Genomic DNA, 115,343 nt, shown 5'->3' on the forward strand with positions numbered 1-115,343 from the left:
TTCACAACCAGCATCGGCTAGATCCACTGCGGTTGCTAGCCCAGCCAGTCCCGCACCTACAATTGCAACACGCATTCCGTCGTTCCTTTTCAGTTTCTTTACAGATTGTAACTGGGTTGGCGTCGGAATTTGCTACTTAATATCAACTCACAAGCATATTAAGGCTAGGCAATGTCAATACTAAAATGTCTTTGATTACTCTTTCTAGCTCCAGCAAATGACCAGACGCGAGAAAAACGCGCCTGTATCGTTTAGACAAACTCTTGCCCATTGCAGTGGACTCAAAAAAGTATCACAGTTATTTTTTTGGTGGCAAAGCACTTATCTGGTAAGTCATAAAAGTATCTTCTTACCTATTTCCATCTTTGCCATCCTCAGACATAGGCAAACTTCTAATCAGTTCGCGAATAACATCAGTTGCGGGTCTACCTGTTTGCTGACAATATTTTTCTAGTTTTTCCGCTTCCTGTGTTGCGAGGTTGACAGTTATACGTTTTACGGCCCATTTTTTATTTGTCATTATCATGTTATCTGCTGTATATTTACACCATCGAAAAAGGTCTAACTAAAGAGGAAAACGATAAGATTATCAGAGTTTGTGCCATGAAACAAGTAATACCATTAATATTAAGATTGTTGGTTTTGTCAAAGGTTTCATCATTTGCTAAAAAAATCAAAAAACTACACTTTTTGTTACCATTGTGACAGCATAAGAGGCACATACTTGCTTGTGCAAATAACAACCCCAGTAACAGTATGAGTAAACCCTGAGATGAGATTTTCAATAGTAAATTTCAGATATCTACTATTTATTGACTCAATCAAGATTTGCAAAACTAGCGAAGCTTAACCAACGCCCTTAGAAAGAACATCTGAAACTCCAGCTTGAGAATGATTTTCGCGCCTAAATGCCGATCTTGATGTAGGTTGGAATGGTATATATAACTAGCGATCGCTTACTCAAAAAGTAGGTAAATAAGCGATTGCTTCAAGCCAAATAGCCATTTACGGGCATTGCTGTAACCAATCAGCTAATATTTACTTCAAGCTTTATAAGTTTTAGTTTTTCCCGAACGAACCGATTTATTCGTTCTGTTAATTTCGCAGTCAAAAAATCTGCGGTCTAAATATCCAAGATTTGCTGGTAAATTTTAACAACATTGTCTGTAATATTACACAGATTAATCTACTCCAAAAATGTGATGTTAGTTGAGTGTCGGCTCTAATAATATTTTAGTTTTGTTTCATACTTTTACATTAACTCCCCGTAAAGATAAGATGAATTTTTAAATATTTTTTCTCTTCCCTCTAACGATATAATTTGCTGCCATATAAACAGATTATTTTTGCCTTCGTTCTTTTCATCTATCTGAGGGTATTGGAAATTGTTTTTAGGCAATTATTTTTTGAGATATTGACAAGTCAATTTTTGCTCATATTTGAATTCAAATAAAAATGTTTGCCCAAAATATTTGATTTAAAATTAAATCACTATTTCAAAGTAAATATACTTATAATAAATGATTATTTCATTTCCTTCTTTAGGGATTGTGTTTATTATAGCTGTAATATACGCACTTTAAGTAATCTTCATTTATACAAAAAAGCCAAATTTATATTCTTTATAAAAAACTTATAAAGCAATATATATATTCTTGAGTTTTTTCTTAATAATACCAATATATAGGAAGATACTAAGCTCAAAAAATTGTTAAGCAAAAAGATTTAGCTATTTAAGGGTATCAGCTAGGTTGAATTAAATAAAAGTGAATTTATAAATAGTATTGATTCAAGCCTAAGAAACTAATTAAAAAATGTAGAAATTAAAATATCAGTAAACTTGCAAATATCGATACTTCATGAAATTTGCGTAAAGTAAACTTATAATCATTAGACAAGGGTGCAAAAAGCACTTTTGCACTCTTGTCGGAAAAGGGACTCATGTTAAAAGGAAAATACCAAACTTTCTCCCTTTCCCCTTTTCCCGACTTCTGCAAGAAGCCTATTAGTTGAGTAGGTTTTTAGTCTAGACATACAAACTAATCTGCTAAAAAGTAACTTCCAGCTTTGCAAGTGAATAGAACAGCGATTTATGGCGTCTGTACGGAAACGCGAACGGATTTTGCTTTAGCGGTACGCGCCCAATACGGTTTGGATAAGTATTTTTCATCTCTGATGTGGGCTGGAAAAAGGGAAAGGGGAAAGGGAAAAGATTTGAAATTACCCTTTTCCCTTTCCCCTTTCCCCTTTAACCGAACCGTATTGGCTACGCGCCTACAAGTTCTTCCATGTGTATCAAGATTTTGGTGAATTAGTATTACGCTTGTGAGTGCAAATTACTCCCATTTGAAAAGCCCTACATCTGAGGATGTACACAAATAAAGAATGGAAAAGGTAAAGCCTTAACCATTTTGCTTTTTTTCAGGCATTTCTCTAGGAAACGCAGCTGCGGCTAAATATGTATAAATTCTGTAGAGATAACTTAATCTGTCATAGCCGCAATCTAAGATTGAGGATTACGGCCAGAATTGCAACTATTCAAATTTAAGTTGGGGCATGAGTTGGAGAGTACCAATACCCAAATCTTTAGGTGAGAGCGATCGCGCTTCAAACAAAGCCATCATATCTCGTAATTGAGGATTGCCGCGGGAAGCTCCAGTGAGTCCTTTGGCAATGATTAAACCGCAGTAGCCCTTAGTATTCTTACACCGTTGATTCCATTTTTTCCGGGCTTCTACATGAATTGGATCTTCGTCTAAAAATTCGCCAAAGAGGAATAATTCGCCATTTTCAGTTTGTAATAAACCCAGGTCGTAGCGATCGCCATCGAAGGGGTCGGCACCTGGATTAAAGCAAATTGCTTTGAGACTGCCTGCTGCTTCAATTCTTTCAATTACAGTTTTAGCCTTAGGCCGGGAAGTTTGAATTAAAATCACCGGCAAACCGTCACCCACTTGTTTGATTTCACCAGCCTTATGGTAGTTGACGCCTTTACGCAGATACTCCAACATTTCCCAGGAGACTACACCTAAACTCAGGAAAGAATCTTCTGGTATCAAGTCATCTTGTAACGAGCGAAAAGTCCCACCAAGATTGTCTATTTCATCATCCTCAACACCAAAGCCAGCCATTTCCTCTAATTCTGCTGCTAACTCCGGCATCGTAGAGACTGTCACAGACACAGATTTAGTAGATTCTTCAGACTGTGGGGGAGAAATGCGATAGCGACGGCTGAGGGTGGGGAAGGGTTCAGAATGCAGCTGGCGTCGGTGGTCGCGAAGAAAGCGGCTCAAGCTTTCAATGGCAACATAAATTACCAATGCTTCCTCATCATACAAAACAGAACGCAGCCCTTCTAAAGGGTGGATATTACCGAAAGTGGGGTCGATATCTGAAAGTGGCAAATCTGCCAAATCATCCATATCATCCTCATCTTCGTCGGTTTCGTCAGCACTCTCAAAAGTAAGAAACAGACAATCTTGCTTGAGGAAAGCTTCTTCTAAACGCTCTTTTGATTCTTCATCTCTTAAAACTGCCGCTCGAAATCGCTTGAGGGACTCTTCTGAACGATAGAATAAAATCCCATACTCCATTCCCAGCATTCCCATAATGGAGGCGTAGAGCGTACCAACATCCCACTTGTTAATTTCTATTGATAAAATTTGCTGTTCTTCTAAAAATTCCCAAGGTGCGGCTTGCCAAATTGCAAATGCCTTCTCTCGCAAAATTTGTGCGTACTGTGGGGGTAAGTCGGGGGTTTGACTATCAAGGATATCAGCAAACCCGCGAAACAACTCGTCAATTAAAGGTAATTCTGGTGCATAGTCAATGGCGATATCCAAATCTTGCAGTACCCCTCGCAGGTAAAATTGGATCTCGCGGTCTTTAACTACAATTCTTTGAGGTCTAGCGGGTTTTGCTGGACTGTGGGGATGTTCCATTGCTCGCATCAAAGTGCGAACTATTGCTTCCGGGCCGATATCTGAAGCTACCACATCCATACCCCGGACAATACCTTGGGAGTAATCCACCCAGAGAATGCACTCTCCCTTAGCTTCCGAATCTGAATGCTGGCTAGGTGATGACAACGGACGACGATCGCCCTCCCATACAGAAGGAATTTGAGTTAATTTCTTCAACCGACGACTGGTAGAGCGATTAAAACTTGTCATAGAGTAACTTAATCAAAAGAAGCAATTTAGGAAGTAAACTTTTGGGGATGGCTAGCCTCGGATAAAATTTTCATGGCTGCACCAGAAGAGTGGTTGCATCTGTGGCTGCCAAAAGGCTTGAACTCCAAAAATAGAAATCGATAAAATACAGTGAGTCTCTCAATTCTAGAATAAAAATCTTTGGCCGCTTTTGACCGAGTGTTTACAATTTGGCACTTAGCGACATCTATGCCGCTAGAATGGATACAAAAACACCAAGGGCAATCCAGAGGCAATAACAAGCCTACACAGGGTAACGCTTGGAATAATTAAGGAGTTGAAAAACCAGATGACACAAGCAACTGTGCCACAACAACGCGGAATTCTGTTGAGCGAAGCCGCACTGCGCCAAGTAAAATTACTCCAAGAAAGACAAGGCAAAGACTTATGCTTGCGGGTAGGAGTACGTCAGGGTGGTTGCTCTGGGATGTCTTACATGATGGACTTTGAAGACGCCAGTAAGATCGGCCCTCAGGATGAAGTTTTCGATTATGACGGCTTCCAAATTGTTTGCGATCGCAAGAGCCTATTATATCTCTACGGCTTAATGCTTGATTACAGCGATGCAATGATTGGTGGTGGTTTCCAATTTACTAACCCCAACGCTAGCCAAACTTGCGGTTGCGGTAAGTCCTTTGGGGTGTAATATTGTCATTTGTTAGTTGTCCTCTCTTACAAAGTTCCGATCGCCGGAAGCCGGCGCTCAGACTTTGCGCTTTGTCATTTGTCCTTTGTTGGTTAACAATGACCAATGACCAATGACGGATGACTAATGACCAATAACTAATGACTATTGACTAATTTAGTATGACTCAAACAGTTGAATCCCTGTTTGACACAGGTTTAGAACGTTATAAAGCTGGAGAACCAGTAGAATCTTTAATTCCTGTGTTTAAAGAAGTGTGCGATCGCGCTCCCAGAACTAGTTCAGCTTGGATTTGTTTGGCGTGGTTATATCTACTCAATAACAAACCTACCTTGGCCTACAAAGCTGCAAATAAAGCAGTCAAGTTAAATCCACAAGATCCACAGGGGAGAATTAATCTTGCCCTAGCAATGCTGGAAACAGGTCAAAAAGGTTTGCGGGAACACATCGACTTTGCACAACAGTTGATTTTTGTCAACCAAGAATGGGCCGATGAAATAAAAAATAGTATTGAAGATGGTTTAACCAGGAAACCAGATTGGCAAAATTTGATAAAAGTCAAAAAATGGCTGTTTGAAGAGTAGGGAATGGGGGCTGGGGAAATGGGGAGGTGGGGAGGTGGGGAAATGGAGACGTGGAGAGGGAATTTCACCCTACCTCCCCACCCTCGAAGACTCCCAATTCCGAATCTTTATGCCTTTAATCCCCACTTCGTGGCAGCCTCAGTCCCCAGTACCCAGTCCCTAATCCCCATTCTCCAGTCCCCATCCCAATCATGAAAGATAAGTTGTTAAATTGGCTCAATCTGGTTTTAGTAGCGGATGTGTTTTTAGTTTTGTTTGGCTTTGGTTGGTTGGCGATCGCGGCGATCGGTGATGCTGCGGGAGTCAACCTCGGCTTAGATTTATGGCATCAATTGTGGCAACCCTTATTTAACCCGGCAATTGGTATCCTAATGGGCGGTGCCATTCTCAGCGGTATTATCAATTGGGTTTCCAAAAAATTTTTCTCTTCTAGTCAATAGTCAGGGATTGGGCATTGGGGATTGGGCATTGGGCGTGTGGGAGGTCTGGGAGGAAGAGGAAGCATACATTCTCTTTTCCCCTACACTCCCCACACTTCCCCATCTCCCCATCTCCCCATTCCCCAGTCCCCAATCCCTATTTAAGAATTTCTTTTAGTGCTGATTGTAAATTAGGATAACGGTACTCAAAGCCAGTTTCTACGGTGCGCTTGGGTAAAACTTTTTGACCTTCTAAAACTACTATTGCCCCGTCTCCTAAAAGGGCTTCCATTGCAAAACTAGGAACGGGTAACCAAGAAGGACGATGCATCACTTCTCCTAAAGAATGGCTTAAGTCTGCCATCCGCACTGGATTAGGGGCTGTGGCATTATACACCCCTTCAATTTCTGGTTTGGTTAAAGCTTGCAGAATCAGGTTAACTAAGTCGTCTACGTGAATCCAAGAGAACCACTGGCGGCCAGTACCAATGGGGCCGCCAGCAAAAAGCTTAAATGGCGGAATCATTTTAGCTAAAGCACCGCCATTGCCTAAAACAATCCCGAAACGCAGAATTACTAAGCGCACGCCAGTATCTTTTACTTTTGTAGCTTCTGCTTCCCAGGCTTGGCAGACTTCGGCAAGAAAATCGTTACCAGATAAACTTGTTTCATCAAAGGTAGCCGTTTCGCTGGTGCCGTAGAAACCAATAGCCGAAGCATTCACTAATACAGTTGGTTTAGGATTAGCACTGACTATCGCTTCCACGATTTTTTGTGTGCCTAACTTCCGACTATTGAGGATTTCTTGCTTGCGTTCTGGTGTCCAGCGTCCTTCACCAATGGGTTCTCCTGCCAAATTAACTACGGCATCACAAAGGGCGATCGCACTTTGCCAAGAACCCGATTGAGTCGGCGTATAAGCAACAATTTCCAGATTAGGAAAAGCCCCAGATGGAAAAACTTTTTGAGCAAAAGTAGTGTTCCGAGTTAACACTAGTATTGTGTGTCCTTCCCGGTGGAGTCGTTGTATCAAACGACTACCAACAAATCCTGTTGCTCCAGTAACTGCTACTTTCATTTTTTACCTCTGCCAAAGCCTCATTTTAAAGTTTTTTATCAAATTTTAAGCTTAGGTTACAAGGCAGCAAAGTCATAGTCTCTGTCCCAGACGACTCCTTGCAACCAATGTCGGTATAAATTTTTATTTTTATTATCCAAAGAATTTATCGCCTGCCAAACCCTCAAAACAAAAGGACAAAGGGACAAAAGTGAAGAGGATAGGAAGACACAAGGCGAAAGGCTTACTGCAACTTTCTCTTCCTTGTCCCCTTGTCCCCTTATCCCCTTCGGTCACATGCTTCGGTATTATAAGATGGACGGAGTGTTGCAAGGGGTGGGGCTATTATGGGTCGCTATACCTGTTCATTTCTTGTTTCTGTTCCTAGTGACCATCTCCAGCCGTTACTTGTAGAACTTCTACAGGACTGTCAGTTGGATGTTCAGTACCAGACAAGCGATTATATTATCGCTCGTGAGTTTCCTGGTAATGTTCCTTTTTCTAAATTAGTCACAGTGGAAGTACTGATTGACAAATCAAAAAGTACTGAAACAGAAACCCGGATGAGTATTGTGATTAAAAATGAAGAATTGCCACTGCAAGTGGATAATTACTGCCGACAAACGTTTGAATTCATCAAGCAGGCGATCGAAAGTAGCCGTCATTGGCATTTGATTGAAATTCTTGCTGGATAACTTTGATGCTAATTATTAATTTCCCACAGCTTTAGGCTGTGGGATTCCCAAACTTTTATTGGTTGGCTCTCCGCTAAGAGTGTTTGTAATTCAGTCTCCTAAATCCTCTAAATCCTCGGTCATACCGGGGTTTATTAATGTAATGTCGTACTCGCTTGAGTCCGTTTGCCCCAAACGCTGAGTATTTCTTAAAAGGTAATAAATTGCACGCACTTGAGGGCCAAAAACGATCTCGTCTTCATTTTTTAGATCGTGGGCTGGCATTTTGCGTCCATTAATCATCAAACCATTGGAACTAGGCTTTCCTTTAGCATCGCCATCTACTATTCGGTAATAGTAGCTATGACTATTATGCTCTCGTGGAAACCTCACTAATGTGGCATGACGGCGGGAGACAAACTGCGACATCAAACGGATATTACATTCGCGGTCTCTACCAATAGAATAGACGGGCTGCTCTAAAGAAAATTCCTTGCGACCTTGATCGTCTTCAATAATTAGTAGATGGTTTTCATTGATTTCTGCTGCCATTGACAAATCGTTGCTAAAATCGGTGGAACTTTGATTAATCAAGATTTGTTTAGTATCGTATCCTACCATTCTCACGCACCGTAGTTTGTGGTGACGATTTAAATCAGCTTTAAAACTGCATAATACCTTGAAAGAGTAGAACATGGCCGTTCTACTCGTTATTAGTCATTAGTCATTGGTCATTAGTCATTAGTCATTTGTGAATAACTAATGCCTAATGCCCCATGCCTTTTTACGGATGATGAGCCAAGCGCCTTAATAATATTGAGTTTGTAACGACGCTAACAGAGCTAAAAGCCATTAAAGCGGCAGCACCCGATGGGTTAAGAACAAAACCGAAACTGGGGAGTAAAACACCTGCTGCTAAAGGAATACCAACTGTATTATATGCAAAAGCCCAGAATAGATTCTGGCGAATTTTGTTGAAGGTGGCGCGGCTAAGTTGAATAGATTCGACAACATCGTTTAGGCGATCGCGCATCAGCACAATTTCAGCAGTTTCCATCGCCACATCTGTCCCAGAGTATAAAGCAATTCCGACATCGGCTTGGGATAAAGCTGGAGCATCGTTGATGCCATCGCCGACCATTGCGACAAAGGATTGGGCATTGGGCATGGAAAGAGGCAGGGGAGCAGGGGAGCAGGGGAGCACGGGAGAGTTGTTGTACAAGTTCTTTCCCCTCTGCCCATCTGCCCCTCTGCCCCTCTGCCCCTCCGCCCCTCTGCTCCCCTGCTTTCCAGTCCCTAGTCCCTCTTGCTGGAGGGCTTGTATCGCAGCGGCTTTTTTAGCCGGGGGGACACCTGCGATGACATCAGCGCTATCTAATCCTAATTGTTGGGCTATGGCGTTGGCTGCTTCTGGCCGATCGCCACTGAGCAGCATTACTCTTAATCCCATGTGACGTAATTTGTCAACCGTGGTTTTGGCATCTGGTCTGAGGCGATCGCTAACAGCAATCAGTCCGGCTAAAGTTCCCCCAACTGCCACGAAAACCACTGTTTTACCAGCTGTTGCCCAATCCTCTGCCACCTGTTTTGCAGTGGCGTTCGTAGCAATTCCATGCCAACTCAACCAGTCGGAATTACCCAACAGCACAACTGTACCCTCTACTACTGCTGATACCCCTAGTCCTGGTTCCGTGTGAAAGTCTACAGCCTCTGGAATCGATAACTCCTGCCGCTGTGCTTCTTGCTGAATCGCTTTTGCTAGGGGATGATGAGTACCGCTTTCTACGGCTGCGGCTAGTTGTATTAGAGATTGGGAACTCTCAGTCCCCAGTCCCTCAATTAACAAACAATCTGTGACGACGGGTTTACCCGTGGTTAATGTGCCGGTTTTATCAAAAACTACGGTCTTTAGCTTGTGGACTTTCTCTAAAACATCGCCGCCTTTGATTAGCAGACCTCGTTCTGCCCCCATACCAGTACCGACAAGAATGGCTGTTGGTGTGGCGAGTCCTAAAGCACAGGGACAGGCGACTACCATGACGGCGATCGCTAATTTTAAGCTAATTAATAGCGGGGAGTGGCTAGAGACGCGATTCATCGCGTCTGTACTCATTGCTGAATGGTGAGCCATTTCCATGCTGCCAGACATGGTGACATCAGGCCAGATGTGAGTGCCAAAAAAGTACCAAAAGATAAATGTCAATACAGATGCTGTCAATACACCGTAGGTAAAGTAACCTGCGACTGTATCTGCTAATTTTTGTACTGGGGCTTTGCGGGTTTGGGCGGCTTCTACTAGGGCAACAATTTGAGCTAAAGTTGTATCGCTGCCTACACGTGTTGCTTGAATGGCGATCGCTCCTGACTGATTTAGTGTCCCGGCGGTTACTAGATCTCCCGCCTGCTTGCTCACTGGTACTGCTTCCCCGGTCAACATGGACTCATCCACTGTTGTTTGACCCGCTACTACTTCGCCATCAACGGGGATTTTATCACCAGGCAGCACCTGTAACCATTCCCCAATCCGCACCTGTTCGGCGGGAATCTCTACACTAGAAGACCCAATTCCTGTTTTTTCTGGATTGGGAATTAACCGCGCTAAGAGTGGCTGGAGTGCCAGCAATTGCCTAAATGCTGCGGCGGCGCGACCCCTAGCATGTTGCTCTAATGTCCTTCCTAATAAAATAAAGCCCAGCATCATTACTGGTTCGTCAAAAAAGCATTCCCAACCCATTTGGGGAAAAAGCAGCGCTACTAAACTTGCAATGTAGGCTGTTAGGGTTCCCAATCCCACCAGGGTATTCATGTTAGGTGCGTTTCGCCGCCACCCCAGCCAACCATCTACTAAGATCGCGCGGCCGGGAATTAGTATGGCGATGGTTGCCAATCCACAGTGGAACCAGATGTTATTCAATACTGGCAATACTGAACTGCCAATATTACCAAAATGTCCACTTGCCGACAACACCAGCAACAGCGCAGCAATCAGCAACTGTCTGAGTGAAGAGTGCATTTGTTGGCGTTGTCGTTCTGCTGGGTCTGGTAAGTTAGATATCTCGCCTGCTACTGTACCGCTAGCTTTTCGAGGTTGAGTCGGGAATCCAACGGTAGTTAATTGCTTTGCCAGTGCATCTGCATCTACCGTACCTGCTTCTGACTCTACAACTGCTACCTCTGTCGCTAGGTTCACACAGGCACTTTTGACTCCCGGATGCTGGGTTAGCTGTCGTTCTACTGCCTTCACACACCCGGCACACTTCATACCTCCAACATCTAGAATAATTTTGTCTAAAATTGGGGCAAATTCTCGGTCTACCTTAGTTTTGGGAACAAGTTGCATGGCAAGTTTTTAAATTCGCTACGAAAATTCAACGCTTGACTAAAAGCGTCTCTAATTCGAGCGTAGGCGAAATATGGAACTACGACTTAATGTCAACCATATTAAATTTATTAATTTATCGTACCGCGCTGAGGGCGATCGCGCCTCCAGCGTAAATAAGTCACATAAACGATCGCTGCAACCTGCATTGGCATGAGGACAATCAGGCTTTTCCAAAAATTGTGAATTTCCAAATTAGACATGGCGCTGAAATAGCCAAAGCCCAAGAACAAGAGAAAGATCCAGATTAGATGTTTACGTTTGATAGCTGGCATAGTAATAAAATTCAGAACTTTTTTAGCAAAAATATTTAGTTATATCTCAAGATGCTTGACAAAATATGCAATACCTTAAATTACTAGTTATTCAAAAAATAAGTTTGCCCAAAGGTGAGTTAATAAAAGAAAAATACATTTCTCCAGTCTGTGATAGCTTATACAAGCGGATAATATAGTAAGTCAAAACTATAAATAGCCCGATAATTTGTAACTTTCTTTGTTTTAATAGATGACAATAAAATGCTATGATTCGGCGTTTTGTGAGTAGTTCTACAGTAATATGAACTGCCACAATCCCAAAACTAACAAATAAAATTGGGCCGAATAAATTTTCTGCTACCGCTTGAGCCAAATTTCCTTGAGCAATAGCCATAAAGGAGCGAGTCATGCCACAAGTTGGACATGGAATTCCAGTCAAATGCCGTATTGGGCAAACTAACAATCTTACTCTATAACCTTGGTGATAAAAATAAGTACCAAGTAGGGGTGTACAGGAAAACCCTAGTAAACCCCAGCGAAATAATTTACCGTGGCATGACAAAGGATAAGGAGATAATTCAAACACCAATGCACATTAAATTAATACGGCAAACAAAATTTTAGAGGCAGGGGATCAAAACCAGCCTTTCTTCTGAATCATGTAAGTATTCAGAAATTCGTCATCAGTCTTGGTTAAGTAAATGATACCCTCAACTAAACCAACGATCCCCATTACTGCCCCACCAATACCACATGTAAGTAAGGTAGCAAGCAGCATAATCACGCCTTCAGTACTGTAACCAAGAATAAACTTGTGAACGCCTAAGGCTCCTAGCAAGATAGCGCAGATGCCAGCTGCAATTTTTTTGCTACTAGCATCACCTGGGTTAATATTAGACACTATGAGGGATACTCCTCAACTGTAAATGACATCCTAGATTCTAATGTAGTTATTCTTACTTGGCATCTGCATATCTATCACAGTAATAAATTGTCAAATTTTAACCCTCAAGCTATTGACTAGACCTCTTGCAATCAATTGCTTTGTTTTTGCACTCTTGCGATCGAAGGGACTCATCTTTATTGGAGAAAGGGAAAATACCAAACCTTTCCCCTTTTCCCGACTTCTGCAAGAAGTCTACTGTTGACGGTTAGCAGTTAACCATCAACAGTTAACACAGAAATATTTGCTGCCTTAAATGCGCGACGTTTATATAACTTCACACGGTAACCCCAGTGTGAAAAATAACTTTTTAGAACCAACCTTGTTTATTTACAAAGTAGGTGTTTACAAATTCTTCAGGGGACTTATTCAAGTAAATCATGCCTTCAATTAAACCTACAAGTTGCATAATCAATAAAGCAACGCCGTAGGTGAAAGAACCGCCAACCACGGAAATCACCAACATGATAAAACCTTCTGCGGCATATCCGAGAATAAACTTATGAACGCCAAACCCTCCCAAGATAATGCCACAGTAACCAGCTAGAAGTTGTTTGGTAGGATGACTGGGATTGAGATTTGCCATATGAGTGCTGCTCCTTAATTAGTGAAGTATAAAAATAAAGCCTTTATTGGAATAAAAGTAAGTAAATATATTTGCTAAACAAATATATTTTTAAGTTTTTGAGTATGAATAAGCGCCAGCATCGACATCACAATCATCGTGCTTCTAGTCTAGAAAAGACGTTAGTAAGATTGGACATCAAATGTCTGAAAAATTGTAGTTCTTTGATGGCTTTTGGTGGATTTGATTACAAACCCTGGTGCAGCGTGCAGATTTTCTGGCAAGACATTTATTCTTGATGGGAATTAACCCTAATTATCAGAAATAACTGCTATGCACACCACTTTTTACAAATCCATCAGTATTATTTCCGGATTTTTTTACGATCGCAACAATCACAAGTATTGGTTGTGTGGCTAGTACAAATGCAAGATTGTAACTCCTGTTTAGTTATCAATCACTACTTGCACAAGTGCAAACAAGATTTGCAATCCAATTAATTACAGACACAAATAACTGTGTAGGCCAATTAAAATCTCGAAAATGGCTAAAATTACCCCTATGAGAATAAATGCTTAGCTCGATAGTTTGTTGTCTATGTCTAGAGCATTATTTAATTTGCTTTTGCCTTTGTTTGGCTTTTAGCGAGTATTTATCCTTACAATCAATTATAACCAGTAAATTGTTGCTATCTATGGAGATAAAATCAGATATTTCCATTTTTAGCAACCGTATTTTACTAGTGTCAATTACTACCAAGTACAAAAAGACTTAATAATGTACCACTATTCCAGAGGCTGTGGAGGAGTATGGGAGCGAGGAGATTGCGCGATCGCGTGTAGACTACGCCCAATACAATGCCCAAGGCGGTGAGTGGGAGAATTTCCGATAAGCTCAGGTGAGCGATGGCAAACAACAAACTACTGATAATAATTGATGCCCAAACGGGTAAATAGCGAGTGAGAGAGGGTAGCAAAAAGCCTCGAAACAGAAGTTCTTCAAAAAATGGTGCTGCGATCGCCGCTGTAAAGAAAAACATCCCAAGTGCTACAGTATCTTGGCTTTCGAGGGCTAATTGCAACAGGGGATTGCTACCACCTTGTCCTTGCCAAAGTTGTTGATTAATTAAAGATACTATTACAACTATGGGTAAAGCAGCGCAATAGCCCCCCAATCCCCACAAAAACCACTTATCTTGAAAACGAAAGCGAAACCAGAATTCTGGTAGTGGAAAAAAGCGTTTAATAGAGAAATACAGTACTAACAAAGCTCCTGATGCTACCAGTACGTAACTAACTAAAACTGAAAAAGCCTGGAGTCGCACATCAGTAAGGGGACGCGGGATAGGAAGCAGCGATAGTAGTGTGGGTACAAAAAGTTGTCCCATGAAGAAAAAGCCGACGACAAAAACCTGCAAAACCGTTTCCACATCCCAAGGCGTTGACCAAGCTACATCAGCATTTTGACTTAATAAAGAGGTTTTTCCTTTGAGTAAACGTTGAGCAAACAAGAAAATCAGCAGTATTAGACCAATTAATGCCGCCAAAGTCGGAATAGTACCAATAATTGCTAGTTTCAGCACTGCACTAGTAGCAGCTTCTTGTTGTGCAGCTTTAACTGCCGATAGGGCTTCTTGTCGCTGCTGGAGTTGATATAGCTGAACCAAAGCAGTAGAGCGAAACCAACCTTCTAAATTCTTTTGAATCGGTTGTTGAGCATCGGGGAGCAGCCGGGGAGGATTACTCCACAACCCACTCAATACAGCAGCAGTTTGTCCAAATTCTGGATTGGTATTTGAGCGCTTTTGTAATTCGCTCCAAGTTTTCAGAGCTGCATCCGTCTGTCCTTGCTGTACTTGTAAAATTCCCAGTCGCAAGTCTAATTCAGCTAGTAGCTTTTGTAGTTCTTTAAAGGACTTCTGTAACTGTTGCTCCTGTCCTAGTTGAGAAGTTTTAGTAGTAGGAGAAACATCCGGTAAAGGCTTAGGAGGGGTGGGAGCGATTTCAGATTGAGAGCGCAACCGTGCAAGTTTGTTGTTAACTTTGTCCAAATTAGTTTGAACAGATTGACGCGCTTCTTGATACTGCTTTGTAGCGCTTTCTAGGGGTTGCTCGCCAAGTATCGCGCCTCGAACCGCCTGAAGATTGTCATCGCTGCTATTTTCCGATTGCCAAGCTTGGGCTTGTAGAGCGATATTAGTTTGGTACAGTTCTAAGCGGCTCTGAAACTGAGGTTCTTGCCAACTACCGAATAAAGACAAAATTGCCAACAGAACTGCCATTGGCGTCATAATGAAAACTAAAATTAACCGCTTGAGTGTCATCTATACCTCTTTTACCGTACTCAGTGCTGAGTTAAGAGTTAGGAGTTAAGAGTTAGGAGTTAAGAGTTATTGTTTCCACACTCCCCATCTCCTCATCTCCCTCATCCCCGCGTCCCTTCTCTTTACGTCCCCTTGGGAATTATCGCAAGAAAAAGTCAGAGGTGGATAGATATTATCAATATTATGAGTTAGCTATAAGTCTGCGATGTCTACGACGGGCTACGCCTACGCACCCACCATGTTAAATTACAACCCATTGCACTGCTTACCCTCCGCCGAGGATCTGCCAGATTCTGACGATGAACCTGTGGATAATCAACTACAACACTTGATTCCTGGCTTGCTAGAAGCCATCTTAGCTTGGCTGTGGGCAAACCGCATGGATTGGTTTTTTGGCGTTGATATGGGAATTTATTACGATCCCGAACTACCTCCAATCGTGCCAGATGGATTTTTAAGCTTGGGAGTCGAGCGAGTTTTTGATGAGAACTTGCGTTTAAGTTATGTATTGTGGGAAGAAAAGGTGATGCCAATTATGGCATTAGAAGTTGTTTCTCACAGACGGCGTGGAGAATATACCAGCAAAAAGAAACTTTATGCTGAAATGGAGATTTTGTATTATGTTGTCTGCAATCCCCAACGCCGCAGAAAACCACCTTTAGAAGTTTACCGTTTTGTAAACGGCGAATATGTATTGCAACTTGGAAATCCTGTTTGGTTACCAGAAATAAATTTAGCAATTGGCTACGAACGCGGAACTTATCACGGAATTACGCGGGATTGGTTGTATTGGTATGACGCGCAAAAAGTCAGATATTTGACACCAGAAGAACGCGCTAGTGCTGCCGAACAACGCGCTCAAAGATTAGCAGAAGAATTGCGAAGATTGGGGATAGATCCAGATGCTTTGAGTTGATTTGGTGAGAGGGCGATCGTGTTTCGTTACTCGGTAAGGCTTCTGATATGACATAGCTTGCATCAGACAATTAGTGACAACTTCTCTTCTAGTTAAATTCTATTTTTTATAAATTAATATACAGTAATTTCTACATTGTTGATTTAATAAGTAGTGTTTTAAAATATACATACTTTAAATAAAGAGTTAAAATAATTGATAAAAATATGACTCAACAATGGTATTTGTCACATACATTCATAGGACATTCAGGCTGGTTTGGAGGAGTTCGTTCAGTTGCCATTAGCCCTGATACTCAAACTTTAGCTAGTGGTAGTGATGACAACAATATCAAAGTATGGAATTTAAATACTGGTCATGAATATTTTACTTTATCTGGACATTTAAATACAGTTCGTTCAATCACTTTTAGTCCAGATGGAGAAATAATTATCAGTGGGAGTGATGATAAAACTATAAAAATATGGAGATGGAAAACTGGTGAAAATATTTTTACTTTAAATGGGCATTCTAAATCAGTAACTAATATTGCTATTAATAAGTATGGAGAATTTATTGCTAGTGCTAGTGATGACCATTCTATAAAAATTTGGTGTCTAAAAACTGGTAGTGAAGTTTGCACTTTGTTTGGTCATTCAAATTACATTCAATCAGTGGCATTCAGTCCTGACGGTAAGATACTTGCTAGCAGTAGTTGTGATAATACAATTAAACTATGGGCTTGGAAGACGGAAAAAGAAATTATCACTCTATCTGAACATTTAGGTGCTGTGCGTACAATTGCTTTTAGTCCTAATGGGCAGCTTATTGTCAGTGGAAGTGATGATAAAACCATAAAATTATGGGATGTAAAAGCTGGCAGATTAATCCGTACATATTCTGGTCATTCTGGCAATATTTGGTCTGTGGCTTTTAATCCTGATGGAAAAACTATTGCAAGTGGTTGTGATGACAAAACAATAAAAATTTGGCATATAGCCAATGGCAAAATTATCACTAATATTGATGCACATTCAACAGGTATTAGTTCAATTAGCTTTTGTGCTGATGGATATGTTCTTGCTAGTAGTAGTTGGGATAAAACTGTCAAAATTTGGTTAACTGAAAAAGCTTTATCAAAATCTTCTATGTTTAGTTGGATGGCTGATATGTTTTCTCCAAAAGGCAATGAATCTGTTTTAAAAGTGCCGAGCTTTATTATTGAAAAAGCAAAAGAAAATATTAATATAGGTAAATTAGAAGAAGACAATCGTAGGCAAGAGGAAAGGCGACGCTTAGAAGAACAACGTTTACAAAAGCAATGTTGTCAAAATGAACAGCGTAGTTTAGAAAAGCAGCGTTGGTATGATGAACAACATCTCTCAGAAAAGCAGATTCAAACTACTGAGCAAGATCATCTAGACAAACACCGTGCAAAAATTATCTTGAATATGAGTAAAATTGCTTACGAAGCGGTATATACAGCGATTAATAAAAAATATGTCAGAGGCTATAGACGCAAAGATGGAACTTATGTAGAAGCTCACTATCGACGTAAGCATAAGTAGTTATAACCTTAACAAAACAAGTAAAAGGTAGAGAATTTATCCTATCTTCTGCCTTACCCAAGCCCGAAATGATTTCAGTAAAGCAATTTCCCCACTTGTTTTACTCTGAGCAATAAATCTACTTATCTCACTCACTGAAATTATAGGAAAGGCAATACTAAACTTACACTCAACATATTGCCCTTCTACTAACTGATAAAATTTTAAATCTTGTCCGTTATATCTCCAAAGTTCATTGACTCCCAGTGCTGCATAAATATCAAATTTGTTAACTGAACTGCTGGTGATGTCAATCTCGATTGCTAAATCAGGTGGTGGATCTGTTTCTAAATTTAGCTTTTGCTTACCTCTAATAGCTGCTTCATTCTGGATATAATAACAAGTATCTGGTTCTATTCCCTTCTTTGCTATTTTTCGTTTCAATGTTGTTGACCCAGCACTTCTGACTTCAATATCTAATTCTTCAGCTAAAGCAATGATGAAATTACCAAAATTGCTTTTAGGGTTTTCGTGTTCAAACAGTGGTGTCATAATTTCTAAAGTGCCGCAGTCATAAGCAAACCGAGAACCTCTATCCTCGCCTGTATCTCTCAGCAAGGCTTCAAAGGTTTCCCAGCTAATGTTGTGTAGGACTGTTCTTTGTTCGGCAGGCAGTGACTCGACAAGCATATTAAAATACTTCTTGTGTCAGGATGTTAGATAAAATTCCTAAAATTTTACCTATGTCACTAATATAATGTTCGCCTAAGTCAATTTCAACGACTTTGCCAACGAGCTTTAAAAATTTCCAGATGGTTCCAGTGGTGACAGTACCATAAATTGTTTTAATGTTATTTCCTTCACGTTCATTAAACAATTTAGCTGCTAACATCTCTGCTACACACTGACCTAATCCTGCATTGATATTTTCTTTTTTAGCTTCTACAATTGTTACGACTGGTGCGTTAAGAATTAAGAGTTCTGGCGAACGGCTAATAATAAAGTCGCAATTTCCATTTAATCCCTGTGGTGTATCTACAGTAAAATCGATACCCGAAAATAAACTTATTTGATTATTTAAAGATTTCCTTATAGCAATTAAAATGGGTGCAATAATCATTTCTGAACGCGACTTTTCTGTATTACTTGCTAAAGCTAATGGTATATTTTCTTGTAAGATTTCTTCAAGTAATGGTGGGCATTGTATTGGTGGCGTAGATGCAAATATATCAATTTTGTCAGAAATGATTAAATCGAAGGTTTTTCTAACTTTATCGAGAGTAAAGTCACTGTAAGACATTTTAAATACTCCTGTAAATCATCCAGGTAGCAAAATTGTGCCAAATATTATTACTTAATAATTGACACAATCAGTATCTAAACATTGTCTACTTTTAACTAGAGAATTGAGCAAAAAATTCTAGGGTTTCCTTTAGTGCTTTGATAAAAATATCAATTTCCTCACGGGTATTGTAGAACGATAAACTAGCCCGTGCGCTTGCAGGAATTCCTAAGTAGCGGTGTAATGGTTGAGTGCAATGATGTCCAGAACGAATGGCAATGCCTTCTTGATCTAATAATGTAGATAAGTCGTTGGCATGGACTCCTTCGGCGGTAAATGTAGCTAAGGCGGCTCTACCTTCTCCTTGAGCATTTGGTTTGGGGCCGTAAAGTCTAATTTGCGGAATTTGCTCTAATTGTTGGAACAAATAAGCTGTTAATTCGGCTTCGTAGGCGTGGATTTTATCCATACCAATACTACTAAGATAATCTACAGCAGCACCTAGAGCGATCGCTTCCCCAATTGCAGGCGTACCAGCTTCAAATTTATGCGGCAATTCTGCATAAGTGGAATGGTCTAAATACACCTCTGCAATCATCTCACCACCGCCAAAAAATGGCGGCATTGAGTTTAACAATTCCAACTTGCCATACAAAAATCCAATGCCAGTTGGAGCGCACATTTTATGACCGGAAGCAACCAACCAATCACAATCTATTTTTTGTACATCAGTGGGAAAATGAGGTACACTTTGACAAGCATCGACTAAGAATTTCGCACCGTATCTGTGAGCAATACTAGCAATTTCTTGCACTGGATTAATACAACCCAAAGCATTAGAAATATGCACTACTGACACCAGTTTTGTTTTTTCAGAAATCAGCTTTTTAAACTGTTCCAAATCAAAAGTTTGTTCTGGTGTCAATTCAACAAATTTCAACACCGCGCCAGTTTTTTGTGCCACTAATTGCCAAGGCACAATATTACTGTGGTGTTCCATCACCGAGAGAATAATCTCATCTCCCGGCTGTAAATTATTCATTCCCCAACTATAAGCGACTAGATTAATCGCTTCACTGGCGTTGCGGGTGTAGACAATTTCTTGGCGCGATGCAGCATTAATAAATTTAGCAACTTTGTCTCGTGCACCTTCATAAGCATCGGTAGCCTTCGCACTCAATGTATGGGCACCGCGATGCACGTTGGCATTATATTGCTCGTAATAATCCCGTAGGGTATTTAATACAGGTAAAGGCTTTTGCGATGTTGCGGCATTATCGAGATAAACTAGGGTTTTCTCATTGACTTCCTGATGCAAAATCGGGAAGTCAGCGCGAACTTTATCGGCAAGGGTTTTAGTAGTGGTGAAAGTCATTGGTAGATTAGTTATTAGTCATTAGTCATTAGTCATTAGTCATTAGTTAGAGACTTGAGACTATTGACTGTGTTTAGTAATATTTCCCTGAGAGAGGGAACGGGTATTTGGTTGATAATTTCAGCAGCGAAGGCGTTAATTAACAATTTGCGAGCATCGTTTTCATCAATTCCCCGGCTTTGGAGGTAGAAGATTTCATCGTCCTCCAATTGGCTGACGGTAGCGCCGTGAGCGCATTTGACGTTATCCGCAGTAATTTCTAATTGCGGTTTAGTATCGACTCTGGCTTTTGATGATAGCAGCAAATTCCGATTTAGCTGGGCTGCATCTGTCAGTTGCGCTGGCTTGGGAACAAAAACTTTACCATTGAATACTGCATGAGCGCGATCGCCAACGATACATTTATGCAATTGTTTACTTGTACCATGAGGATAATTCAGAGCGATTGCACTGTGAGTATCCGCCAATTGCTTGCCAGAAATCATCGTCAACCCATTGAGAGTAGTTTGGGTTTGTTCGCCAGTCTGCAAAACTTCCAAATTGTGCCGCGATAATTTGCCACCGAAAGTTATCGCATGACAAGTATATCGGCTATCACGAGCCTGAGCGATCGCAGTTTTCCCAATATGAAAAGCCTCTCCACCTTCTCGCTCAACCCTAGTGTGACTCACTTCGGCATTTTCACCAAGCCAAATTTCCGTTACCGCATTAGTAAAGTAAACCCCTTGTGTCAGGTTCCTATACTCTTCTACCAAAGTTACCTGCGAACCACCTTCCGCCACCACCAAGCAACGCGGCTGTGAAATTGTCGCACTCTCACCCGTAACCGCAACAAATACTAGATGAATTGGCGTTTCAACTACCACATTCTTCTTTACCCAAACTACTGCTGCATCAGTGATTCCAGCAGTGTTGAGAGCTGTAAAAACTTCTTGTGCTCCTTCAGCTTGAGCTAGATACTTTTGTACGGGTTCCTGTTCGGTGACAGATAAACCAGCCAAATTACTTACCAATACTCCAGGTGGTAAATCTTTGACTGCGGATAACTCCGGCGCGTAAACGCCATTGACAAAAACCAAACGACTGTTAGCCGTTTCTGGCAAAATCTCCGCTAGAGACGTTATATGTAACGTCTCTACATTCAATTGCACTTGTCGCAGAGAAGATAAATCAGTAAATCGCCATTCTTCTTCGCGGGTGTTGGGGATACTAGAGTGGCGTACCACATTAGCGGCGCTTTCACGTAGACTTTGCAACCACCCTTCGGTTTTTGATGCGCTAACTTGATTTAACAAGCTAATTAAATACGCATCTTTATCCAACAGAGTCGCTGTCAAACTCACTGCATCCGAGTTAGGAATTGGACTAGGAGAAACTTGAATAGTCATGACTTACACACCCACCTCAGCCGCGAATTCTGCCAGCACCCAGTCATAACCGCGAGACTCCAATTCTAGTGCCAACTCTTTACCGCCACTGGTGAGAATCCGCCCGTTGGCCATGACATGGACAAAATCTGGCACTATATAATCGAGTAACCGTTGGTAGTGGGTAATTAAAATCGTGGAATTTTCTGGAGTTGCCAGTTGATTTACGCCATTCGCCACAATTCTTAGCGCGTCAATATCTAAACCCGAATCAGTTTCATCCAAAATAGCTAACTTCGGTTCTAGCAGCGCCATTTGCAGAATTTCATTCCGCTTTTTCTCACCACCAGAAAACCCTTCATTCAAACTGCGATTGAGGAAAGCGGCATTCATTTTTACCACTTCCAGCTTTTCCTCAATTAAATCATCAAAATCAAACGCGTCTATTTCTTCTAAACCCTGTGCTTTCAGCCGGGAATTGTACGCCACCCGCAAGAAATCCAAATTGCTCACACCAGGAATTTCTAACGGATATTGGAAAGCCAAAAATACACCACTTCTGGCGCGTTCCTCTGGTTCTAACTCCAGCAGATTTTGTCCTTGGAAAATTACTTCGCCGCCAGTCACCTCATACGCCGGGTGTCCAGCCAACACCTTAGAAAAGGTACTCTTACCAGAACCATTAGGCCCCATAATCGCATGAATTTCACCCGATCGCACCTCCAGGTTCACACCTTTTAAAATCGGTGTCCCATCAACATTAGCCGTCAGATCCTTCACTGACAGCACAACTTCACTATTTTCAATAATCATCTTCTCTCCCTTCTCCTTCTCTGCGCCCTTGGCGTCTTGGCGGTTCGTTTATTCTTCCAGAGACGAACACCAAATCTGTGTCCATCCCTGCTTCCATCTATCCAACACTGCCTTCTAACTTCAAACTCAACAACTTATCAGCTTCCACAGCAAATTCCATTGGTAGCTGATTGAAGACATCCTTACAGAAGCCGCTAATCATCATCGAAATCGCATCTTCTGAAGAAATACCCCGTTGAGCGAAGTAAAATAACTGGTCTTCCCCAATCTTGGAAGTAGAAGCTTCATGTTCTACTTTTGCAGTATTATTTTGCACCTGGATATAAGGGAAAGTATTGGCGTGGGCATTATCCCCAATCAGCATTGAGTCGCACTGAGAATAGTTTCTCGCCCCTTTAGCAGTCGGGTTGATTTTCACCAAACCCCGGTAACTGTTACTGGATTGACCTGCGGAGATTCCCTTAGAAATAATTGTACTGCGGGTATTTTTTCCTACGTGAACCATCTTTGTACCCGTGTCGGCTTGCTGCATGTTGTTTGTCAGCGCCACCGAGTAGAATTCACCCACAGAGTTATCACCCACCAACACGCAGCTAGGATATTTCCAAGTAATTGCCGAACCTGTTTCTACTTGAGTCCAGGAAATCTTGGAATTTACGCCCTGACACAAACCGCGCTTGGTGACAAAGTTGTAAATACCGCCTTTACCGTTAGCATCTCCAGCGTACCAGTTTTGCACGGTGGAGTATTTAATTTCGGCGTTGTCTAAAGCGACGAGTTCCACTACAGCCGCGTGCAGCTGGTTGCTGTCATACATTGGCGCGGTGCAACCTTCGAGGTAGGAAACGTAGCTACCTTCTTCGGCGACAATCAAAGTCCGCTCAAATTGTCCTGTGTCTCCGGAGTTGATGCGGAAGTAGGTAGACAGTTCCATCGGACATTTGACGCCTTTAGGAATGTAGACAAAGGAACCATCGCTAAATACCGCAGAGTTGAGGGCGGCAAAATAGTTGTCAGCTACGGGAACGACGCTACCCAGATATTTTTTTACGAGTTCTGGGTGTTCCTGCAACGCTTCGGAAATCGAGCAGAAAATTACACCGTCTTTAGCTAGCTTTTCTTTAAATGTAGTGGCAACAGAAACGCTATCGAAAATCGCATCTACAGCTACGTTAGCCAGTCGCTTTTGTTCGGATAAAGGAATACCCAGCTTTTCAAAGGTTTCCAGCAGCGTTGGATCTACTTCTTCCAAGCTGTTGAGTTTTTCTTTCTTGCGTTTTGGTGCTGAGTAATAAATAATATCTTGATAATTAATTGGCGGATACTTGACGTTCGGCCAAGTTGGTTCTGTCATTTTTTGCCACTGGCGATAAGCCTTGAGGCGAAAATCCAACATGAACTCTGGCTCGTTTTTCTTCGCCGAAATCAAGCGGATAACGTCCTCGTTTAGTCCACGAGGGATAGTATCCGTCTCAATGTCGGTGACAAAGCCGTATTTGTAAGGTTGGTTGACTAAGGTTTTGACAGTGGCACTCATCGGTAATAATCTCTCGCGTTCAGTTCAATCTCTTTAAGGATGGGAGACAGGATTTTTCGCCGACTCCCATCTTCCGTTACGGAGTGGTTACACGGCTGCTAGAATAGTGATGGAGACTAAAACAACATAGTTGTTGTTTTATCTATCTCCATTTTACGCTAGATTAACAACAACAATGTTGTCAAAGTCAAATTTTCCCAAAAATTTTTGCGACGTTCCCGCAGCGTCTCACACCAGAAGATGGCGACTATCAACCAGTCCTCAACCAAGCAAGAAATCCTAGAGTACCTCCACAAGCACGAAAAAGCAACGGCTATTGAGCTAGCTGAAGTTTTAGAGGTTAGCAAGCAAGCGATTCGCCGTCATCTCAAAGATTTGGAGACGGAGGAGTTAGTTTTGTTTTCGATATCAGAACAAGCTGGAATGGGGCGTCCGCAGCACGTTTATCAACTGAGTCGTCAAGGACGCGATCGCTTGCATCGAACAATGAGCGATAAATTTGGTGATGCTAGCGGCAATTTTGCGGTTTCGCTGCTCGATACCTTAGCTGAAACCGTAGGATACGACCAATTTAAATCGATTTTACAAAAGCAGTGGGAGCGTAAAGCACAAGAATACCGCGATCGCGTGGGTAACGGTTCGCTGCGAGAACGTGTAGCCAGCCTAGTAGAGTTGAGAAAAGCTGAAGGCTTCATGGCCGAGTATCACTCCGTTGATGTGCCTGACTCTTCTAGAGGCGAAAGTTTCATTTTTTTAGAGCATAACTGCGCCATTTCCAACGTTGCTGAATCTTTTCCCACCATTTGCGGCCATGAATTACAAATGTTTGCCGCTGTCTTACCAGACTGTACTGTAGAACGCACCCACTGGATTATCAACGGCGAACACCGTTGTGGTTATTTAGTACAAGCTTGTAATTAGTCATTAGTCATTGGTCATTAGTCATTAGTGAAAACTAATCTCCAATGCCCGATGCCCCATGCCCCATGCCCAATAAAATAAATTTGAAATAGCATTTTATGGATGTAGCACCACAGCAACCGTCAACGCAGTTTTTAACATTGGAAGAGTCAGCACAAGTAGATGCGGCTTTGTTGTCTTCTCCAGAAAAATTTTTAACAAGATTGACACTTTCATCGCTGAAACTTTTAAAATATATAGCTCAAGAATACGGTGTTGCTATTGAAGATTTGACATCCGAACAACTAATTGCTTGGTTTGAAAAAGATGGCAAAATTCGACGCGAACAAGGAATTGAAGCTTCATTTTTGAAGTGGTAATAAAATTTATAGCAATTTGCATTTGCATATTCCACCAAAGTAAGGGTGCACAGTTAGCTGTGCGCCCCTACCAAAGTTTATTTGTCTCATTCTTTTTAAAATTGGTATAACTAGACGCAATATCCCACTTTTAAAAAACAGAAACGTTTCTTAAAAGTGGGATATTAATAAATAAAAACCAACAGACTAATTGACGATGAATCTATTTCTTATTCTTGTGGCTTTGCCGCCCTGCCTTAGCATGTTGTTCTGATGTACCTCCTTGGGTTCCCTTTTCTTCAGTATCGGTATCCTCTTTATCTTGATTACGGCTGCCTTTGTGGGAACTCTTGCCACCTTCACGGCCGATTTCAGCCATGTGTTCTCTATCCTGGCTTACAGCTTCACCACCTTTGTGTCCAGCTTCACGAGCTTCTTCAGATGTAAATTCATGGGCAGTACCCTTCTCATGAGCAGCTTGTCCGCCTTTGCTCGCTATTTCGCGTTGCTTATCTTCATCCATCGACGCAAAACCGCGTTTGCTTGTATCTGACATGATAATACTCCTTGTAACTAATTAAAGCTTTTGTTTTTTCAGCCAATCAAAGCCTTAAACCCGTTTTTCATTACATCAATTATTGGCCTTCTCAATTTAGCTACTGAAATCAGCTATCTTCATGAACCTTGGGAAAGAAAAAAATAAAACTTTTATTCAACTTTTGGCGTACAACTAAAGTTATTAGTTAATATTAAAATTTATATCTAATATACAGTTAGATAGCGTCCATTTTTTATCGATAAATTTTTGACATTTTTAATAAAAAACTCCTAAAAAGAGTGTATTTGATAATGAAACAAATCCAATGTTCTATATTTAAAACTATTGTTATATTTTTGTTAATAGGATTATTATTTAGTTGTAGCTATGACGATAACGTTAACACACTCATCAACTCCAGCAATAGTAATCAATCAAGAAAGGAAGTAAAAACTATGAAATTGGAAAGTGGTGTTTTTAACCCTAATGAATTAATTCCTGTTAAATATACCTGCGATGGGCAAGATATTTCCCCGCCCCTTCTCTGGGAAGAAATTCCAATAGGAACGCAAAGCATAGCATTGGTTGTTGACGATCCTGATGCACCTGGACGAACATTTGTTCATTGGGTTGTTTATGATATTCCAAATACAATTCGCCAACTACCAGAGCATACTCCAACTGTAAAAACTCTACCCAATGGTGGAATACAGGGCAAAAATGATTTTGGCAACTTTGGTTACGGTGGCCCTTGTCCGCCAAGTGGTATCCATCACTACTTTTTTAAACTTTACGCTTTAGATAAAAGTTTGGGTTTGCCAGCAGGGGCTACAAAGAACCAAATTTTAGTAGCAATGGAAAGTCATGTTTTGGCAACAGCAGAATTAATTGGACGATACAAACGCCAGTCTTAAAATAATTGGGACTTACGCACTGAAGTCTCAAACCCCGATCCCCCCTAACCCCTCTTTCTAAAGCAGGACTGTTTCATTCTAAAAAGGAAAAAAGTAATTTAATATCATGGGCGCAATGTCGTATTGCTCTGGTTAGGGAATCAAAAGCATTGTGACGCAGGAGGTTAATGACAAAACTACGAATAATCGAGAAGTTAGCAGCAGGATAGCGATCGATCGTTTGGGAAGAATTTTCATCAATAACAACATCCTTAATCCAATGAAGACGATTTTCAATACCCCAGTGACCGCGAATACCACAGGCAAAATCCGATGCGGGAAGAGCGAGCGAACTAATGTAGTAGGCGGTTTGGCCATCGGGTTTGCCAGCACGAGTCCCAACTCGTTCAACTCGAACAATAGATTTTAACCCAACCCAGTCAGTTGAAATATTCTCGAAGTTGTCAAATACACAAACTTGACGTTGAGTAAAGCGATCGCTGCTTATAATCAAGCACTCGAAGTTACAACCAAGAGCGCCTTTCCTGTAGATTGGGCAATGACGCAAAATAATCTGGGGAATGCTTACAGTAACACAATATTAGGAAACAGAGCCGAGAATATTGAATTAGCGATCGCTCCCTAGAAAACAAAATCCAAATATTAGGCATCGGCTTTGGTGGTGGTGCGATCGCCCCTACCCATTATCAGCTTTATTGCGCTAATATTTAGCGATAAATTCATCAGTTTCCAGAATATACACTTGATTATCGTAGCTATGATTGCCAGCTTCAGTGTCAATCCATAAGCCACCATAGATAATCATTTGCGAATTGAACTTTATAGTTGAATGACCAAATCTCGGAGGAGGAAATTTTCCTTCTACTTCTGGAATAATCCCTGCATAAGTTCCACAACTAGCTTCTTCAATACCAGGCATATTCAATAAAACTAAATCTCCAATCGTCACATGGCTAACACCATTACCCGGAGCCATACCAGCAAACAACGCTAGGTTATTTCCAAATTTTCCATAGCCATGAATTGTTCGATATGGAATTCCATCTTTTTCATCCATATCATCATAGTCTTTATAATCTTCTTCATCATTATCAGGCAAGGGTATTTGATAACTATAGTTTTCTATGCTTTTAAATTCTGCTTTTTGCCACTCAAGCTGTGGTAGATTTTGGGAATCAAAATCTACCAATTCTAAAGTTAAAATATTTGGGCAAAATCCTCCGTAAGCAGCATCACCCAAAAATTTGACTAATGTATTGCCTCTAATTATTAACCCAGCTAAAGCAGAGTAATAACAGTTTTTAACTTGGATATTTATCCAGCACATATTTGTGATATCGAGCAGATGCAAATCAGCTAGTGCTGTGTAGATATCATAAGAACCACCATCAATTAATAATTTATTTTTAAACAACGCTGCACTATGATGAGAACGAGGTGATGGTGGTGTTCCATTAGGTGTAATTCGCGACCAGTGCCAAGTTTTGAGATTGAGGATATGAACATCAACATCACTAAAAATATATCCGCCATCTTTTGCCTGTTGGTATCCTCCCCAAACTAGCATTTTATCTTCAGCTAAAACAGCACTATGAAAACTCCTTTTAGTAGGAATTTCACCGGAAACTTGAGGTTGTATCCAAGTCCAAGATTCCAAATCTAGCAAATGTATATCGTTTAGAGTTTCAAATGTATCATTGTTTTCTCCAGCAAAAACAATCATGGAGTTTTGATACAAAATAGCTGAATGCCCATATCTTGGCTGGGGGGGTTTGCCTTGAATTTTTAGATTTTTCCAGAAAAAGCGGGGTGGTTGTATCTGCATTGGTGTTTTTTGTTAACAAGTTTTTAATTCATGAGATAAAAGCAAAAAATTTCTGTTACTTTTCCTTTTTCAAAGGTAAAATTTAAACCTCCAGGGCTTGGTTCTTCAACTATGTAATTTAAATAGGTGAGTTTTCCCTCTTGGGTTATTTGAGTTTTTCCATAAGTTTTAATAACTTTCGATTGTGGATCGCTGACTTTTACTTTATCTATGGTGGAATATTTAGAACTAGTTGTTTTGATTTGATAAACAGTAAATTTACCTGGTTGAGCATCTTCAGCTAAATCAACTGTAATACTTGAATATTGAAGAGTATGAACTTTACCAATAGCAGGCATGAAGTCATTTTTTACTTTTACAGGTTTACCTAAAACTTTTCTGACTTGTGCCTCTGTCATAGAAAGTTTTACACCACCTATTCCTAGACGTTCAATAGTTATTTGTGTTGATTGATTCTGAGAAATTTGATAATTAGCAGTGCTAGCAATTATTTGAATGGGAGTATAGATAGTCAAAGGAATAACAAAATTAGCCATGCCTATGTGCGCCAATGTCAACAAAATTACTCTTAACATAATTACATATTCAACTATGGTTTTAGCCTGTGTATCAGTTCTATCACATGCTTTTTGGCGCGTCTTCTGAGTCGGATGCGAACTGCTTTTAAAATAGGAAAATATAAAGAATTATTAGGAGGAATTAATCGTTATGAGTTTAATTATTGCCAAGTGGACGATCGCAGAATATCACCGCATGATTGAGGCTGGGATTTTGAGCGATCGCCAAGTTGAACTACTCAAAGGAGAAATTGTCGAAATGTCCCCAGAAGGACAACCACACGCTTATTCCAGTAGTGAAGCTGGTGAATATTTAGCAAAATTATTGGGCGATCGCGCTAAAGTTCGTCAAGCTAAACCAATTACCTTGCCTAACGATTCAGAACCAGAACCAGATATTGCTGTTGTTCAGCCTTTAGGACGCGAGTATCGAGAACATCATCCCTATCCAGAAAATATTTTCTGGTTGATTGAATATGCTAATTCCAGTTTAGAAAAAGATTTAGAAATCAAAACTAAAATCTATGCCCAAGCAGGTATTTTAGAATATTGGGTTGTCAATCTCAAAAAGCTAAATTTAGTAGCGTTTCGAGAAATTTTAGACGGAGATTACGCAACAAAACTGACATTAACTGAGGGAATAATTCAACCCCTTGCATTTCCAGATGTTTCTGTTGCAGTTGAACAAATTATTAATAGTTAAGAATTATTACTATGTTAGATTGATTGCATAAGTACTAAAAGGTATTCCAAGTTATGACCTTCAGCAAAGTAGTTGAAGCAATTAAAAGCCTTTCCAGCGAAGAGAAGTTAGAAATTCAACTTTTATTGCAGCAATATCTACGTGGAGAAAGGCGTCAGGAGATTTATCAAAATTTTCGTACAGCGTAAGTAGAACAGCAAAATAGGGAACTAAAGTTTTCCTCAAATATTGATGAACTCAAACAACTGATAGAAGACTGATGATAAAAGTAAGTTTCAGTTCTTCATTTCAACGTGCTTTTAAAAAGCGAATCCAAAGGTTAGATATAAAATCTTCCTCAGTAAAATCAAACTTTTTAGCATAGTGTTGCTGGTCTAATTAAAATGGGAAAATATCAATAATTCTTGGGAAAAATCAATCGTTATGAGTTTGATTATTGCGAAGTGGACAGTTGAAGAATATCACCGGATGATTGAAGTCGGCATTTTGAGCGATCGCCAAGAGTTTAGTAGTAAGATCGATACATAATAGCGACAAGGAGATAAAGATGTGCAAGGCATACTTTTGAGTCGAGAAGAAGTTGCACAACGTGGCAGAGAAATATACGAAAAGAGTATTCGTCAAGAAGTAGAAATACAAGAAAATATCGGTAATATGGTAATTATTGATATAGAAACAGGTGAATACGCAGTTGATAAAACAGGTATAGAATCAGCGCGATATTTACGTAACAAACACCCATTTGCTAGACTTTTTGGCATTCGCATTGGTTACAAAGTCGCTGCTTCCTTCAGTGGTGAAATGGAGCGCGACTAACGGTGATTTCTGGTATTGTCAAAAACGGACGGGCAACCGCAAACATAATATTTAGGTTACAAAATCAACCAGATTTCACTATTGAATTTGTTATTGATACAGGTTTTACAGATTTCCTTGCCCTACCCCACCAGCAGTGGCTGTGTTAGGTTTTCCTTTTGTGTATGATATTTATGCAAATTTAGCTGACAATAGCAATGTAATTTTACCAGTACATCAAGCTACTATTATTTGGAATGCAGAAGAAAAGGTAGTTAATGTACTTGCGACAGGAAAGCGACCTTTACTAGGAACTGCTTTACTCGATGGGCATGAAATTGTTATAGAGTTTATCGAGGGTGGTTTAGTAACAATTAACGATCTTACTTAATTTTGTCGTCCGGCTAGGATTTTTCATCAGTTGCTTTCACAACAGATTTACTAGATTGGACTAGATAAATACCTACTAAAACTACAGCAAAAGTTATCCAGTCAAATAAACCCACTTCTTCTGAAAAAATCAACCAAGCAAAAATCGAAGCTAATACTGGTTCGGCTAGAAGGGTAACGGCGACGACTCCTGAAGAGATTCTGCTAAGACTATAAGCTAAAAGTCCCTGACCTAATACTTGGCAGAAAAGGGCCTGAAAAATAATGAAAAACCAACCCATCGAGGAGTAGGGCAGTAATCTATCTTCGAGGAAGGGAAGGACTGGTAATAGAAACATTGTTGTGATTCCACAGCGCCATAGCATTATAGTTTGGGTGCTAAATCGAGAGTGGAGTCGTTCTATGAGCAACATGCACGTTGCCATGAAAATCGCAGTCAAAAATGCTAAGGCATCACCAATTATTTGGTCAGTGGCAAATTGCACTTTATTGATTTCAAATGCGATCGCTCCCAGCAAGGCGATCGCCAAACCAACAACGAATCTATAATCGAAGCGGCGACCGAATAACAGATACCCAGCCAAAGCAACGAACAAGGAATTCAAATTAGACAGCAAAGCCACATTGGCAACGTTAGTTTGACTCAGCGACCAAGCCCACAACAACAGGTAGGTTGCAGCAGCAGTTCCCATTGCTAACAATAGGCAAATTTCTTGTCTGGTTAAAGGCTTGTGTTCGATCGCTCGATCGTCGGACTGTTGGTAGCGGAAAGCCTCAAGTCCATTCCACACAGCAAAGACGATTGTAGCAATCCAACTGCGATGAAATACTACAGCATTTGCGCCAATTTCTAGTTGACATAATTTGGTTAGAGATGGCGCCAAAGATATGGGAATAAGGGCAAAAAATAATGACAAAGTTCCTACTAAAGCTGGTGTAAAGGACAACTTTGGTTGTAGGAATGCCTGTTTTATCGTCATATTTTTAGCAAAGCTTTAACAAAAATAGTATTGACTGATTCCTGGAAACGTGGTTTAGCTGCAACTTGGCTAGATATGGCTAAGTATAGACCGATTAAAACCACAGCGAAACCCATCAAATTAAAAAAACTTAATTCTTCCGAAAATATGAAGAAAGCAAAAATCGCACTAAATACTGGCTCTAACAGATGCACCAATGAGACAACCACAGAAGAAAACTTAGCAAGGCTATAGGTCAAAAGCCCGTGGCCTAGAACTTGGCAGATGGCGGCTTGACAAATAACCCAAAGCCACCCATTGACTGAACAGGGAAAAATTCGATCTTGAGCGAACAAAAGTATGGGTAAGATGACTACCGCAGCGATCGCGCAGATCCACAACTGAATTATCTCCGGAGAAAATTTAGTTCGTAATCTTTCTACAATTAACAGGTATGCACCCAAGAAAATCGCTGAAACGATGGCTGCAAAGCTTCCCCTAACTTCATCTGTGGCGATTTGTAGTTCCTCAAATTCAATGGTAATCGTTCCCCCAAGGGCGATCGCCATCCCCAACAAAAATTCACTTTTAAAACCATGACGAAATAACAACCACGCCCCCAAACTAGTAAATATGGGGGCAAGATTATGTAAAACACTAGAGATCGCGACACTAGTTTGAGTCAGCGACCAAGCCAATAAGACTAAAGTCGCAGCCCAACAAGTACCAGCGCCTAGCAATAGCGAGAAATCCTGACTGGTGTAGGATTGCTGTTCTACAGTTTTATCTGGGGAAAATTGCCCAGATATCGCCTTGTATCCATTCCACAAGCCGAAAATAAGACTAGCAAGCCACAAGCGATTAAATACAGTGGCATTGGGGCTGATTTCAGCTTCGCTCAATCTCACAAAAATAGAGCCAAAAGATAGGGCGCCCACACCTAAAAGTAATGCCGCAAGCGCCATCTTCGTCTGATTGGATATATTCATTAGGAAAATTAAATTCAATTAATGACAAAATTTTTCCGCTCTTAACCAATTTTCAGTCCCTAGCCCCCAATCGCTTTTACCCAACCCAATGTTCTTGGGCAAAGCCCACAGCTATTTTGGCTAATAATGTCACAAATAAGCCTAGTATAAAGTATCCCTGACGAGGATGGCGAGATAGCAGCACACCAATGGCGACACTCAAAGGTACAATTCCGTATGCTAAACGGCTTAAGGAAATGGTACCTCCAGAGGCTAGCAGTAAACCAATACCGCAAAAGCCATAGATTACTGTAACTGGGGTGAGTTGTCGATGTAAGTGCCACAACACAAAGCCGCCACCTAAGACCATGAACAGGTTGAGCAAGTTATTCATCCATTGCTCGCTTGCCAAGACGAACAAAAACACAACTAAAGCATAAAAGCCATAAACTAATTTCCCAGAAATCGAATGTTTCTGAAAGCGCCGTAAAAGATAGCCAGCGCCAACAATTACAGCAACCAATAAGGGATACCAAGGGTCTTGAATGCCGCCAGATGGGTTTTTTACCCAACCAAATTCCCAATTCTTGCTGCCAACTACAATTTGCATCAGCATGTTTAACCAACCTTGCCAATCAAATCCCAGGGAAGGCCGCCATCCCCGTTGCGCTTGGATAAAAGCTAAAGGGCTACCAAAATAAATCGCACAATACAAACTGAATAGAAGTACGCCAATAGCGGTGGCAAAGGCGGCAATATAAGCAATGGGTGGTCTGCGTTCTTTCCATGCTGCGATCGCTAATGCTGGAATTAGTGCCATACCTGTGGGACGTGTTGCTGTAGCCATTGCGCCCCAAAATGCAGTCCAGCGATATTCTTTGCGATCGAAAGCCCGCAAAGCCGCCGTACTCAAAAACAAATACAGTCCCTCTGTATAAATCACCGCCGTAAACATAGACGACGGATAGCAACAAAACACAGCACTCACCCACTGGGCGGCACTGTTGCCATAATGCTCTTTAATCCAAAAATATAAACAGTAAAGGGCTGCGAAAAATGTCAGGTTGTTGATCGAAATGCCCGCTAATTCAAACGGCAAACCCAGCCTCATCAAAAACCAGATACTTAAGGGAAACAGGGGAAAAAAGGCTAGATTATGTTGGTTACCGTCATCGACAAATTCATAACCAGAAGTTGCGATCGCTCGGTAATGCATACTATCCCATGCATCAAAAACCTCCCAGCCATAACGCGGCACATATGCATCTGCTGGTAACGGTAGCCTTGGTGCAACCAGCAACATAGCTATCCAAATGAATATTCGACTGGCAAGCCATATTGCTGCGGGATATAGGAAATCAGTTTTCCATAAAATTTTTTTTATAGCTATCTGAACTTTGACCATAGACCTGAGTATTTTAAAATACTACTTTATCCATCCTCTTATCTACGAATACAGCACAGGTAGCTTAAAGTTATTAGTAAGATTTCGCATATTTAATCCTCCACCACAGACATCCACAAATCCCACAAATTGCCAATTACTAGAAAATATTTTATTTTTTGCTTATTTTGGTCAATTTCTCAGCAATCATATTTAAAGATATCGTATTTATCAATACAAATTTAGTCATTTGTCCCTAGTCATTGGTCAAAAGGACAAGAGGAAAGGGGTAAGGGGTAAGGGGAAAGATTAAATTTATTCCTTTTCCCTTTTCCCTTTAACCTTTTCCCCTGCTCCCCCTGCCCCCTGCTCCCCTACCACTGTATCGATTATGGCGATCGCTATTATCAAAGAGTCCTCAGCAATTTATATTGAGAGTTATCTGTAAATCCTTAAATAATTGTGAAAGCGATTACTCTTGTTGGTTCTACTGGTTCTATCGGGACTCAGACTTTAGATATTGTGAGTCAGTACCCAGATCAATTTCGGATTGTGGGATTGGCAGCTGGACGCAATGTGGAAATGTTGGCTGCTCAAATTCGGCAATTTCGGCCGCAAATAGCAGCAATTTGCTTAGAAGATGGATTACCAGCACTCAAAGAAGCCGTTAAAGACCTCGACCCGCAACCGATTCTACTGGCTGGCGAAGCTGGAGTGATAGAAGTCGCCCGCTACGGTGAAGCCCAAACGGTTGTCACGGGAATCGTGGGTTGTGCTGGTTTGCTACCAACCATCGCAGCTATAGAAGCCGGTAAAGATATTGCCTTGGCAAACAAGGAAACTCTGATTGCTGGCGGCCCCGTAGTTCTACCCCTAATCCAAAAGCATGGAGTAAAATTATTACCTGCTGATTCCGAACATTCAGCGATATTTCAGTGCCTACAAGGTGTGCCGAAAAACGGTTTGCGACGGATTTTACTGACAGCATCGGGTGGGGCTTTTCGGGATTGGGATGTAGAAAAGTTAGCAGAAGTAACTGTTGCTGATGCTTTGAAACATCCGAATTGGTCGATGGGGCGGAAAATCACGGTAGACTCTGCTACTTTGATGAATAAAGGGCTGGAAGTAATTGAGGCTCACTTCCTGTTTGGCTTGGATTATGACGATATCGAAATTGTCATTCATCCCCAAAGTATTATTCACTCACTCATTGAATTGCAAGATACCTCAGTTTTAGCCCAACTTGGCTGGCCGGATATGCGCTTACCCTTGCTGTATGCTTTATCTTGGCCGGATCGCATTTACACTGATTGGGAACGCCTAGATTTAGTGAAAGCTGGAAATTTAACTTTCCGCGAACCAGACCATCAAAAGTATCCTTGTATGCAGTTGGCTTATGCTGTGGGTAAAGCTGGCGGTTCCATGCCTGCTGTATTGAATGCTGCCAATGAACAAGCTGTAGCTTTATTTTTAGAAGAAAAAATTCGCTTTTTAGATATTCCTTGTTGTATCGAATGGGTGTGCGATCGCCATCAAAATGATAACCGTGCAAATCCCTCTTTAGATGACATTTTGGCAGCAGATAAATGGGCAAGACAAGAAGTTTTAATTGCGACTGAAAAGTTAGAAACTCACTCGCGGATAATTTCTCTGCGATAAAAGCCTTTACTCAAATACCCAAAAGGCTCATTTTCTGGCTTTTGACCAATTCTTGTTTAGCCTTCAGTCTAATGCTGAAGGCTAACATACCACAAACCCCAATCAATGCGTAGACGCACAGTCGCTTGTCGTCAAACATCGCACTCACGATCGATAATTATTTCTAGTATTAACACCTACTTAACTTAAGCAACTAGCAACGGTTTTGTAGGAAGCATCCTTGGTTCTGGTAGTGGTTTGTTTTCTTCTTTCAACATTTCAATAAAAGTCTCAATTACTTGCTGACCATTTTTGGCTGCTTCTTCATAAGTCCTACCATGCGTATGAAATTGTTGCCAGGGGAATTCAGGTAAGTGTACTAAAAAAAGTCTATCTTCCTCTGACCATTGAATTACCATACTGTAGTGATAGTTCATTCTTCTGGCTCCTGTTTTTCTTCGGTTTGCGTGTTTTCCATTTCTTGCAGTTTTTTCAGCACCCGTTGGATATTTTTTTCTAAATATAACGGAGCGTCATCACCGTCTTTACCCGGTATGGTTAGAGGTTCTTCAGGTAATAACGGATGCTTCCAATATGTATGACTTCCTTTACCTCTTCCTGGTTGAAGGATATAGCCGACTTTTGACACTATCGCTTTCAACTCTCTTACTTTTTTCGGCATTGCCTCTTACAGCCAACTCCTGATTTATTTTCTCTGCTCAAGAGCCAAAAATCAAAGTCTGTCAGTATTATTTAGATATGATAACTCTGTATGAGTGGCTGGAGAACAGACAAAATTACCCAGGCGATCGCACTTTTCCATCAAGCCTAATAAATACGATCGCTTCGTTAAGCTGGGCTAATACACTTGTTATTATTAATACACTAAAAGCAAGAAAAATTTATTTTAATAATTCTGCCAAATTGCCAAATAAGTAGCCTCTTATCTGAATTTTTGTCGTATTTTCATGTAATATGACATTGGTACAGTTACACAAATCTTAGCTTTAGTATCTACTCACAATTAGACCTAACAGCTTTAACATTAGTAATTGTTACTGGAATAAAAGTTTACCTTTTCTGATTCAACACGTTTTCAAATAAAGGGTATTATTAAGGAATTTATCTATTATGATTGCTACGTTGATTGTAGCTTGGATTGTCTTTATAATATTGTGGAAGTTGCTGAAAGCAACTGTAAGTAGTGCATTAACTCTTGCGGCAATCGTAGTTTTATTAAACATCGGTTTTGGCATTACTCCACAAGACATTTGGCATCATATAAACCAGTTCGCTCAAACTATCTCGCAGAGCCAAAGCAGCAAGTAAAAAATAAATTCTGAATTGTGCATTCAGAATTTATTTCTCGCTCAAGTATTATTCAATCCTGAAAACTTAGCCAATGCATCCTTAACACTTGGCGGTAGCTGACGCATAATCTTGCCTCTTTCGCGATCTAAAGCTACTAAGGTTACCTTGGCAGTGACATATAATTCTTGTCCGTCAGTTGAGACAATAGCATAATCCCAATTGATGCGGACGCCGGTCACTTCAGCCATGCGGGTTTTAACTATCGCTGGCATACCTAATGGAATTGAACGATGATAGCGCACCGACAATTCTACAACTGGTAAATCGCAACCTAAAGCTACTAAATCAGCAAATTCAATTCCAATAGACCGCAAGCATTCAACCCGTGCTTCTTCCATCCAAGTCAGATAGGAACCGTGCCAGACAATACCTGCATAGTCAGTGTGGTGTGGTTGCACTCTTACAGGATATTCAAACCAGTTCTCAAATGCCTGAGTTGATGGAATGTCAAGGGCAGTGGTTGGTGGTAGTTTTGGTTGGTTGAGTTTTTCTTCTGACATTTTCAAGTTTCTGGGCATCTATTTTGAAAAGCTATAAATTATCGAAATATAGAATAGTTTAAAAATTAATTGCTTTCCATGACTTGTTGATTTAAGATTTACACTTCTGAGTATAGGGAGTGTTTTCTTATGCGGCCTAATCTCCGATATGTTAGAGTTGTGACTTTGACTCTACTTAGTGTACTAGGTTTTGGGATGGCATACCCAGAAAATAACCAAGTAAGTACAAATACAAAGTTGCGATTGCATTTGGGAGAAAAAGCTCAAGCTTTACCCCAGAAGAATCAAGTCTCAGAAATTGAAAGGCTCAACGAAGAAGCTATCAAACAATCTCAGCAAGGTCAATCGCAACAAGCATTGCAAACATTAGAAAAAGCATTAGCCATCAGTAGAGAATACGGCGATCGCTCTTGGGAAGCTGTAACATTTAATAACATCGGTAGAGTATATCAAAGCCAAATAAAGTATCCCAAAGCACTTCAATCTTATCAGCAAGCCATCGCGATTAATAAAGAACTCGGAGATCTAGTTCAACTTGGCAAAACCTATAGTAATGTAGGTTACTTGTTTGATATCCAAAACAAACCAGAGTTAGCAATTCTTTTCTACAAAGGTTGCGTCATCAACCGAGAAAAAGCTCGTTTGAATCCATTAACACTAGCTGCACCACAACCCAATGCTTACAGCATTACTGTTAGTCAGACATATCGGATTTTAAGCGAGCGATTACTCAAGCAAAAACGGATTCCCGAAGCTCAAAGAACAATGGATTTACTCAAAGTTGAAGAACTAGAAGAGTATCTCCAAAATGTGCCAGGTAATCAACGTACTGCTAAAGGCATTGATATAGTAGCAGAAGAAAAACCAATTAAACAAAAGTTAGATAAAACCCTAGATAATGCTGTTGTACTGGGTAAAGAACTAACAAAACTCCGAAAAATTCCTCCCCAAGAGCGATCGTCACAACAAAAACAACGCATCGAACAGTTAGTATTAAACCAGCAGCAACTGTTGGATGAATTTAACAAGTTTCTCGATAGTCCTCAAGTAAAAGCACAGATAGAACAAATTAGTCGTACAGCTAGGCGGCAAAATCTGGATTTGGAAAGTCTCAATCAAATTCGGGATAATTTAGCGCGATTGCCGCAAAAATCTGTACTAATCTATCCACTAATTTTAAAAGATAGCTTGGAATTGGTCTTAGTAACTCCTGATTCTCCACCAATTCATCGCACTGTTGCAGTGAAAAGCGAAAATCTCCATCAGACAATTGAGAACTTCCGGGAAGCTTTAATCAATCCTAGTGAAAATGTCAAAGCGCCTGCAAGCCAATTGTATAACTGGCTAATTAAACCAATAGAAAAAGACTTGCAACTCTCAGGTACACAAACTCTGATTTACGCTCCAGATGACCAGTTGCGTTACATTCCTTTAACTGCTTTATATGATGGCAAACAATGGCTAGTGCAGCGCTTTAGTGTCAATCACATTACATCTGCTAGCCTGACTAACTTAAACGCACCAAAACAATCAAATTTGCGGGCTTTAGCAGGTGCTTTTACTAAAGGTAATTATGAAATCAAAGTTGGTAATCGGCAGGTTGCTTTCGCTGGTTTGCCCTTTGCAACGCGGGAAGTGGAAAGTTTAGCTGCGGCGGTTCCTGAAACTAAGAAGCTTTTAGATGATGATTTTACCCCCACAGTTGCCGTACCACAAATGGATGATTATACAATTGTCCATTTAGCGACTCATGCAGCCTTTGTGGTGGGTAAACCAGAAGATTCGTTTATTTTATTCGGAAATGGCGATCGCGTTAACTTTAGAAATGTCTCTACTTGGTCGCTCCCGAATGTAGATTTGGTAGTGTTGAGTGCCTGCGAAACCGGCTTGGGAGGCAAGTTAGGTAACGGTGACGAAATTTTGGGCTTTGGCTATCAAATGCAGCAAACCGGCGCTAGAGCCGCCATCGCCTCGTTATGGTCTGTCGATGATGGTGGTACACAAGCACTGATGAGCGCTTTTTATAATATTCTCTCTTCTAAGAAACTGACTAAAACCGAAGCCTTACGACAAGCTCAAATCTCATTAATTAGTGGATACTCGGTAAAAAATGGCAATGCCCCAGCAAGGCGAGTTAGTAACTTTAGTCATCCCTATTACTGGGCGCCATTTATTCTGATTGGCAACGGACTTTAATTTTAGATTTTAGATTAAAAGCCTTTGCTACAAAGCTGTTTCCAGAATTTTAAATTTTAAACTCTGTTGTATGCTTGATGTTGCCGAAATTATAGACATAATTGATGTTTATAATAGACATAATTAAACTTCATAAGAGGTGGTGCGATCAATTGGAGAATTGCACAAGCCAAACAGAAGTTCTCGGAATTGATTAACGCTGCACTTCAAGAACCCCAGCGGATTTATAATCGCGATCGCTTGGTGGCAGTTGTTATAGAGGCTAAAGTCTTTGAAGAATTGTTGTTTTGGCAACAAAACAGGGCAAAACTATCTCTAGCAGATGCTTTTACAGAACTACGCCAAAGTGCTGCTACTGCCCAAATTCAACAGCTAACTCTAGTAACGCGCAACATCCGCGATTTTGATAGCTGGGGTATCCCATTACTAAATCCTTTTACCATCGCATTTTGATGAGATTTTCCCATAAGAGGAGCGATCGCGTTGCAGGATTGGGCAGCCATATACGCCACCTCTGACTGTGGTGCGTTTTAGCACCTGATAGCTCAATTTTCCTTGTGAATTGGTAGATACAAAAAAAGATGCGGCAGGCACACCACCAGCCAACCACTGAAGGGTAACGGAGAATGAGTAATGAGCGATCGCACTTGCAAGCCGCTATTACCAATCACCAGTTACCGAGGATCGATTTGTCATTCACCATCGACTTTTGGAACCTTAACACTTCTTGGCTAAAGTTTTGGAGTCTGTATCGATTTGCATAGATTGTTTGACAAGATTAGCCAACTCTTGTAGTTGGTTAATTGCCTCTGCACCTTCTAACTTCATTAATTCGCGGTCATCCCGCATTTCCGTCCAAGTAATCCCGTAGTCGGATACTAAAAACCGAATCAGGTGGTTATCACCCAAGCTAACCATAAATGATGCACTATTCATCTGGTCGCCACAGGTATAACAGGACGCAGGATACCCACGTCGCTCAAGTACAATCGCCAAGGCTTGCAGATTCATTACCAAGTCTTGGACGAATTGTCTATGTTGATGTGCTAGTCTCAGAAACACTTTGTCCTCCAGACACCACAGTCGTTTGAGTTACTTTTATATTTTCTTTAGATTTTCCCATCCACTGGTATTGTAAACTATTCATTACAATTACAAGATAGATGATATTGAGTCTTTAATTGACTACCTTGTTTAGGGTAGAGCATCAGAGTTTTGAGCGCCGTATCAAACTATTCAGTTTGGAAGTTCAAAATCTGGGACAGAATTGTTAAATATAACTTATGTCTTTATACACTCCTGTCAGGGTAGATTCCTACGCGAAGCGATCGCTCCAAGAATAACTCAAATCTACCACTAGTCAACTACAGAAAAGCTACAAATTGCGTTTTTATTAACGACGTGCAGCTAAATTAACTACTATCAGACCCTCTGTCGTAGTTTTGCGCTGTTATACTACCTCTTGCTTACAGATTTAATTTCTTCTCTATTTAACGTAGATTTTGGTATGCAGGGATTATTAGGTATACCATATTTGTTCCTCGTAGCTATATATATTTGAGCAGATGAAAGTGCAATTGGTAAATTCAGTACAAAATTGCAACCTAAATATAAACTTAGATACAAAAACTACGTACTTAGGCGATCGCTCTAGGTGTCGAGTCCACAATAGATAAACTCAACACTGACAATAGCTAAACTCAGGGAAGCAATGTTGCCATTTAGGCATTAGTTTCACCTATCCCTTAATATTCAAGCTCTGTAAGCATGAAGTGACTTAAAACTACTACTTATAGTTGCTCCCATAAGTTTAATAAATGTATTTCGTATTGCCACGCTTAAAGGATGATGCAATTTACTGATTTTCCCTGCTCGTAAGGACTGCTCAACGAGCGCCTTTGTGCGGGGAAACCGCTCTAATTCATACTGTTGTATCAAGATCCCCCCACTACCCCCCTTAAAAAGGCGGGAATAATCTTCTCAAAGTCCTCCTTTTTAAGGAGGATTTAGGAGGATCTAAAGATTTGGATACCTCAGCCACTACTTTTAAAACATCCTCTGAATTCTCAGAATTAAACTTGTAACTCAAACCCAGGCAAAACCTCTTCTCCAGAAAGTAGTGCTGGCATTTTGAGAAGTTCTATAGGGTGTTCTGGTCGGTAAATTTCTACTTGCTTGGCTTGAGGATTAATCAGCCAACCCAAGCGCAAACCATTTTCTATATACTCTTGCATCTTGTTTTGCAGAGTTTTTAAGCTATCGCTTTGGGATCTCAGTTCGATTATAAAGTCAGGTGTCAATGGCGGGAATTTTTGACGTTGCTCAACAGTTAGCGCTTCCCATCGTGATAATTCTACCCATGCTGCATCAGGGGAGCGCTTTGCTCCATTTGGCAAGCTGAAGATAGTTGAAGAACTAAAAACTATTCCTAATTTTGTTTGGCGATTCCAAATATTCAAATCAGTAATTAAGTCTGCTTCTTGATTTCCACTTTCTCCGCCTACTGGTGGCAGAATAATCAGTTCTCCTTTGGCATCCAGCTCTAAGTTTAAATCTTTATTGGCCATGCATAGTTGATAAAACTGCTCATCTGTAAGGCGAATAATTGGCTCTAAATTTAGCACAACTGTATCCATTAAACTGCTCCTTACCTGATATAAACACCCAACCAGCAATGCTAGCTAATCTTGGCAATCACACACTGCTAGTAACCTCCAACACTCACAGATCGGCTTTATACGATTGGGTGCATTGGGGTTGTTATGCGGTGCCTATGATTCTCTAACCAGAGTGCCCTGATGAAAGATCATTTTCCATCGATTATCGATCAATTTCCAGATGGAACTTCGCAGCGAATGAACAGGTTGTTCGCCAGATACATGTCTGACTACACGATAAGTTACTAAAACAATCCCTGTTGCTAATACTAACGTTTTGAATTCTGTTATCGATCTTTGAGTCAGGGGTTCAATGGGTTCATTCTCCAAACTCTTGATAATTTGCTGTCTATCAAAAATACGTCCTGAACTTCCGAATTCAATGAATTCGTCAGCAAGTAAGTCCATGACATCTTTAGGTGACTTTCGGATATCTGGTTGAAGCAAACGCTCTTCAAACTCACAAAGAAGGGATTCTTCTAAATAGTCTGCTTTCATAATGCCTTACAAGACTAAATTGTATGGTGACAGATAGCCTCACCAGTGCTAGAAGCTTTTGTGGCGGAAGCTGAGGTTCCTATTTAATGGTTAAATTTCCAGTAGACGCACCTAAAGCGAAAGTAATTAAGACATTAGAATTTCTTGGATTTACTGTTATTCGGGAGCGACAGCATATTGTTATGGAGCAAAAACCCCACTAACTATGCCTAACCACTCTCAAATTAAAGGTTCGACGTTGAGATCCATCTGTACTCAAGCGAGTATCTCAAGAGAGGATTTTTGGCTGCTTATGAGCAAATCTGAAAGGCTGCATTCCGTACACGAAACTTTAGTTTTAGAAAGAGGATTGGCGATTAGGGAGAGGGAGTAAAAGAGTGGGAGACAAGGGGATAAGGAGCAGTGGGAAACCTCACTTCTTAACTCAAAACTCGGAACTCCGAACTGTTTTACCCAATGCCCAATGCCCTATGCCCTATGCCCCATCCCCAATTAATAATGAGTTGCCGATTTGCGATGATGCACGGCTGTGACGCCATCATTATCTAACAATTTGCCATTATTGACGGTTGCATAAACCAGCCAATGGTCGCCAGATTCCATGCGGTTTTGTACGGAACATTCGAGATATGCTAAAGCATCCTTCAGGATGGGAGAACCGTTTTCAGCTTCTTCAGCGGCGACATCGGCAAATCGGTCTTGTCCGGGGCCAAAGGGTTTGAGGAAGTGTTTCATCAATCCCAAGTGATTGCCTTCTTTAAGGATATTCAGGACAAATTTATTTCCTGAATGTGTCAAACTTTCCACGGCGCGGTCTTTGGCGACAGCGATGGTTAAACCAGGGGGACTAAAGCTAGCTTGGGACACCCAAGAAGCTAACATGGCGCTGGAGATATCGTCTTGTTTGGCTGTGAGAACGCACAGCGAACCGACAATTCGCCCAACTGCTTGTTCGACGTTGGTGGCCGGAACACTTTGCGCTCGCACTTTTTTCGCTTTCTTCAATGCTTGGGCAAAGTCTGTACCGGCTTGTTCGCACAGCTGCAAGGTAGGATCGTCTGGTTTAAACTTGACGCGGATAGTATCAAAACCAAACCGATAACCAGCGTCTTTCAATTTGCCTTCAATTAAATCAACGGCTTCACCACTCCAACCAAAGGAACCAAACACGCCAGCAAGTTTATTATTCGTTGCTGCGGCTAGGACGATTCCTAAAGCTATTTGCACGGGTGTCGGCGCATGACCGCCAAGGGTAGGAGAACCGATGACAAAGCCAGCAGATTTTTCCACAGCAGCACGGATATCTTCTGGGTCGGTGAATTCGCAGTTAATCGATTCTACCGCGACGCCAGCTTTGGTAATGCCACGAGCGATCGCCTGGGCTAAAGTCGCCGTATTTCCATAAGCTGACGCATAAATCAACGCTACTGTCAAGTCAGCAGCAGTTTGTTGTTGGCTCCATTGTCGGTAAGCTTTGGTAAGTTCGATTAAGCCATAGCGCACCAAAGCTCCATGTCCGGTAGCGTACATTCGCACGGGGAAATCTGCAAGTTTCTCCAGCGCCGTTTCAACTTGACGGGCGTGGGGAGCCATCAGACAATCAAAATAATAGCGTCGGTCTTCGTTATAAATTTCCCAGCCTTCATCAAATACCTGATCTCCGCAAACATGCGCCCCAAATAACTTATCTGAGTAGAGAATTTCTGTTTGCGGATCGTAGGTGCAAAGGTGGTCTGCATAGCGGGGGTTGGGGGTGGGAATAAATTGTAAATTATGCCCATTACCCAAATCGAGAGTTTCTTCTCCCCGCATCACCAGAATTGGCAAATCTGGATTTTCCAGCGCCCCGCGTAAATTTATCGCCCCTGGATTCGAGCAAATAAAGGTGATTTGGGGGGCAATTTCCAGCAACGCTTTTAAAGTTGCAGCGCGGTTAGGGTTGACGTGTCCCAAAATTACATAATCTAGTTTTGTAACATCAAACCGCTGCTGTAATGCTTCTAAATAAATTTCTGTAAACGTTTCCCCAGGAGGGTCAATCAGAGCATTTTTATCGCTTTCAATTAAATAAGAATTAGCAGTTGTCCCCTTAGCTAGGGCATATTCTATTTCAAATCTCAGCCTCGACCAACTGCGCGATCGCAATATTTTTGTATCTGTAGCAATGGGAAAAACTTGAACGTCACGGGGTTTGTTTGTTGGCATAACAAAAAATAGAGTTAGGAGTGAGGAGTTTGGAGTTAGGAGTTAAGAGTTTGGAGTTTGGAGTTTGGAGTTCAAACACGATCGATCGCATCTGTATAGGAGTTTGAAGTTAGGAGTAGTAGGGATGGTTTTAACAAGATATATTCTGTCCACGTGAGTTCAGAGTTTTGAATTAATTACTTTCTTCAACTCCTCACTCCTAACTCCTAACTCTTAACTTTTAACTCCTAACTCCTAACTCCTAACTTTTAATAGTGGTTTCCAACTTTCCGATGATGCACCGCAGTCAGGGCATCTGGCTTAGAAACTCGTCCGGCGTAGACGGTGCTGTATACTGCCCAATGGTCGCCGCAGTCCATTCTGCTGACGACTTCGCATTCCATGTAGGCGAGGGCGTCGGTAAGGATGGGGGCACCATTTTCGGCTGGCTGGGTTCTGACTCCTTGAAAGCGATCGGCACCAGGGGCGAATCGTTTCAAAAAGTGCTTCATCAGTGGTTGGAAATTGCCTTCTTCTAAGACGTTGAGAACAAAGCGATCGCCTACTTGCATCAATGATTCAATTGCTCTGTCTTTGGCGACTGCAATGGAAAATCCTAAGGGTTTGAAGCTGGCTTGGGCAACCCAGGAAGCTAACATGGCGCTGGAAACATCGCCTTTTTTGGCAGTAATGATGTATAATCCGCCGCTGAGTCTGCCTAGTGCTTTATCTAAGTCTGCACCAAGGGATTTCATGGCTTTGATGCTGCGATCGCGCGTTACCCATTGACCTAAGTCTGTACCCGCTTCTTCACACAGTTTGTAGATGTTTTCTGTGGGTGTTTCCTTAATCCGAATTGCTGGGAAAACCGTTGTCAAACCCAAATTCCGGAATTTACTCAGCAAAGGATCTATCGGTTCGTCATCGCCACCGCCACTTTCAAATACGCCGATGGCTTGCTTTTCTTTGGTAGATCCTAAAATTGTGCTGAGTGCAGCTTGGATGTTAGCAGCGCCAGAAGCTGGAGGTAAACCAATAACTAATCCAGCACAACGACCGACTAGTTCCCGCAGTTCTTGTAAATCGATTTCAGACCCCAAGTCCACAATTTCTACAGCGACATTGGTTTTAGCGATACCGTTGGCGATTGCTTGGGCGAGGCGATCGCCATAACCGTATTCCGAAACGTAAAATATGCCAATGGCTGTTTCTGGCTTGGCTTGGGTTTGGCTCCAAGTGCGGTAACGTCCAACTAGTTCGTCAACATTGTGAGATAATAACGGGCCGTGACCAGTGGCGATCGTGGTGATGGTTTTTAATTCTCCCATCCGCTTGAGGGCAGACAGTACTGACCGAGCGTTTGGCCCCATCAAACATTCGTAGTAATATTTAAAGTCTGCTTCAATAGTTTTTAAGTCTTCGTCGAAGGCGGTATCGGAACAATAGTGCATCCCGAAAGCATCGCAGGTGAAGAGAATCTGGGTTTTGTGGTCGAAGCTGAAAATTGTATCTGGCCAATGTAAATTTGGTGCAATTACGAATTCAAATTCATGACCGTTACCTAAATCTAAGCGATCGCCATTTTTCACAATCCGCCGTTTAAATGGCTGATGTACCAAATCCTCTAAAAACTGAATTGCTACTTTAGAGGCGACAACAGTAATATCCGGAGCCATTTGCAGCAAATCTTTCACTAAACCGCTGTGATCTGGCTCGGTGTGGCTGACAATCAAATAATCAATTTCTTTGGGGTTGATTAGTCCCGTGAGCGTATCAAAATATAGTTGACGAAACTTTTCGTGGGAGGTATCAACCAACGCTGTCTGCTCCCCGCGGATCAGAAACGAGTTATATGTAGTACCGTTTTGCAGACCGAACTCAATATCGAAGCGATCGCGATCCCAATCCAATGACCGAATTGCCGTTGTATCTTGAGCGATTTCCACAGTCTGTATGGTGAGCCGTTTTTCAGTTCTTTCGGTGAGCGCTACCATAACCCCCCTCCTTGACAAATTGAGTATTTATTCCTCTTGTCTTATTGTGACACGTGTTATATGTAAATTTTTATTAAAAAATTTATATTGATGTTAAAAAAAATCAAATGATGGAACCGCACAGGGATGGAGAACCCAGTACAGAAGGATTTGCCGAGTTGAAAAAACTGGCACGACACACAGACAATATTTGGCTAGCTTTAGAGATTGGCAATACTCGGTTGCACTGGGCGTTATTTAGGGGCGAAATTCTCGATTGCGCTTGGAATACTGACTATTTGCCTGAGTCTATCATCTGTCAGCTAGCTCAATCTCAAACATTAGATGATTTACTACTGGCAATTTCCCCAACCCAAAATACAACTGGGGAACAAGCAGAGGAACAAACGGGCGATTCATCCCCCCCATCTCCCCATCTCCCCACCTCCTCATCCCCCCCTCCCCTCCTCCTCGCCTCGGTAGTTCCCAGTCAAACTGCCATTTGGGAAAGTTATCCCAACGTTCGGGTTATTACTTTAAATGAAGTTCCTCTCAAAGGAGTGTATCCCACATTAGGAGTCGATCGTGCTTTAGCTTTGTGGGGTGCGGGAAAAACTTGGGGTTTTCCAATGTTAGCGATCGATGCAGGGACAACGCTAACTTTTACGGCTGCGGATGCTAATCAGTGTTTGGTTGGAGGTGCAATTCTGCCGGGATTGGGCTTGCAATTTGCAACTCTCGGTCAACAAACAGGACAATTACCATTAGTAGAAATCCGAGATTTTGCATTACCATCACGTTTTGCGCTGAATACAACAGAGGCAATTCAAAGCGGCGTGATTTACACTTTTCTAGTTGGAATTAAAGATTTTATTCAGGCGTGGTGGAATTTATTTCCTGAAGGAAAGATTGCAGTTAAAGGTGGCGATCGCACTTTAATAATCAACTATCTGCAAGCTTTATATCCCGATATTGCAACACATTTAATTGTCGAACCAAATTTAATTTTTTGGGGAATGCGAGAAATAGTAAAATTGCTCTAAGCGAGACCTAGTAAGCGATAGCATCCTTCCTGGATGTTTTTGATTGCTAACAGATGTTGGGTTTTGTTCGTTGACTGCTGACGGTTAACTGTCAACAGTTAACAGCCAACACGAAATGCAACCGCAGTTAAGACGAATAAAAAGTAAGTTAAAATAATCCCCAATTTTCTTTAATAAACTCCCGAATATCCATTGCTATATCCCCAGCACAAGATTGTGGTAAGTCATTTCCGGCATGGGCAATCATTTTCAACTCAACTTTTGGAATTAGTTGGGCATAAACTTGAGTTTTGGCTAAAGCATCTGGTGTATCTTGGCCGCCTTGTAAAATCAAAACTGGGGCTTCAATTGTGTAAAGGCGTTTTTGTAGTGATTCCGCCTCAATTTCTGCTTGTCGGCGTTTGAAAAGTAACTGACAAGCTATGGGGTAACGCAACAAATCCTGACGTAATTGCAAATCCTGTGTAATTTTTTCATGCCAACCCAGGATTTTAGTAAAGGGAGTTAGCGATCGCAACAATTTAACCACCAAAGGTGAATAATTCAATAATCGCCGCATCTTCCGAAAATACTCTTCTTGCCCTGCTATCTCTACGCCCTCAGGTGCTAACAGTACCATACCATCAACATTCTCTGGATACTTTAGGGCATAACTAGCTGCAATCCAACCCCCAAGAGAATGCCCCACTAAATAAACTTTTTCTAGCTTCACAGCTTGCAAGAACTCAGCTAAACACTCGACTTGTAAATCAATCGAATGATGAATATTAGGATTCTCCGACTCACCAAAGCCCAACAAATCAGGTGCAAAGCAATGGAAGTTCTCTGCAAGGGACTCCATCACAGATAACCATTCACTGCTATCATTCCAAGCACCATGTAAAAAAATTACAGGAATTTCTGCACCGACTTCACGCCAAAATAATAACCCTTGAGAAAGCTTTCTCCGCGAGTTACGGAAAAGTGTATCCATTTTAATTTAGTAGTGAACCTTTAGCACCATAATAAATAGTCATCGGTCATTGGTCATTAGTTATTTGCAAATGACTAATGACTAATGACCAATGACAAATAACTAATAACAAAATATTATTATGCCAAGGTTGTCAAGCCATTCAAATAATCTTGCAACTGTTGAGTATGGTCGTGAGACATTTGTCCTGGAGGTAGCAAATTTCGAGGAAAAGCTTGGATTTCCATAACTTCCAAAGCATCTTTAACTTCCATTGTCCCACTTACTTCGGCTTCAACCACAACACAAATTGAATGAATTCTGGGATCGCGCTCTGGTGAGGAATAAACTCCTACTAAACGGTTAATTTTCACCAGTTCTAATCCAGTTTCCTCCATCAATTCCCGGCGGACTGTGTTGGGAATATCTTCTCCCCAATCCACTATACCTCCAGGCAATGACCAAAGACCATTGTCGCGTCGGCGAATCAGTACGATCCGACCGTCGGGTAAAATTGGGATGATACTAGTGCCAGTAATGGGATGACGAAATATAATACCCAATACTGTTTGTCCAATACGCCATAAGCTACGTGTGGACTCGACAGCTGACGGAAAAAAAGCGATAACGTTCAATCTTCAAAATTTATGTGTTGTATTCTATATTTCTCTACCACTTACATTGGCCTCAACTCATAAAATTTGGTGGAGTTTTGTTTTATACAAAAATGTTTGTGGTTTGAGATTTTATTCTAACGATTTACGTAGAACACTCTCAATTCTAACATCAAGTTTCTTCAGAAGCACTGTATTTATATATACATAATATTTTACCTTTATTCTCTGTTAGAAAGTTTTCAATACTAGAAGCTAGCGCTCACACTTTGCCCTTTGTCCATTGCAAATAACTAATGACCAATTAAGAATGGACAATGACTAATAACTATAAGGCAGGAGGTTTACGCTGAGCTTAGCCCAAGTGCAAGAGGCAGTTGCGATCGGGGTTTGAAATTTTTCTATTTTACATTTAATTATGTCTACCTGCTTAGAAGAAATATATTTGATTTGTGAAATTATTTAAGTAATGTGCGAAGCGCGATCGCCGGAAATTGGAAGTAGCGAATAGGGATGGGGCTGAGAAATCTTTACAAATTCTTGTCAAAAATTAAATCATATTCCCATAAGACAAATCATTAAGAACTGCTATATTACTCAACTAAGCTTAATTCAAGTTTTCGTTGAATAAATAATATTAGTTCTTCGATCGCTACAAGAACTAATTAGCTAATTTATACAGAAGATTGCAAAAAAGTGAGGTACAGATAATCGTCGGGAAATGTTCCCAATACCCGTACTTCATTATTTACCTGAAATACGGTGTATAGCTGTATATATTTAAGATGATATTTAAATCTCAGAAACGATATTTTTATCTAGCTATAGTAAGATAATTTTAAATTTTGATTGACATAACAAGGTTGAATACGGTAGACTAGAACACTGTTTAAAGCGTATCGATTGGTCACTAGGCTAAAAGCATATCAAGAACATTGGTAGCTGATATTGCCTACGTCATGCCTAGTTGCGATTTTTTTGTTGTTTATTCATGAGGTGAACATGGCTAAGCGCCGTAACCCGAAAAAAGAAAAGGCGCTACGGAACCAGGCATATGCCCGGAAGTTTCGTAAACGGACTACGACAGGAAGAATGCAGAGAAGGTTCCAACAAAGACCACCGAAGAGTGAGGAAGATGAGGGCGCAGCAGCAATTGACGCTGAGTAAGTTGCCTGTTAATATACTTACTTTTTAAGTCTTTTAGAATTTGAGGGCGTACACTTGTACGTCCTCAATTATTTTGGAGAATGGGGTATTGAAGGTGTGGGAGGTGTGGGAGGTGTGGGAGGATGGGCAAGAAATCTTTCCCCCCACACTCCCCACACTTCCGTATCTCCCCATCTCCCCTGCCCCCCTGCCTCCTCAGCCCCTACTCCCTACTCCCTCTGTTCGCCAATTTGAGCGCGGGCAGCTATGAGTGCTTCGCGTACTTGGGCAAAGCCGGTACCGCCGTAACTGTTGCGGGCAGCGACGACTTGGCGCGGGGATATGGCTTCATAAATATCTGGAGCAAATGCTGGATGTAGTTGTTGCCACTCGTCTAGTGTCAAATCTTTTAGGAGTTTACCTGCGGCAATACTGGTTTTTACGACTTTACCCACGAGATTGTAAGCTTCTCGGAAAGGGACGCCTCGTGCTGCTAGATAATCTGCGACATCGGTAGCATTGGAAAAGTCTTCTGTGACTGCTTCGGCTAAACGCTGGGTACGGAATTCTAACCCTTCCGCCAACAAAATTGTCATTGCTTCCAGTGAGGCTTTGACTGTGTTGACGCTATCAAATAAACCTTCTTTATCTTCTTGCAAGTCTTTGTTATATGCCAGGGGTAACCCTTTCATAATCACTAACATCGCTTGGAGATGGCCAAATACACGCCCTGTTTTTCCCCGTACTAATTCTGGAACATCGGGGTTTTTCTTTTGGGGCATGATACTGGAACCGGTTGCACAGCTATCTTTGAGGGTGACAAACCGAAATTCTTCAGATGACCAGAGAATGACTTCTTCTGCAAGCCGACTGAGGTGAACCATAATTAAGCTAGCAGCACACAAGAATTCGATCGCAAAATCGCGATCGCTCACTCCATCGAGGCTATTAGCATAAATGTTGTCAAAATTCAATAGTTTGGCTGTGTAATGGCGATCGATGGGGAATGTAGTCCCAGCTAAAGCACCACACCCCAAAGGTGAAATATTCACGCGGCGAGAAACATCACTTAGGCGTTCCCAGTCGCGTTGTGCCATTTGAAAGTAGGCCAAAAGATGATGAGCTAAACTCAGAGGTTGGGCGCGTTGCAGGTGGGTATAGCCAGGAATTAAAGTTTCAACGTTTTTTTCGGCTATATTTAGCAGAATACTTTGAAATTCGCGCAATTGGTTTTTAATTTGGTCGATTTGGTCGCGGAGATACAGTCTAGTATCAGTGCCAACTTGGTCATTACGCGATCGCGCTGTATGCAGCTTTTTACCCACATCGCCGACAATTTCCGTCAATCGTCGTTCAACTGCAAAATGCACATCTTCAGCATCGACACCAGGCTGAAATTTTCCCTGGCGGTACTCTTGGCGAACTTGTTCTAAACCTGCAATTAATTGCTCACCTTCTTCTTGGGAAATGATGCCCGTGTGAGCCAGCATTTTTGCATGAGCTTGAGAACCAGTCAAGTCATATTCTATTAATTCAATATCAAAATTTATACTGGCATTAAAACGAGCGATCGCTGGATGTAATGCTGATTCAAACCGCTGACTCCAAGTTTGTTCTTTAGTCATAGATACGAGGGGAATGGGGAATGGGGAGTGGTGAGTGGAGAGACAAGGGGACAAGGCAGAGGAGCGAGACAAGGCAGCAAGCTTTCTCCCTTGTCTACCTTGCCCCTTTCCTGACCCATTCCCTACTCCCTACTCCCCACTAGATTTAACCGTAGCTAGTTAGATTCCGAATGATATAGCCAATGACTAAACCAATCAACAATGCCCACACTTGCCCTGTTTGTATAAAATGGTTCCAAGATTTTTGAATCTGACCCATGAGGTCTGGGTCAGTAACTGTTTGTGCTAAAGCTGTCCAATTTACAGGCAAATGCCAAAGAAACTCAGATATAAAATCGCTGTAGTGGCTCATGTTCAGTGATTATTATAGATTGGAGATGCCAAATTTCAGTATCAGTTGATTTATAAAATAAATTACTGAAAAATACTGAGACCTTGGTTATGACTTTAATGTCTTAACTCAAGATTCAGGCGATGCCAACCGCAATTTCTCGGCTGTTCGCAAAATTTGTCCTGCCAAAACTGCTGCACCAAAACCGTTATCGATATTCACTACACCAACTCCCGCTGCACAAGAGTTGAGCATTGTCAACAGGGGTGCGAGACCGCTAAAACTTGCGCCATAACCGATGCTAGTGGGTACAGCAATCACAGGACAATTTGCTAAACCCGCAACGACGCTGGGTAAAGCGCCTTCCATCCCCGCGACGACAATCAACACCGATGCCGAATCGATGACGTGACGATTATTTAGTAAGCGGTGAATCCCAGCAACGCCGACATCCCAGAGGCGCTTTACTTGAAAACCAGAAAGTTCTGCGGTGATTGCGGCTTCTTCAGCAACGGGTAAATCAGCGGTACCAGCGGAAAGAATACCGATTTCGCCTGGAAATTGTGGTTCGATGCTAGGAGGAGCGATCGCACAAATTCGCGCCATTTCGTAATATCGCAAATCTCTAACTTTTGCTTGCAGTGCGCTATAAACTGCACTTTCGATGCGAGTTGCCATTACCACCGGGTTCCGGAGGCGCATCACCTCAATAATTTGAGCAATTTGATCGGGTGTTTTCCCAGGGCCCCAAATTACCTCTGGGAAACCAGTTCTTAACTGGCGATGGTGGTCAATTTTGGCAAACTCACCCACACTTTCATAGGTTAAGTCTTTGAGAGAGTCTAAGGCTATATCTGGGGAAACTTTACCATTGGCAACTGCTTCTAAAAGCGATCGCAAATTTTTTTCATTTGTCATTAGTTATTTGTCCTTTGTCATTAGTCCTTTGTCATTAGTCATTTGTCATTAGTCCTTTGTTGTTTGTCATTTGTCGTTTGTCTTTTGCTCTTTGTCCGAAACTAATAACCAATGACTAATGACTAATAACCAATGACCAATGACCAATGACCAATGACTAATGACTAAATCAATCAACTACTTTAAGTTCGTAGAGGTTCCAGAATGGGCCGCCAAGAGCAGTATACTGAATACCTTGGAAGCGATCGCGCACTGCTTGTAAATTTAACCCTTCCACTAAATGAATAAATGGCAACTGTTCTGAGGCGATGCGCTGATATTCATAATAAATTTCTTTGCGCTTGTTTTCATCTAATACCTGTGCGCCTTTAATATAAAGGCTATCAATTTGTTTTTCCCAATCAGAAACTTCCCAACCAATTAGCGGTGGATCTCCTGGTTGTGCGCCTTGATTAAATGCGTGAGACGCACCATTGATTCTCCAAATATTACTAGCACTGTGGGGTTCAACACCACCTCCAGCAAATCCTCCAAGATAACAATCCCAATTTTGTGTAACTTTCAGTTTTTCTAAATAAGAATTGAAACTGAGGATTTGCAAATCAACCTGAATCCCAATTCTCGCCAAATCTCGTTGGATTTGAGCCGCCATATCTCCTCTGACTTTCCTTTCGGAATTCGTCAAGAGTGTAAATCTGACTCGGTTGCCATCAGCATCTAAGAGTTGATTTTGGGCATTATATTTAAACCCAGCATCTAACAGAAGTTTTTTGGATTTATCAGGAGCGTAATTATATACTTTTAATCCTTTTTCTGGAGGGAGAAAGTAGGGACTTTTCACATAGACAAATGAATTTTGCAGTTCGCCTAATCCCCGGTAGGCATTGATTTTCATTGTTTCGCGGTCTAGGGCATAAGCTATAGCCTGTCTAAATTCCTTTTGATTAAACCAGCGGGATTTGATGGGGTCTACCAAAGGCTTACCTTGAGTATTCTTAGCTTTATTGAGATTGAAAGAAATAAAAGTTGTACTTGTATTTGGGCCGCCGTTATAAATTTTGAACTTCGCTCGTTTTTCTTCTCGTTTGATTAAACTAAAACCTTCTGGAGGAATTTCTAAATCGTCTAATTGTCCGGAACGAAAACTAATTAACTGGTTTTCAGTGGATTCAATAATTTGCCAAACAATACGCTCAATGTATGGCTGAGAATTACCCTGAGCATCTTTGCGCCAGTAGTATGGATTGCGTCGAAATATAACTCGCTGGCTGGGAACATAACTTTCCATAACATAGGGACCGTTACCAACAATTTGTTTGGGATCTGTGCCTGTTCCCCACATAGAAATAAACTTAGGATTTCCATCAGATTCAGTTGTGCGAATCGCTTCCTGTAGAGCATGGGCTGGCATAATGGGGATGCCGCCTACATATCTGACAAAAGGAGCGAAGGGTTCCTGAATAGTGAATTCAACCCGGCGATCGTCGATTTTTGTTACCTTCGGTAAAGTGCCTTTTTCTCCAACTTTTAAGCTATCTTTTAGAGAAGTCGGGATTTTTGGATTGAGATAGATTTCGTTATAAGTAAACACAATATCATCAGCAGTCATTGGTTTACCATCTGACCACTTAAGTCCTTCTCGCAGGGTGATTACAACCCGTTGTGCATCTTTAGAAACTTCCCAAGATTCTGCCAAACCAGGTTCTAGGTTTGTAGTGATAGGATTTTCATTAATCAATGAGTCATATATAAACCCAAAAACGCTATATGCTGACTCATTTAAGGCATAGTTAAAAGTTGAAGGTTCGCTTAAAACTGCGCTAACAATTTGTGGAACTTGAGCAGCTGCGGTTTTAAAGTTACTAGGGTTGCAGGCGGTAAGTGTGAGTGCTGTTGCTGAACTCAGAAGTATTGGCAACCAAAAATGTTTAATGGACAGAAAGATTGTCTTTACAAAATTCATAATTTCAATACACGAATAACGGAATTTAACTGACTCAGAGTGTAACCAATCATCTTATTAATTTCAGTGGTAATTATGATTAAATAGCTTCACTGATGGAGCAAAGAAAAGTTATTTTTAATAAATACATAGAGTAAGTGCAAACGTAATTAGCCCTTGTCTTTGCGGGAGTAGGGAGTGGGTAAAGGAAATGTTTGTTTCATTGATAGCCGTTAGTGCGCCGTCTATGAAACTTCTCTCAAGTAACTAGTAAAACTACAGCATAAGCACAAATGCCTTCTTCTCGCCCTACCGGGCCTAATTTTTCATTGGTGGTGGCTTTGATGCCAATTTGATTTGGTTGTAATTCTAAAACCGTCGCTAATTTGTCGCGCATTTTGTGAATATGCGGTTTTAATTTGGGACGTTCTGCTACTACCACCGAGTCAATATTTCCTATCTGCCAGCCTTGCTCGCGAATTAGTTGATGTACTTGAGTTAATAGTATTAAACTATCTGCCCCCGCCCATTGGGGATCGCTGGGAGGAAAATAATGTCCGATATCCCCCAAAGATAATGCCCCAAGCATGGCATCCATAATGGCATGGGTGAGTACATCAGCGTCACTGTGACCCAACAAACCGAGTTCGTGGGGAATTTCGATTCCCCCTAAAATTAAAGCGCGATCGCTTACCAATCGGTGAATATCGTAGCCGTTACCAATACGAATTTTAGTCATTTGTTAATTAGTCATTAGTCACTAGTCACTTGTACTGAGCGGAGCCGTTGGCGCAGCCTCTCGTAGAGAAGTATTAGTCATTGGGTATGGGGCATAGGGCATGGGGGATTGGTTATTCTTTCTCCCCTTGTCCCCCTGTCCCCTTGTCCCCTTGTCCCCCTGTCCCCTTGTCCCATTTTTCCAGGAGATCGGGACGGCGATCGCGTGTTTTTTGAATTTGTTGTTCGTAACGCCAGCGGGCGATGGCAGCGTGATTACCAGACAGCAATACCTCCGGGACTTTCAAGCCGCGAAAATTCGCTGGGCGAGTGTATTGGGGATAGTCTAATAAGCCCTCTTCAAAACTTTCTGCTGTCAACGACTGCGTTTTGGCTACGGTTCCTGGTAAAAGGCGGACTACGCCATTAATTAAAGCCATTGCTGGAATTTCACCTCCAGTCAGAATAAAATCTCCTAAAGATACCTCACGAGTCACCAAATGCAGCACCCTCTCATCTACTCCTTCGTAATGCCCGCAAATCACTACTAATTGGTCATAATTTGTTGCTAATTCTCGCAACAAAGGCTGATTAATTGTTTGACCCTGCGGACTCATCAAAATAACTTCTCTTCTAGGTAGAATCGGCAGCGATTCCACAGCATTGAAGATTGGTTCTGGCTTCATTAGCATCCCTACGCCGCCACCATAGGGTTCATCATCGACCTTACGGTGCTTGTCAGTTGTAAAGTCCCGTGGATTAATCAGATGCACTTGGGCAATCTGTTTAGCTAAGGCTTTACCCAGCAGCCCAGAACTGAGAACAGAGTGAAAACAGTCAGGAAAAAGTGTAACTATATCAAAACGCACAGTAATTCGTATTCAAGGACACTAATCTAAATAATGAATGTCTAGCAAACACAAGAAGCCAATGGTGGGTCAAACTACAGTTAAACTTTATCAATAGTATCTAAAAGTACCAGGACTCTTGGATTTTAGATGGGATCTAAAGTTTTTCTAATTACTTAATTTATGTTTAAATGTTGTCACAACTACATTTAAATTAATAATCATATCAAGTTAACAACTTTCAGGATGCATCGAGCCAGCCTCAGAAAAAAGCGCGATCTAACCCGTTCATCCCCGATCTCAATGGGGAAAACTGACACTTTGATGCCAGTTTATTCTCTTAGGGGAGACACAAGGCAAACAAATCGGCACAACCGAGGCCACTTGTTAACCTTTGCCAATCTTAAGGGCGAACAAGTTTGCGAAAGTTCAAGGACGCAATGTCTCTCCAGCGCACTGGTTCCTAAATGGGGGTAAACTTCACCAAAAAAGTGTCCTCCCTAGCTTACTAAGTAAGGACTATTTTGCCAGTCTGGAGTGGACAGGTGAAAAACAAGGCGCTAGCAGCAGCGGAAGGACAACAAACACGTTTAAACTGAGGTCTCGTGTGCGTAAAACAAGAATTTGGAACTTTGGCCCCGGAGAATCCAAACTTCACAAAAGTGTCCTCTCAGAAGTTGCAAAGTGCAAAAACATCGGACTCCCGATCTTGTTAAATTCACACGCCATTCGCCACAAGCCGACGGCACTTGCTTCAAGTCGGGGATTGCCCGCAAGGGCAAAGTGCCTGGGAAACCCTTTCGGCAGTCGCTCCTACGTGGAAACCAAAAAGACCGCACTGCCGACGCTCCTGCGTCGCTAACGCTACGCTAAGACCAAGGCGATGGTTCCTGAAGTTGTTGACAGGAGAAACACAATGCCGGAATTAAAAGCTAAATCGCTGGAAATGAGGACACCCCAAGCAACTAAAACCGCCGTTCTAGTTATCGGAGGCGCAGAAGACAAAGTTCATGGGCGCGACATCCTAAGAACTTTTTTTGGACGTGCTGGTGCTAGTAAAGGCTATATTACAATTATTCCATCTGCCTCTCGCGAACCCGCTATCATCGGTGGTCGGTATATTCGGATTTTTGAAGAAATGGGTGCCCAGAAGGTAGAAATTTTAGACATCCGCGAACGAGAACAGTGTGAAGCCTCTCAAATCAAAGAATCCTTAGAAGCCTGTAGTGGGGTATTTTTGACCGGAGGGGATCAACTGCGACTCTGTGGCGTATTGGCAGATACGCCAGCGATGGAAATTATCCGGCAGCGGGTGAGGTCAGGGCAACTTACCTTAGCAGGCACCAGTGCCGGAGCGGCAGTGATGGGGCATCATATGATTGCTGGCGGCGGTAGTGGAGAGTCGCCAAATCGTTCTTTAGTGGATATGGCAACGGGTTTAGGATTTATTCCTGAAGTGATCGTTGACCAACACTTTCATAACCGCAATCGGATGGGGCGGCTGATTAGCGCGATCGCAGCTCATCCCGATCGCTTGGGTATTGGCATTGACGAAGATACTTGTGCTGTGTTTGAACGTGATGGCTGGCTGCAAGTTATGGGTAAAGGCAGTGTCACCATTGTCGATCCCACCGAGCTGACCCACACAAACGAACCTCATGTCGGCGCTAACGAACCCCTAACGGTGCATAATCTACGTCTGCATATCCTCAGCTATGGCGATCGCTTCCACCTGTACCAGCGCACCGTATTGCCTGCTGTACAACACCGCATCTCCAGCTGACGGTATAAAGTACCTGAGGTTACACTGAGTTGACCAGAAATTTTAGATTTGGGATTGGGGATTTTAGATTAAAACAGCTTTTTGGCTGATGCTGGACTACCGTCTTGCTAGGCTAACGCTACAAAGTCGGGGAAATCAATCTCAAAAATGCTCATTTTCTAGCGTATCGTTATCCCGACTCGCCTTAGCTAAGCTATTGTAAATCTAATGATTCAGACAGTTAAGTAACCTTGCGATCTCTTTCAATCCAAAAGACGCTCACAGGTACAGCTTAGCTCCGCTATCGCCAATCTAAAATCCTGTTAGAGGTTGACCGCTGATTTATTTCTTGTTGTAGAAAAATTGATGAGAATACCATGTAAAAAGAAAAAACTGTTTGCAGTGAACAGTTTAGCGGTCAATTCCAGTAAGAAACTAGAATTTTGGTTCCGAATCTCCATCTACCTATTCCCATGAGAATCCTCAAGATCCAGACCTTACGCGGCCCAAACTACTGGAGCATTCGACGCCACAAGCTGATCGTCATGCGCCTCGATTTAGAAAACCTTGCCGAGACGCCCTCGAATGAAATCCCTGGCTTTTACGAAGGATTAGTTGAGGCGCTGCCAAGTCTGGAGGGTCACTATTGTTCTCCTGGCTGTCGTGGTGGTTTTCTGATGCGAGTGAGAGAAGGCACGATGATGGGCCACATCGTGGAACATGTAGCACTAGAACTCCAAGAATTAGCTGGAATGCATGTCGGCTTTGGTCGCACTCGTGAAACTGCTACACGCGGAATTTACCAAGTAGTGATTGAGTACTTGAATGAGGAAGCAGGGCGTTACGCCGGACGAGCTGCGGTGCGGTTATGCCAGAGTATTATCGATCGCGGCCGCTACCCCAAAGCAGAACTGGAACAAGATATCCAAGACCTGAAAGACTTTAGCCGCGATGCTTCCTTGGGGCCTTCTACGGAGGCGATCGTCAAAGAAGCTGAAAAAAGAGGTATTCCTTGGATGCCTCTAGAAGCCCGCTTTTTGATCCAACTAGGCTACGGGGTCAACCAAAAGCGAATGCAGGCGACAATGACCGACAACACCAGCATTTTGGGCGTAGAACTAGCTTGCGACAAAGAAGCCACCAAACGCATCCTCGCAGCCGCTGGTGCCCCAGTGCCCAGAGGTACAACAATCAACTTCTTGGACGATTTGGAAGAAGCCATTGAATACGTAGGTGGCTATCCCATTGTGATTAAGCCCCTTGATGGCAATCACGGACGCGGTATCACCATTGATATTAGAACTTGGGAAGAAGCTGAAGCTGCCTATGAAGCTGCTAGACAAGTTTCTCGCTCAATTATTGTCGAAAGATATTATGTTGGGCGCGACCACAGGGTACTCGTAGTCAATGGCAAAGTTGTCGCAGTAGCCGAACGCGTCCCGGCTCACGTCATCGGTAATGGCAGATCCACCATCGCCGAATTAATTGAAGAAACAAACCAAGACCCAAATCGCGGTGAAGGGCACGATAACGTCCTCACCAAAATCGAACTAGACCGCACCAGCTACCAGCTGTTAGAAAGGCAAGGCTATACCCTAAATAATATTCTGCCCAAAGGTACTATTTGTTACTTAAGAGCTACAGCAAACTTAAGTACAGGTGGCATTGCCGTAGACCGCACCGACGAAATCCACCCAGAAAATATCTGGTTGGCACAAAGGGTAGTCAAAATTATCGGTTTGGACATCGCCGGCTTAGATATTGTCACCTCCGACATTAGCCGTCCCTTGCGAGAAGTCGATGGCGTAATTGTCGAAGTTAACGCCGCTCCCGGCTTTAGGATGCACGTTGCCCCTAGCGTTGGCATTCCTCGCAACGTCGCCGGCGCGGTAATGGATATGTTGTTTCCCAACGAACAATCTAGCCAAATTCCGATTCTCAGCGTCACGGGTACAAATGGCAAAACCACTACTACCCGACTCTTAGCACATATTTATAAACAGACTGGTAAGGTAGTAGGTTATACAACAACAGATGGAACATATATCGGTGATTATTTAGTAGAATCCGGCGATAACACAGGCCCCCAAAGTGCCCACCTCATCCTGCAAGACCCCACAGTGGAGGTAGCAGTACTGGAAACGGCTCGCGGTGGAATTCTTCGCTCTGGGCTGGGCTTTGAAGCAGCCAATGTCGGCGTAATATTAAATGTAGCTGCCGACCACTTAGGAATAGGCGATATAGATACTATTGACCAGTTAGCTAACCTCAAGAGCGTAGTCGCAGAAGCCGTATTTCCCGATGGCTATGCAGTACTCAACGCCGACGATCGCCGCGTGGCTGCTATGTCAGAAAAAACTAAAGCCAACATTGCTTACTTCACCATGAATCCCGACTCGGAATTGGTACGGAAGCACATCCAAAAGGGTGGAGTTGCAGCGGTATATGAAAATGGCTATCTGTCCATTGTCAAAGGCGATTGGACACACCGTATAGAAAGAGCAGAAAATATACCCTTAACAATGGGCGGACGTGCGCCGTTTATGATTGCCAACGCCTTAGCAGCAAGTTTGGCAGCATTCGTGCAAAACGTCACAATTGAGCAGATTCGTGCTGGTTTGAAGAGCTTCCGGGCTTCCGTGAGTCAAACGCCGGGACGGATGAATTTGTTTAATTTAGGTAATTATCATGCTTTGGTGGACTATGCCCACAACCCGGCTAGTTACGAAGCTGTGGGTGCTTTCGTGCGGAACTGGACGACAGGACAGCGCATAGGCGTAGTTGGCGGCCCTGGCGATCGCCGTGACGAAGACTTTGTGACCTTGGGCAAACTAGCAGCACAAATATTTGATTACATCATCGTCAAAGAAGACGATGACACTAGAGGCAGAGCGCGGGGATCGGCTGCTCAGTTGATTATTCAAGGCATTACCCAAGTTAAGCCTGATTGTCGCTACGAATCAATCTTAGATGAAACACAAGCGATTAACAAAGGCTTGGACATGGCACCGGATAACAGCCTGGTGGTGATTTTACCAGAAAGCGTTAGTCGGGCAATTAAATTAATTAGAGGCCGTGGTGTGGTTAAAGAAGAGACACACCAACAAAATACTGGTACAGCAATGGTTGATTCCCAAAATGGGATCGCACCTTCTTCTGTAGTAAATACATTGCTGTAGTCAAAAGTCAAGGGTTAAAAGTCAAGCAGCTAAAAGTTTTTGACCCTTGACCCTTGACTATTGTTTGTCTTGTTCCGGATTGGTTTCCTCACTGGGAGTTTTCATCTCCTCTTTAAAGCCGCGAAGGGTTTTACCCAGTGCAGTTCCCAGTTCGGGAATTTTTTTTGGGCCAAAAATGAGAATAGCTACTATGGCAATTACACTTACTTCCGGCCATCCTAGTCCAAACAACATACACAGTTCCTCTCAATAACTTTTAATTCGCTCTTCTCTATCAATCATCTCTACGATGTTTAGCTTCGATCGCACTCACTAATAGAATCGTATCAAATATTTGAGAAATTACTCTATAATCACCTACTTTAATCCGATATAAAGATTCTTCATCCACCCATTTTTTAACACTAACTGGACGTGGTTATATTGCTAATTCTTAAATTTTTGAATCTAAACTAAGACTTATGCATTGACAGAAAATACCAAATATGGATGATTGAAAACTACATATTTTGAAGGGGCACAGCTGTGCCCCTTCAACCAGGGTGTATTTACGATCAAAAAATAATTAATAAAAGTCTGAAACTACCTATGCATATAATTTGCTTGTGGTTGCAATTTTTAGACATCTTTAAAATTATTCATTTTTTTATTCTCGCGTAATTGGTATATCTAAGCAATTACTCAATTCCTGAGCTAGCCATTCTATCTCCAATTCAGAGTTAATCACACCACCATAACCAGCCAGTTGATACTTATGTACTCCAACCCAAAGGATCAACTCTGGACTCACCTCAACTCTAGTACCGCTGTTCAAATCGATCTCAAAGCGTTTTGGAATATAAACCAGCTTCCGTACATGTTGCCTTGGCGTTGGATGGATACGGTTGAATTTAAATCCCAAAAGTTCATTTTTAAAAGTGATTTGCTGGCTATCTAAACGCAGTCTGATGCGTCCAAACAAAGGGAACAAAAATGTATATATCATGTAACAGCCAACGCCCCAAAAAGGTAGTGAGAACAACATAGATACGACGTTTGGAGCAGGCGTAGAGATTGCGGCAATTACCCAAAACAGGGTGAATGAATTCCAGGCGATCGCAAATAAACCTGGGAATATCATCGATGGATGAAAGCCAGTTGAAGGAATAATAATTTCTAGAGAATTCCAATTTTTGATTACTTGAATTTTGCTACCTATTGGTTTGCCAACAGCTAAAGCTTTATCAAGTTCAAACTCAGGCTGTTCTAAAATTTTTAAGGCTTGTGAGGCAGAACTAAAACGTTTTTCTAAACTCGGTTCAGTCATTTGTTGCAAAACGCGAGTAAAACTATGGCTGAGATTAGCCACCTGCTCAAACTGAATGCGAAAATCCTTTTCAGGTAAATCCGCAGGGTGAGTACCAGTCACCAAGTAAATTAACGTCGCGCCTAAGCTATAAATGTCAGAAGCCGGAACCGTGCGCCCCCCAAATTGCTCCTGAGGCATATAGCCGTAGGTTCCTACCACAGTCCTAGTCCCGGTTTCTGTGGCGAGGACAGTTTGCACCGAACCAAAATCGATCAGATAAACTTCACCGACACTATTACCAGAGCGATCGCCCAATAAAATATTGCTAGGCTTAAGATCGCGATGGATAACAGGCGGATGCAGCCCATGTAAGTAAATCAGAATTTCTAAAATAGCCTTGGCTATCTGTTTTACCTCAGCTTCCGTAAAAGTCCGTCCAGTTTGTAAGTATTGCTCTAAAGTTTGTGCTGGAATATAAGTTTGTACTAGGGCAAATCCTTTGATGGTTGGTGAATTTACCTCAAAATAGTCTAAATAGCGAGGTATTAAAGGATGCGACAAAGATTTTAGCGTTTGGGCTTCTCGCTCAAACAGCTTGAGATCGTCCCATTCAAAGTCACTACCAAAAGAGAGTAACTTGATGACGACTAATTCCTGAGTTTTCAAGTCACGAGCTAACAGCGTCCGTCGCCCTGCTTTTTTTCCTAATAGCTGCTGAACTTCGTAGCGCTCGTCGAATATTTCGCCAATCATTATTGTTTGTGATAAAGCTACGTTTGAAAAGTTTTCATAATTAATGGCTTTTCAATGTAGTTTGCCAATATCTTTAGTATAATTGCGTAATTCTATGCCTTCCCAACTTTGGCCTTATATTACCCCTGGTATTCCCGATGAATTGTTCGAGCATTTGCCAGGGATTCCCCTGAGCCAGCGAGAAGTCCGACTGTTGTTAATTGCTCAACTGCGGTTACAACCAAACTCAGTGTTATGGGACATTGGGGCTGGCACGGGTACAATTCCAGTAGAAGTGGGATTGCTGTGTCCAAAAGGAAAGATTATTGCTGTTGAAAGGGATGAAGAAGTAGCTAATCTGATTAAGCGTAACTGCGATCGCTTTGAAGTCAAAAACGTCGAAGTCATTGAAGGTAGCGCCCCAGAGTGCTTGCAGGATCTCAAGGTCACCCCCCACCGCGTTTGTATCGAGGGAGGACGCCCCGTTCAGGAAATTCTGCAAGCAGCTTGGCAATATTTACCGCCATCAGGTCGGGTTGTAGCCACAGCTGCTAATCTAGAAAGCCTATATGCCATTTCCCAGAGTTTTTCCCTATTAAGGGCTAGAAATATCGAAGTCGTCCAGTCTGCCGTCAACCGCTTAGAAACGCGCGGCTTTTCTCAAACCTTTACCGCCGTCGATCCCATTTTTATCCTTAGTGGTGAGAAACTGGATTAGGGCATAGGGCATGGGGCATGGGGCATGGGGCATAGAGAGATGAGGCAAAGGGGGGAGACAAGGGAGATGGGGGAGAAAATTCTTCCTTGTCCCCCTTGTCCCCGTTGTCCCTTCATCTCCCAATGCCCAATGCCCAATCCCCAATCCCCAATCCCCAGTCCCCAGTACCCAATACTTCTATGCCTTGGTCTCGGATTATTAGTGGAATTATTGCGATCGCTCTTGCTCTTAGTGCGACCCTTTTGGGGGGTTGGTACTTTACCATCATGTTTGCGGTTGTTGTCTTTTTGGGTCAACAGGAATATTTTAATTTGGTGCGAGCCAGAGGCATTGCTCCCGCTGCTAAGACCACTATGGCTGCTAGCCAAGTCTTGCTGATAATTTGTACCCTTGATGGCAGTTTAGCCGATGCTGTGATGCCAATAGCTGGCACACTTATTTGTTTTTACCTGCTATTTCAACCCAAATTCGCCACCATCGCGGATATTTCCGCTTCAATTATGGGGCTATTTTACGTAGGTTATTTACCAAGTTATTGGGTGCGGTTGCGAGCAATTGATACTACTGCTTTTAGCAACCTTCCTTTCGGAGGCTACTGGCCAACAAATTGGGCAAGTTTCTGGGAAAAGGCAAATTCTACTTCTCTACCACAAGGTTTGACAGCAACACTGCTGACTTTGCTATGTATTTGGGCAGCCGATATCGGTGCTTACACAATTGGCAAATTCTTTGGCAAAACTCGTTTGTCTGAAATTAGTCCGAAAAAAACCGTAGAAGGTGCTGTGTTTGGTATTACCTCCAGCGTTGCTGTAGCTGTAGCTGGAGCCTATTATTTGCACTTGCCTAAATCTCTGTTTACTGGTTTAGCATTGGGTTTGCTAATCGGCATTGCTAGCCTTTTAGGGGATCTCACTGAGTCTATGCTGAAGCGCGATGCTGGAGTCAAGGATTCTGGGCAGTTAATTCCAGGCCACGGTGGTATTTTAGACCGTACTGATAGTTATATTTTTACCGCACCTTTAGTTTACTATTTCGTAACCCTACTTTTGCCCCTGATTACAGATTAAGGTGGGCATGGGGTAGGGGGGCAGGGAAGCAGGGGAGCAGAGGAGCAGGGGAGATGGGGAAGTGTGGGAAGTGTGGGAAGTGTGGGGGGAAAGATTTCTTCCCCATCCTCCCACACCTCCCACCCCTCCCACACTTCCTGCTTGCCCCATGCCTTGTTTGCCCAATGCTCCATCTTAAGGATTAACGTTAATCCGCCCGCGACAAACTAGTTTCCCTGGGATCGATGTGAGTTCTTGGATATCAACATCTGAGCCAAGATCGAAAGTGTGGTCATGATTATCTTGAAATAAATCTGTCTGGTCATCCTTGATTTGGATATCTGTCAGTTGCAACTCGCGGCCATTGACTAAATCTAAGCCCAGAGAGATTTCCAGAGGCGTTGTTTGGCTATTGGTGACTCTAAAACCGAGCAGTATAATTTGGTTGTTCTTAAGAATAATTTCTTGCCAGTTAATGGGTTGTGTTTTTGGGCAATATGTTGGTAAAACTTTAACCAGTAGCTCGCTCAAAGCAGTTGATAATAAGCTAGATGAGAGGGAAGCATTAAGATCTTTCTCGTCTACGATCAAATCGCCAACAACTCGTACTGTTTGTAACAGTCGCAAGGGTTTTCCCTTGAGTATTGAACCGATATTTATCTGAATATTTTCTGCTATTAATTGAATTTTTGTAATTAGGAGTCCTTGATAAACAGCATGACTAGCAAAAATAGATACCGAAGGAATGCGCCCAGAGAGAATTTGGCGATCGCTGGCTTTAATCTCCACTTCTAGTTCAGATATCTCGCTGACTTGGGCCCTCAACCACAGCTTTAATGCTTTTGTGAGTACTTGCGTAATTATTCGGATTTTGTTTACATTTGTTGTTTGGGAATTTTGCTCTGACATCTAACCAATGGAGTTTACGAGTATTTGCTCGACAGCTGACGAATTTAAACAAGCCTTAAATGTAACATTTATGCCTAGTCGCTACAAAATGCAAATATCATTTAATAGTTAACAGTAAATTCGTAATTTATACATGGAGGCACGGTTACAAAAAGTTCTTGCTCAATGGGGTATTGCCTCACGTCGTGAAGCTGAAGAAATGATTAAGCGATCGCGAGTGCGGATTAATGGGGTATTGGCACATTTAGGTCAAAAAGTCGATCCCGAAAAAGATGCGATCGCGATTGATGGCAAGCTGATATCACCAAAGCATCGCCCAGCCTTGATTTATCTATTGCTGCACAAACCAGCTGGTGTAGTTTCAACTTGCTACGATCCTCACCAAAGACCAACAGTCTTGGATTTATTACCAAAAGAATTACGCGACGGTTCAGGTATTCATCCAGTTGGGCGTTTAGATGTAGACTCCACAGGAGCATTAATCCTGACAAATGACGGAAACTTGACATTTGGACTAACCCATCCCCGTCACAGCATTTCCAAGACATATCGTGTTTTGGTAAAAGGACATCCTCCAGAAGCAGTATTGCGGATGTGGCGTCAGGGTGTGGTGCTAGAGGGTAGAAAAACACGACCCGCTAAGGTACAGATTATAGAAAGTTCTGCCCAAGGAAGTTTTTTAGAAATTGTTTTACAGGAGGGGAGAAATCGCCAGATTCGCCGAGTAGCACAACAATTAGGATACCCAGTAATCCAGCTGCATCGGAGTGCGATCGGCTCAATTCAATTACAAACGCCAAAAGAACCATTTTTGCCAGAGGGTAAATATCGTTTCCTCAAAGATAGTGAAATTCACTTTTTGCGAGAACAGATCGACCAGGAGTCAGAATAGAGAATTCACCAATTCAGAATTTAAGTCGGTGGGGCTTGAGACGGTCAGCTAATTGTAGAGTGCCCTTTGGGTGAGGTGTTAGCGAGTGTATGGTCTGAGTAGCTAGGGTTCTTAAATGCGCTAATCTCGTACACCAAGAAATTTTCTTGCAGTACTGGCTCACCAAATCGTAGATTTGTTTAGGGGTTTTAAACCCGTTTATTTATTACAAAAGTAGCTATATAATTCATCCTGAATTTTAGCTTAGTGAATTCTAGCTTCTGAATTCTGGATTCTTCCCTGTTCGAGCAACCTATTAAAGATTTAGTTGAGTTAAGGAGTGTCAGAAGGCATGAAATGGCCAAGAAAGAAAAATAATCAGCAGCCCCCACTTTCATTAGAGCAACAAAGATCTCAGAAGTTGACAGAAATTGGCGCTCAACTTTGGGCATTACGTCAAGAACAGGGTTTATCTCTAGAACAAATGGTTGTATTGACCATGATTCCGCGGCGGTTATTGCAGGCGATCGAAGAAGGTAATTTAAACGATCTTCCAGAACCAGTTTATATTCAGGGTTTGATCGGGCGATTTGCCGACGCACTGGGCTTGAATGGAGCCGAATTGGCTGAGACTTTTCCAATTAATTCTTCACAAGCAAACTTCCAACCTACGGCGAATCCTTCACCCCTGAATCAACTACGTCCTATTCATCTTTACTTTCTTTACATATTGCTAATTTTATGCTCTGTAAATGGCTTATCCTATTTCTTAAATAACGCCGTACTACAAGCAAGTAATATCCCAAGCGAACCACAGCCAAAACAAAAGCCCATTGTTAAACCAGAAATAGTTAGACCAGAATTAGCCGAACCACAAGACTCACAAAAAGCTCAACCTGTCAGTGACACCTCAAGCGGCGTCAAACAAAAAGAGCCTGTACAAATTGGCGTTACCTTAAAAGCGTCATCCTGGATTCGCGTAATAGCTGATGGTAAAACCGAGTTTGAGGGTACTTTACCAGAAGGTACTCACCGGGTTTGGAAAGCTCAAGAGCAGCTAACAGTCAAAACTGATAATGCTGGTGGTGTCTTGATGAGCGTTAATCAAGAGAAAGCCAAAGAAATGGGAGAACTAGGAAAAGAAGAAGAAGTTATGATTGCGGCTGCTAAACCCAAGGTTTTGAGATGAGGGGGATGAGGGGACAAGGGAGACAAGGGGGACAAGGAGACAAGGTAGCAATCTTTCTCCCTTGTCTGCCCCCTCTCCCTTGTCTGCCCCCTCTCCCATTCCTCAATCTGTTTTCGGGGCACGTCCATTGAGCCTAGTGAGAGCTTTCAGCCTTGAGCTTAATTCCTCTGTTAAAGCTGCTGCTTGATAGCGCCACCCCCAGTTACCTTCAGCAACACTGGGAAAATTCATCCGCGCTTCGTTTCCCAATCCAAAAATATCTTGCAAAGGAATAATCGCTTGATTCGCTACAGAACTCAATGCTAGTCGAATCAAATCCCAGTGGATACCTTCAGGACTGATACAACCTAAATAAAGCAATAAATTTTGCTTTTCGTAGTCGCTAGCTGTATTAAACCAGCCAACGGTGGTGTCATTGTCGTGGGTTCCGGTATAAACTACAGCATTTTGCGGGTAATTGAAGGGTAAAAACGGATTACCGGGATCGGAACCAAAGGCAAATTGCAAAACTTTCATTCCTGGAAATTCAAACTTGTCTCGCAGTGCTTCTACCTCTGGTGTAATTACTCCCAAATCTTCTGCTAATACGGGTAGCTTGCCGAGTTTCTGTCTAATCGCTTCAAAAAAAGCTTCTCCAGGCGCTTCCACCCATTTGCCATTCATGGCTGTTTCTTCGCCTTTGGGTACAGACCAATAAGCCTCGAAGCCTCGGAAGTGGTCAATGCGAATTATATCTACATAATCGAGCATCGCCTCAAAGCGCTGCACCCACCACTTAAAGTCTTGTTTTTGCAATTCGTCCCAGTTATAAACTGGGTTACCCCACAATTGACCAGTGGCGCTAAAGTAATCTGGTGGAACTCCTGCCATTTGGGCTGCTTCTCCCGTCTCTTCATCTAAAGCAAAAATGTCAGGATGCGCCCAAACATCGGCACTATCGTGAGCTACGTAAATGGGGATATCGCCGATAATTTCTATACCACGCATGTTGGCGTAGCTTTTCAGGTCTGACCACTGGCGGAAAAATTCAAATTGAACGAACTTGTAATAAAAAATTTCTCCATTGAGGCGGCGCTGTACTCGGTCTAATGCTTCTGGTTCGCGCTTAACAAATTCAGGTTCCCATTTATGCCAGCTTGCTCCTTCATTAGCATCTTTCAATGCCATAAATAAGGCATAATTATCTAGCCAATAAGCTTTGCTGTCGCAAAAACCTGCAAACTCTCTCTGTTGGATAGGTGTAGCATTGGCTCTAAAGTTTTCGCAGGCTTTTTTAAGTAGTCCAATCTTAATTGGGACAACGCGATCGTAATCTAATTTTTCTTCGGGAAATGCTGGTAAATTAGCAAAGTCTTCTTCAACTAGCAAACCCTCTTCTATAAGTTTTTCTGGGCTAATCAGTAGGGGATTTCCCGCCATTGCTGAGTAGCACATATACGGAGAATTTCCGTATGCAGTGGGGCCTAAAGGTAAAACTTGCCAATATTGTTGATAGCTTTCTTTGAGAAAGTCAATGAAGCGATAGGCTTCTAAGCCTAAATCCCCAATGCCAAATCGACTGGGAAAAGAAGTAGGATGCAGCAGAATGCCACTAGATCTGGGAAAAGGCATATTTAACCTGAATTATAGGAGCAAGCGATCGCCACAACAATTTGCTACGCGATCGCATCGAATTTATCACACATCAGTATTTGCAGGGTAAATCAAGTAAACTCATTTTACTTGCCATTTGTTATTTGTCATTTGTCCTTTGTCCTTTGTGAATGACCAACGATCGATGACCAATGACCAATGACCAATGACCAATGACTAATAACTATGACTTACCGAAATCCTGCACCGACAGTTGATATCATCATCGAACTAGTAGATCGACCTCATCGACCAATAGTGTTAATTGAAAGACATAATTCGCCCTTAGGTTGGGCTATTCCTGGCGGTTTTGTGGATTATGGAGAAGCTGTGGAAGTGGCGGCGCGACGAGAAGCTGAGGAAGAAACTGGTTTGCAGGTAGAATTAATCGAACAATTACTGGTGTATTCTGACCCCAATCGCGATCCGCGTCAACATACCATTAGTATTGTATTTTTGGCGACGGCGACGGGAGAACCCGTGGCTGGAGATGATGCTAAGGGTGTAGGAATTTTTGAATCTTGGCGCGTACCGAGTAATTTATGTTTTGACCACGATCGCATTTTGCAGGATTATTGGCGATATCGGCATTATGGAATACGTCCCAGGTTGGGGTAGGGGGCAATTACTAAAATTCAGCTTGGGAACGGGTTTCATAAACAAGCTGCAAGCACTTTTCAAAGTCATCACCTTGCCAAGTTCCGGCAAATTTTAGCAAGTCTTCAGCTTTAGAGCCTCTAATAATTGGTGTTGCTTTCTGTATTTCCGGTTTCGTTTTCTGGTTGAAAGCATCATCATTTTTTTGCGTTGACAGGTCAAGAGATATTTCCTCGGTTGTTGGTTTTGTTTTGAGAAAACGCAAAAAATGTAGCGTTTGAGCTAGTAGAACATCTGAGGATGATTCAATTTCTTGGAGCAGTAATTCTTTAATATTCATCAATTATGTTTTGCAATCTGTTGTAACAGTATTATACGAGTGCGATCGCGATGCCGATCTGATGGCATTATCGAATACGTCCCAGGTTGGGGTAAGAGGAACGAACCGCAAAGGACGCAAAGGGCGCAAAGTAAGAAAAGAGAAGAATACCTGTGACACAAATTTTTTGTGATTATACTGTGTCAGTGGTATTTAAAGGTGCTTTATGGATGCTGAGACACTGTTGGAGAAATACGCCGAAGGACAAAGGCAATTTCACAACGAGAATCTTAGAGGAGTAGACCTCAAATATGCAAACTTGAGTGGAATAGACCTAACAGGTGCAGATTTGACAGGTGTAGATTTGAATGATGCCAACCTGACTAAAGCATTACTTAAAAATGCAAACTTCACTAGAGCTTCTTTAACAGGTGCAAATTTGAGTGAGTTGGGCGAAAGTTCTAGTTTAAATTTGAGTTGGGCAGACCTAAGTAGTGCTGACTTGAGTGGAGCAAAACTAAGTAGCGCTAACTTTAGTAACGCTAATCTGGATAATGCCAACTTGAGTAAAGCATACTTGAATAGCGCTAACTTTAGTAATGCCAATCTAGATAACGCCAACTTGAGTGATGCGACACTCAATTCTGCAAACTTAACTGACGCATCCTTAAATGAAGCAAAAGTCGTTAGAGCTAACCTTACTAGTGCTGATTTAAGTAGAGCTAACTTGTTTGCAGCTGATTTGAGTCAAGCAAACTTAGCTCAAGTGATACTCAAAGGTGCTAATTTGCAGGGAGCCAAAATTCGGGGTGTTAATTTATCTCAAAAAGATTTGTCAGGTATGAATCTAACTCAGGCCGATCTTGGTGCGGCAAATCTTATCGGTGTAAATTTCAGAAAAGCCTGCCTTGAGGGGACAAATTTAGAGAAAGCAGAACTACAAAAAGTAGATTTGATCGACGCTAATCTGAAAGAGGCAAAGCTGAAGAAGGCAGATTTAACTGGAGCAAATATCTATGGTGTCAATTTTAAAGATGCTGACCTGACTGGTGCGATAATGCCTGATGGAGAGGTTTATAAACCAATCGCCTCTGAAATCGAAATTGGTAAACAGGTAGCATCGTTAGAGAAAGTGATATCTATGACTCGTAAAGTAATTAATACTGATAACGCACCCGCACCAGTCGGCCCTTATAATCAAGCGATCGCTGCTTCTGGTCAATTATTATTTGTAGCTGGACAAATTGCCATCGATCCCCGCCTTGGTGATGTCGTCTACACTGATGATGTCAAAAAACAAACCGAGCAAGTAATGGCTAATCTCGAAGCCATCCTCACAGCAGCCGGGGCGACTTTTGAAGATGTGGTGAAAACTACTGTTTTTCTCGCTGATATGAATGATTTTGCGGCGGTGAATGCCGTTTATGCTAAATATTTTCCAGAAAATACAGCCCCAGCGCGTGCTTGTGTTGAGGTATCGCGGTTACCTAAGAATGTTTTGGTAGAAATTGAATGTATCGCTGTGATTAGCAGTTAGAAGAAATAGATCGATGAGCAAAATCTTAACGGTCATATTTGATGGTTATGTTTTGCTATGCAAATTCCATATTCCTACTCTAAAAACTCCATCGCTTCTTGTAACACATCGCCTATATGTGGCTTTTCGCAAGCAATTACGTTATCAAAAAGATGTTTATGGTGTGGGAAAGTAGGTAAGTTGGGAAAGTGTGGTGTACTGTCATAACGAAAAATCAGACTATTTTGCTCATCTTGATAGTGATAGCGGTAATCGATATATTTAATCTGATTATTGACAATAACAAAAGCTTCACTGACTGCTAGTAAATATTTGAGAGCGAAACGTATCCTAATGCGGAGATTAGCTCTCTGTGTCGTTAAAATTACTGCACTATATTCCTCAATGTATGTGTTAGAGCAGTTGAGTAAAAGTTGCTCAACTTCATCTAAATAGGCTTGAATAACTTCACGCGACATCTGTGAGTTTGTTCTTTATATCTTGGTGTAGAGCTAAATAATGTTGGTAGTTGGCTGCCCATTCGACAAACACTTCATCGTCGGAAGTTTCTCCTTGGCTATATTTTGCAAAAAATTCTTCTGAAGTCATTTGGTACTTTATTTCATAGGTATTTAACTGTCTGGTAAGGGCAATCAGCGCATCTAGTGGAGAGGTATATTCGATGATTTGTTTACGCATTGATTTCTCCATTCAATTTCATTGGTTTATACTCAGCTGTCGCACCCACAAGTTGCACCTTTTAGAAACCCTAACCCTTGATATATCGAGAATGTTTTGAAAAAGTAAATACGTGAGAGCTGAAACACTCTTATCACTTCATCTTCGAGATAGTTGATTACCTTCATATTGTAAATCTAGATAATACTCTCTCAATTACCTCTCAATAAACGCGATCGCCTCTACAACTTTGGGAATACTGAAATTAAGTAGCCTAAAGGAGTATTAAAAATGGCAGAAAATCGTGTCAGTGCCAGCTTAAGCCCAGCAGATAAGTACGCAGTCATGCAGGCGATCGCTACAATTAGAGAAAAGTTACCGTTTTTAATTGATTTGACCCCCGAAGACCGGCGAACAATGCTGAAGATGGGGGATAAAAGTCGGGCTTTTGTCAGCAAAGCCTTAGAAGTGGCGACACAAAACCCTAATTTTTTGCCTCGTTCTTTTGATTTAGAAGAGATGCGCCGGGACTTGGAAATATATGAAGACTTGTATCCCGTGCTGTTATCTTTAACCCAACTGCAAGAACTAGTAGATGATACCTGTATAGCCGCTGCTAGCGAAGCTTATGGCGCAGCCTTAGCAGTTTATAGCTATGCCAAAGCTAGCGGCGATGTCGCAGGATTAGATGCAGTCATTGATGAGATGGGACGCAGGTTTAACCGCCGTTCTAAGAAAAAGCAACCCGAAGTCCCAGTTAGCTAAAGCCTAAAATAGGCGATCGCAGTAGTTGACAATTTAAGAAAATACGCATTATTTGTAGGGGCATAACATTGTTATGCCCTTTTCGCGTTTTAAATCTAAAGATTTTTGAAACCCGCACAGGCAGGTTTTGTCTGTGTAGGAAACTTTCAAACAAAAAGATACTGAACTTCTTCTTGTGGGGTGGGCGTCTCGCCCGCCCAGGTTATATGGCGGGCAAGATGCCCACCCCACAAGATTGAATAATTTATTTGTTAAAAATTCCTAGCTAGAACTTACATTTCCCAGGTCAACTTTGAACCTCAGAAGGTCAACGTCGAGCCTCAGAAGCTCAACTTTGAACCTCAGAAGGTCAACATCGAACCTCAGAAGGTCAACATCAAACTTCAGAAGGTCAACGTCGAACCTCAGAAGGTCAACGTCGAGCCTCAAAAGGTCAACATCGAACCTCAGAAGGTCAACTTTGAACCTCAGAAGGTCAACGTCGAGCCTCAGAAGGTCAACATCAAGCCTCAGAAGCTCAATGCATAAAAATTATCTAAAAAAAATTTCATAAATTCCGAAATACACCGTGTATATTTAGTAATTATTCTGTAGGCATTAGCACCTCAAGATTGAATCTTGTAATGAACCCACAAAACAAGCCCAAGAACCTACAAGATATTATTAAGCAACGTCAGCAATTAGGTTTTGTGGGTCGTGAAGACCAAATAAAGCAATTTCGGCAAAATCTAACATTACCCCCAGAAGACGATCGCCGTTGTTTTTTGTATAACATTTGGGGTGAAGGCGGGGTTGGTAAAAGCACACTTGTACGACAGTTTCGCAAAATTGCTGAAGAAGCAAAAAATATTACGGCTTATATAGATGAAGCCGAGAAAACTGTACCAGAAGTGATGGGTCGTCTAGCTGAAGACTTGGAACGGCAAGGTCATAAGTTGCCGCAGTTTACCGAACGCTACAAAGTTTACCGTCAGAAGCGCCAAGAATTAGAAACCGATCCCGATGCTCCTCAAGGTTTTTCGGCTTTTATGGGAAAAACTGTAGTTAAAACTGGCGTGCGTCTGGCGCGTCGAGTTCCCGTTGGCGGTGCTGTATTTGACTTTGTAGATGAGGATGCTTTAGCTACCCAAGCTGGAGAATGGGCATCTTATGTTGCTAAGAAAATCACAAATAAAGATGAAGTGCGCTTAGTTCAAGAACCTGTGGAAGTCCTGACCCCACTATTTTTACAAGATATTTTTAAAATTTGTGAGAAAACTGCTGTTGCCTTGTTCTTTGATACTTATGAACGCACCGGGGAATTCTTAGATAACTGGTTACGAGAAATTCTAGAGGGTCGCCACGGTGAGGTATCTTTCAATATATTGATAACTATTGCTGGTCGGCAGGAATTAGATAAAAATCTTTGGACAGGCAACGAGGGGTTAATAGTTAGTTTTCCACTGGAACCTTTTACCGAAGAAGAAACCCGAAAATATCTCACTCGCAAAGGCATCACCAACAGTCAGCACGTTGAAGAGATTTTACGCCTTTCTGGAAACTTGCCCTTGCTAGTGGCAATGCTAACAGACGCTTATCAAAATAACCCTAACCAAATAATTGAGCCGAGCAGCAATGCTGTAGAATGCTTTTTAAAATGGGTTGATGACCCCAAACAACGACAAGTAGCTGTTGATGCTGCCATTGCTCGGTGCTTGAATCGGGATATTGTCGCTCAGTTGACAACAGAACAAGAAGCAGATGAGCTATTTGCTTGGCTAAAAAAAATATCCTTTGTCAACGAACGTACCGACGGCTGGGCTTATCACGATGTCGTCAAAATGCTAATGTTACGCCACAAGCGCCTATCATCACCGCAGGGTTGGGCTGAGATACATGGCAAGCTGGCAAATTACTACGACACCCTGCGGAACGAGCTGCAATTAGAAGAAGAGAAGAAACAGCGCGATCCTAGCTGGCAAAGTCACACTTTAAATGTGTTGTACCACAGCTTATGTCAGTCGCCACAAAGGAATTTATTTGTATCTCTCAATGAATTTCTTGCTGCACTCAAAAATCAAGGCAAATTTGCCCAACAATATGCAGAAACGATGCTTCAGGCTGGTAAAGATGTGGATTCTGCTGAAGTTCAGCGTTGGGGTGAGCAATTAACTAATGGGTTAAAAGCCTTTAACGAAAAGTTTTACCCAGTTACATTAGAAATGTTTACCGCAGTCGTACAAAATTCTAGGATTGAAGTTATATGGCAACCAATTGCTTTAGGTTGGCGTGGTGAAACTTATCGCTTAATGAAGCGTTACCCAGAAGCCCTACAAGACTTTGACCGCGCGATTGAACTTGACCCCAAATATGACTGGGCGCTCGCACATCGCGGTAAAACTTTCTGCTTAATGGAGCGTTACCCAGAAGCCCTAGAAGATTTTGACCGCGCCATTGAACTTAACCCCAAATCTGACTGGGCGCTCACACATCGCGGTGAAACTTATCGCTCAATGGAGAGTTACCCAGAAGCCATAGAAGATTTTGACCGCGCCATTGAACTTAACCGCAAATATGAGTGGGCGATCGCAAATCGGGGTGAAACTTATCGGTTAATGAAGCGTTACACCGAAGCCCTAGAAGATTTTGACCGCGCCATTGAACTTAACCCCAAATCTGACTGGGCGCTCACATTTCGCGGTGAAACTTACCGCTTAATGGAGAGTTACCCAGAAGCCCTAGAAGATTTTGACCGCGCCATTGAACTTGACCCCAAATCTGCCTGGGCGATCCTAAGTCGCGGTCAAACTTACCTCCAGCTTAAGCGGTACAATGAAGCTCTTGTAGATTTCAATCGCGCTATTGATTTAAATTGTGAAAATAGTTGGTATTTGTATAATCGCGCTTTAACTTACCTAGCCCTTAACCAACCAGACAAAGCACGAACTGACCTAGTGCTTGCCATCAAGCTTGTTAAGCAGAATTACGAAAAAGATCCTAAAGACTGGCGTAATGCTTTTAACTTAGCTCTTTACTATTTGGCTGCTCAATATAATCAACCAGCAGAGCAGTTATATCGCTATGTTTTATCTCAAGGTGCTTCCTCAGAATCTATTCGTGAAGCTATCCAAGACCTAAATGACTTTTTAACTGTCTTCCCTAACCATCTGCAAGCTACATCTATGCGAGAGTTGTTGCAGTCTTCTCTAACTTAGGTCATGTAATTTCTACTACAAATATTAAACGATGCCTGGGTTGGGCTATGCCTACGCTAGTCAAATCTCTTGATACGCTGAAATAAGAGTTTAGAAAAACTAATCCAGTTTTCCAGTAAGAACAATGCCAAAACTGACATTGAGCGATGAACAAGTAATTGAATTAGTCAAGCAACTACCACCGCAGAGTAAACGAGTAGTATTATTAGCCCTGGCACAAGAGGGCGAACACAACCGTGATTCTCGTATGGAGTATGCTCAAACCCAATTAGGGAACTTGTGTGCTGAACGTGGTTTAAATTGGGACAATATGTCAGAAGATGAACGCGAGTCATTTATAGATGACTTAGTGCATGAGGACAGACAGTGCTACCAGTAGTAGTGTTTGATACAAATATTTTGCTCTCTGCTATTGGCTGGAAAGGTAGTCCTTATCATTGTCTTGAATTCGCACGCCAAGACCGGATAAGAGGTTTAATATGTCAAGAAATACTTGATGAACTGACAGAAAAATTAGAGCAGAAATTGAAATTTTCTGAGATTCAGGTAATTGAGACAATAGCTGATTTACTTAGCTTTCTACAACTAGTCACAATTACCAATACTTTAAAAGTTCTTACTACTGACCCGAAAGATAACATGGTTTTAGAATGTGCAGTTCTTGGTAATGCAACTCACATTGTTACAGGCGACAAACGCCATCTATTACCTCTGGGCAGTTATCAAGGTATTGTAATTGTTAGTGCTAGAGATTTGCTTACTTTGCTTACACCTCAATAATCAAACCAACTTCATCACGTTTTGCAGTTCTAAGAGGTTGTTTGAAAAGTGGTTAGCTGTGATTTTAATTACCCCCCTTAATCCCCCCTTGTCAAGGGGGGAGACCGGAAATCCAGTTCCCTCCCCTTGACAAGGGGAGGGTTAGGGAGGGGTAAAAAATATTTGATACATCAATCATGAGTTTTCAAACATCCTCTAAGCTCAACTTTGAACCTCAGAAGCTCAACGTCGAGCCTCAAAAGCTCAACGTCGAGCCTCAAAAGGCCAACTTTGAACCTCAGAAGCTCAACCTTGAACCTCAGAAGCTCAACATCGAGCCTCAGAAGCTCAACCTTGAGCCTCAGAAGCTCAACTTTGAACCTCAGAAGCTCAACATCGAGCCTCAAAAGGTCAACGTCGAGCCTCAAAAGGTCAACGTCGAGCTTCAGAAGGTCAACGTCGAGCTTCAGAAGGTCAACGTCGAGCTTAAATCAACCTTAAATGCCAAAATTACCTACAAAAAGTCTGATAAATTCCGAAATCGAGCCTGTAGCTTTAGTAGTTATCCTGTAAACATTAGCGCCTCAAAATAAAATCTGGTAATGAACCCGCAAAACAAGCCCAAGAGTTTACAAGATATTCTTAAGCAACGTCAACAATCGGGTTTTGTAGGTCGTGAAGACCAGGTAAACCAATTTCGTCAAAACTTGGCTTTACCGTTAGAGGATGACCGCCGTCGTTTTTTGTTTAACGTTTGGGGTGAAGGCGGAGTTGGTAAAAGTACACTGTTACGCCAGTTTCGCAAAATTGCCGATGAGGCAAAAATTATCTCGGCTTACATCGATGAAGCTGAAAAAACTGTACCAGAAGTCATGGGTCGTTTGGCCCAAGAGTTAGAACGCCAAGGTCACAAACTACCGCAGTTTACAGAACGCTACAAAGTTTACCGTCAAAAGCGCCACGAATTAGAAACCGATCCTCAAGCTCCTCAAGGTTTTTCGGCGTTTGTCGGCAAAACTATGGTAAAAACAGGCGTGCGTCTAGCGCGTCGAGTTCCCGTTAGTGGTGCTGTATTTGATTTTGTAGATGAGGATGCATTGGCTACCCAAGCCGGAGAATGGGCATCATTTATTGCAAAAAGAATTACCAATAAAGATGAAGTGCGCTTAGTTCAAGAACCTGAAGAAGTGCTGACCCCGCTATTTTTGCAAGATATTTTTCAAATTGCTAAAGAAACTGGTATTGCGTTGTTTTTTGATACTTACGAACGCACGGGAGAATTCCTAGATAACTGGCTGCGGGAAATTTTGGACGGTCGTTACGGTGAAGTATCTCTCAATATATTGATAACGATCGCCGGTCGCCATGAATTAGATAAAAATCATTGGGCATCTTATGAGGGGTTAATGGTTCGTTTCCCTCTAGAACCGTTTACAGAAGAAGAAGCCCAAGAATATTTAACTCGCAAAGGCATTACCAACAGTCGCGTTGTTGAAACGATCTTACGTCTTTCTGGAAATTTGCCCCTGCTAGTAGGAATGCTAGCAGATGCTCATCCCAATGACCCCAACCAAGTATTTGAGCCGAGCAGCAGTGCCGTAGAAAGATTTTTAAAATGGGTTGATGACCCCAAACGCCGAGAAGTTGCTCTCGATGCTGCCATTCCTCGGTGCTTAAATCGAGATGTGATAGCCAAGTTAAGAGGAGAACAAGAAGCAGATGAGCTATTTACTTGGCTCAAAGAAACATCGTTTGTCAACGAACGTACTGACGGCTGGGCTTATCATGATGTAGTCAAAACCCAAATGTTACGCCACAAGCGCCTTTCATCGCCGCAAGGTTGGGCTGAGATACATAGCAAGTTGGCAGACTATTACGACACGCTAGGTAACCAATTGCAATTGGAAGAAGTAAAAGCTTGGCGTAATCCAACTTGGCAAAGCCATAAGCTCAATGTTTTGTATCACCGCTTATGCCAATCACCACAAAAGTACTTACCTGTAGCTCTCAATGAATTCCTTGCAGCTCTCAAAAATCAACGGAATTTTGCCCAATTGTGGGCAGCAACAATGCTTCAGGCTGGTAAAGATGTCGATTGTAGCGAAGTTCAGCGTTGGGGCGAGCAACTAGCGAATTGGTTAAAAGCATACGAAGACAAACATTATGAAGCTGCCGCCCAAATGCTCACAACCCTGTTGAGCGATGCTAGTCTTGAGGACAAATGGCGTGCAGTAGCTCTAGATTGGCGTAGTTATATTTACTCTCAATCAAATCAATACTCAAAAGCTTTAGAAGATTTAACCCAGGCGATAAATTTAGTACCTGAAGAAGTTGAGTATTTAACAGTTCGAGGGATGACTTACTGCCAAATGGAGCGTTACCAAGAAGCACTGGAAGACTTTAATCGTGTTATTGAGCTTAACCCGAATTATCAATGGGCGATCGCAAGTAGAGGTGTGACTTCCCGCCTGATGTACCAATATGATGAAGCACTGCAAGACTTTAACCGCGCTATTGAACTTGACCCTAATGACCAATGGGCATTGGCACATCGGGGTGTAACTTACCGCCTGATGCACCGATATGAGGAAGCACTGCAAAACCTAAACCGCGCCATTGAACTTGACCCCAATTATCAATGGGCGATCGCAAGTAGAGGCGATGCTTACCGCTATATGCAACGATATGAGGAAGCATTGCAAGACTTAAACCGCGCCATTGAACTTGATGTCGATTACCAATGGACGCCAGCCACAGGATTTAGGGGTTTTATTTACCGACGAATGCAACGCTACCATGAAGCACCACCGCAAGGCTTAAACTGCCCCATTGTACTTAACCCTAATTACCAATGGGTGCTGGCACGTCTGGGTTATACTTATCGGCAAATGCAGCGCTACAGTGAAGCATTACAAAATTTAAACCGTGCTATTGAACTTAATCCCAAAGATGACTGGTCGCTGATAAATAGAGGTTATACACATCTGATGCTTAAGTGCTACAACGAGTCACTTGCAGATTTCAATCGTGCTGTTAACTTAAAATCTGATGTCGTTTTCCCTCAAAGACCTGAAACCAGTGGGTTTCTAAACTCCCGTCAGGTTTTTTATGATTGGTATTTGTATAATCGCGCTTTAGCTTACCTAGCCATAAACCAACCAGACAAAGCACGGGCTGATTTGGCCCTTGCCATCAAGCTTGCTAAAGAGCATTACGAAAAAGATGCTAAAAACTGGCGTAATAGTTTTAACTTAGCTCTTTACTATTTGGCTGCCCAATATCATCAACCAGCAGAGCAGTTGTATCGGCATACCTTATCTCAAAGTGCTTCCTTCGATATTCGTATAGCAATCCAAATAGCAATCCAAGACCTAAATGAGTTTTTAACTGTGTTCCCTAACCATGTCCAAGCTACATCTATGCAACAGCTGTTGCAGTCTTCTCTAAATGACATTATTTAAAATATAGCGGTTTTCAATTGAACGGAATACAGCGAAAGAAAATTAAATCATTGTAGGGGCGCACAGCTAGCTGTGCGCCCCTACCTCGTACCTCATTAGAACAAGAAACGCTATATACAAGTCTTATACCGTACCAAATTTGTCTAATCGCTTAACTCAATTGGATAGAAATGTTAAGCGATCGCCTTCTCTTTCAGAGACGCTACCACGGACGACAGTTACACCTACGCCTTTAGATTATGCCCGTTTCATGACATTGTGTAGGCGTAGGCGTAGCCCGCCGAAGGCATCGCTATATCCATAACTCTTGCAAAAATCTTTCAAAGATTACTGCCGAGTATCCAGGGAACACACTAAAAACTTACTATTAAATTTTCTCATTAACTAGTTAAGGTTTTACTATCAACTTCAGCAAAACTTAGAATTAACCACTGGTACTTCTTTGAAATTCTCTGGTTGTGCTGTTGCACCTTTGTCAGCAAAATGCTTATTCATTAGCGCCGGGACTTGTGGTGCTTGAATTTGGCTGTAGCGGGTTTTGTCTGGCATGACTAGATTTGGCCCCGCTTTGCAGTTTTTCATACAGCCGGTGCCCTTGATTGTAACTTGGTCTTCTAAACCGCGATCGCTCAAAGCAGCCTCCAACGCCTGACAAACTGCTTTACCACCGCGTTTCATGCAATCAGACTTTTGACACACCAAGATTGTCGCTTTGGTCTTCGCTGGTTTTACCTTAGCGTTATCAATTGATGGTGGTTCTTCTGGTGCGGCAATAGTTTGAACTCTGGCCAGTTCAGAACGCGCCGCCATCACACGTTCAGCTTTGAATGTAACTTTGTCTTTTTTTATATCGTGTTTTTTGTAACCAACAACTTGTAGCCAAGTACCTCGTGGTAGCCGCAAATCAAAAGCAGCCCGTAAATGCTTAGCGAGTTTAACGTAACATTCACCTTCATGAGTACCCAGCAATAAACCTTTTACCTTATAGCCATCTTTAATAACAAAATCTATAAACCTGCCCTCAAGGCAAAATTGTGATACTTCCAAACTCTGATATGCACCCATTTTTTAACCTCCTTTTAACTAATACAAGCTAACTACAGCAATCTTTTCAGCACCAGGGTAAAAATTAGCGATGTAGATTAGGACTTTTGGTAACGACTTCTCCAGCAGCATTCAAGGCTCCAGATTTGGTCTTGGCGAGAGGCAGTGAATCGCTGTATTACACTCCAAAGTTGAACAGCCGCAGTAGCAGAACTAATTTCAACTTGTAATGGCTGATTAGTCATACAACTACAGGGAACGTCTAACTCCTTTAGACGTTGATAGACTTGCCAACGGTCTGCCCAATTTACTTCTACAACGTGCTTGTTTTCTACTTCTGAACTAAACGATTTCAAGATAATTGCCCTCAAAGTGCAACAAACTTGCAGTAAATACCGCGATACAACTTCTTACTTTTTGAAAGTCATGCGAGTTTGACCTCTTAAAACCAGCATACCTTAAGTGCAAACAATTCTCATTAACTTTGAAAAAAAATAATTACTGGCATGGGGCATTGGGCATTGGACATAGGGCATTGGGTATGGGGGAAGGGGAAAAAGGGAAATATTCAATTTATTCCTTTTCCCTTTAACCTTTTCCCCTGCCCCCTCTGCTCCCCATACCCCAGCCACTAGCCCCTTAAGATCGTTCAACAAACAAATAAACTCGACAATTTTTGTAGCTAATAATTAAAAATTTAGTCATAGCGAATAGGCCTTGCCATTATTATGAAAATGTTAGTATATAAAGACTAAGCAGTTAAAAACTGTAACTGCTAAAGAGCGAGGAGAACAATGTCTGAAACACAAACTTTGCTACGAAATTTTGGTCATGTATATGACAATCCTGTGCTGTTGGATCGCAGCGTAACTGCCCCAGTTACAGAAGGATTCAACGTTGTATTAGCTAGTTTCCAAGCACTTTACTTACAGTATCAAAAGCATCATTTTGTAGTTGAAGGTGCAGAATTTTACTCTCTGCATGAGTTTTTTAACGAAAGTTACAATGAAGTGCAAGACCACATCCATGAAATTGGAGAGCGCTTAGATGGACTGGGTGGTGTGCCAGTTGCGACCTTCAGCAAACTAGCAGAATTAACCTGTTTTCAACAAGAACCCGACGGCGTATATTCTGCCCGCCAAATGGTAGAAAATGACCTAGCAGCCGAACAAGCAATCATTGGTGTAATTCGTCGCCAAGCTGCTCAGGCAGAGAGTTTAGGGGATCGGGCTACACGCTATCTCTACGAGAAGATTTTGTTAAAAACAGAAGAACGTGCTTATCATTTGTCCCACTTCCTCGCTAAAGACAGCTTAACCTTAGGGTTTGTCCAAGCTGCTCAAAGCTAAAACTCTCATAATCTAGATTTTTCTACCTAGAGCGAAAGATAAAGCCAGCAGGATTAACTCTTAAAATATTATAAAAAAATGGCAGAGAGTAGGATTTCTATCTCTCTGCCATTTTTAATATAAGTCAACATATTTAGATCGTATTTAACTTTGAAAATATTTAGCAATTAGTTAGTCAACATATATTTCGATCTAAGTAATCTATTTGTTATAAATAAACATGCAGGTATCTGCCATAATAAATCAGCATTAGTTGAAAATTTTCATCAAATTAAATAAAAAATCTTTGCAAGAACCAGAAATAATTTAGCATCACAATTCAATAAAATTAGAAATAGAAAATAATCTATTGGGCATGGGCTATGGGCAGCAGAAGGGGCAGGGGAGCAGGGGGGAAGTTGCACTAACTTTTTCTTCTCTGCCCCCCATCCCCTCTGCCCCTCTGCTTCTTCCCAATGCCCAATGCCCCATGCCCTGTCAAGTTAGAAAACTTAATAATAAAAAGCACGATCGCGGGTAAACACCCTTAAAATAATCAGGATTTGTATTCTCGTACTCCAAGGCAACTACTATGCCCCGCCGTGATGACCTCCGGAAGATTCTACTGTTAGGTTCTGGCCCAATTGTAATTGGACAAGCCTGTGAGTTTGACTACTCTGGCACTCAAGCCTGCAAAGCGTTGCGAGAAGAAGGCTATGAAGTGGTGTTGGTCAACTCTAACCCTGCAACGATTATGACTGACCCGGAAACGGCCGATCGCACTTACATTGAGCCGCTGACTCCGGAATTGGTCGAAAAAGTGATCGCCAAAGAACGCCCTGATGCTTTACTCCCAACGATGGGAGGACAAACTGCCCTGAATATCGCTGTTGCTTTAGCCAAAAATGGCGCATTAGAAAAATACGGCGTTGAGTTAATCGGCGCTAAACTGCCAGCCATTCAAAAAGCTGAAGACAGAAAACTTTTTGGCGATGCAATGGCCAAAATCGGCGTAGCTGTATGTCCCAGTGGCACAGCCGAATCATTAGACGAAGCAAAAGCGATCGCTCGTCAAATTGGCACCTATCCCCTCATTATTCGTCCTGCCTTTACAATGGGTGGAAGTGGCGGTGGTATTGCCTACAACCAAGAAGAATTTGAAGAAATGGCACAGGTCGGTATAGATGCTAGCCCTGTCTCCCAAATTCTCATTGACCAGTCTTTACTTGGCTGGAAAGAATACGAACTCGAAGTGATGCGTGACCTTGCAGATAACGTGGTGATTATCTGCTCCATCGAAAACCTTGATCCTATGGGCATCCACACCGGGGATTCGATTACCGTCGCTCCCGCGCAAACCCTCACTGATAAAGAATATCAAAGGCTGCGGGATATGGCAATTAAAATCATCCGCGAGATAGGTGTGGAAACTGGCGGTTCTAATATTCAATTTGCCATTAATCCTGTCACTGGAGATGTGGTGGTGATTGAAATGAACCCCCGCGTGTCCCGCAGTTCGGCTTTAGCTTCTAAAGCTACGGGTTTTCCCATCGCTAAAATGGCAGCCAAGTTAGCCGTCGGCTACACCTTGGATGAAATTAAAAATGACATCACCAAGAAAACTCCGGCATCCTTTGAACCAACAATTGACTACGTAGTTACAAAAATTCCCCGCTTCGCCTTTGAAAAGTTCCCTGGTTCCGAACCAGTGCTGACAACGCAAATGAAATCAGTCGGCGAAGCAATGGCAATTGGGCGGACTTTCAACGAATCTTTCCAAAAGGCGCTGCGTTCTCTAGAAACTGGACGCGCTGGCTGGGGTTGCGACAAAGCCGAAAAATTACCCAGTGGCGAACAAATTCGTGCCTTGCTGCGGACGCCAAACCCCGATCGCATTTTTGCCGTGCGTCATGCCCTACAGTTAGGAATCACTGCTGAGGAAATCTACGAACTCACTGGTATTGACCCGTGGTTCCTGGATAAGATGCAGCAAATTCTGGATATCGAGAAATTCCTCAAGCGCACATCCTTAAAAGAATTGACAAAAGAGCAACTTTATGAAGTGAAGCGGAATGGATTTAGCGATCGCCAGATTGCCTATGCTACCAAAACCACCGAAGATGAAGTCCGCACCTATCGCCAACAACTAGGGGTCATTGCAGTTTATAAAACTGTAGATACTTGTGCAGCGGAGTTTGAAGCGTTTACTCCTTACTACTATTCTACCTACGAAGAAGAAACAGAAGTTTTACCCACAACCAAGCCCAAAGTCATGATTTTGGGTGGCGGCCCTAACCGCATCGGACAGGGAATTGAGTTTGACTATTGTTGTTGTCACGCCGCTTATGCCCTGAAAGCTGCGGGGTACGAGACGATAATGGTCAACTCCAACCCAGAGACAGTTTCCACAGATTACGATACCAGCGATCGCCTTTACTTCGAGCCTTTAACAAAAGAAGATGTCCTGAATATCATCGAAGCGGAAAATCCTGTAGGCATAATAGTCCAGTTTGGCGGACAAACACCGCTGAAGTTGGCTGTTCCCCTCCAGGAGTATTTGCAGGGATTGGGGAGTGGGGATGAGGGAGATGGGGAGATGGGGAGATGGGGAGAAAATTTCACCCCACCACCCCACCACCCCACCACCCCAATGCCCAATGCCCTATCCCCAATTCCCAAGATTTGGGGTACATCGCCAGATTCCATTGACATGGCAGAAGACCGAGAACGATTTGAGAAGATTCTCAAGGAGTTGAATATCGCTCAACCGCCCAATGGAATTGCTCGGAGTTATGAAGATGCGCTGATTGTAGCCAGACGCATTGGCTACCCGGTGGTGGTGCGTCCCAGCTATGTGTTGGGGGGACGGGCGATGGAAATAGTTTATTCCGATGCCGAGTTAGAACGCTACATGACCTTTGCGGTGCAGGTAGAACCAGATCATCCCATTTTAATTGATAAGTTTTTAGAAAATGCCATTGAAGTCGATGTCGATGCGATCGCCGACCATACAGGACGGGTAGTGATTGGTGGAATTATGGAACACATCGAACAAGCAGGAATTCACTCAGGAGACTCCGCTTGTTCCTTACCTTCCATTTCCTTACCGCCCGCAGTTCTCAACCAAATTCGTACTTGGACAGTGCAACTAGCGCAGGCTTTGTCAGTGGTGGGATTGATGAATATTCAGTTTGCCGTCGTTGGTGCAAGCGGCTATTCTCCCCAAGTTTACATTTTGGAAGCCAACCCCCGCGCCTCGCGTACAGTGCCATTTGTTTCTAAAGCAACGGGCGTCCAGTTAGCCAAACTAGCGTCTTTAATCATGTCAGGGAAAACCTTAGAGGAATTAAACTTCACCGAGGAAATCATCCCGACCCACATTGCTGTTAAGGAAGCTGTATTACCCTTTAATAAATTCCCCGGAACTGATACAATATTAGGCCCAGAAATGCGCTCCACTGGTGAGGTGATGGGGATTGATAGCGACTTTGGACGAGCCTTTGCCAAAGCCGAAATGGGTGCAGGAGAGCGTTTACCGTTAAGCGGAACCGTCTTTGTATCAATGAGCGATCGCGATAAAGCAGCTGCCGCAGTTGTGGTGAAAGAATTTATCGATTTGGGCTTTAACGTGATGGCCACCCTTGGTACGCGCCGCGTTCTTCTCGAACAGGGTTTAAATGTTGAATTAGTACTGAAACTCCATGAAGGGCGACCCCACGTCCTAGACGCAATCAAAAACCAAAAAATCCAACTGATTATCAACACACCCTCAGGGGAAGAAGCCCATACCGATGCGAGGTTAATCCGCCGCACAGCCTTGGCTTACAAAATCCCTATCATAACCACCATCGCAGGTGCAAAAGCTACCGTCGCCGCCATTCGTTCCTTACAAAACACAACCTTAGATGTAAAAGTCATCCAAGACTACTGCAAGGTTGCCAAGGAGTAGGGAAGCAGGGGAGCAGGGGAGCAGGGGGGCAGGGGAAAAGGTTAAAGGGAAAAGGAATAAATTTAGTCTTTCCCCTTTTCCCCGGTTGGTGAGCTTGTCGAACCATACCCCTTTCCCTTTCCCCATGCCCAATGCCCCATGCCCCATGCCCCATTCCCCAAAACTTAAACAATCCTTATAAGAGAATGACTATAGTTCTCATTGAGATATTTTAACAAATATGAGGAAGTTTCTTTGAGCCAGATAAGTAGTGAAATCGCCTTTTAAGGTTTATTAAAAGGAAAAAGGCTACTGCATAAACTGTAACAACAAGGAAATTTATTCAGGTATATAGCCAAAACCTTATCAGAAAGGTTACAATTGTTAATATTAATCTAATAGAAGAATGTTTAAGAAATTACCTTTTATCTAACTGTAGATACTTGTGCAGAGTAGGAAATAACTGTAACTTTTAGCAGTTAAGAAGCTCAATTTTGATTATTTATGAGCAGCCGAATTTATCGGGCGCGTAAGTTGCAAAGCATAAGTATGGGTTCCCAGTCAGACTGGCTAGTACCCATAAAGAGCATCTATCCCTGAATGACCCTACCATCAAACCCATCATCACCAAAGAGTAGCGCCATGAAGACCGCTCAGACAGCCACAGACCTCGTGCGGACTTACCTGCGTGAGATTGGCCGTGTGCCACTCTTAACCCACGAGGAAGAGATTTTCTATGGTAAGCAGGTGCAACGTTCAACGGCTTTGCACGAATCGCGGGAAAGTCTTGCCAACCAGTTAGGTCGCGAACCAACTCTAGAAGAGTGGGCAAAAGCGGCACAATTAGAACCAGAAGAGTTGAACGAAGCGATCGCTGATGGTGAAATTGCCAAGCGCAAGATGGTAGAAGCCAATTTGCGGCTGGTGGTCTCCGTTGCCAAAAAGTACATCAAGCGCAACGTCGATTTACTGGACTTGATCCAAGAAGGTAGTATTGGAATGCAACGTGGTGTGGAAAAGTTTGACCCCACGAAAGGCTATAGATTTTCTACCTATGCCTATTGGTGGATTCGCCAAGCTATCACCCGTGCCATAGCAGAAAAAGCTCGTACCATTCGGCTGCCTATCCACATAACTGAAAAATTAAATAAAATTAAAAAAGCACAGCGGCAATTGTCTCAAAAATTGGGACGCGCTCCCACAGCAGGTGAGCTAGCTCAAGAATTGGAATTGACGCCAAAGCAAGTGCGAGAATATCTAGAAAAGGCGCGTTTGCCTCTTTCCTTGGATTTGCGGTTAGGTGACAACTACGACACCGAACTCGGAGAAATGCTCGAAGATCCAGGAGCTTCTCCAGAAGAATTTGTGATGCAATCTTCTCTATCTTATGACTTAGAGCGCCTCATGGGCGATCTCACGCCACAACAAAGGGAAGTAATCACACTACGCTTTGGGTTAACTGACGGCCAAGCACTGACTCTGGCAAGAATCGGTGAAATCCTCAACATTAGCCGGGAACGAGTCCGGCAAATTGAACGGGAAGCTTTGACCAAACTTCGCAAATCTAAAGCCAACATGGATGAATATTTGGCAAGTTAGTCACATTAGTCATTAGTCATTAGTCATCAGTCATTGGGAGTGTTGGCTGATGACTTTTGAGTGTCGATCCTCAGAGTTCTTCTCGTTTGTCTCCCCATCTCCCCATACCCAACGCCCCATGACTACTGACTAATTGGTGAGAAAATACGCTGCTTTTGGTACGGTTACGCCCACTTTCAACAGCAAAAGAGCCTGTTACATTATTTAACAGGAAGACTAAATAGTCAGGTCTCAGAGAAATCCCCAAAATGCATTTAGTCTCCAAATACGAACACCCTAGCTAAAAATCGTAGTCAAGGAGATAGAAAATGAATAATCCATCTAATCGCGTCTCAGAATTTTTCAATGGTGAATCAGAAACTAGCGATTTGCTTTGGCAATACGTCAAGTCCTTGAGTCCTGAGACAGTTACTCAGTTATCTAAACCCAGTTCTCCTGAAGTTTTTCAGGTGATGGAACGTAACATTACAGGATTGTTGGGAAACTTACCTTCAGAACATTTTGGAGTGACTGTAACTACTAGTCGGGAAAGCCTTGGTCGGCTTTTGGCCTCTGCGATGATTAGCGGTTATTTCTTGCGTAACGCCGAGCAGAGAATGAATTTTGAAATCGCCCTCCAAGGAACTGAAACCAACAACAGCGAAATTGACTAAAAATATTAGAACAGAATTCAGAAGTTCAGAAATAGGTAGTAAAACAGGTTTCTGACTTGGCTTTGAGACAAATGCTTGTGTAATTCACTTTAGTTATAATTCGCTGTAAAATTTAGGAAGTTTAATATCATTGGGCTGAAGTCGCTCAGAGTCATGGTTATACCAGTAGGGAAATAGCCATCTGCGAAGTAATTATGTAAAGTTCCCAATCATGTATCACAGAAATATTTGACAAGAACCAAAAGACAAGCGAATTTGGATTGAAATTAATGCCCAAAGAGTGCAGAATATTTGAATTTGCTTTTCTCCAAGCCTACGTAATTTGGGAATTAGTCAAATCAGAGGCGCATTTTTAAATGAATAATAAAAACGTGTGGATAAACAAACAGCGATAAATATACAAACTCGGCAGGGTTAAAAGTAGTCTGCCGAGTTTTGTTATGCGGTATTGGGCAAACAGGGCATGGGGCAAGCAGGAAGTGTGGGAGGGGTGGGAGGTGTGGGAGGATGGGGAAGAAATCTTTCCCCCCACACTTCCCACACTTCCCCATCTCCCCTGCTCCCCTGCTCTCCCTCGCTCGTGTGCCCCTCGTTTCCTTTGTTCCCCATTCCATACAGACAAGGGTTAACCCTTATCTGTAGCCATTCCCCACTCCTAGTTCCATAAACCATGAGCCAAAGCAGTTCTTTCCCACCTCATAAAATTATTGGTGTTGCCGTAATTTGGAATGACCAAAAACAAATTTTAATTGACCGCCGTCGTCCAGAAGGAATGATGGGTAGTTTATGGGAATTTCCTGGTGGTAAGATTGAGCTTGGTGAAACTATCCAAGAATGTATTCAACGGGAAATAAAAGAAGAATTGGGGATAGCGATCGAAGTGGGAGAACATCTAATCACTGTCGATCATACCTACACAAATTTGCGCGTTACTCTTACAGTACATCAGTGCCGTTATGTTGCGGGTGTTCCCCAGCCTTTGGAATGCGATGAGATTCGCTGGGTAAGCTTGGAAGAACTCGAAAACTTTAGTTTTCCGAAAGCAAATATTCAAATTATTGATGCTCTCAAGGGCAGTGGGGGAGCACGGAAGGCAGGAGAGGAGTGAGGAGAGAGCAGGGGGAGCAGGGGAGGCAGGGGGGCAGGGGAAAAGGTTAAAGGTTAAAGGGACAAGGAATAAATTTAGTCTTTCCCCTTTTCCCTTTACCCCTTTCCCTTTCCCCATACCCCATGCCCCATACCCAATGACCAATTACCAATGACTAATGACTAATGACCAATGACTAATGATTATGACCGATGCCTTATTCCCAATCCAGTAACAATCTATTAATTGCATCAGGTTGAGTCCCGCAATTTTCTACAATAATCGGAGGGACTTTGATAAATGGTGTCAGTAAACAAATGCCTAAAACCGTTGCCGACGTTATGAGCCGCGATCCGATTGTGGTTCAGGCACAAACTCCACTCAAGGAAGCTATCCAAATTCTCGCAGAACGCCACATCAGTGGGCTACCTGTTGTGGATGAGGGCGGTAAGTTAGTGGGCATTATTTCAGAAACCGATTTGATGTGGCAAGAAACTGGTGTAACTCCACCTGCATACATCATGTTTCTTGATAGTGTCATATATTTGAAAAACCCTGCTACCTACGAACGTGATTTGCATAAAGCGTTAGGGCAAACCGTTGGAGAAGTGATGAGTACAAACCCCATCACTATTTCCCCTGAGAAAACTTTAAAGGAAGCTGCTACATTGATGCACGATCGCAGCGTTCACCGCTTGCCAGTACTTGACAGCACAGGTCAAGTAATTGGTATCCTCACTCGTGGTGATATTATTCGGGCAATGGCAGCAAGTCAAGATTAGTCAATGGGCATTGGGCATTGGGCACTTGTACTGAGCGACTTGTGCCGAGCCTGTCCTGAGCGTAGGCGTACCCCTACAATACGAGCAAGCTAGCAAGAGCGTCTTGTAGAGAAGGGTGAAGTCGAGGTAAGTCGTTGGTGCAGCCTCTCGCAGAGAAGTATTGGGCATTGGTGGTTATCTATTACCCATTACTATGTCCCTCATCTACCCTTGTTTGTTTGTCACTTTGTTCTCTTCATTCACCCTTGACTCTTTTTTATACGTTTGAAAATCAAGGATAATAAAATGAGTATTAATCCAGAGTCTGTTAAAGAACTGCTTAGTTCTGAGGATGTAGGCGATCGCTTGCGTGCAGTAAATCAAATCCGTCAATTAGAACAAGCCATCGGTTTTGAATTGATTCAAACTGCTATTGCCGATCGCAACGCCCGTGTTCGGTACTCGGCAGTGAGTCAAATGGATACACTGGGAAAAGAGGATTTACAGTTATCTTTGAAAATTTTACGCGATCGCTTGCTTAATGACCCCGAAGTAGATGTGCAAGCAGCAGCCGCAGATTGCTTGGGCGCTCTGAAATTAAGTGAAGCTCTGGAAGACTTAGAGAAAGTTTACAATACAACTGATGAATGGCTAGTACAATTCAGTATCATTGCTACACTCGGAGAGTTAGGCGATCCACGCGGTTTTGAACTACTCAAACAGGCGCTCTCTTCAGACAATGAATTAGTCCAAACTGCGGCTATTAGTTCTTTAGGCGAGTTGGGAAATATAGAAGCAGTTCCCCTTTTAGCTCCTTTTGCTAGCAATCCAGATTCGCAAATCCGTTACAGACTTGTACAAGCCTTGATTCATTTGGGTAGTCCAGAAGCTAAATCTATATTAGAAACTCTGGTAAATGATGATGTAGAAACGATCGCTACTGAAGCTAGAAAATATTTGCAATCAGCTTAAGCTTATAAGCTTCTCCAGATTTAAATTGCATAAAGCGTGAAGTACGCAAACTTTGTCTAAAAGCGGCGTAATCAGCTTGTTTTACCCCTAGATTCGGAATTTTGTTGTAAAATAGCCTCTTTTTGAAGTAAGTTTCCATACTCGTAAAAACCTCTTCTACTACGAAGAGGTTTTTATTTTTCACAAGACGCGCGAGAAAAAGCACTGTTATGAGAAACTTTTACAGCTAATTGTTGGTGAGGTACAGTTCGCGTAGTAGGGGCGCACAGCTTGGTGCCAGCTTATAGCGGTTTTCAATTGAATGGAATATACCGAAAGAAAATCAAATCATTGTAGGGGTGCACAGCTGTGCGCCCCTACCCATTTGCTTCATTTACCTGAAAAACGCTGTATTTCTCAGTGACGAGAGAGTTAACAATTAAGCAACAGTATATTTAAGTAATATCTTTATAAAAAGGTATAATAAATGACTTAATAAAACTTTTGTTCTAAAAATATTCATATATAGCGATTTACTAATAAAGATTGTGTGAATTAAGACGCGAGTAGATGCACTTACGTAATTGCCCGGTTAATATACAAATACAGAGAAACAAATGAAAATAAATTTTTCATCTAAAAAATTACTAATCAGAGGAAAAAAGTCTAATGAAAAAGTTAACTATTTTAGCAACAACAATTGCAGCATCTACTATAGGTTTAAATGTAATTGGTAGTATATCTAAAGCTCAAGCTGCTTCTTTAGTTCCTCCAGTAGAAGGGGAAATTAAACTGACAAATGTAGCTTGTTTAACTGGTAGCTGTATTGATACAACTGCTTATGGTTACACAGTCACCAGTCAGAATTACAGTGCAGATTACCTACCAAGTCTATTATTTAGTGATGATAGTTCAACAGTAAATAATTATGGTTTTGGTATTTTCTTCGGCGCACCAGATGCAGGAACTAACACAATCGCAGGTGAAAATTGGTTCCGTCCTGTAGCTAGAAGAACTAACGGTAAACTACCTGAAAATGGTCAATTAGAAGTTGGTCAGTTCAAGTTTGACTTTGCTAGCACAATTAGCGAGTTAGTGCTATCGTTTTTTGATGTGGAAGATACAGGTACTTCTATTCTTAAGGTTAATGGTGTTGCTTACGGAGGAACAATTACTCCAGGAAGTGATGCGAATATCAAAAAAGTTACCTTGACAAATGTCAAATCTTTGGAAGTCAAACTGGGTAATATTGGTGGTAGATTTGCTACTGGTGATGGTGTTCGCTTAGATGTCAACCAAACTGTGCCGGAACCAGGAATCACTATGAGCTTAGGTCTTTTAGGATTAGCAGCTTTGTTTGGTTTACAAAAGCGTAGCAAAAATTCACAAGCAGTGTAATTTTTACCATAGCTGACCTTCAAAGCAAGATAAAAAATTCAAAGAATAATTAATTTTGAATTTTAAATCTTGTATCCAAAAGATTAATGTTTGTGTGTATCTTTTACTATAAAATTCAGCTTTTCACCCTGATACTGAGTAGATAAAATAACTAACCACGCCACTTAGTTATCCTATCTACTCAATTTTCTTATGTGAGTAAATCTGGTGAAATCGATAAATTTTAAGCACCGTAGACCTGAGGCCAAGTTGTAATTATAAATACTGTAACAGATGCGATCGCTAACAACCCTTGAATCAAATTCCCAACCAGTGTACCGACGACAATTCCGATACCTGCTTTAATCGCTAATCCTAATTCACGTCGGTAAAGATACTCACCAATAATTGCTCCCAACAGCGGCCCTAGTAGAATTCCTAACAGCGGACCTCCAAAGGGTAAAGCTGGCAATAATCCCAAAAATCCCACCACTAGGCCGACAACTGCGCCAATTTGTCCCCACTTGCTAGCTCCGGCTTGTCTTGCTCCTACATAACTAGCTAAAAAATCCACACCGACGCTGAGTACTAAAACAATAATTGTCACAATTAATGGAATCTTGATAGCTGCGAAGGAACTGCTAACAATTCCCCAGATGATAATTGCAATTAAAATTAAGCTGGCGCCTGGAATTGCAGGAACTACCGCGCCGATAATCCCCACAACCATTACGGCAATTAATAGCCAATAGGTAATTTGCATAGATAAAATTTGAAATTTCCAACTCAGTTAGTCATTTGTAGGGTAGCATCGCTGTGCTACCCCAAAACGTGTTACATCCAAAAAACAGCATCTAAAAAATGATTAATATAAAGTAAATTTATCGTATTTTCGAGAAAATGCTTGCTCATTCGATCGATATGGTGATATTCCCCTGGACTGCAACCTTAATCAAAGATGCGATTTATACTATTTAAAAAAACTAAACAGCTACTAAAAGCACTTAGCCTTGGGAATTAGAAATCAATGCAGAGAAAAATATTAACTGGACTAAACTCGCAAACTTACGAACACCCTTTCGATCGCAAAGCCTTAGCATCTTTACAAAAGATGCCTGGTGTCTCTCTGCTACTCAAAAAAATAAACGAATACGGTATCGATCGCCTACTCCGCATCCAAAGCCTTGGCAGTAGTATCAAAGTTACCCCTCGGAATTTTCCCCAATTGCATCAAGCATTAGTAGAAACTTGCGAAATTCTCGATGTTAACCTACTTCCCGAACTATATCTGTTCCGAGCCACAGGCCACATTGAAAGCTACATCGTTGGAGTCGAAAAACCTCTTATTAGTATCAATTTAGATGCAATGGAGTGGCTTGATAAAGATGAGTTACTTTATATTTTGGGACATGAAGTTGCTCGGATTAAGAGTCAACATATGGTTTATCACCAAATGGCATTTGTGATGCCGACTTTAAAAAATTTGTTGAGTAGTACTACATTGGGGGTTGGTGGTTTGGTAGCCAGTGGTATGGAATTGGCTTTATATAATTGGCAGATGATGGCTAGATTCACGGCCGATCGCGCTGGTTTGTTGGCTTGTCAGGATATTGATGTCGCAACCACCACACTGATAAAAATTGCAGGTTTACCAGAGGAATACTTGACTACTGCTGTGATTGAAGATTTCTTAACTCAAGCGCGTGAGTTTGCATCTCAGAATCTTGATACTGCCGATCGCGTAACCAAAATATTAAGTTACACAGAATCTGCACTTCCTTGGGTTGTGATGCGAACTGGCGAGTTATTAAAATGGATTGATTCTGGAGATTATGATAATTTACTTCAACAGAAAAATTTCAATACAGCCGAACAAAAACAAGAAAATATACCAGAAGAAACAGAAGGGTGGAATTTTTTAACTTCTTGGTGATTAAATTTTCAAGATAAATTTATCTGGTGGCTATCAAAAAGAGAACATATAAAAATCGAGGTTATTCATATCCCGGACTTCTTTGAGAAGTCCGGGATATTGTTGTTCGTAGCACTAATAGACTTCATGGAACTAATGCTTTTAATACTAGATTTTAAGCAGAAGTTTTTTCTCTTCAAACTTTTCCCAAAATCTAAATTTGGCTAAGAGTAACTGCTAATTTATCAGCAATTCCCGCGATCCATTTTTCATCTTGTTTGGTGTAACTGCGAGGGGCATTCGCTCCTAAAATCAGGACACCTTTATCGCCAATAGGTTGACAAATTACCCCTTGAGTATTTTCAGGTAAATAATCAAATTCAATCTTACCGGGATAAACATTTAGCGCCACTAGATAAATCGGCTTTTGTTTTTCGAGTACCTGTTTTAAGATTGCTCCTGGTACAACCTCAGATTTGACACCTAAAATTCCCCGACGCAACAAAACTTTACCTCGATAAAAAACTACTAGCGATCGCGTTACTGTATTGGTCAACAATAAATGAGATGCCCAAGCTAGTTCAGTTTTCAGGGCTTCTGGTAAGTCTGTTGCTAGTACAAAACCCTCTTCTCCAATTAGCTCTACAGTATCAGGCGATCGCGGCTGTACCTGCTGCCAAATTAAACCCGTCAAAATTAACACCGCACTCAAAATCACACCCAACACATCACCACGCGCTTGAGATTCAGTGAGTTGCGGTGTCAACAAGCGGTTAATTAACAAAAGTACAGCGCCTAGTCCACCTACAACAATGGGTAGACGCCGCAAAACTCGATTGGGATCGGATTTAGTCATTAGTCATTAGTCATTGGTCATTGGTCATTGGGCATGGGGCATCGGCTAAACAGGGCATTAGTCTCTCTCCTTGTCTCCTTGTCTCCTTGTCCCCTTGTCCCCCTCCTACTCTTCCCCTGGTTCAATAATTCGCTGGAAAAGATAACCAGTACCTCTGGCTGTCAATATTAATTCTGGGTTGCTGGGATCGTCTTCTAGTTTTGCCCGCAAACGGGATATATGCACATCTACTACGCGGGTATCTACGTGGCGTTCTGGTGTGTAACCCCAAACTTCCTGCAAAATTTCTGAACGTGAAAAAGCTTCTCCAGAGCGACTGACTAACAACTCTAGTAAGCTAAACTCCATACCTGTCAATCGAATTCGTTCGTCGCCTTTATAGACTTGTCGCTTATTGGTATCGATTTTTATGTTAGCGACATGAATCACGCCAGAACTAGGAATGCCAGTGGCACTGGTTTTGTCTACTCGCCGCAGCACTGACCGAATGCGGGCTTCTAGTTCTTTGGGGGAAAACGGCTTAACTACATAGTCGTCAGCACCTAATTCTAGTCCAGTGATGCGATCGGCTACATCCCCTAAGGCTGTTAGCATAATAATGGGGACATCTGATTCCTTGCGTAATTCTTGACAAACACCGTAGCCATCTAGCTTTGGCATCATTACATCTAAAACTACTAAGTCAGGATCGGCTTTGCGAAAAGTTTCCAAAGCTTCTTCTCCGTCACCAGCTGTCACGACATCGTAGCCAATCATTGAAAGGCGCGTTTCCAAAATCCGGCGAATGCTGGCTTCATCGTCTACTACCAAGATTTTTTCTTTATGACTTTCCAAGTTGCTCAACGCTCCTTCACTTAAAATTTACATGATTAATTTTTAATACCATAATATTAAGATATCATTCCATAAATTGATTTGGAAAAAGCTCTAATTACTACTATGATTGGATTCTAGTATTCTCCAAAACTTAAGTAAATATTAAGATTATTTAATAAGATTTACGAATGGCAAAGCCAAAAAGTTTTTACGTTTGTAACGATTGTGGGGCGGAATCCCCTCAATGGTTTGGTAAGTGTCCAGCCTGTGGTACTTACAATTCTCTAGAAGAACAACTCCTGATCCAATCTTCTGTAGATGTACCTACTCGTGGAGGAGTAAGTGGTTGGCAAGCCGCACCCAATAATGGCAAATCTAATGCTAAAGCTCCAAAGCAGCGGGCTTCACTGACATTTGACCAAATTAGCGATCGCCAAGTCACTCGTTGGGAGTCTGGTTATGGAGAATTAGATCGGGTATTAGGTGGTGGAGTTGTTCCTGGTTCGATGGTGTTAATTGGCGGCGACCCAGGAATTGGAAAATCGACTTTACTACTGCAAGTATCAAATCAGTTGGCGCAAAGATACCGCATCCTTTATATTTCTGGAGAAGAATCAGGACAACAAATCAAATTAAGAGCTTCTCGCTTAGGAGTAGCAAAACCTCTAAGTGTTGTTGGTGATGGCGATGAGCCAGTAACAGAAAACCCTGGGGAATCACAAGCACCGGAAAACGTAGGAGCGGATTTATACGTATTGCCAGAAACAGATTTAGAAGAGATTTTGCGGGAAGTAGATTCACTGAAACCGAATGTAGCTGTAATTGATAGTATTCAAACAGTGTTCTTTCCCGCCTTGACTTCCGCGCCTGGTTCCGTGGCTCAGGTACGTGAATGTACTGCGGCTTTGATGAAGGTGGCAAAGCACGAAGATATTACCATGTTGATTGTCGGACACGTCACCAAAGAAGGAGCGATCGCCGGGCCGAAAGTCTTAGAACATTTAGTAGACACAGTGTTGTATTTTGAAGGCGATCGCTTTGCCTCCCATCGGTTATTACGCACAGTGAAAAATCGCTTTGGGGCAACACATGAAATCGGCATCTTTGAAATGGTGTCACATGGATTGCGGGAAGTTCCCAACCCCTCAGAGTTATTTTTAGGCAATCGTGACGACCCAGCACCGGGTACAGCAATTGTAGTTGCTTGTGAAGGTACTCGCCCCATCGTTGTGGAATTACAAGCCCTTGTTAGTCCCACCAGCTACCCTTCCCCGCGACGTGCAGCCACCGGCATAGACTACAACCGTTTAGTGCAAATTCTCGCCGTCTTAGAAAAACGTGTCGGGATTCCCATGTCGAAATTAGATTCTTATGTTGCTTCGGCTGGCGGATTGAATGTAGAAGAACCAGCAGTAGATTTGGGAATAGCAATTGCTATTGTTGCTAGTTTCCGCGATCGCATCGTTGACCCAGGTACAGTATTGATAGGTGAAGTTGGCTTAGGCGGACAAGTGCGATCGGTTTCTCAAATGGAACTGCGGTTAAAAGAAGCAGCTAAATTGGGATTTAAAAGAGCGATCGTCCCCAAGGGACAAAAATTTCCCGATCTCAACATTGAGATTTTACCAGTCTCTAAAGTAATAGATGCAATTATCGCCGCCATCCCCCATCAAGAACTGACAACCGACGATTTAGAACCCGATGAATATGATTAACAAGACTGGGGACTGAGTATTAACAAAACAGTCCCCAGTCCCCAATTCCCAATCACCAGTCCCCTTTCCATCAAAGGAAACCCCATCATGACAGTCCTCACCCAAGATTACAAAATCACTTGGGAAAAACTCCCCGATGATTACAAACTTCCAGATGACCCAGTGGACAACATCAACCAACCCGCCTTAGCTGCTGCACTTACAGAAAGCCTACAATTAGCCGGAAAAATTCCAGCTAACGCCCTAGCAACAACTAATTACGGCATTTGTGCCACTCTAAATAACAAAATAGTTATTAAAGCCCCTGATTGGGCTTTCATTGCCAAAATTAATGTTAATCGAGAAGAAGTAATCCGCAGTTATACACCTCAATTACAGGGCGACATTCCCATAATTGTGATGGAATTTGTTTCCGATACACAGGAAACAGAATACTCTATCAAAGCGACATATCCCCCAGGAAAATGGTTTTTCTACGAGCGTATTTTAAAAGTACCAAACTACATTATCTTTGAGCCAGAAAGCGGCAGTATCGAAACGTATCGCTTGGACACCACACAAGAGTACATCTTGCAAGAACCCGATGCAAATCAACGCTACTGGATACCAGAAATCAATCTCTACCTTGGAGTGTCGCAAGGCACTCGTGAAAACCGCACAGGGAAGTGGTTACGCTGGTGGGACGAACAAGGAAACCTTCTACCCTGGGGAACAGAATTAGCCGAACAAGAACGTCAACGCACCGAACAAGAACGCCAACGCGCCGAACGACTAGCAGCACAATTGCGGGCTGCGGGAATTGAACCTGAAGATTAGACTTTTTGTAAATAATTAAAGATTGCTAGGTTTAGTTAAAAATTTGCTAAACCTAGCATTTTTTTTAGAGCAATGAAATTTTAAATATCTCGAATTAGACATAATTTATTCTCGTTAAAACTTGGGAATTATTGATAGAAATTTTTGAATTTATAGCTGACAAGTATAAATTTATACATTACCATAAAAGCATGATAAAGGCGATCGCCCAATCCCGCAAAAGATGAATGCGATCGCCCTTATCGGCCCCCTTATCAGGAGATAAATACAATCATGGCACAACCAGAAGATTCCGCCCAGTCAAAGTTAGAACAGTTCTTAGGTGAATATTTAAATACACCTGCTGCCAAAGAATTTACTCAAAGCCCACTTCCTAAAAGAAAACCTATCAAGCATATATTGATAGGTTCTCTTGAAACCGTTACCAGTACCATTCACCATTTGCAAGTAATTGGCTACGCCAGCGTCGGAGATTGGAGTCCACTAGTACCAACTGGGAGTCCAGATCAAGTAATGAGTATTTTAATCCGGCAAATCCCGATCCAATAACCCAAATGTAGAGACGTTGCATTGCAACGTCTCTTTTTCTGAATTCTGAATTCTGAATTTTTATTAATTCCTATCCAATCCTTCTTCCTGGTTTCCTGTTTCATTAGATTTTTGTGCTTCATTAGCAATCATGCCATTGATGTAGCTAACAATTATCGCTAATTCTCCAATTGCTTCCAGTTCAGCAGCTTCTTCTGGTGTTTGAGAATCAGCAGTTTTTTTATCAACAAGTTCTTGCATTCTATCTGACATTTCATCTGTAATTTTAAACAGATAAAGTTTATTGACTTTTTGAAGTTGAATACCATTCTCTAGCCAGGATGAAGGTTTGATTACTAGTGGCGTCATAGGTTGATTACGATTAAATACACTGCTTATTGTAAGTTCCATGAGAATCGCCTTAAGTTTATCTTCCTAAACAACGCCAAGTCAGCTATTCGCTGCTATGTCGAAATATTTGCCAAAAACTGATATTTATGATGTGCCAAAATAAAATATCAGTGAAACTACGGTTTTGACCAATGGTGTGGAATTTTGGGCAGCAGTTGTTTGGTGGACGCTACACAATCGAGAGAAAATTAGGCGAGGGTGGCATAGGCATAACCTATCTGGCAAAAAATCGACGCGGCGAGTTGCGAGTCATCAAAACTCTCAGAGAACAAATCCTGAATCATCCTGACTGGATACCACATCAAGATAAATTACGGTATGACTTCCGAGATGAAGCTTTGCGACTGGCTTTGTGTCGCCATCCTCATATTGTGCAGGTAGAAAACGTTTTTGATGAAGGTAATTTTCCCTGCATGGTGATGGAGTATATCGAAGGTGAAGATTTGGGAAAGCGAATAACCGAAAAAGGGGCGTTATCAGAAGCCGAAGCACTGCAATATATTAGGCAAATTGGTGAAGCTTTGACACTGGTTCACGACAAAGGCTTACTGCATCGGGATTTAAAGCCGGGTAATATTATGATGCGTGCGGGTAAACCAGAGGCAGTGTTAATTGACTTTGCTATTGCTAGACAATTTATTTCCGGTGCAGTTTTACAGCATACAGAGAGTGTTACTCATGGTTATGCGCCACCAGAACAGTATATACCTAATGCCGAACGGGGAGAATATATTGATGTTTACGCCTTAGCCGCCACGTTATATTCTTTGCTGACTGGACAGTTGCCTATGCCAGTACCAGTTAGACTGCAAAATTTTACCCTAAAACCGCCTAAAGAATTGAATTCGAGTGTGGGCGATCGCGTCAATGAGGCAATTATGAAGGGGATGGCGTTAAATTACAAGTTTCGCCCCCAGCCAGTACAGGAGTGGTTGGATTTGTTGAGAATACGAAATAACTGGGAATGTGCCCACATCATAGGTATTTCTGAAATCATAGCTCTCAGCCCCAAGGGAGATATCTTAGCAAGTGTAGTAAGTCAAGTTATTAAGTTATTTTCATCAACTACAGGTCAACTTATCCGCACCCTGAGTGGTCATTCCAGTGGGGTTAATTCCATCGCCATCAGTAGTGACGGGCAAATGTTGGCTAGTGGTAGTTGGGACAAGACTATCAAACTGTGGAATCTGGCAACAGGCTCAGAAATTTGCACCCTGAGTGGTCATTCCGACTCGGTTAATTCCGTCGCCATCAGTAGTGATGGGCGAATGTTGGCTAGTGGTAGTTGGGACAAGACTATCAAACTGTGGAATCTGGCAACAGGCTCAGAAATTTGCACCCTGAGTGGTCATTCCGACTCGGTTAATTCCGTCGCCATCAGTAGTGATGGACAAATGTTGGCTAGTGGTAGTGGCGACAAGACTATCAAACTGTGGAATCTGGCAACAGGCTCAGAAATTCACACCCTAAGTGGTCATTCCAGTTGGGTTATTTCCGTCGCCATTAGTAGTGATGGGCAAATGTTGGCTAGTGGTAGTGGCAACAAGACTATCAAACTGTGGAATCTGGCAACAGGTAAAGAAATTTACACCCTCAGTCATTTCGACTCAATTAAATCCGTCGCCTTTAGCCCCGATGACAATTGGCTTGCTGCTGGAGACGATAGCGGAAATATCAAAATTTGGCAACGCAGCTAGTTGTAGAATAACAGCGTCACAATAATATTAGAACTAGCAGGCGATCGAAACAACATGAAAGCATACGAATTTCCAGCGAATGTCACTACCGAAGGCAAAATAGAATTACCAGATGCGATTTTGCAACAGTTAGTAAATAATCAGCAGGTAAAAGTAATTATTCTCGTCAATGAACCCACAGAAGAAGAACAAGAAGAAGCAGCTTGGCATCGTCTTGTATCTGAGCAATTATTAAAAGGTTACAGCGAAGATGATGCTATCTACGACACGATTTAAGCAATGCAAAATTATCAATCTGGCTCAGTTCTTTTACTCAAATTGCCTTTTTCTGATGCAGTAACATTCAAACTGCGTCCGGTATTATTGCTTTTAGATACAGGAGATGATGATGTTATTGTGGCGCGGATTACCAGTCAAATAACTCAAACTGCTTTTGATGTTGAAATTATCGAATGGCAGCAGGCAGGCTTAATGCGTCCGTCGGTAGTTAGATTGCATAAGATAAACACAGTAGAAAAGCGTCTATTAGAACGTCAATTAGGAACTTTACAACCAAATGATTGGGAAAAAGTGCGTCAGCAGATCCAGCAAATATGGTATTCCATTGAATAATGAAAATTACCTACGACCCAAGATACAACATAGCTTATATCTATATCCAAGAAAAAACTGCACAAGTAGAAACAATTCAAGTCAGCGAAGAAATGAATGTAGATATTGCTCCTGATGGCACAATTTCTGGAATTGAATTGCTCAATGCTAACCAGCAATTAGGTGCTGATGAACAGGGGAAATTAATCGTAGTCAATGAAGCATTAGGAGAATCTGCCGAAATTAAACTGTTGCTGTAGTGTTAATAAATCAAAATAGTATTAGAACTAGCGCACAATCAATATATATGAGCGTCATTATATCCGATGAAACCTTAAATGCCTGTGGGATGACCGCAGCCGAATTCAAGCAGGAAATTGCATTGCTATTGTTTCAGTCTGGTAAATTGCCTTTAGGACACGCCAGCAAGTTAGCACAAATAAATAAAGTACAGTTTCGACAGCTGCTCAAAGAGCGCAAAATTCCTCTTTACTCTTATGATATAGAAGATTTTGAACTCGATTTAAAAAACTTGCGGGAGTTAGGCAGGTTGTGATTGTAATTAGTGATACTTCACCAATCACCAACCTAGCTGCAATAGGTCAATTAGACTTACTTAGGCAACTATATAATACAATTAAACGAAAACATTCTCACTTCAAATCACAATGTTCTCGTTTCAACCCAAAACATTCTCACTTCCAGAAGAATCTTTTGCTATCAAAAATCAACACCACCCTAGAGAACATTTCCAACTCGTTCGTCCCTTGGTGGGAATTAGGCAATATACAAATCAATTATTACCAAAGTTAGCCAACCCAGGATATGTAAAAAGGGTGCGTCAAATAAATATATGAGCAGCTGTATTCTGAATTAGTTAATAGTTATGCGGGCTGGTATGTTGCTATTGAACCGGATAGCGGCGATTATTTTCTCAATACCAATAAAGCTTTAGCCCAACAGCTAGCAAAACAAAAAAATCCTTTTAGACTAATTTGTACCTTTCAATTAATTCCACAGGAACATAGTTCAACAATTTGATTGAAGGAAAATTTAGCAACCAAGGCGAGTTGATTTTTGAAATCGACCTCGTAGCATCCGATGGTTTGGTTATCACAGTTGATGCACTATTCGATAGTGGTTTTACCGACTGGTTAGCAATTAATACTTAAGATGCTCTCTCGCTGGGATGGGAACTTGTGGAAAGTGAAGAAACACGTATGACAGCACAAGGAGAATCCCAGTTTGATATCTACACTGGTAGAGTTAGTTTAGATAGTCAAGAATTTAATATTTCTGTAATTGCTGGAGATCAAATTGCCGAAGTACTTCTCGGTTTACCTTGGCTTTTGACCAGAAAATTAGTCGTTGATTTTCCTGAAGGTCTACTAACTTTAGGATAAGTCATATCTTGCATCAAGTCTCTTATTCATTCAAGGAGTAAAATATAGATAATTTATACGATTTACTACGAAAAATCAAAAAAAGGCCTACGTTTTTATGACCTTTTCTGCTAACTATATCCCCCAATCCGATCCCCCACTTCCTCCTTGGGAAACGCTACCCACAATGTATGATTTACCCAGCGACAACCCAGAGGAACCAGGTTTGCCAGACGACTTTCACTTTTTACAACCCCTACTTTTATACTTAACTTTTCAGCCAATAAACTGGAACCCCGAACTAGTTTACAGTGCTGCTGACCTGAATCTTTACTACACAATCGAGCATCCTTTGTGGTACAAACGTCCTGATTGGTTCGGTGTAGTCGGCGTACAAAAACTATACAAAGGTGAGGATTTACGTTTAAGTTATGTAACTTGGCAAGAACCAGCAAAACCTTTTGTAATTGTGGAATTATTATCTCCAGGCACAGAAGACGAAGATTTAGCTACTAAACAAAATACAACAGATAAACCTCCTAGCAAATGGGAAGTTTACGAACAAATTCTGCGGGTTCCTTACTATGTTGTTTTCAGTCGCTACACTAACGAACTGCAAGCATTTCAGTTAGTAGGCGGTCATTACGAACCGATGAATTTAACTGACGGACGCATACTAATGCCAGAGATTGATTTAAGTTTGGGCTTATGGCAAGGTTCGTTTCGAGATATTGAAAGGTTGTGGTTAAGGTGGTTTACTTTAGCAGGAGAATTAATTCTTGAACCGACAGAAGAAACTGCTGTGGCGACTGAACGAGCTATAATTGCTGAACAAGAAGCTGCTCAAGCTAAACGAAAAGCAGAACAACTAGCAGAACGTTTACGTCAGTTAGGCGTCAATCCTGATGAAATATAACAATCCTAAATGAGAAAGTGAAATATTGCATAAAGGTTTGTTGACTGTCAACGGTTAACAGCCATAACAGATATTTTTCACAACTGAAATGGGATTGCTATAAATTAATTATTGTAACTGTAGATATTTTTTCTTTATTTTTTATTAATTTATGTTACTAAGAACCAGCTTTTACAAAAAAGAGAATAAACAATAAAAGTAGAAATTACTCTATTAAGGAGGATAATTTTCTATTTTAGAAGAATAGTCGCCGATCCTGAAAGCTTGTATATTTAGATATAGCAACATTAGGTTGCACAAAAGTTAATTTTTAAGAGCGATCGCACATAAAGTACTTGAAATAAATATAATATTTTAGTTTGATAAATCTATAGCAACTTCAGTTTTGCCGAAAAACTATGAAGTCATGCTACCTAGCTGTTTCCAGGCTTAGTAGCGATCGGGCTACTAAGGCTAAGATAAACTTAAACAGCCAATCTAAAAAGCGATGCCCAAAGCACTCGCAGATATTACCGCAGACACGGGGTATATCCTGGCTGCTAAAATACTTAATATTAAGTAGTACTAAATTACTAAAACTTACTCAAGAAAAAATTGCTAATTTGGTCACACAAGACCATCTAGAGATTGTAGAAAAGTGTATTTCCTAATATTGACAGTGGTGTTAACCTCTATTTTATAGATGATATAAGCCTTTATCTGCTAGAGTTTCTGACTTTCAGCAACTAAATAATTTATCACTAATGTAAGATCGCTAGGAGTGCGATGATGTCACAGTCCCCTTTGACAAGACCAGAAATAGCCGCTGGAACTCTAATTGATAACCGCTATATTATCCAAAAACTTTTGGGACAAGGAGGATTGGGGCGGACTTATTTGGCGTTTGATACCCGTCGCTTTAATGAAGCTTGCGTTCTCAAAGAGTTTGCACCTATTGGTACGGGCGAAAGTGGACTCGAACAATATCGTAACTTATTTAAAAGAGAAGCTAAAATTCTTCACCAACTGCAACATTCTCAAATTCCCAAGTTTTTGGCTTGCTTTGAAGGAGACGGCCGGCTGTTTTTAGTGCAAGAATATGTCGATGGTAAAACATATTCTCGGCTGCTAGGAGAACTTCAACGCCAAGGAAGAAGTTTTTCCGAACGCGAAGTTATTCAATGGCTAAAAAACCTGCTGCCTGTGTTGGAATATGTCCACCAACATAACATTATCCATCGAGATATTTCCCCTGACAACATTATGTTGCCAGACGGCAAAGATTTGCCAGTACTGATTGATTTTGGTGTCGGTAAACAAATTACTGATATCAACGAAACCAAAACTTCAAACCAAGTAACTTTCGTCGGTAAAATGTCCCTCGTTGGTAAAGTAGGATACGCACCTCGCGAGCAGATTAGCTTGGGTTTATGTTCTCCGTGTAGTGATATTTATGCTTTGGGAGTAACAGCTATTGTACTGCTCACAGGTAAAGATCCATCCTTATTAATGGATCAGTATTCCTTAGAATGGAACTGGCGTTATTATGCCTATGTTACTGATGGTTTCGCTCAAATACTCGATCGCATGTTAGCCGATAGACCCAACAAGCGATACCAAACAGCAACAGAAGTAATTGCAGATTTAGAGCTTCTCGAACAACCACAAGTAATGATGTCTCCGGCGATAGCGAATGATTTGCCTCCCACCGTATTTAATCCTGAATATCGGGCTATGTCGGCAATCTCCGACTCATATAACCAAATGGGAGAAACTTTCTTTAGTTCGCCCGGTTTACCTATGAGTCCACAGATTGAGCAAATTGAACAACAACAAGCTTCTCTTAATCCAGCATTTGTTAAACGCTGTCAGCAAGAGTTAGCTTACCACATCGGGCCGATGGCAACTCTAGTTATAGAAGAAATATTGGCTCAAAATCCTTACATTCCACCTGACCATTTTGTAGAATTGATAGCCGCAGAAATTCCTAACTTTCAAGCAGCTTTTGAATTTAAAAAAAGCTTATTTTCGTAGGCATTTAGAATTTAGAATTCAGAATTCAGAATTCAGAATTCAGCATAAATTATCAGCCGCTGGCTGATAGCGCAGCAGCGCTAGCAAGTAAGGGCGTACCATCCACAGGGTAAGAGGTTGTTTGAAAAGTGGTTGGGTGTCATTTTAGGCACTTATCGATCCCCCCTAACCCCCCTTAAAAAGGGGGGAACAAGAATCAAAGTCCCTCTTTTTAAGAGGGATTTAGGGAGATCTAGAACGTTCTGCTACTTAGAAGAAACCTTTTCAAACATGGTCTAAGGCTGTCCGCCCTTAGAATCACCTGTACCTTACCAAGATGGAATCTGCCATATTAAAATTCCATCTCTCCATCGTAAGACTATTCTGACTCCTGAATTCTGACTCCTGAATTCTGAATTCTGGCATTTCTTAATCTCCCGTGCTTCCATGAGTACGTTTGATTCGTTTCATTGCCATTTCTAAGCTTAATTGCATCCGCTTAAAAGCTCTAGCTAGATTACCAATTTCATCATTAGACATCTGCTCAAATTCAACTTCCAAATGTCCCGTACTGACTTCCTCCGCGATGCGAGTCATGCGTTTGAGAGGAATCACAACTTGCCGATTTAAGAAAAAGTTAACTAACAGAATAGTTGCGATAAAAATCGTTGATACAATCAGAACAATTAGTAAAGAAGATTGATTAGCTTTATTGATAACGTTATTAGCTGGTACTGATATAATTTGAGCGCCAACAATTTCATTCAGCTTCCAGCCAAATCCATTGGCTGTACCATAAAGAGTAATCATGCTTTGAGGTGCAGCTTCAGGTACACTGTGACACTTCAAACAGCTTTCTTCAGAAATTGGCAGCGGACGAGCAATATAAAAAATATCTCCACCAGGAATTGAGCGAAATCCACTCACTTCTTTTAAGTCTGGTTTATTTCTGAACTTTTCTACAATTTCTGTCTCAAAACCGTCTGCTTTATCTCGAAGATTTGTAGGATTGAGAGTTGCTTCTTTATAAAAGAAGTCACGGTAGTCTGGTGTTTTCCGCAAAATTTCAAATACCTCCCGTGCTGAGTATGCAGGTACGCTTTGCGGCAAAAACTCCGTTGCTAATTTATCAGCTAACTCTGGATTTACTTGAGTACTGGTGTATTTACGGACAGAACTCATTGTTTGCATCAGCATCAGAGCTGTTGAGCTAATATCTTGTTTGGCATTCTCCCTCAGCAAAGAAGAAAGAGCAAATCCGCTTAAGCTCAGACCAAACATCAAAATCACTACTAGCAGAATTGTAAACTTTTGTTTCAAATTCAAATTCTTCAGCATAATTTTAGATTACCTACAAGTCAAATTATTATGAACAAATATGGCTAAAGTTATCGTTAATCGGATGAGCAACCAAGTTTCATATTTTGGTGTAAAGGCATAGTTTAACTAAAACTATAAGGATATATCCAACTTTATACTATTAATTAATAGTAACTATTGAGGTGATGAAAATGTTATCTAAGTAACTAACTTCAGAAAGCTACAACAACAATACAAATGGAATTCCCAAAAATTCGTGTTGGCTGTTCTGATACCGTGCCAAAATAAATACCAGAAAACGTCAAATATTACTAATGGTGTGGAATCCAGGAAAGTCTTTATTCGGAGGGCGCTACATTATTGAAAGCCAACTAGGCGAAGGTGGAATTGGCATTACTTATCTTGCCAGAAATCAAAGAAATCAACTGCGAGTAATCAAAACTCTCAAAGAAGAAATCCTGAATCACCCCGCTTGGATACTCCACCGAAATAAATTACGGCAAGACTTCCGTGATGAAGCCGTTCGGCTGGCTGTGTGTCACCATCCTCATATAGTACAGATAGAAAACGTCTTTGATGAAGGAAATTCGCCTTGTATGGTAATGGAGTACATCCAAGGCGAAGACTTAGGACAACGCTTAAAGCGGGTAGGTTTGCTATCAGAAACAGAAGCACTGTTATATATTCGGCAAATTGGCGACGCTTTAACGCTGATTCATTCTAAAGGGCTGTTGCATCGGGATCTCAAACCGCGCAACATCATGATTCGCATTGATAAATCAGAAGCAGTGCTGATAGACTTTGGCATTTCTAGAGAGTTTATTCCCAATGCAGTTCAAAGGCATACAGTGTATCGTACTCCTGGTTTTGCCCCACCCGAACAGTATGAATTAGAAGCGCCACGAGGAGAATATATTGATATTTATGCCCTAGCCGCGACTTTGTATAATTTGCTTACAGGAGTTGTACCAACAAGTGCAGACGATCGCCGTCACAATGTTAATTTAGAACCACCACAATACTTTAATCCCAACATCAGTAATAGAGTAAATCAAGCTATTATGTGCGGCATGGATTTGGAGTCAACTTATCGTCCCCAGTCCGTGCAGGAGTGGTTGAATTTACTTGAAGGCGATTTTAGAGAAGATTTAGCAACAATACCATTATCTTTAACGAGGAAGCCCAACCAAGAATCACCCAGACCCGTTGTCCAATCACCCGGGCCTGTTGTAATACTAGATCGGCAGAACTGGCAATGCATACAGACCCTTAAAGGTCATTCTAGTATGGTTCATGCGATCGCCATTAGCCCAGACGGACAATATCTTGCTAGTGGCAGCAACGACAAAACTATCAAACTTTGGCAACTAAGTACTGGCAAGCAAGTGCGTCAACTGGGTCGTTGGTTTTCCGGCCATTCCAGCATGGTTCATTCCCTTGCCTTTAGCCCAATTTCCCTAAATTCTTCTTATCAAGGAGAGTCTGGCAGAACTGGAGGGTTCACAGATATCAACTCCGGAATTTTGGCTAGCGGTAGTTGGGACAACACAATTAAATTGTGGGATATCAACACAGGTAAAGAAATTCGTACTCTCATTGGTCATACCAACTGGGTAAATTCCGTCGCCTTCAGTCCAGATGGCAAACTGCTCCTTAGTGGTGGTGCTGACTGTACGATTAAACTCTGGCAGGTACACACTGGCGTAGAAATCCAAACTTTCAGAGGTCATAGCGACCCAGTTTCATCAGTCGCCTACTCTCCCAGAACAGCTACAACCAACAACCAGGAGAGGCAGCTGATAGCTAGTGGTAGTAATGACTGCACCATCAAACTGTGGCAAGTATACACAGGCAGAGAAATTCGCACGCTTGTTGGACATACCTTTTTTGTCAACTGTATCGCCTTCAGTCACGATGGAGAAATCATCGCTAGTGGTAGCGGCGATAACACAATAAAACTTTGGCATGTCAACACAGGCAGAGAAATTCGCACCCTTACTGGTCATTCTGATTCAGTTTGGTCAGTCGCCTTTAGTCGAGATAGGCAATTTCTTGCTAGTGGTAGTTGGGACAATACTATCAAACTGTGGCATTTTCACACTGGTACAGAAGTTAGCACACTAACAGGGCATTCCAGCTATGTTAGATGCGTCGCCTTCAGCCCTGATGGACAAACCCTAGTCAGTGGCGGCGATGACGATACCATCAAAATTTGGCGACGAGGGAAGTGAAGGAGATGGGGCATGGGAGGCAGGGGGGGCAGGGGGGGCAGGGGAGGCAGGGGAGCAAGGGAAAAGGAAATAAATTTAATTTTTCCCCCTTACCCCTTTCCCTTTCCCCATCTCCCCATCACCCCATCCCCCCATCCCCCCATCCTCTTCTAGCCCTGCGATAGAATTGCGATCGCCCAAAAATTGTCACAATAATGGCGGCAACCGTTATTTTTGAACAATAAATAAATTTATGGGCTTTGGTATTGGCGATTTATTTTGGATTTTCCTGCTTCTTACTTCTTTGCAACCCCTTTGGCAAAAACGCCAAGTAGAATATCGGCGCTTGCGTGCTTTACAGGAATTCCAACAGCAACGCAAAAGTCGGGTGATTTTGTTAATTCACCGACAAGAGTCCATTAGCTTACTGGGAATTCCCTTATCTCGCTACATTACTATCGAAGACTCAGAACAGATACTGCGAGCAATTCGTCTCACTCCCCCAGATGTGCCAATTGACTTAATTTTGCACACCCCTGGTGGTTTGGTTTTAGCTACAGAACAAATTGCTAGAGCATTAATTCGCCACCAAGCAAAAGTTACAGTCTTCGTACCCCACTATGCTATGAGTGGCGGTACCATGCTAGCTCTGGCTTCTGATGAAATTGTTATGGATGCCAACGCCGTTTTAGGGCCAGTCGATCCCCAACTCGGTAACTACCCAGCAGCTAGTATCGTCAAAGTAGTCGAAGATAAACCCATCAGTGAAGTTGATGACCAAACTTTAATTATGGCTGACCTCGCACGTAAAGCAATACAACAAGTACAACGCTTTGTGCGGACTCTCCTCAAAGACAGTATACCTAAACAAAAAGTTCAGCCAGAAAATATCGAATCGATTATCGAAGCCTTAACAACTGGACGCGTTACCCACGACTATCCCATCACTGTTGAGGAAGCTACAGAAATGGGGCTGCCCATAACCGTAGGACTGCCCAATTCTATTTATGATTTGATGGATTTGTACCCACAGCCACAAGGAGGGCGACCCACTGTCCAGTACATTCCTATGCCTTACAATGACCGTAGTCCAGCTCTACCTGTGCCCAAAGGCAGACCTTTAGAAGAACCCAATAATCCCTAATTCCTAACTCAAACACACAACAACTAATACCAATTCGCAATGGGCTACGCCCCGCTATGCTAACGCAACGCCAGAAATTCAGATTATATCTAGGTTTCAGGTTTGAATCTGTTGCCAAATTTTTGAGAATTGGTATAACTTTCTCAGAGGCTGCACGCATCTTTGCCGCAGTCGTCCTTATTGATGCCAAGCAATAGCTTTACAAATATTAGGACTTACGCACGCTCTACGAATCCTTGGCATTCTTCTCTACAAGACGCCGCGCGTACCCTACCCTTCTCCTAACAAAGACGCTGCGCGAACGGGAACGCCAAGGGCGAACAGGAAGCCGCTTCTCTTCTCCTGTCGGAGACGCTCCGCGTAGCTTGCTTCCCTGTAAGGGTACGCGTCTACGATAAATTGAGCTTTTTGGTCATTTTTGCGTAAGTCCTGAAATAGAGAAGCCTACACTAACCCAAAGGGTGGTGTAGGAAATTTCACGAATTAACAACTACAAAATTATCTTGAGTTGAGGCTTCGAGGTAGGAATTGCTCCTGGTGATTAAGGTGTAGACGTAGGTGAAGGAGTTGGGCTAGCAGTTGGTGTAGCCGTCGGTGTCGCTGTTGGTGTAGCTGTCGGTGTCGCAGTTGGCGTCGCTGTCGGTGTCGCTGTTGGTGTAGGACTCGGTACAGTTCTCGGTTTAGTGGTCGGTTTAGTGGTCGGTTTAGCCGTTGGTGTCGGTGATGGCTTAGGAGTTGGCTGACCCACAAGTGCCTTTGCTTCTCCATCGAGCTTTTGCCGGAGTGCTAAATTAGCAATCCCGGTTTCTTGCAACTGATTTTTCTTCTGGTATTCCTTCACCGCCGCTTCAGTCTGAGGCCCATAAAAATTATCGCGGGGAAGAGGAGGATTTGGCTTCACCACCGCATTCAAATTCCCTTGCAGAATTTTAACGATGTTAGCAGCATAAGCTTGGGTTTGTGGCCCCGCTATCCCATCAACTGGTTTTAGCCTATAACCAGTCTGAAATTCACGAATTGCTTTTTTGGTTTCTTCATCCGTCAACGGCGTATTTGTTACCTTGACGTTGTAGCCTAATCCCCGCAACACAGCACGAAATTGCTGTGGCGTGTAACTACGTTGAGGAGCTGCAAAACTTGTATCTACAATTACTATGCTAGCAGTTAACAGGCAGGTAGCAGCAAAAGTTGTGCTTGATTTTCCAAACCCACACCACATAAATGAAAACTCCTTTGGCTTAAATCAGGAGGATTATAGACGTTAACAGCTGCATTTTAAGTTTCTTTAATAACTTTTTTCATAATTGTTTAATGATTTTTGAATAATTTGTAATTTATATTTGTCAAACTTAAATGACTCTATAAAAACTAATCTGTGTCATCCATCAAAAGAAGTATCTTATATTAGCGAAGATAATTGGTTGTCGAAATTTGGTAGTTAATAAATCAGACAATTGATAATGAAAAGCAAGTAAAATGTATAATTTAAAACAAAAAAATGAAAAATATAAAAAATTCTGAGAAGCGCAATCTGTGGTTTGAAAGATTTATGGCAATCCTGGCCACAGTAAATTTAAGTTTAGTTTTGTTTGATTTAAGTTACGTACATTGGCGGGATTTATACTTACAAAAACTTCCCCAAATTGTCCATATTTATGACCCAATCAAAGGTATTGAACCGCATCGAGAGACGAAAAAGTATCTAGAAAGCCTAGACGCATTAGAAGAACAAGTCAGCCAAACAGGATTACAGTCGCCTGAAGTCAAAAACAGACTAGAGGAAATAACTCGTCTTAGCAACGAGATGATTGACACTAACCCATTTGCAGGGGCGAATAAGAGTGGTACTCTAGAAAAAATCAAAAATCGGATGCGCGATCGCATCGACAATGAATCTGCAAAACAGTCCTTTGCCATTTTTTGGAGTCAACCGTACCTAACCCAAAAAGGCTGGCTGCAAGAAATTAATTTTTTCAACCAAAGAATCCGCCCTTTAATTGCCACTAACTACTACCGCCGAATTGGGGAAAATGGCGAATATATCAATAATTTCTGGATTATTGACTCAGTATTTGTGATTTTATTTGCCCTAGAATTGCTGGGGCGTACCTTTTTAATCAGACGCCAACATCGTGGTTTAAGCTATTTAGAAGCACTCTTGTGGCGTTGGTACGATCTGTTATTATTAGTACCATTTTTGCGGTGGCTACGAATTATACCTGTATTAGTTCGTCTCGACCAAGCAAAGTTATTAAGTTTGTATCCAGTGCGCCGACAAATTAATCAGGGAATCGTCGCCAATTTTGCCGAAGAACTGACAGAAATTGTAGTGGTAAGGGTAATCAACCAAGTTCAGGGTTCAATTAAGCGGGGTG

At 41.9% G+C, this 115,343-nt stretch carries 113 protein-coding genes (2 of these 113 only partly in view); 57 read left to right on the plus strand and 56 right to left on the minus strand.

Going from position 1 to position 115,343, the window contains the following annotated elements; translation table 11 throughout:
• The 3 genes from zds to NSTC745_RS11020 form a co-directional block, all read right to left on the minus strand.
• Positions 1–75, minus strand: partial view of a 9,9'-di-cis-zeta-carotene desaturase gene (zds, locus tag NSTC745_RS11010; RefSeq protein WP_445637167.1) — the start only. Its footprint begins 1,365 nt before the window's first position; the window shows 75 of its 1,440 coding nt (coding positions 1–75); the start codon lies at positions 73–75; its stop codon lies beyond the left edge, outside the window.
• Positions 76–349: 274 nt separating this feature from the next.
• A complete protein-coding gene (locus tag NSTC745_RS11015; RefSeq protein ID WP_445637168.1) occupies positions 350–526 on the minus strand; it encodes a CopG family transcriptional regulator in 177 nt (58 codons plus the stop codon).
• A gap of 2,008 nt (positions 527–2,534) precedes the next feature.
• Positions 2,535–4,172 (minus strand): DUF6930 domain-containing protein, encoded by a 1,638-nt coding sequence (locus NSTC745_RS11020; protein WP_445637169.1) that lies wholly within the window; start codon positions 4,170–4,172, stop codon positions 2,535–2,537.
• Between the two features lie 328 nt (positions 4,173–4,500).
• Here NSTC745_RS11020 and NSTC745_RS11025 point away from each other — a divergent pair, with 328 nt between their 5' ends.
• The 3 genes from NSTC745_RS11025 (at position 4,501) to NSTC745_RS11035 (ending at position 5,881) form a co-directional block, all read left to right on the plus strand.
• Positions 4,501–4,857 (plus strand): iron-sulfur cluster assembly accessory protein, encoded by a 357-nt coding sequence (locus NSTC745_RS11025; protein ID WP_096534445.1) that lies wholly within the window; start codon positions 4,501–4,503, stop codon positions 4,855–4,857.
• 161 nt (positions 4,858–5,018) lie between these two features.
• The gene (locus NSTC745_RS11030) at positions 5,019–5,441 is read left to right on the plus strand and encodes a tetratricopeptide repeat protein (protein WP_445637170.1); all 423 of its coding nucleotides are present in this window, start codon (positions 5,019–5,021) and stop codon (positions 5,439–5,441) included.
• Between the two features lie 191 nt (positions 5,442–5,632).
• Positions 5,633–5,881 carry a hypothetical protein gene (locus tag NSTC745_RS11035; RefSeq protein ID WP_445637171.1) on the plus strand — a complete coding sequence of 83 codons (249 nt, stop codon included), beginning with the start codon at positions 5,633–5,635 and terminating at the stop codon, positions 5,879–5,881.
• Positions 5,882–6,017: 136 nt separating this feature from the next.
• Here NSTC745_RS11035 and thyD read toward each other — a convergent pair whose 3' ends face one another.
• Entirely contained in the window at positions 6,018–6,938 is a 921-nt protein-coding gene (gene thyD / locus NSTC745_RS11040) for a thylakoid membrane protein ThyD (RefSeq protein WP_445637172.1), read from the minus strand.
• 326 nt (positions 6,939–7,264) lie between these two features.
• Between thyD and NSTC745_RS11045 the strand changes: the two genes are divergently transcribed.
• A complete protein-coding gene (locus NSTC745_RS11045; protein ID WP_096534450.1) occupies positions 7,265–7,612 on the plus strand; it encodes a hypothetical protein in 348 nt (115 codons plus the stop codon).
• Positions 7,613–7,702: 90 nt separating this feature from the next.
• Here NSTC745_RS11045 and NSTC745_RS11050 read toward each other — a convergent pair whose 3' ends face one another.
• From NSTC745_RS11050 to NSTC745_RS11075, 6 genes are all read right to left on the minus strand, one after another.
• Positions 7,703–8,212: an FHA domain-containing protein gene (locus NSTC745_RS11050; protein WP_445638576.1), complete on the minus strand. Its 510-nt coding sequence runs from the start codon at positions 8,210–8,212 to the stop codon at positions 7,703–7,705.
• A gap of 163 nt (positions 8,213–8,375) precedes the next feature.
• Positions 8,376–10,931 carry a heavy metal translocating P-type ATPase gene (locus tag NSTC745_RS11055; protein WP_445637173.1) on the minus strand — a complete coding sequence of 852 codons (2,556 nt, stop codon included), beginning with the start codon at positions 10,929–10,931 and terminating at the stop codon, positions 8,376–8,378.
• Positions 10,932–11,041: 110 nt separating this feature from the next.
• Positions 11,042–11,245 carry a hypothetical protein gene (locus tag NSTC745_RS11060; RefSeq protein ID WP_445637174.1) on the minus strand — a complete coding sequence of 68 codons (204 nt, stop codon included), beginning with the start codon at positions 11,243–11,245 and terminating at the stop codon, positions 11,042–11,044.
• Positions 11,246–11,336: 91 nt separating this feature from the next.
• Complete coding sequence (locus NSTC745_RS11065; protein WP_445638577.1) at positions 11,337–11,690, minus strand: DUF2752 domain-containing protein; 354 nt, start codon at positions 11,688–11,690, stop codon at positions 11,337–11,339.
• A 171-nt stretch (positions 11,691–11,861) separates the two neighbouring features.
• Positions 11,862–12,128, minus strand: coding sequence for a TM2 domain-containing protein (locus NSTC745_RS11070; RefSeq protein ID WP_096534454.1), 267 nt, complete (start codon positions 12,126–12,128; stop codon positions 11,862–11,864).
• 352 nt (positions 12,129–12,480) lie between these two features.
• Positions 12,481–12,756, minus strand: coding sequence for a TM2 domain-containing protein (locus tag NSTC745_RS11075; protein ID WP_445637175.1), 276 nt, complete (start codon positions 12,754–12,756; stop codon positions 12,481–12,483).
• A 104-nt stretch (positions 12,757–12,860) separates the two neighbouring features.
• On the opposite strand from NSTC745_RS11075, the gene NSTC745_RS11080 reads away from it, so the two are divergent.
• Positions 12,861–13,034, plus strand: coding sequence for a hypothetical protein (locus tag NSTC745_RS11080; protein WP_445637176.1), 174 nt, complete (start codon positions 12,861–12,863; stop codon positions 13,032–13,034).
• 446 nt (positions 13,035–13,480) lie between these two features.
• Here the strand turns inward: NSTC745_RS11080 and NSTC745_RS11085 are convergent, their stop codons facing one another.
• On the minus strand, positions 13,481–15,058 hold the full coding sequence (locus NSTC745_RS11085; protein ID WP_445637177.1) for a CPBP family glutamic-type intramembrane protease: 1,578 nt from the start codon (positions 15,056–15,058) through the stop codon (positions 13,481–13,483).
• Between the two features lie 238 nt (positions 15,059–15,296).
• Between NSTC745_RS11085 and NSTC745_RS11090 the strand changes: the two genes are divergently transcribed.
• Positions 15,297–15,974: a Uma2 family endonuclease gene (locus NSTC745_RS11090; protein WP_445638578.1), complete on the plus strand. Its 678-nt coding sequence runs from the start codon at positions 15,297–15,299 to the stop codon at positions 15,972–15,974.
• A 206-nt stretch (positions 15,975–16,180) separates the two neighbouring features.
• Complete coding sequence (locus tag NSTC745_RS11095) at positions 16,181–17,521, plus strand: WD40 repeat domain-containing protein (RefSeq protein ID WP_445637178.1); 1,341 nt, start codon at positions 16,181–16,183, stop codon at positions 17,519–17,521.
• Between the two features lie 36 nt (positions 17,522–17,557).
• On the opposite strand, the gene NSTC745_RS11100 is transcribed toward NSTC745_RS11095, so the two are convergent.
• The 6 genes from NSTC745_RS11100 to sufB form a co-directional block, all read right to left on the minus strand.
• A complete protein-coding gene (locus tag NSTC745_RS11100) occupies positions 17,558–18,190 on the minus strand; it encodes a Uma2 family endonuclease (RefSeq protein ID WP_445637179.1) in 633 nt (210 codons plus the stop codon).
• Position 18,191: 1 nt separating this feature from the next.
• Positions 18,192–18,800: a hypothetical protein gene (locus tag NSTC745_RS11105; protein ID WP_445637180.1), complete on the minus strand. Its 609-nt coding sequence runs from the start codon at positions 18,798–18,800 to the stop codon at positions 18,192–18,194.
• 94 nt (positions 18,801–18,894) lie between these two features.
• Positions 18,895–20,157 carry a cysteine desulfurase gene (locus tag NSTC745_RS11110; protein ID WP_445637181.1) on the minus strand — a complete coding sequence of 421 codons (1,263 nt, stop codon included), beginning with the start codon at positions 20,155–20,157 and terminating at the stop codon, positions 18,895–18,897.
• Between the two features lie 35 nt (positions 20,158–20,192).
• Positions 20,193–21,545 (minus strand): Fe-S cluster assembly protein SufD, encoded by a 1,353-nt coding sequence (gene sufD / locus NSTC745_RS11115; RefSeq protein WP_445637182.1) that lies wholly within the window; start codon positions 21,543–21,545, stop codon positions 20,193–20,195.
• Positions 21,546–21,548: 3 nt separating this feature from the next.
• Entirely contained in the window at positions 21,549–22,337 is a 789-nt protein-coding gene (gene sufC, locus NSTC745_RS11120; RefSeq protein ID WP_445637183.1) for a Fe-S cluster assembly ATPase SufC, read from the minus strand.
• 97 nt (positions 22,338–22,434) lie between these two features.
• Positions 22,435–23,874, minus strand: coding sequence for a Fe-S cluster assembly protein SufB (gene sufB / locus NSTC745_RS11125; RefSeq protein WP_445637184.1), 1,440 nt, complete (start codon positions 23,872–23,874; stop codon positions 22,435–22,437).
• 240 nt (positions 23,875–24,114) lie between these two features.
• Here sufB and sufR point away from each other — a divergent pair, with 240 nt between their 5' ends.
• Together sufR and NSTC745_RS11135 are read left to right on the plus strand one after the other, a co-directional pair.
• Positions 24,115–24,795: an iron-sulfur cluster biosynthesis transcriptional regulator SufR gene (gene sufR, locus NSTC745_RS11130; protein WP_445637185.1), complete on the plus strand. Its 681-nt coding sequence runs from the start codon at positions 24,115–24,117 to the stop codon at positions 24,793–24,795.
• Between the two features lie 98 nt (positions 24,796–24,893).
• Positions 24,894–25,154, plus strand: coding sequence for a hypothetical protein (locus NSTC745_RS11135; protein WP_445637186.1), 261 nt, complete (start codon positions 24,894–24,896; stop codon positions 25,152–25,154).
• A 202-nt stretch (positions 25,155–25,356) separates the two neighbouring features.
• On the opposite strand, the gene NSTC745_RS11140 is transcribed toward NSTC745_RS11135, so the two are convergent.
• A complete protein-coding gene (locus tag NSTC745_RS11140; RefSeq protein WP_445637187.1) occupies positions 25,357–25,689 on the minus strand; it encodes a KGG domain-containing protein in 333 nt (110 codons plus the stop codon).
• Positions 25,690–26,126: 437 nt separating this feature from the next.
• Between NSTC745_RS11140 and NSTC745_RS11145 the strand changes: the two genes are divergently transcribed.
• Positions 26,127–26,585, plus strand: coding sequence for a YbhB/YbcL family Raf kinase inhibitor-like protein (locus NSTC745_RS11145; RefSeq protein WP_445637188.1), 459 nt, complete (start codon positions 26,127–26,129; stop codon positions 26,583–26,585).
• A 73-nt stretch (positions 26,586–26,658) separates the two neighbouring features.
• Here the strand turns inward: NSTC745_RS11145 and NSTC745_RS11150 are convergent, their stop codons facing one another.
• The 3 genes from NSTC745_RS11150 to NSTC745_RS11160 all read right to left on the minus strand — a co-directional run bounded on the left by NSTC745_RS11150 (position 26,659) and on the right by NSTC745_RS11160 (position 28,946).
• Positions 26,659–27,132, minus strand: coding sequence for an ISAs1 family transposase (locus tag NSTC745_RS11150; RefSeq protein WP_445637189.1), 474 nt, complete (start codon positions 27,130–27,132; stop codon positions 26,659–26,661).
• A 153-nt stretch (positions 27,133–27,285) separates the two neighbouring features.
• On the minus strand, positions 27,286–28,410 hold the full coding sequence (locus tag NSTC745_RS11155; RefSeq protein WP_445637190.1) for a Kelch repeat-containing protein: 1,125 nt from the start codon (positions 28,408–28,410) through the stop codon (positions 27,286–27,288).
• 23 nt (positions 28,411–28,433) lie between these two features.
• Positions 28,434–28,946, minus strand: coding sequence for a hypothetical protein (locus NSTC745_RS11160; RefSeq protein ID WP_445637191.1), 513 nt, complete (start codon positions 28,944–28,946; stop codon positions 28,434–28,436).
• 172 nt (positions 28,947–29,118) lie between these two features.
• Between NSTC745_RS11160 and NSTC745_RS11165 the strand changes: the two genes are divergently transcribed.
• From NSTC745_RS11165 to NSTC745_RS11180, 4 genes are all read left to right on the plus strand, one after another.
• The gene (locus NSTC745_RS11165; RefSeq protein ID WP_445637192.1) at positions 29,119–29,670 is read left to right on the plus strand and encodes a Uma2 family endonuclease; all 552 of its coding nucleotides are present in this window, start codon (positions 29,119–29,121) and stop codon (positions 29,668–29,670) included.
• Positions 29,671–29,723: 53 nt separating this feature from the next.
• Entirely contained in the window at positions 29,724–29,858 is a 135-nt protein-coding gene (locus tag NSTC745_RS11170) for a hypothetical protein (RefSeq protein WP_445637193.1), read from the plus strand.
• A gap of 361 nt (positions 29,859–30,219) precedes the next feature.
• Positions 30,220–30,486, plus strand: coding sequence for a hypothetical protein (locus NSTC745_RS11175; protein ID WP_445637194.1), 267 nt, complete (start codon positions 30,220–30,222; stop codon positions 30,484–30,486).
• A 136-nt stretch (positions 30,487–30,622) separates the two neighbouring features.
• Complete coding sequence (locus tag NSTC745_RS11180) at positions 30,623–30,856, plus strand: hypothetical protein (protein WP_445637195.1); 234 nt, start codon at positions 30,623–30,625, stop codon at positions 30,854–30,856.
• A gap of 13 nt (positions 30,857–30,869) precedes the next feature.
• Here the strand turns inward: NSTC745_RS11180 and NSTC745_RS11185 are convergent, their stop codons facing one another.
• The 3 genes from NSTC745_RS11185 to NSTC745_RS11195 form a co-directional block, all read right to left on the minus strand.
• Positions 30,870–31,835: a DMT family transporter gene (locus NSTC745_RS11185; RefSeq protein ID WP_445637196.1), complete on the minus strand. Its 966-nt coding sequence runs from the start codon at positions 31,833–31,835 to the stop codon at positions 30,870–30,872.
• Positions 31,832–32,803: a DMT family transporter gene (locus NSTC745_RS11190; protein WP_445637197.1), complete on the minus strand. Its 972-nt coding sequence runs from the start codon at positions 32,801–32,803 to the stop codon at positions 31,832–31,834. The genes NSTC745_RS11185 and NSTC745_RS11190 overlap by 4 nt, the downstream gene beginning before the upstream one ends.
• A gap of 76 nt (positions 32,804–32,879) precedes the next feature.
• A complete protein-coding gene (locus NSTC745_RS11195) occupies positions 32,880–34,187 on the minus strand; it encodes a mannosyltransferase family protein (protein WP_445637198.1) in 1,308 nt (435 codons plus the stop codon).
• Between the two features lie 441 nt (positions 34,188–34,628).
• Here NSTC745_RS11195 and dxr point away from each other — a divergent pair, with 441 nt between their 5' ends.
• A complete protein-coding gene (dxr, locus tag NSTC745_RS11200; protein WP_445637199.1) occupies positions 34,629–35,825 on the plus strand; it encodes a 1-deoxy-D-xylulose-5-phosphate reductoisomerase in 1,197 nt (398 codons plus the stop codon).
• Between the two features lie 185 nt (positions 35,826–36,010).
• Here dxr and NSTC745_RS11205 read toward each other — a convergent pair whose 3' ends face one another.
• Both NSTC745_RS11205 and NSTC745_RS11210 read right to left on the minus strand, forming a co-directional pair.
• Complete coding sequence (locus NSTC745_RS11205) at positions 36,011–36,241, minus strand: type II toxin-antitoxin system HicB family antitoxin (protein ID WP_445637200.1); 231 nt, start codon at positions 36,239–36,241, stop codon at positions 36,011–36,013.
• Positions 36,238–36,486, minus strand: coding sequence for a type II toxin-antitoxin system HicA family toxin (locus tag NSTC745_RS11210; RefSeq protein WP_322702727.1), 249 nt, complete (start codon positions 36,484–36,486; stop codon positions 36,238–36,240). The genes NSTC745_RS11205 and NSTC745_RS11210 overlap by 4 nt, the downstream gene beginning before the upstream one ends.
• Before the next feature lie 449 nt (positions 36,487–36,935).
• Between NSTC745_RS11210 and NSTC745_RS11215 the strand changes: the two genes are divergently transcribed.
• Positions 36,936–37,133 carry a hypothetical protein gene (locus NSTC745_RS11215; protein WP_445637201.1) on the plus strand — a complete coding sequence of 66 codons (198 nt, stop codon included), beginning with the start codon at positions 36,936–36,938 and terminating at the stop codon, positions 37,131–37,133.
• 41 nt (positions 37,134–37,174) lie between these two features.
• On the opposite strand, the gene NSTC745_RS11220 is transcribed toward NSTC745_RS11215, so the two are convergent.
• Entirely contained in the window at positions 37,175–37,675 is a 501-nt protein-coding gene (locus NSTC745_RS11220) for an acyl-CoA thioesterase (RefSeq protein ID WP_445637202.1), read from the minus strand.
• A gap of 129 nt (positions 37,676–37,804) precedes the next feature.
• On the opposite strand from NSTC745_RS11220, the gene NSTC745_RS11225 reads away from it, so the two are divergent.
• Together NSTC745_RS11225 and NSTC745_RS11230 are read left to right on the plus strand one after the other, a co-directional pair.
• Positions 37,805–39,871, plus strand: a complete 2,067-nt coding sequence (locus tag NSTC745_RS11225) for a CHAT domain-containing protein (protein ID WP_445637203.1) — start codon at positions 37,805–37,807, stop codon at positions 39,869–39,871.
• 189 nt (positions 39,872–40,060) lie between these two features.
• The gene (locus tag NSTC745_RS11230; protein ID WP_445637204.1) at positions 40,061–40,324 is read left to right on the plus strand and encodes a hypothetical protein; all 264 of its coding nucleotides are present in this window, start codon (positions 40,061–40,063) and stop codon (positions 40,322–40,324) included.
• Positions 40,325–40,588: 264 nt separating this feature from the next.
• On the opposite strand, the gene NSTC745_RS11235 is transcribed toward NSTC745_RS11230, so the two are convergent.
• The 5 genes from NSTC745_RS11235 to NSTC745_RS11255 form a co-directional block, all read right to left on the minus strand.
• Positions 40,589–40,933, minus strand: a complete 345-nt coding sequence (locus tag NSTC745_RS11235; protein WP_096541181.1) for a DUF1815 family protein — start codon at positions 40,931–40,933, stop codon at positions 40,589–40,591.
• 1,010 nt (positions 40,934–41,943) lie between these two features.
• Positions 41,944–42,507 carry a Uma2 family endonuclease gene (locus tag NSTC745_RS11240; protein WP_445637205.1) on the minus strand — a complete coding sequence of 188 codons (564 nt, stop codon included), beginning with the start codon at positions 42,505–42,507 and terminating at the stop codon, positions 41,944–41,946.
• A gap of 135 nt (positions 42,508–42,642) precedes the next feature.
• Entirely contained in the window at positions 42,643–43,026 is a 384-nt protein-coding gene (locus NSTC745_RS11245) for a nuclear transport factor 2 family protein (RefSeq protein WP_445637206.1), read from the minus strand.
• A 492-nt stretch (positions 43,027–43,518) separates the two neighbouring features.
• Positions 43,519–45,231 (minus strand): diflavin flavoprotein, encoded by a 1,713-nt coding sequence (locus NSTC745_RS11250; protein ID WP_445637207.1) that lies wholly within the window; start codon positions 45,229–45,231, stop codon positions 43,519–43,521.
• A gap of 248 nt (positions 45,232–45,479) precedes the next feature.
• A complete protein-coding gene (locus NSTC745_RS11255) occupies positions 45,480–47,204 on the minus strand; it encodes a diflavin flavoprotein (protein ID WP_445637208.1) in 1,725 nt (574 codons plus the stop codon).
• Positions 47,205–47,314: 110 nt separating this feature from the next.
• On the opposite strand from NSTC745_RS11255, the gene NSTC745_RS11260 reads away from it, so the two are divergent.
• Positions 47,315–48,226, plus strand: coding sequence for a pantothenate kinase (locus tag NSTC745_RS11260; protein ID WP_445638579.1), 912 nt, complete (start codon positions 47,315–47,317; stop codon positions 48,224–48,226).
• 148 nt (positions 48,227–48,374) lie between these two features.
• On the opposite strand, the gene NSTC745_RS11265 is transcribed toward NSTC745_RS11260, so the two are convergent.
• The 8 genes from NSTC745_RS11265 to trmD all read right to left on the minus strand — a co-directional run bounded on the left by NSTC745_RS11265 (position 48,375) and on the right by trmD (position 57,340).
• The gene (locus NSTC745_RS11265; protein ID WP_445637209.1) at positions 48,375–49,199 is read right to left on the minus strand and encodes an alpha/beta fold hydrolase; all 825 of its coding nucleotides are present in this window, start codon (positions 49,197–49,199) and stop codon (positions 48,375–48,377) included.
• Between the two features lie 119 nt (positions 49,200–49,318).
• Positions 49,319–49,813, minus strand: coding sequence for an NUDIX hydrolase (locus tag NSTC745_RS11270; protein ID WP_445637210.1), 495 nt, complete (start codon positions 49,811–49,813; stop codon positions 49,319–49,321).
• 1,355 nt (positions 49,814–51,168) lie between these two features.
• Positions 51,169–52,563, minus strand: a complete 1,395-nt coding sequence (gene argH / locus NSTC745_RS11275) for an argininosuccinate lyase (protein ID WP_445637211.1) — start codon at positions 52,561–52,563, stop codon at positions 51,169–51,171.
• A 145-nt stretch (positions 52,564–52,708) separates the two neighbouring features.
• Complete coding sequence (locus NSTC745_RS11280) at positions 52,709–52,915, minus strand: hypothetical protein (protein WP_445637212.1); 207 nt, start codon at positions 52,913–52,915, stop codon at positions 52,709–52,711.
• A gap of 108 nt (positions 52,916–53,023) precedes the next feature.
• The gene (larB, locus tag NSTC745_RS11285) at positions 53,024–53,812 is read right to left on the minus strand and encodes a nickel pincer cofactor biosynthesis protein LarB (protein WP_445637213.1); all 789 of its coding nucleotides are present in this window, start codon (positions 53,810–53,812) and stop codon (positions 53,024–53,026) included.
• Between the two features lie 169 nt (positions 53,813–53,981).
• Positions 53,982–55,775 (minus strand): ABC transporter substrate-binding protein, encoded by a 1,794-nt coding sequence (locus NSTC745_RS11290; protein ID WP_445637214.1) that lies wholly within the window; start codon positions 55,773–55,775, stop codon positions 53,982–53,984.
• Positions 55,776–56,013: 238 nt separating this feature from the next.
• Positions 56,014–56,493, minus strand: a complete 480-nt coding sequence (ispF, locus tag NSTC745_RS11295) for a 2-C-methyl-D-erythritol 2,4-cyclodiphosphate synthase (protein ID WP_445637215.1) — start codon at positions 56,491–56,493, stop codon at positions 56,014–56,016.
• A 112-nt stretch (positions 56,494–56,605) separates the two neighbouring features.
• The gene (trmD, locus tag NSTC745_RS11300) at positions 56,606–57,340 is read right to left on the minus strand and encodes a tRNA (guanosine(37)-N1)-methyltransferase TrmD (protein WP_445637216.1); all 735 of its coding nucleotides are present in this window, start codon (positions 57,338–57,340) and stop codon (positions 56,606–56,608) included.
• 663 nt (positions 57,341–58,003) lie between these two features.
• Here trmD and NSTC745_RS11305 point away from each other — a divergent pair.
• The 3 genes from NSTC745_RS11305 to cphA all read left to right on the plus strand — a co-directional run bounded on the left by NSTC745_RS11305 (position 58,004) and on the right by cphA (position 62,260).
• On the plus strand, positions 58,004–58,192 hold the full coding sequence (locus NSTC745_RS11305) for a hypothetical protein (RefSeq protein WP_445637217.1): 189 nt from the start codon (positions 58,004–58,006) through the stop codon (positions 58,190–58,192).
• Positions 58,193–58,235: 43 nt separating this feature from the next.
• Positions 58,236–59,102: a cyanophycinase gene (locus NSTC745_RS11310; protein ID WP_445637218.1), complete on the plus strand. Its 867-nt coding sequence runs from the start codon at positions 58,236–58,238 to the stop codon at positions 59,100–59,102.
• 452 nt (positions 59,103–59,554) lie between these two features.
• Complete coding sequence (cphA, locus tag NSTC745_RS11315; RefSeq protein ID WP_445638580.1) at positions 59,555–62,260, plus strand: cyanophycin synthetase; 2,706 nt, start codon at positions 59,555–59,557, stop codon at positions 62,258–62,260.
• Positions 62,261–62,317: 57 nt separating this feature from the next.
• Here cphA and tatA read toward each other — a convergent pair whose 3' ends face one another.
• Both tatA and NSTC745_RS11325 read right to left on the minus strand, forming a co-directional pair.
• Positions 62,318–62,491, minus strand: coding sequence for a twin-arginine translocase TatA/TatE family subunit (gene tatA, locus NSTC745_RS11320; RefSeq protein WP_445638581.1), 174 nt, complete (start codon positions 62,489–62,491; stop codon positions 62,318–62,320).
• Between the two features lie 415 nt (positions 62,492–62,906).
• Positions 62,907–64,301: a serine/threonine protein kinase gene (locus NSTC745_RS11325; protein ID WP_445637219.1), complete on the minus strand. Its 1,395-nt coding sequence runs from the start codon at positions 64,299–64,301 to the stop codon at positions 62,907–62,909.
• Between the two features lie 94 nt (positions 64,302–64,395).
• On the opposite strand from NSTC745_RS11325, the gene cbiT reads away from it, so the two are divergent.
• Both cbiT and NSTC745_RS11335 read left to right on the plus strand, forming a co-directional pair.
• Positions 64,396–64,998, plus strand: a complete 603-nt coding sequence (cbiT, locus tag NSTC745_RS11330; RefSeq protein WP_445637220.1) for a precorrin-6Y C5,15-methyltransferase subunit CbiT — start codon at positions 64,396–64,398, stop codon at positions 64,996–64,998.
• A gap of 179 nt (positions 64,999–65,177) precedes the next feature.
• Positions 65,178–66,065, plus strand: coding sequence for a phosphatidate cytidylyltransferase (locus tag NSTC745_RS11335; RefSeq protein WP_445637221.1), 888 nt, complete (start codon positions 65,178–65,180; stop codon positions 66,063–66,065).
• Positions 66,066–66,239: 174 nt separating this feature from the next.
• On the opposite strand, the gene NSTC745_RS11340 is transcribed toward NSTC745_RS11335, so the two are convergent.
• Positions 66,240–66,953 carry an LmeA family phospholipid-binding protein gene (locus tag NSTC745_RS11340; RefSeq protein ID WP_445637222.1) on the minus strand — a complete coding sequence of 238 codons (714 nt, stop codon included), beginning with the start codon at positions 66,951–66,953 and terminating at the stop codon, positions 66,240–66,242.
• 133 nt (positions 66,954–67,086) lie between these two features.
• Between NSTC745_RS11340 and NSTC745_RS11345 the strand changes: the two genes are divergently transcribed.
• Entirely contained in the window at positions 67,087–67,845 is a 759-nt protein-coding gene (locus NSTC745_RS11345) for a pseudouridine synthase (RefSeq protein ID WP_445637223.1), read from the plus strand.
• Between the two features lie 331 nt (positions 67,846–68,176).
• Complete coding sequence (locus NSTC745_RS11350; protein WP_445637224.1) at positions 68,177–69,013, plus strand: helix-turn-helix domain-containing protein; 837 nt, start codon at positions 68,177–68,179, stop codon at positions 69,011–69,013.
• A 102-nt stretch (positions 69,014–69,115) separates the two neighbouring features.
• Here NSTC745_RS11350 and malQ read toward each other — a convergent pair whose 3' ends face one another.
• Positions 69,116–70,624 (minus strand): 4-alpha-glucanotransferase, encoded by a 1,509-nt coding sequence (malQ, locus tag NSTC745_RS11355; RefSeq protein WP_445637225.1) that lies wholly within the window; start codon positions 70,622–70,624, stop codon positions 69,116–69,118.
• Positions 70,625–70,831: 207 nt separating this feature from the next.
• Between malQ and NSTC745_RS11360 the strand changes: the two genes are divergently transcribed.
• A complete protein-coding gene (locus NSTC745_RS11360; protein ID WP_445637226.1) occupies positions 70,832–71,263 on the plus strand; it encodes an NUDIX domain-containing protein in 432 nt (143 codons plus the stop codon).
• A 10-nt stretch (positions 71,264–71,273) separates the two neighbouring features.
• On the opposite strand, the gene NSTC745_RS11365 is transcribed toward NSTC745_RS11360, so the two are convergent.
• A complete protein-coding gene (locus tag NSTC745_RS11365) occupies positions 71,274–71,582 on the minus strand; it encodes a hypothetical protein (protein ID WP_445637227.1) in 309 nt (102 codons plus the stop codon).
• Positions 71,583–71,787: 205 nt separating this feature from the next.
• On the opposite strand from NSTC745_RS11365, the gene NSTC745_RS11370 reads away from it, so the two are divergent.
• Positions 71,788–73,098, plus strand: coding sequence for a Rid family detoxifying hydrolase (locus NSTC745_RS11370; RefSeq protein ID WP_445637228.1), 1,311 nt, complete (start codon positions 71,788–71,790; stop codon positions 73,096–73,098).
• A 74-nt stretch (positions 73,099–73,172) separates the two neighbouring features.
• Here NSTC745_RS11370 and tumE read toward each other — a convergent pair whose 3' ends face one another.
• Together tumE and tumA are read right to left on the minus strand one after the other, a co-directional pair.
• Positions 73,173–73,556 carry a toxin TumE gene (gene tumE / locus NSTC745_RS11375; RefSeq protein WP_445637229.1) on the minus strand — a complete coding sequence of 128 codons (384 nt, stop codon included), beginning with the start codon at positions 73,554–73,556 and terminating at the stop codon, positions 73,173–73,175.
• Positions 73,546–73,776: an antitoxin TumA gene (gene tumA, locus NSTC745_RS11380; protein ID WP_445637230.1), complete on the minus strand. Its 231-nt coding sequence runs from the start codon at positions 73,774–73,776 to the stop codon at positions 73,546–73,548. Before tumA ends, tumE begins: the two co-directional genes overlap by 11 nt.
• 270 nt (positions 73,777–74,046) lie before the next feature.
• Between tumA and NSTC745_RS11385 the strand changes: the two genes are divergently transcribed.
• From NSTC745_RS11385 to NSTC745_RS11400, 4 genes are all read left to right on the plus strand, one after another.
• Positions 74,047–74,520 carry a hypothetical protein gene (locus NSTC745_RS11385; RefSeq protein WP_096541255.1) on the plus strand — a complete coding sequence of 158 codons (474 nt, stop codon included), beginning with the start codon at positions 74,047–74,049 and terminating at the stop codon, positions 74,518–74,520.
• Positions 74,521–75,143: 623 nt separating this feature from the next.
• Entirely contained in the window at positions 75,144–77,714 is a 2,571-nt protein-coding gene (locus NSTC745_RS11390) for a tetratricopeptide repeat protein (protein WP_445637231.1), read from the plus strand.
• Between the two features lie 124 nt (positions 77,715–77,838).
• Positions 77,839–78,093 (plus strand): hypothetical protein, encoded by a 255-nt coding sequence (locus NSTC745_RS11395; protein ID WP_445637232.1) that lies wholly within the window; start codon positions 77,839–77,841, stop codon positions 78,091–78,093.
• A complete protein-coding gene (locus tag NSTC745_RS11400; protein ID WP_445637233.1) occupies positions 78,081–78,494 on the plus strand; it encodes a putative toxin-antitoxin system toxin component, PIN family in 414 nt (137 codons plus the stop codon). Before NSTC745_RS11395 ends, NSTC745_RS11400 begins: the two co-directional genes overlap by 13 nt.
• A 170-nt stretch (positions 78,495–78,664) precedes the next feature.
• Here NSTC745_RS11400 and NSTC745_RS11405 read toward each other — a convergent pair whose 3' ends face one another.
• Positions 78,665–78,901 (minus strand): hypothetical protein, encoded by a 237-nt coding sequence (locus NSTC745_RS11405; RefSeq protein ID WP_445637234.1) that lies wholly within the window; start codon positions 78,899–78,901, stop codon positions 78,665–78,667.
• A gap of 174 nt (positions 78,902–79,075) precedes the next feature.
• Here NSTC745_RS11405 and NSTC745_RS11410 point away from each other — a divergent pair, with 174 nt between their 5' ends.
• On the plus strand, positions 79,076–81,934 hold the full coding sequence (locus tag NSTC745_RS11410) for a tetratricopeptide repeat protein (protein WP_445637235.1): 2,859 nt from the start codon (positions 79,076–79,078) through the stop codon (positions 81,932–81,934).
• 408 nt (positions 81,935–82,342) lie between these two features.
• Here the strand turns inward: NSTC745_RS11410 and NSTC745_RS11415 are convergent, their stop codons facing one another.
• Together NSTC745_RS11415 and NSTC745_RS11420 are read right to left on the minus strand one after the other, a co-directional pair.
• Positions 82,343–82,999, minus strand: a complete 657-nt coding sequence (locus NSTC745_RS11415) for a (2Fe-2S) ferredoxin domain-containing protein (protein WP_445637236.1) — start codon at positions 82,997–82,999, stop codon at positions 82,343–82,345.
• 77 nt (positions 83,000–83,076) lie between these two features.
• Complete coding sequence (locus NSTC745_RS11420; protein WP_445637237.1) at positions 83,077–83,334, minus strand: Asr1405/Asl0597 family protein; 258 nt, start codon at positions 83,332–83,334, stop codon at positions 83,077–83,079.
• A gap of 438 nt (positions 83,335–83,772) precedes the next feature.
• Here NSTC745_RS11420 and NSTC745_RS11425 point away from each other — a divergent pair, with 438 nt between their 5' ends.
• From NSTC745_RS11425 to NSTC745_RS11460, 8 genes are all read left to right on the plus strand, one after another.
• Positions 83,773–84,327 (plus strand): Dps family protein, encoded by a 555-nt coding sequence (locus NSTC745_RS11425; protein WP_096541273.1) that lies wholly within the window; start codon positions 83,773–83,775, stop codon positions 84,325–84,327.
• Positions 84,328–84,898: 571 nt separating this feature from the next.
• Positions 84,899–88,255, plus strand: a complete 3,357-nt coding sequence (gene carB, locus NSTC745_RS11430) for a carbamoyl-phosphate synthase large subunit (protein ID WP_445637238.1) — start codon at positions 84,899–84,901, stop codon at positions 88,253–88,255.
• Positions 88,256–88,876: 621 nt separating this feature from the next.
• A complete protein-coding gene (locus tag NSTC745_RS11435) occupies positions 88,877–89,833 on the plus strand; it encodes an RNA polymerase sigma factor, RpoD/SigA family (protein ID WP_096541279.1) in 957 nt (318 codons plus the stop codon).
• Positions 89,834–90,141: 308 nt separating this feature from the next.
• Positions 90,142–90,486: a DUF760 domain-containing protein gene (locus tag NSTC745_RS11440; RefSeq protein WP_096541283.1), complete on the plus strand. Its 345-nt coding sequence runs from the start codon at positions 90,142–90,144 to the stop codon at positions 90,484–90,486.
• Positions 90,487–91,156: 670 nt separating this feature from the next.
• Positions 91,157–91,594 (plus strand): 8-oxo-dGTP diphosphatase MutT, encoded by a 438-nt coding sequence (gene mutT / locus NSTC745_RS11445; protein ID WP_445637239.1) that lies wholly within the window; start codon positions 91,157–91,159, stop codon positions 91,592–91,594.
• A gap of 296 nt (positions 91,595–91,890) precedes the next feature.
• Positions 91,891–92,355 carry a CBS domain-containing protein gene (locus NSTC745_RS11450; RefSeq protein ID WP_445637240.1) on the plus strand — a complete coding sequence of 155 codons (465 nt, stop codon included), beginning with the start codon at positions 91,891–91,893 and terminating at the stop codon, positions 92,353–92,355.
• A 285-nt stretch (positions 92,356–92,640) separates the two neighbouring features.
• On the plus strand, positions 92,641–93,306 hold the full coding sequence (nblB, locus tag NSTC745_RS11455) for a phycobilisome degradation protein NblB (protein WP_445637241.1): 666 nt from the start codon (positions 92,641–92,643) through the stop codon (positions 93,304–93,306).
• Between the two features lie 648 nt (positions 93,307–93,954).
• Positions 93,955–94,683 (plus strand): LEVG family PEP-CTERM protein, encoded by a 729-nt coding sequence (locus tag NSTC745_RS11460; protein WP_445637242.1) that lies wholly within the window; start codon positions 93,955–93,957, stop codon positions 94,681–94,683.
• A gap of 223 nt (positions 94,684–94,906) precedes the next feature.
• Here the strand turns inward: NSTC745_RS11460 and NSTC745_RS11465 are convergent, their stop codons facing one another.
• On the minus strand, positions 94,907–95,425 hold the full coding sequence (locus NSTC745_RS11465; protein ID WP_445637243.1) for a DUF456 domain-containing protein: 519 nt from the start codon (positions 95,423–95,425) through the stop codon (positions 94,907–94,909).
• Between the two features lie 264 nt (positions 95,426–95,689).
• Between NSTC745_RS11465 and NSTC745_RS11470 the strand changes: the two genes are divergently transcribed.
• Positions 95,690–96,595, plus strand: coding sequence for a M48 family metallopeptidase (locus NSTC745_RS11470; RefSeq protein WP_445637244.1), 906 nt, complete (start codon positions 95,690–95,692; stop codon positions 96,593–96,595).
• 193 nt (positions 96,596–96,788) lie between these two features.
• Here the strand turns inward: NSTC745_RS11470 and NSTC745_RS11475 are convergent, their stop codons facing one another.
• Positions 96,789–97,430, minus strand: a complete 642-nt coding sequence (locus NSTC745_RS11475) for a cofactor assembly of complex C subunit B (RefSeq protein ID WP_445637245.1) — start codon at positions 97,428–97,430, stop codon at positions 96,789–96,791.
• 105 nt (positions 97,431–97,535) lie between these two features.
• Entirely contained in the window at positions 97,536–98,264 is a 729-nt protein-coding gene (gene rpaB / locus NSTC745_RS11480) for a response regulator transcription factor RpaB (RefSeq protein ID WP_096542480.1), read from the minus strand.
• A gap of 170 nt (positions 98,265–98,434) precedes the next feature.
• Between rpaB and radA the strand changes: the two genes are divergently transcribed.
• From radA to NSTC745_RS11495, 3 genes are all read left to right on the plus strand, one after another.
• A complete protein-coding gene (gene radA, locus NSTC745_RS11485; protein ID WP_445637246.1) occupies positions 98,435–99,961 on the plus strand; it encodes a DNA repair protein RadA in 1,527 nt (508 codons plus the stop codon).
• A gap of 87 nt (positions 99,962–100,048) precedes the next feature.
• Positions 100,049–100,777 carry a Uma2 family endonuclease gene (locus tag NSTC745_RS11490; RefSeq protein WP_445637247.1) on the plus strand — a complete coding sequence of 243 codons (729 nt, stop codon included), beginning with the start codon at positions 100,049–100,051 and terminating at the stop codon, positions 100,775–100,777.
• A 273-nt stretch (positions 100,778–101,050) separates the two neighbouring features.
• On the plus strand, positions 101,051–101,326 hold the full coding sequence (locus tag NSTC745_RS11495) for a hypothetical protein (protein WP_445637248.1): 276 nt from the start codon (positions 101,051–101,053) through the stop codon (positions 101,324–101,326).
• Between the two features lie 63 nt (positions 101,327–101,389).
• On the opposite strand, the gene NSTC745_RS11500 is transcribed toward NSTC745_RS11495, so the two are convergent.
• Positions 101,390–101,716 carry a hypothetical protein gene (locus NSTC745_RS11500; RefSeq protein WP_445637249.1) on the minus strand — a complete coding sequence of 109 codons (327 nt, stop codon included), beginning with the start codon at positions 101,714–101,716 and terminating at the stop codon, positions 101,390–101,392.
• A gap of 131 nt (positions 101,717–101,847) precedes the next feature.
• On the opposite strand from NSTC745_RS11500, the gene NSTC745_RS11505 reads away from it, so the two are divergent.
• From NSTC745_RS11505 to NSTC745_RS11545, 9 genes are all read left to right on the plus strand, one after another.
• On the plus strand, positions 101,848–103,413 hold the full coding sequence (locus NSTC745_RS11505; RefSeq protein ID WP_445637250.1) for a protein kinase domain-containing protein: 1,566 nt from the start codon (positions 101,848–101,850) through the stop codon (positions 103,411–103,413).
• A 54-nt stretch (positions 103,414–103,467) separates the two neighbouring features.
• Positions 103,468–103,689, plus strand: coding sequence for a hypothetical protein (locus NSTC745_RS11510; protein ID WP_445637251.1), 222 nt, complete (start codon positions 103,468–103,470; stop codon positions 103,687–103,689).
• Between the two features lie 3 nt (positions 103,690–103,692).
• Positions 103,693–104,025 (plus strand): type II toxin-antitoxin system PemK/MazF family toxin, encoded by a 333-nt coding sequence (locus NSTC745_RS11515; protein ID WP_445637252.1) that lies wholly within the window; start codon positions 103,693–103,695, stop codon positions 104,023–104,025.
• On the plus strand, positions 104,025–104,264 hold the full coding sequence (locus NSTC745_RS11520) for a DUF2283 domain-containing protein (protein ID WP_445637253.1): 240 nt from the start codon (positions 104,025–104,027) through the stop codon (positions 104,262–104,264). Before NSTC745_RS11515 ends, NSTC745_RS11520 begins: the two co-directional genes overlap by 1 nt.
• A gap of 47 nt (positions 104,265–104,311) precedes the next feature.
• A complete protein-coding gene (locus tag NSTC745_RS11525) occupies positions 104,312–104,560 on the plus strand; it encodes a UPF0175 family protein (RefSeq protein WP_445637254.1) in 249 nt (82 codons plus the stop codon).
• A 481-nt stretch (positions 104,561–105,041) separates the two neighbouring features.
• Positions 105,042–105,176 carry a hypothetical protein gene (locus NSTC745_RS11530; RefSeq protein WP_445637255.1) on the plus strand — a complete coding sequence of 45 codons (135 nt, stop codon included), beginning with the start codon at positions 105,042–105,044 and terminating at the stop codon, positions 105,174–105,176.
• Between the two features lie 48 nt (positions 105,177–105,224).
• Entirely contained in the window at positions 105,225–105,407 is a 183-nt protein-coding gene (locus NSTC745_RS11535; protein WP_445637256.1) for a hypothetical protein, read from the plus strand.
• Between the two features lie 97 nt (positions 105,408–105,504).
• Positions 105,505–106,302: a Uma2 family endonuclease gene (locus tag NSTC745_RS11540; protein ID WP_445637257.1), complete on the plus strand. Its 798-nt coding sequence runs from the start codon at positions 105,505–105,507 to the stop codon at positions 106,300–106,302.
• Between the two features lie 768 nt (positions 106,303–107,070).
• Positions 107,071–108,315, plus strand: coding sequence for a protein kinase domain-containing protein (locus tag NSTC745_RS11545; RefSeq protein WP_445638582.1), 1,245 nt, complete (start codon positions 107,071–107,073; stop codon positions 108,313–108,315).
• Positions 108,316–108,723: 408 nt separating this feature from the next.
• On the opposite strand, the gene NSTC745_RS11550 is transcribed toward NSTC745_RS11545, so the two are convergent.
• Entirely contained in the window at positions 108,724–109,632 is a 909-nt protein-coding gene (locus NSTC745_RS11550; RefSeq protein WP_445637258.1) for a c-type heme family protein, read from the minus strand.
• 296 nt (positions 109,633–109,928) lie between these two features.
• Between NSTC745_RS11550 and NSTC745_RS11555 the strand changes: the two genes are divergently transcribed.
• Together NSTC745_RS11555 and NSTC745_RS11560 are read left to right on the plus strand one after the other, a co-directional pair.
• The gene (locus NSTC745_RS11555) at positions 109,929–111,845 is read left to right on the plus strand and encodes a protein kinase domain-containing protein (RefSeq protein WP_445637259.1); all 1,917 of its coding nucleotides are present in this window, start codon (positions 109,929–109,931) and stop codon (positions 111,843–111,845) included.
• 232 nt (positions 111,846–112,077) lie between these two features.
• Positions 112,078–112,968, plus strand: coding sequence for an SDH family Clp fold serine proteinase (locus NSTC745_RS11560; RefSeq protein ID WP_445637260.1), 891 nt, complete (start codon positions 112,078–112,080; stop codon positions 112,966–112,968).
• Between the two features lie 541 nt (positions 112,969–113,509).
• Here NSTC745_RS11560 and NSTC745_RS11565 read toward each other — a convergent pair.
• On the minus strand, positions 113,510–114,187 hold the full coding sequence (locus NSTC745_RS11565; protein ID WP_445637261.1) for a peptidoglycan-binding domain-containing protein: 678 nt from the start codon (positions 114,185–114,187) through the stop codon (positions 113,510–113,512).
• A gap of 279 nt (positions 114,188–114,466) precedes the next feature.
• On the opposite strand from NSTC745_RS11565, the gene NSTC745_RS11570 reads away from it, so the two are divergent.
• A protein-coding gene (locus NSTC745_RS11570; protein WP_445637262.1) for a hypothetical protein crosses the window boundary here: on the plus strand, positions 114,467–115,343 show its 5' portion. The gene runs 563 nt beyond the window's last position; the window shows 877 of its 1,440 coding nt (coding positions 1–877); it begins with the start codon at positions 114,467–114,469; its stop codon lies off the right edge, out of view.

The organism is Nostoc sp. DSM 114161 (genome assembly GCF_052692665.1).

Coding starts and splice junctions, on each gene's coding strand:
- NSTC745_RS11015 (WP_445637168.1), bottom strand. CDS start 526: ATGATAATGACAAATAAAAAATGGGCCGTAAAACGTATAACTGTCAAC.
- NSTC745_RS11020 (WP_445637169.1), bottom strand. CDS start 4,172: ATGACAAGTTTTAATCGCTCTACCAGTCGTCGGTTGAAGAAATTAACT.
- NSTC745_RS11025 (WP_096534445.1), top strand. CDS start 4,501: ATGACACAAGCAACTGTGCCACAACAACGCGGAATTCTGTTGAGCGAA.
- NSTC745_RS11030 (WP_445637170.1), top strand. CDS start 5,019: ATGACTCAAACAGTTGAATCCCTGTTTGACACAGGTTTAGAACGTTAT.
- NSTC745_RS11035 (WP_445637171.1), top strand. CDS start 5,633: ATGAAAGATAAGTTGTTAAATTGGCTCAATCTGGTTTTAGTAGCGGAT.
- thyD (WP_445637172.1), bottom strand. CDS start 6,938: ATGAAAGTAGCAGTTACTGGAGCAACAGGATTTGTTGGTAGTCGTTTG.
- NSTC745_RS11045 (WP_096534450.1), top strand. CDS start 7,265: ATGGGTCGCTATACCTGTTCATTTCTTGTTTCTGTTCCTAGTGACCAT.
- NSTC745_RS11050 (WP_445638576.1), bottom strand. CDS start 8,212: ATGGTAGGATACGATACTAAACAAATCTTGATTAATCAAAGTTCCACC.
- NSTC745_RS11055 (WP_445637173.1), bottom strand. CDS start 10,931: ATGCAACTTGTTCCCAAAACTAAGGTAGACCGAGAATTTGCCCCAATT.
- NSTC745_RS11060 (WP_445637174.1), bottom strand. CDS start 11,245: ATGCCAGCTATCAAACGTAAACATCTAATCTGGATCTTTCTCTTGTTC.
- NSTC745_RS11075 (WP_445637175.1), bottom strand. CDS start 12,756: ATGGCAAATCTCAATCCCAGTCATCCTACCAAACAACTTCTAGCTGGT.
- NSTC745_RS11080 (WP_445637176.1), top strand. CDS start 12,861: ATGAATAAGCGCCAGCATCGACATCACAATCATCGTGCTTCTAGTCTA.
- NSTC745_RS11085 (WP_445637177.1), bottom strand. CDS start 15,058: ATGACACTCAAGCGGTTAATTTTAGTTTTCATTATGACGCCAATGGCA.
- NSTC745_RS11090 (WP_445638578.1), top strand. CDS start 15,297: ATGTTAAATTACAACCCATTGCACTGCTTACCCTCCGCCGAGGATCTG.
- NSTC745_RS11095 (WP_445637178.1), top strand. CDS start 16,181: ATGACTCAACAATGGTATTTGTCACATACATTCATAGGACATTCAGGC.
- NSTC745_RS11100 (WP_445637179.1), bottom strand. CDS start 18,190: ATGCTTGTCGAGTCACTGCCTGCCGAACAAAGAACAGTCCTACACAAC.
- NSTC745_RS11105 (WP_445637180.1), bottom strand. CDS start 18,800: ATGTCTTACAGTGACTTTACTCTCGATAAAGTTAGAAAAACCTTCGAT.
- NSTC745_RS11110 (WP_445637181.1), bottom strand. CDS start 20,157: ATGACTTTCACCACTACTAAAACCCTTGCCGATAAAGTTCGCGCTGAC.
- sufD (WP_445637182.1), bottom strand. CDS start 21,545: ATGACTATTCAAGTTTCTCCTAGTCCAATTCCTAACTCGGATGCAGTG.
- sufC (WP_445637183.1), bottom strand. CDS start 22,337: ATGATTATTGAAAATAGTGAAGTTGTGCTGTCAGTGAAGGATCTGACG.
- sufB (WP_445637184.1), bottom strand. CDS start 23,874: ATGAGTGCCACTGTCAAAACCTTAGTCAACCAACCTTACAAATACGGC.
- sufR (WP_445637185.1), top strand. CDS start 24,115: ATGGCGACTATCAACCAGTCCTCAACCAAGCAAGAAATCCTAGAGTAC.
- NSTC745_RS11135 (WP_445637186.1), top strand. CDS start 24,894: ATGGATGTAGCACCACAGCAACCGTCAACGCAGTTTTTAACATTGGAA.
- NSTC745_RS11140 (WP_445637187.1), bottom strand. CDS start 25,689: ATGTCAGATACAAGCAAACGCGGTTTTGCGTCGATGGATGAAGATAAG.
- NSTC745_RS11145 (WP_445637188.1), top strand. CDS start 26,127: ATGAAATTGGAAAGTGGTGTTTTTAACCCTAATGAATTAATTCCTGTT.
- NSTC745_RS11155 (WP_445637190.1), bottom strand. CDS start 28,410: ATGCAGATACAACCACCCCGCTTTTTCTGGAAAAATCTAAAAATTCAA.
- NSTC745_RS11160 (WP_445637191.1), bottom strand. CDS start 28,946: ATGGCTAATTTTGTTATTCCTTTGACTATCTATACTCCCATTCAAATA.
- NSTC745_RS11165 (WP_445637192.1), top strand. CDS start 29,119: ATGAGTTTAATTATTGCCAAGTGGACGATCGCAGAATATCACCGCATG.
- NSTC745_RS11170 (WP_445637193.1), top strand. CDS start 29,724: ATGACCTTCAGCAAAGTAGTTGAAGCAATTAAAAGCCTTTCCAGCGAA.
- NSTC745_RS11185 (WP_445637196.1), bottom strand. CDS start 31,835: ATGACGATAAAACAGGCATTCCTACAACCAAAGTTGTCCTTTACACCA.
- NSTC745_RS11190 (WP_445637197.1), bottom strand. CDS start 32,803: ATGAATATATCCAATCAGACGAAGATGGCGCTTGCGGCATTACTTTTA.
- NSTC745_RS11195 (WP_445637198.1), bottom strand. CDS start 34,187: ATGGTCAAAGTTCAGATAGCTATAAAAAAAATTTTATGGAAAACTGAT.
- NSTC745_RS11205 (WP_445637200.1), bottom strand. CDS start 36,241: ATGAACTATCACTACAGTATGGTAATTCAATGGTCAGAGGAAGATAGA.
- NSTC745_RS11210 (WP_322702727.1), bottom strand. CDS start 36,486: ATGCCGAAAAAAGTAAGAGAGTTGAAAGCGATAGTGTCAAAAGTCGGC.
- NSTC745_RS11215 (WP_445637201.1), top strand. CDS start 36,936: ATGATTGCTACGTTGATTGTAGCTTGGATTGTCTTTATAATATTGTGG.
- NSTC745_RS11220 (WP_445637202.1), bottom strand. CDS start 37,675: ATGTCAGAAGAAAAACTCAACCAACCAAAACTACCACCAACCACTGCC.
- NSTC745_RS11225 (WP_445637203.1), top strand. CDS start 37,805: ATGCGGCCTAATCTCCGATATGTTAGAGTTGTGACTTTGACTCTACTT.
- NSTC745_RS11240 (WP_445637205.1), bottom strand. CDS start 42,507: ATGGATACAGTTGTGCTAAATTTAGAGCCAATTATTCGCCTTACAGAT.
- NSTC745_RS11245 (WP_445637206.1), bottom strand. CDS start 43,026: ATGAAAGCAGACTATTTAGAAGAATCCCTTCTTTGTGAGTTTGAAGAG.
- NSTC745_RS11250 (WP_445637207.1), bottom strand. CDS start 45,231: ATGCCAACAAACAAACCCCGTGACGTTCAAGTTTTTCCCATTGCTACA.
- NSTC745_RS11255 (WP_445637208.1), bottom strand. CDS start 47,204: ATGGTAGCGCTCACCGAAAGAACTGAAAAACGGCTCACCATACAGACT.
- NSTC745_RS11260 (WP_445638579.1), top strand. CDS start 47,315: ATGGAACCGCACAGGGATGGAGAACCCAGTACAGAAGGATTTGCCGAG.
- NSTC745_RS11265 (WP_445637209.1), bottom strand. CDS start 49,199: ATGGATACACTTTTCCGTAACTCGCGGAGAAAGCTTTCTCAAGGGTTA.
- argH (WP_445637211.1), bottom strand. CDS start 52,563: ATGACTAAAGAACAAACTTGGAGTCAGCGGTTTGAATCAGCATTACAT.
- NSTC745_RS11280 (WP_445637212.1), bottom strand. CDS start 52,915: ATGAGCCACTACAGCGATTTTATATCTGAGTTTCTTTGGCATTTGCCT.
- larB (WP_445637213.1), bottom strand. CDS start 53,812: ATGACAAATGAAAAAAATTTGCGATCGCTTTTAGAAGCAGTTGCCAAT.
- NSTC745_RS11290 (WP_445637214.1), bottom strand. CDS start 55,775: ATGAATTTTGTAAAGACAATCTTTCTGTCCATTAAACATTTTTGGTTG.
- ispF (WP_445637215.1), bottom strand. CDS start 56,493: ATGACTAAAATTCGTATTGGTAACGGCTACGATATTCACCGATTGGTA.
- NSTC745_RS11310 (WP_445637218.1), top strand. CDS start 58,236: ATGCCGGAATTAAAAGCTAAATCGCTGGAAATGAGGACACCCCAAGCA.
- cphA (WP_445638580.1), top strand. CDS start 59,555: ATGAGAATCCTCAAGATCCAGACCTTACGCGGCCCAAACTACTGGAGC.
- NSTC745_RS11325 (WP_445637219.1), bottom strand. CDS start 64,301: ATGATTGGCGAAATATTCGACGAGCGCTACGAAGTTCAGCAGCTATTA.
- cbiT (WP_445637220.1), top strand. CDS start 64,396: ATGCCTTCCCAACTTTGGCCTTATATTACCCCTGGTATTCCCGATGAA.
- NSTC745_RS11335 (WP_445637221.1), top strand. CDS start 65,178: ATGCCTTGGTCTCGGATTATTAGTGGAATTATTGCGATCGCTCTTGCT.
- NSTC745_RS11340 (WP_445637222.1), bottom strand. CDS start 66,953: ATGTCAGAGCAAAATTCCCAAACAACAAATGTAAACAAAATCCGAATA.
- NSTC745_RS11345 (WP_445637223.1), top strand. CDS start 67,087: ATGGAGGCACGGTTACAAAAAGTTCTTGCTCAATGGGGTATTGCCTCA.
- NSTC745_RS11350 (WP_445637224.1), top strand. CDS start 68,177: ATGAAATGGCCAAGAAAGAAAAATAATCAGCAGCCCCCACTTTCATTA.
- malQ (WP_445637225.1), bottom strand. CDS start 70,624: ATGCCTTTTCCCAGATCTAGTGGCATTCTGCTGCATCCTACTTCTTTT.
- NSTC745_RS11360 (WP_445637226.1), top strand. CDS start 70,832: ATGACTTACCGAAATCCTGCACCGACAGTTGATATCATCATCGAACTA.
- NSTC745_RS11365 (WP_445637227.1), bottom strand. CDS start 71,582: ATGAATATTAAAGAATTACTGCTCCAAGAAATTGAATCATCCTCAGAT.
- NSTC745_RS11370 (WP_445637228.1), top strand. CDS start 71,788: ATGGATGCTGAGACACTGTTGGAGAAATACGCCGAAGGACAAAGGCAA.
- tumE (WP_445637229.1), bottom strand. CDS start 73,556: ATGTCGCGTGAAGTTATTCAAGCCTATTTAGATGAAGTTGAGCAACTT.
- tumA (WP_445637230.1), bottom strand. CDS start 73,776: ATGCGTAAACAAATCATCGAATATACCTCTCCACTAGATGCGCTGATT.
- NSTC745_RS11385 (WP_096541255.1), top strand. CDS start 74,047: ATGGCAGAAAATCGTGTCAGTGCCAGCTTAAGCCCAGCAGATAAGTAC.
- NSTC745_RS11390 (WP_445637231.1), top strand. CDS start 75,144: ATGAACCCACAAAACAAGCCCAAGAACCTACAAGATATTATTAAGCAA.
- NSTC745_RS11395 (WP_445637232.1), top strand. CDS start 77,839: ATGCCAAAACTGACATTGAGCGATGAACAAGTAATTGAATTAGTCAAG.
- NSTC745_RS11410 (WP_445637235.1), top strand. CDS start 79,076: ATGAACCCGCAAAACAAGCCCAAGAGTTTACAAGATATTCTTAAGCAA.
- NSTC745_RS11415 (WP_445637236.1), bottom strand. CDS start 82,999: ATGGGTGCATATCAGAGTTTGGAAGTATCACAATTTTGCCTTGAGGGC.
- NSTC745_RS11425 (WP_096541273.1), top strand. CDS start 83,773: ATGTCTGAAACACAAACTTTGCTACGAAATTTTGGTCATGTATATGAC.
- carB (WP_445637238.1), top strand. CDS start 84,899: ATGCCCCGCCGTGATGACCTCCGGAAGATTCTACTGTTAGGTTCTGGC.
- NSTC745_RS11435 (WP_096541279.1), top strand. CDS start 88,877: ATGAAGACCGCTCAGACAGCCACAGACCTCGTGCGGACTTACCTGCGT.
- NSTC745_RS11440 (WP_096541283.1), top strand. CDS start 90,142: ATGAATAATCCATCTAATCGCGTCTCAGAATTTTTCAATGGTGAATCA.
- mutT (WP_445637239.1), top strand. CDS start 91,157: ATGAGCCAAAGCAGTTCTTTCCCACCTCATAAAATTATTGGTGTTGCC.
- NSTC745_RS11450 (WP_445637240.1), top strand. CDS start 91,891: ATGCCTAAAACCGTTGCCGACGTTATGAGCCGCGATCCGATTGTGGTT.
- nblB (WP_445637241.1), top strand. CDS start 92,641: ATGAGTATTAATCCAGAGTCTGTTAAAGAACTGCTTAGTTCTGAGGAT.
- NSTC745_RS11460 (WP_445637242.1), top strand. CDS start 93,955: ATGAAAAAGTTAACTATTTTAGCAACAACAATTGCAGCATCTACTATA.
- NSTC745_RS11465 (WP_445637243.1), bottom strand. CDS start 95,425: ATGCAAATTACCTATTGGCTATTAATTGCCGTAATGGTTGTGGGGATT.
- NSTC745_RS11470 (WP_445637244.1), top strand. CDS start 95,690: ATGCAGAGAAAAATATTAACTGGACTAAACTCGCAAACTTACGAACAC.
- NSTC745_RS11475 (WP_445637245.1), bottom strand. CDS start 97,430: ATGACTAAATCCGATCCCAATCGAGTTTTGCGGCGTCTACCCATTGTT.
- radA (WP_445637246.1), top strand. CDS start 98,435: ATGGCAAAGCCAAAAAGTTTTTACGTTTGTAACGATTGTGGGGCGGAA.
- NSTC745_RS11490 (WP_445637247.1), top strand. CDS start 100,049: ATGACAGTCCTCACCCAAGATTACAAAATCACTTGGGAAAAACTCCCC.
- NSTC745_RS11495 (WP_445637248.1), top strand. CDS start 101,051: ATGGCACAACCAGAAGATTCCGCCCAGTCAAAGTTAGAACAGTTCTTA.
- NSTC745_RS11500 (WP_445637249.1), bottom strand. CDS start 101,716: ATGGAACTTACAATAAGCAGTGTATTTAATCGTAATCAACCTATGACG.
- NSTC745_RS11505 (WP_445637250.1), top strand. CDS start 101,848: ATGGTGTGGAATTTTGGGCAGCAGTTGTTTGGTGGACGCTACACAATC.
- NSTC745_RS11510 (WP_445637251.1), top strand. CDS start 103,468: ATGAAAGCATACGAATTTCCAGCGAATGTCACTACCGAAGGCAAAATA.
- NSTC745_RS11515 (WP_445637252.1), top strand. CDS start 103,693: ATGCAAAATTATCAATCTGGCTCAGTTCTTTTACTCAAATTGCCTTTT.
- NSTC745_RS11520 (WP_445637253.1), top strand. CDS start 104,025: ATGAAAATTACCTACGACCCAAGATACAACATAGCTTATATCTATATC.
- NSTC745_RS11525 (WP_445637254.1), top strand. CDS start 104,312: ATGAGCGTCATTATATCCGATGAAACCTTAAATGCCTGTGGGATGACC.
- NSTC745_RS11535 (WP_445637256.1), top strand. CDS start 105,225: ATGACAGCACAAGGAGAATCCCAGTTTGATATCTACACTGGTAGAGTT.
- NSTC745_RS11540 (WP_445637257.1), top strand. CDS start 105,505: ATGACCTTTTCTGCTAACTATATCCCCCAATCCGATCCCCCACTTCCT.
- NSTC745_RS11545 (WP_445638582.1), top strand. CDS start 107,071: ATGTCACAGTCCCCTTTGACAAGACCAGAAATAGCCGCTGGAACTCTA.
- NSTC745_RS11550 (WP_445637258.1), bottom strand. CDS start 109,632: ATGCTGAAGAATTTGAATTTGAAACAAAAGTTTACAATTCTGCTAGTA.
- NSTC745_RS11555 (WP_445637259.1), top strand. CDS start 109,929: ATGGTGTGGAATCCAGGAAAGTCTTTATTCGGAGGGCGCTACATTATT.
- NSTC745_RS11560 (WP_445637260.1), top strand. CDS start 112,078: ATGGGCTTTGGTATTGGCGATTTATTTTGGATTTTCCTGCTTCTTACT.
- NSTC745_RS11565 (WP_445637261.1), bottom strand. CDS start 114,187: ATGTGGTGTGGGTTTGGAAAATCAAGCACAACTTTTGCTGCTACCTGC.